The organism is Thauera sp., from assembly GCF_035444905.1.
Taxonomy (GTDB): Bacteria; Pseudomonadota; Gammaproteobacteria; order Burkholderiales; family Rhodocyclaceae; genus Thauera.
Map to the genome: position 1 here is coordinate 1 of NZ_DAOMPS010000005.1, position 115,343 is coordinate 115,343.

93 protein-coding genes, 3 tRNA genes, 1 pseudogene and 1 riboswitch (1 of these 98 running past the window's edge) are annotated in these 115,343 nt (G+C 68.2%); of the genes and pseudogenes, 38 read left to right on the forward strand and 59 right to left on the reverse strand.

Going from position 1 to position 115,343, the window contains the following annotated elements; genetic code table 11:
- Positions 1–163 precede the first annotated feature (163 nt).
- Positions 164–682, forward strand: a complete 519-nt coding sequence (locus PLC66_RS03480) for a TRAP transporter small permease (protein ID WP_324537863.1) — start codon at positions 164–166, stop codon at positions 680–682.
- Between the two features lie 10 nt (positions 683–692).
- Positions 693–1,991: a TRAP transporter large permease gene (locus PLC66_RS03485; protein WP_324537864.1), complete on the forward strand. Its 1,299-nt coding sequence runs from the start codon at positions 693–695 to the stop codon at positions 1,989–1,991.
- Between the two features lie 32 nt (positions 1,992–2,023).
- On the opposite strand, the gene PLC66_RS03490 is transcribed toward PLC66_RS03485, so the two are convergent.
- Positions 2,024–2,944: a LysR substrate-binding domain-containing protein gene (locus tag PLC66_RS03490; RefSeq protein WP_324537865.1), complete on the reverse strand. Its 921-nt coding sequence runs from the start codon at positions 2,942–2,944 to the stop codon at positions 2,024–2,026.
- 141 nt (positions 2,945–3,085) lie between these two features.
- Between PLC66_RS03490 and PLC66_RS03495 the strand changes: the two genes are divergently transcribed.
- The 3 genes from PLC66_RS03495 to PLC66_RS03505 all read left to right on the forward strand — a co-directional run bounded on the left by PLC66_RS03495 (position 3,086) and on the right by PLC66_RS03505 (position 6,891).
- Complete coding sequence (locus PLC66_RS03495) at positions 3,086–4,474, forward strand: L-serine ammonia-lyase (RefSeq protein WP_324537866.1); 1,389 nt, start codon at positions 3,086–3,088, stop codon at positions 4,472–4,474.
- 133 nt (positions 4,475–4,607) lie between these two features.
- Complete coding sequence (gene sstT, locus PLC66_RS03500; protein WP_324537867.1) at positions 4,608–5,855, forward strand: serine/threonine transporter SstT; 1,248 nt, start codon at positions 4,608–4,610, stop codon at positions 5,853–5,855.
- 4 nt (positions 5,856–5,859) lie between these two features.
- Positions 5,860–6,891, forward strand: a complete 1,032-nt coding sequence (locus PLC66_RS03505) for a threonine aldolase family protein (protein WP_324537868.1) — start codon at positions 5,860–5,862, stop codon at positions 6,889–6,891.
- A 51-nt stretch (positions 6,892–6,942) separates the two neighbouring features.
- Here the strand turns inward: PLC66_RS03505 and PLC66_RS03510 are convergent, their stop codons facing one another.
- Both PLC66_RS03510 and PLC66_RS03515 read right to left on the reverse strand, forming a co-directional pair.
- Positions 6,943–8,283 (reverse strand): Na+/H+ antiporter family protein, encoded by a 1,341-nt coding sequence (locus PLC66_RS03510; RefSeq protein ID WP_324537869.1) that lies wholly within the window; start codon positions 8,281–8,283, stop codon positions 6,943–6,945.
- A gap of 40 nt (positions 8,284–8,323) precedes the next feature.
- Entirely contained in the window at positions 8,324–9,325 is a 1,002-nt protein-coding gene (locus PLC66_RS03515) for an amidoligase family protein (protein ID WP_324537870.1), read from the reverse strand.
- A 311-nt stretch (positions 9,326–9,636) separates the two neighbouring features.
- Between PLC66_RS03515 and PLC66_RS03520 the strand changes: the two genes are divergently transcribed.
- Entirely contained in the window at positions 9,637–10,209 is a 573-nt protein-coding gene (locus PLC66_RS03520) for a phasin family protein (protein ID WP_324537871.1), read from the forward strand.
- A 164-nt stretch (positions 10,210–10,373) separates the two neighbouring features.
- Here PLC66_RS03520 and PLC66_RS03525 read toward each other — a convergent pair whose 3' ends face one another.
- Positions 10,374–10,811 carry a gamma-glutamylcyclotransferase family protein gene (locus PLC66_RS03525; protein WP_324537872.1) on the reverse strand — a complete coding sequence of 146 codons (438 nt, stop codon included), beginning with the start codon at positions 10,809–10,811 and terminating at the stop codon, positions 10,374–10,376.
- A gap of 465 nt (positions 10,812–11,276) precedes the next feature.
- Here PLC66_RS03525 and PLC66_RS03530 point away from each other — a divergent pair, with 465 nt between their 5' ends.
- From PLC66_RS03530 to cls, 6 genes are all read left to right on the forward strand, one after another.
- On the forward strand, positions 11,277–12,866 hold the full coding sequence (locus PLC66_RS03530; RefSeq protein WP_324537873.1) for a Re/Si-specific NAD(P)(+) transhydrogenase subunit alpha: 1,590 nt from the start codon (positions 11,277–11,279) through the stop codon (positions 12,864–12,866).
- Between the two features lie 10 nt (positions 12,867–12,876).
- On the forward strand, positions 12,877–14,292 hold the full coding sequence (gene pntB / locus PLC66_RS03535) for a Re/Si-specific NAD(P)(+) transhydrogenase subunit beta (protein ID WP_324537874.1): 1,416 nt from the start codon (positions 12,877–12,879) through the stop codon (positions 14,290–14,292).
- Between the two features lie 139 nt (positions 14,293–14,431).
- Positions 14,432–15,217, forward strand: a complete 786-nt coding sequence (locus tag PLC66_RS03540; RefSeq protein WP_324537875.1) for a (Fe-S)-binding protein — start codon at positions 14,432–14,434, stop codon at positions 15,215–15,217.
- Positions 15,218–15,220: 3 nt separating this feature from the next.
- Positions 15,221–16,630, forward strand: coding sequence for a LutB/LldF family L-lactate oxidation iron-sulfur protein (locus PLC66_RS03545; RefSeq protein WP_324537876.1), 1,410 nt, complete (start codon positions 15,221–15,223; stop codon positions 16,628–16,630).
- Entirely contained in the window at positions 16,627–17,289 is a 663-nt protein-coding gene (locus PLC66_RS03550; RefSeq protein ID WP_324537877.1) for a LutC/YkgG family protein, read from the forward strand. Before PLC66_RS03545 ends, PLC66_RS03550 begins: the two co-directional genes overlap by 4 nt.
- 27 nt (positions 17,290–17,316) lie before the next feature.
- Positions 17,317–18,750 carry a cardiolipin synthase gene (gene cls / locus PLC66_RS03555; protein WP_324537878.1) on the forward strand — a complete coding sequence of 478 codons (1,434 nt, stop codon included), beginning with the start codon at positions 17,317–17,319 and terminating at the stop codon, positions 18,748–18,750.
- On the opposite strand, the gene PLC66_RS03560 is transcribed toward cls, so the two are convergent.
- The 3 genes from PLC66_RS03560 to PLC66_RS03570 form a co-directional block, all read right to left on the reverse strand.
- Positions 18,731–21,442 carry a nitrate reductase gene (locus tag PLC66_RS03560; RefSeq protein WP_324537980.1) on the reverse strand — a complete coding sequence of 904 codons (2,712 nt, stop codon included), beginning with the start codon at positions 21,440–21,442 and terminating at the stop codon, positions 18,731–18,733. The two genes, cls and PLC66_RS03560, sit on opposite strands and share 20 nt — an antisense overlap.
- A gap of 58 nt (positions 21,443–21,500) precedes the next feature.
- Positions 21,501–23,183, reverse strand: a complete 1,683-nt coding sequence (locus PLC66_RS03565) for a bifunctional protein-serine/threonine kinase/phosphatase (protein ID WP_324537981.1) — start codon at positions 23,181–23,183, stop codon at positions 21,501–21,503.
- A 105-nt stretch (positions 23,184–23,288) separates the two neighbouring features.
- Complete coding sequence (locus tag PLC66_RS03570) at positions 23,289–24,503, reverse strand: nitrate/nitrite transporter (protein WP_324537879.1); 1,215 nt, start codon at positions 24,501–24,503, stop codon at positions 23,289–23,291.
- Between the two features lie 441 nt (positions 24,504–24,944).
- On the opposite strand from PLC66_RS03570, the gene PLC66_RS03575 reads away from it, so the two are divergent.
- From PLC66_RS03575 to mnhG, 7 genes are all read left to right on the forward strand, one after another.
- Positions 24,945–28,694: a pentapeptide repeat-containing protein gene (locus tag PLC66_RS03575; protein ID WP_324537880.1), complete on the forward strand. Its 3,750-nt coding sequence runs from the start codon at positions 24,945–24,947 to the stop codon at positions 28,692–28,694.
- Between the two features lie 301 nt (positions 28,695–28,995).
- Complete coding sequence (locus PLC66_RS03580) at positions 28,996–31,881, forward strand: monovalent cation/H+ antiporter subunit A (protein ID WP_324537881.1); 2,886 nt, start codon at positions 28,996–28,998, stop codon at positions 31,879–31,881.
- The gene (locus PLC66_RS03585; RefSeq protein WP_324537882.1) at positions 31,881–32,222 is read left to right on the forward strand and encodes a Na+/H+ antiporter subunit C; all 342 of its coding nucleotides are present in this window, start codon (positions 31,881–31,883) and stop codon (positions 32,220–32,222) included. Before PLC66_RS03580 ends, PLC66_RS03585 begins: the two co-directional genes overlap by 1 nt.
- The gene (locus PLC66_RS03590; protein WP_324537883.1) at positions 32,219–33,853 is read left to right on the forward strand and encodes a monovalent cation/H+ antiporter subunit D; all 1,635 of its coding nucleotides are present in this window, start codon (positions 32,219–32,221) and stop codon (positions 33,851–33,853) included. The genes PLC66_RS03585 and PLC66_RS03590 overlap by 4 nt, the downstream gene beginning before the upstream one ends.
- Positions 33,850–34,374 carry a Na+/H+ antiporter subunit E gene (locus PLC66_RS03595; protein ID WP_324537884.1) on the forward strand — a complete coding sequence of 175 codons (525 nt, stop codon included), beginning with the start codon at positions 33,850–33,852 and terminating at the stop codon, positions 34,372–34,374. Before PLC66_RS03590 ends, PLC66_RS03595 begins: the two co-directional genes overlap by 4 nt.
- Positions 34,371–34,655 (forward strand): K+/H+ antiporter subunit F, encoded by a 285-nt coding sequence (locus PLC66_RS03600; RefSeq protein ID WP_324537885.1) that lies wholly within the window; start codon positions 34,371–34,373, stop codon positions 34,653–34,655. The genes PLC66_RS03595 and PLC66_RS03600 overlap by 4 nt, the downstream gene beginning before the upstream one ends.
- Entirely contained in the window at positions 34,652–35,008 is a 357-nt protein-coding gene (gene mnhG, locus PLC66_RS03605; protein ID WP_324537886.1) for a monovalent cation/H(+) antiporter subunit G, read from the forward strand. Before PLC66_RS03600 ends, mnhG begins: the two co-directional genes overlap by 4 nt.
- A 468-nt stretch (positions 35,009–35,476) precedes the next feature.
- Here mnhG and PLC66_RS03610 read toward each other — a convergent pair whose 3' ends face one another.
- The 14 genes and pseudogenes from PLC66_RS03610 to PLC66_RS03670 all read right to left on the reverse strand — a co-directional run bounded on the left by PLC66_RS03610 (position 35,477) and on the right by PLC66_RS03670 (position 51,327).
- The gene (locus tag PLC66_RS03610) at positions 35,477–38,287 is read right to left on the reverse strand and encodes a hypothetical protein (RefSeq protein WP_324537982.1); all 2,811 of its coding nucleotides are present in this window, start codon (positions 38,285–38,287) and stop codon (positions 35,477–35,479) included.
- A gap of 542 nt (positions 38,288–38,829) precedes the next feature.
- Positions 38,830–40,086, reverse strand: a pseudogene (locus tag PLC66_RS03615) (NAD(P)/FAD-dependent oxidoreductase); the annotation flags it as partial.
- Between the two features lie 13 nt (positions 40,087–40,099).
- Positions 40,100–40,957 carry an ABC transporter ATP-binding protein gene (locus tag PLC66_RS03620; protein ID WP_324537887.1) on the reverse strand — a complete coding sequence of 286 codons (858 nt, stop codon included), beginning with the start codon at positions 40,955–40,957 and terminating at the stop codon, positions 40,100–40,102.
- 13 nt (positions 40,958–40,970) lie between these two features.
- Positions 40,971–41,831 carry a nitrate ABC transporter permease gene (gene ntrB / locus PLC66_RS03625; RefSeq protein ID WP_324537888.1) on the reverse strand — a complete coding sequence of 287 codons (861 nt, stop codon included), beginning with the start codon at positions 41,829–41,831 and terminating at the stop codon, positions 40,971–40,973.
- 52 nt (positions 41,832–41,883) lie between these two features.
- Positions 41,884–43,191, reverse strand: coding sequence for a CmpA/NrtA family ABC transporter substrate-binding protein (locus tag PLC66_RS03630; protein ID WP_324537889.1), 1,308 nt, complete (start codon positions 43,189–43,191; stop codon positions 41,884–41,886).
- Between the two features lie 299 nt (positions 43,192–43,490).
- Positions 43,491–44,804 carry a nitrate- and nitrite sensing domain-containing protein gene (locus PLC66_RS03635; protein WP_324537890.1) on the reverse strand — a complete coding sequence of 438 codons (1,314 nt, stop codon included), beginning with the start codon at positions 44,802–44,804 and terminating at the stop codon, positions 43,491–43,493.
- 108 nt (positions 44,805–44,912) lie between these two features.
- Positions 44,913–45,824 (reverse strand): dihydroorotate dehydrogenase, encoded by a 912-nt coding sequence (locus tag PLC66_RS03640; RefSeq protein WP_324537891.1) that lies wholly within the window; start codon positions 45,822–45,824, stop codon positions 44,913–44,915.
- A complete protein-coding gene (gene serC / locus PLC66_RS03645; RefSeq protein WP_324537892.1) occupies positions 45,821–47,044 on the reverse strand; it encodes a 3-phosphoserine/phosphohydroxythreonine transaminase in 1,224 nt (407 codons plus the stop codon). Before serC ends, PLC66_RS03640 begins: the two co-directional genes overlap by 4 nt.
- Positions 47,037–47,540, reverse strand: a complete 504-nt coding sequence (locus PLC66_RS03650; RefSeq protein WP_324537893.1) for a urate hydroxylase PuuD — start codon at positions 47,538–47,540, stop codon at positions 47,037–47,039. The genes serC and PLC66_RS03650 overlap by 8 nt, the downstream gene beginning before the upstream one ends.
- A 110-nt stretch (positions 47,541–47,650) precedes the next feature.
- Positions 47,651–48,880, reverse strand: a complete 1,230-nt coding sequence (gene pqqE / locus PLC66_RS03655) for a pyrroloquinoline quinone biosynthesis protein PqqE (protein ID WP_324537894.1) — start codon at positions 48,878–48,880, stop codon at positions 47,651–47,653.
- Positions 48,849–49,151: a pyrroloquinoline quinone biosynthesis peptide chaperone PqqD gene (gene pqqD, locus PLC66_RS03660; RefSeq protein ID WP_324537895.1), complete on the reverse strand. Its 303-nt coding sequence runs from the start codon at positions 49,149–49,151 to the stop codon at positions 48,849–48,851. The genes pqqE and pqqD overlap by 32 nt, the downstream gene beginning before the upstream one ends.
- Before the next feature lie 62 nt (positions 49,152–49,213).
- On the reverse strand, positions 49,214–49,288 hold the full coding sequence (pqqA, locus tag PLC66_RS22860) for a pyrroloquinoline quinone precursor peptide PqqA (RefSeq protein WP_002924740.1): 75 nt from the start codon (positions 49,286–49,288) through the stop codon (positions 49,214–49,216).
- Positions 49,289–49,467: 179 nt separating this feature from the next.
- On the reverse strand, positions 49,468–50,361 hold the full coding sequence (gene bluB / locus PLC66_RS03665) for a 5,6-dimethylbenzimidazole synthase (RefSeq protein ID WP_324537896.1): 894 nt from the start codon (positions 50,359–50,361) through the stop codon (positions 49,468–49,470).
- Positions 50,362–50,410: 49 nt separating this feature from the next.
- A riboswitch (cobalamin riboswitch) is annotated at positions 50,411–50,604 on the reverse strand.
- Between the two features lie 123 nt (positions 50,605–50,727).
- Positions 50,728–51,327 carry a DUF924 family protein gene (locus PLC66_RS03670; RefSeq protein WP_324537897.1) on the reverse strand — a complete coding sequence of 200 codons (600 nt, stop codon included), beginning with the start codon at positions 51,325–51,327 and terminating at the stop codon, positions 50,728–50,730.
- 373 nt (positions 51,328–51,700) lie between these two features.
- Here PLC66_RS03670 and nirB point away from each other — a divergent pair, with 373 nt between their 5' ends.
- Together nirB and nirD are read left to right on the forward strand one after the other, a co-directional pair.
- Positions 51,701–54,247 (forward strand): nitrite reductase large subunit NirB, encoded by a 2,547-nt coding sequence (gene nirB / locus PLC66_RS03675; protein WP_324537898.1) that lies wholly within the window; start codon positions 51,701–51,703, stop codon positions 54,245–54,247.
- 20 nt (positions 54,248–54,267) lie between these two features.
- A complete protein-coding gene (gene nirD / locus PLC66_RS03680; protein WP_324537899.1) occupies positions 54,268–54,606 on the forward strand; it encodes a nitrite reductase small subunit NirD in 339 nt (112 codons plus the stop codon).
- A gap of 7 nt (positions 54,607–54,613) precedes the next feature.
- On the opposite strand, the gene rlmB is transcribed toward nirD, so the two are convergent.
- Both rlmB and rnr read right to left on the reverse strand, forming a co-directional pair.
- Positions 54,614–55,366: a 23S rRNA (guanosine(2251)-2'-O)-methyltransferase RlmB gene (rlmB, locus tag PLC66_RS03685; protein ID WP_324537900.1), complete on the reverse strand. Its 753-nt coding sequence runs from the start codon at positions 55,364–55,366 to the stop codon at positions 54,614–54,616.
- Positions 55,359–58,646, reverse strand: coding sequence for a ribonuclease R (gene rnr, locus PLC66_RS03690; RefSeq protein WP_324537901.1), 3,288 nt, complete (start codon positions 58,644–58,646; stop codon positions 55,359–55,361). Before rnr ends, rlmB begins: the two co-directional genes overlap by 8 nt.
- A gap of 39 nt (positions 58,647–58,685) precedes the next feature.
- Here rnr and PLC66_RS03695 point away from each other — a divergent pair.
- Both PLC66_RS03695 and PLC66_RS03700 read left to right on the forward strand, forming a co-directional pair.
- A tRNA-Leu gene (locus tag PLC66_RS03695) sits at positions 58,686–58,770 on the forward strand.
- A gap of 150 nt (positions 58,771–58,920) precedes the next feature.
- A tRNA-Leu gene (locus PLC66_RS03700) sits at positions 58,921–59,005 on the forward strand.
- A 188-nt stretch (positions 59,006–59,193) separates the two neighbouring features.
- Here the strand turns inward: PLC66_RS03700 and PLC66_RS03705 are convergent.
- From PLC66_RS03705 to PLC66_RS03795, 19 genes are all read right to left on the reverse strand, one after another.
- Entirely contained in the window at positions 59,194–60,504 is a 1,311-nt protein-coding gene (locus PLC66_RS03705) for an adenylosuccinate synthase (protein WP_324537902.1), read from the reverse strand.
- Positions 60,505–60,508: 4 nt separating this feature from the next.
- Positions 60,509–61,666 (reverse strand): ATP phosphoribosyltransferase regulatory subunit, encoded by a 1,158-nt coding sequence (locus PLC66_RS03710; RefSeq protein WP_324537903.1) that lies wholly within the window; start codon positions 61,664–61,666, stop codon positions 60,509–60,511.
- Between the two features lie 7 nt (positions 61,667–61,673).
- Positions 61,674–61,859: a DUF2065 domain-containing protein gene (locus PLC66_RS03715; protein ID WP_324537904.1), complete on the reverse strand. Its 186-nt coding sequence runs from the start codon at positions 61,857–61,859 to the stop codon at positions 61,674–61,676.
- A gap of 7 nt (positions 61,860–61,866) precedes the next feature.
- A complete protein-coding gene (gene hflC / locus PLC66_RS03720; protein WP_324537905.1) occupies positions 61,867–62,748 on the reverse strand; it encodes a protease modulator HflC in 882 nt (293 codons plus the stop codon).
- A complete protein-coding gene (gene hflK, locus PLC66_RS03725) occupies positions 62,748–64,055 on the reverse strand; it encodes an FtsH protease activity modulator HflK (protein WP_324537906.1) in 1,308 nt (435 codons plus the stop codon). The genes hflC and hflK overlap by 1 nt, the downstream gene beginning before the upstream one ends.
- Before the next feature lie 14 nt (positions 64,056–64,069).
- On the reverse strand, positions 64,070–65,215 hold the full coding sequence (hflX, locus tag PLC66_RS03730) for a ribosome rescue GTPase HflX (RefSeq protein ID WP_324537907.1): 1,146 nt from the start codon (positions 65,213–65,215) through the stop codon (positions 64,070–64,072).
- A gap of 51 nt (positions 65,216–65,266) precedes the next feature.
- Positions 65,267–65,503, reverse strand: coding sequence for an RNA chaperone Hfq (hfq, locus tag PLC66_RS03735; RefSeq protein ID WP_002924769.1), 237 nt, complete (start codon positions 65,501–65,503; stop codon positions 65,267–65,269).
- A 116-nt stretch (positions 65,504–65,619) separates the two neighbouring features.
- Positions 65,620–66,948 (reverse strand): ribosome biogenesis GTPase Der, encoded by a 1,329-nt coding sequence (gene der / locus PLC66_RS03740; RefSeq protein ID WP_324537908.1) that lies wholly within the window; start codon positions 66,946–66,948, stop codon positions 65,620–65,622.
- A gap of 13 nt (positions 66,949–66,961) precedes the next feature.
- Positions 66,962–68,104 (reverse strand): outer membrane protein assembly factor BamB, encoded by a 1,143-nt coding sequence (gene bamB, locus PLC66_RS03745; protein ID WP_324537909.1) that lies wholly within the window; start codon positions 68,102–68,104, stop codon positions 66,962–66,964.
- Positions 68,105–68,107: 3 nt separating this feature from the next.
- Positions 68,108–68,752 (reverse strand): tetratricopeptide repeat protein, encoded by a 645-nt coding sequence (locus PLC66_RS03750; RefSeq protein WP_324537910.1) that lies wholly within the window; start codon positions 68,750–68,752, stop codon positions 68,108–68,110.
- A 2-nt stretch (positions 68,753–68,754) separates the two neighbouring features.
- On the reverse strand, positions 68,755–70,050 hold the full coding sequence (hisS, locus tag PLC66_RS03755; RefSeq protein WP_324537911.1) for a histidine--tRNA ligase: 1,296 nt from the start codon (positions 70,048–70,050) through the stop codon (positions 68,755–68,757).
- Between the two features lie 59 nt (positions 70,051–70,109).
- Positions 70,110–71,369, reverse strand: coding sequence for a flavodoxin-dependent (E)-4-hydroxy-3-methylbut-2-enyl-diphosphate synthase (gene ispG, locus PLC66_RS03760; RefSeq protein ID WP_324537912.1), 1,260 nt, complete (start codon positions 71,367–71,369; stop codon positions 70,110–70,112).
- Positions 71,370–71,383: 14 nt separating this feature from the next.
- A complete protein-coding gene (locus tag PLC66_RS03765; RefSeq protein WP_324537913.1) occupies positions 71,384–72,391 on the reverse strand; it encodes a helix-turn-helix domain-containing protein in 1,008 nt (335 codons plus the stop codon).
- A 5-nt stretch (positions 72,392–72,396) separates the two neighbouring features.
- Positions 72,397–73,203 carry a type IV pilus biogenesis/stability protein PilW gene (gene pilW, locus PLC66_RS03770; protein ID WP_324537914.1) on the reverse strand — a complete coding sequence of 269 codons (807 nt, stop codon included), beginning with the start codon at positions 73,201–73,203 and terminating at the stop codon, positions 72,397–72,399.
- A gap of 2 nt (positions 73,204–73,205) precedes the next feature.
- Positions 73,206–74,348 (reverse strand): dual-specificity RNA methyltransferase RlmN, encoded by a 1,143-nt coding sequence (gene rlmN, locus PLC66_RS03775; RefSeq protein WP_324537915.1) that lies wholly within the window; start codon positions 74,346–74,348, stop codon positions 73,206–73,208.
- Positions 74,349–74,477: 129 nt separating this feature from the next.
- Entirely contained in the window at positions 74,478–74,903 is a 426-nt protein-coding gene (gene ndk, locus PLC66_RS03780; RefSeq protein ID WP_004292046.1) for a nucleoside-diphosphate kinase, read from the reverse strand.
- 219 nt (positions 74,904–75,122) lie between these two features.
- Positions 75,123–76,409, reverse strand: a complete 1,287-nt coding sequence (locus tag PLC66_RS03785; RefSeq protein WP_324537916.1) for a TRAP transporter large permease — start codon at positions 76,407–76,409, stop codon at positions 75,123–75,125.
- A 13-nt stretch (positions 76,410–76,422) separates the two neighbouring features.
- Positions 76,423–77,121: a TRAP transporter small permease gene (locus tag PLC66_RS03790; protein ID WP_324537917.1), complete on the reverse strand. Its 699-nt coding sequence runs from the start codon at positions 77,119–77,121 to the stop codon at positions 76,423–76,425.
- Between the two features lie 75 nt (positions 77,122–77,196).
- Positions 77,197–78,201: a TRAP transporter substrate-binding protein gene (locus PLC66_RS03795; RefSeq protein ID WP_324537918.1), complete on the reverse strand. Its 1,005-nt coding sequence runs from the start codon at positions 78,199–78,201 to the stop codon at positions 77,197–77,199.
- Between the two features lie 196 nt (positions 78,202–78,397).
- Between PLC66_RS03795 and PLC66_RS03800 the strand changes: the two genes are divergently transcribed.
- Positions 78,398–80,401: a sensor histidine kinase gene (locus PLC66_RS03800; RefSeq protein WP_324537919.1), complete on the forward strand. Its 2,004-nt coding sequence runs from the start codon at positions 78,398–78,400 to the stop codon at positions 80,399–80,401.
- On the forward strand, positions 80,398–81,003 hold the full coding sequence (locus PLC66_RS03805) for a response regulator transcription factor (RefSeq protein ID WP_324537920.1): 606 nt from the start codon (positions 80,398–80,400) through the stop codon (positions 81,001–81,003). The genes PLC66_RS03800 and PLC66_RS03805 overlap by 4 nt, the downstream gene beginning before the upstream one ends.
- Before the next feature lie 15 nt (positions 81,004–81,018).
- Here the strand turns inward: PLC66_RS03805 and tilS are convergent, their stop codons facing one another.
- The 4 genes from tilS to PLC66_RS03825 all read right to left on the reverse strand — a co-directional run bounded on the left by tilS (position 81,019) and on the right by PLC66_RS03825 (position 84,651).
- On the reverse strand, positions 81,019–82,395 hold the full coding sequence (gene tilS, locus PLC66_RS03810; protein WP_324537921.1) for a tRNA lysidine(34) synthetase TilS: 1,377 nt from the start codon (positions 82,393–82,395) through the stop codon (positions 81,019–81,021).
- A gap of 63 nt (positions 82,396–82,458) precedes the next feature.
- A complete protein-coding gene (locus PLC66_RS03815) occupies positions 82,459–83,424 on the reverse strand; it encodes an acetyl-CoA carboxylase carboxyltransferase subunit alpha (protein WP_324537922.1) in 966 nt (321 codons plus the stop codon).
- 166 nt (positions 83,425–83,590) lie between these two features.
- Positions 83,591–84,253 carry a Bax inhibitor-1/YccA family protein gene (locus PLC66_RS03820; RefSeq protein ID WP_324537923.1) on the reverse strand — a complete coding sequence of 221 codons (663 nt, stop codon included), beginning with the start codon at positions 84,251–84,253 and terminating at the stop codon, positions 83,591–83,593.
- Positions 84,254–84,306: 53 nt separating this feature from the next.
- Positions 84,307–84,651 carry an HPF/RaiA family ribosome-associated protein gene (locus tag PLC66_RS03825; protein ID WP_324537924.1) on the reverse strand — a complete coding sequence of 115 codons (345 nt, stop codon included), beginning with the start codon at positions 84,649–84,651 and terminating at the stop codon, positions 84,307–84,309.
- 154 nt (positions 84,652–84,805) lie between these two features.
- On the opposite strand from PLC66_RS03825, the gene nhaR reads away from it, so the two are divergent.
- Entirely contained in the window at positions 84,806–85,717 is a 912-nt protein-coding gene (nhaR, locus tag PLC66_RS03830) for a transcriptional activator NhaR (protein ID WP_324537925.1), read from the forward strand.
- A 106-nt stretch (positions 85,718–85,823) separates the two neighbouring features.
- Here nhaR and PLC66_RS03835 read toward each other — a convergent pair.
- A tRNA-Leu gene (locus PLC66_RS03835) sits at positions 85,824–85,908 on the reverse strand.
- 118 nt (positions 85,909–86,026) lie between these two features.
- On the opposite strand from PLC66_RS03835, the gene queA reads away from it, so the two are divergent.
- The 5 genes from queA to secF all read left to right on the forward strand — a co-directional run bounded on the left by queA (position 86,027) and on the right by secF (position 91,613).
- Entirely contained in the window at positions 86,027–87,103 is a 1,077-nt protein-coding gene (gene queA / locus PLC66_RS03840; RefSeq protein ID WP_324537926.1) for a tRNA preQ1(34) S-adenosylmethionine ribosyltransferase-isomerase QueA, read from the forward strand.
- Complete coding sequence (tgt, locus tag PLC66_RS03845; protein ID WP_324537927.1) at positions 87,093–88,205, forward strand: tRNA guanosine(34) transglycosylase Tgt; 1,113 nt, start codon at positions 87,093–87,095, stop codon at positions 88,203–88,205. The genes queA and tgt overlap by 11 nt, the downstream gene beginning before the upstream one ends.
- Before the next feature lie 114 nt (positions 88,206–88,319).
- A complete protein-coding gene (yajC, locus tag PLC66_RS03850; RefSeq protein ID WP_324537928.1) occupies positions 88,320–88,643 on the forward strand; it encodes a preprotein translocase subunit YajC in 324 nt (107 codons plus the stop codon).
- 144 nt (positions 88,644–88,787) lie between these two features.
- Positions 88,788–90,653: a protein translocase subunit SecD gene (gene secD, locus PLC66_RS03855; protein WP_324537929.1), complete on the forward strand. Its 1,866-nt coding sequence runs from the start codon at positions 88,788–88,790 to the stop codon at positions 90,651–90,653.
- A 27-nt stretch (positions 90,654–90,680) separates the two neighbouring features.
- The gene (secF, locus tag PLC66_RS03860) at positions 90,681–91,613 is read left to right on the forward strand and encodes a protein translocase subunit SecF (RefSeq protein WP_324537930.1); all 933 of its coding nucleotides are present in this window, start codon (positions 90,681–90,683) and stop codon (positions 91,611–91,613) included.
- Between the two features lie 301 nt (positions 91,614–91,914).
- Here secF and PLC66_RS03865 read toward each other — a convergent pair whose 3' ends face one another.
- Both PLC66_RS03865 and purB read right to left on the reverse strand, forming a co-directional pair.
- A complete protein-coding gene (locus PLC66_RS03865; protein WP_324537931.1) occupies positions 91,915–92,232 on the reverse strand; it encodes a DUF2322 family protein in 318 nt (105 codons plus the stop codon).
- An 85-nt stretch (positions 92,233–92,317) separates the two neighbouring features.
- Entirely contained in the window at positions 92,318–93,694 is a 1,377-nt protein-coding gene (purB, locus tag PLC66_RS03870; RefSeq protein WP_324537932.1) for an adenylosuccinate lyase, read from the reverse strand.
- Between the two features lie 65 nt (positions 93,695–93,759).
- Here purB and apaG point away from each other — a divergent pair, with 65 nt between their 5' ends.
- Positions 93,760–94,143 carry a Co2+/Mg2+ efflux facilitator ApaG/CorD gene (apaG, locus tag PLC66_RS03875; protein ID WP_324537933.1) on the forward strand — a complete coding sequence of 128 codons (384 nt, stop codon included), beginning with the start codon at positions 93,760–93,762 and terminating at the stop codon, positions 94,141–94,143.
- A 28-nt stretch (positions 94,144–94,171) separates the two neighbouring features.
- Here the strand turns inward: apaG and PLC66_RS03880 are convergent, their stop codons facing one another.
- The 4 genes from PLC66_RS03880 to argJ form a co-directional block, all read right to left on the reverse strand.
- Positions 94,172–95,479: a diguanylate cyclase gene (locus PLC66_RS03880; protein ID WP_324537934.1), complete on the reverse strand. Its 1,308-nt coding sequence runs from the start codon at positions 95,477–95,479 to the stop codon at positions 94,172–94,174.
- Positions 95,476–96,450, reverse strand: coding sequence for an ABC transporter substrate-binding protein (locus PLC66_RS03885; protein ID WP_324537983.1), 975 nt, complete (start codon positions 96,448–96,450; stop codon positions 95,476–95,478). The genes PLC66_RS03880 and PLC66_RS03885 overlap by 4 nt, the downstream gene beginning before the upstream one ends.
- Before the next feature lie 2 nt (positions 96,451–96,452).
- A complete protein-coding gene (locus tag PLC66_RS03890) occupies positions 96,453–98,507 on the reverse strand; it encodes a TonB-dependent receptor plug domain-containing protein (protein ID WP_503012175.1) in 2,055 nt (684 codons plus the stop codon).
- Positions 98,508–98,731: 224 nt separating this feature from the next.
- Complete coding sequence (gene argJ / locus PLC66_RS03895) at positions 98,732–99,970, reverse strand: bifunctional glutamate N-acetyltransferase/amino-acid acetyltransferase ArgJ (RefSeq protein WP_324537936.1); 1,239 nt, start codon at positions 99,968–99,970, stop codon at positions 98,732–98,734.
- 416 nt (positions 99,971–100,386) lie between these two features.
- Between argJ and PLC66_RS03900 the strand changes: the two genes are divergently transcribed.
- The 5 genes from PLC66_RS03900 (at position 100,387) to PLC66_RS03920 (ending at position 106,461) form a co-directional block, all read left to right on the forward strand.
- Positions 100,387–102,243, forward strand: a complete 1,857-nt coding sequence (locus tag PLC66_RS03900) for a hypothetical protein (protein ID WP_324537937.1) — start codon at positions 100,387–100,389, stop codon at positions 102,241–102,243.
- Between the two features lie 72 nt (positions 102,244–102,315).
- A complete protein-coding gene (locus PLC66_RS03905; RefSeq protein ID WP_324537938.1) occupies positions 102,316–102,678 on the forward strand; it encodes a hypothetical protein in 363 nt (120 codons plus the stop codon).
- Between the two features lie 127 nt (positions 102,679–102,805).
- On the forward strand, positions 102,806–104,662 hold the full coding sequence (locus PLC66_RS03910) for a hypothetical protein (RefSeq protein ID WP_324537939.1): 1,857 nt from the start codon (positions 102,806–102,808) through the stop codon (positions 104,660–104,662).
- A gap of 153 nt (positions 104,663–104,815) precedes the next feature.
- Positions 104,816–105,535, forward strand: a complete 720-nt coding sequence (locus PLC66_RS03915; protein WP_324537940.1) for a C39 family peptidase — start codon at positions 104,816–104,818, stop codon at positions 105,533–105,535.
- 26 nt (positions 105,536–105,561) lie between these two features.
- Positions 105,562–106,461, forward strand: a complete 900-nt coding sequence (locus PLC66_RS03920) for a hypothetical protein (RefSeq protein ID WP_324537941.1) — start codon at positions 105,562–105,564, stop codon at positions 106,459–106,461.
- A gap of 69 nt (positions 106,462–106,530) precedes the next feature.
- On the opposite strand, the gene PLC66_RS03925 is transcribed toward PLC66_RS03920, so the two are convergent.
- The 3 genes from PLC66_RS03925 to secA form a co-directional block, all read right to left on the reverse strand.
- Positions 106,531–107,820: a type IV pilus assembly protein FimV gene (locus PLC66_RS03925; RefSeq protein WP_324537942.1), complete on the reverse strand. Its 1,290-nt coding sequence runs from the start codon at positions 107,818–107,820 to the stop codon at positions 106,531–106,533.
- Between the two features lie 49 nt (positions 107,821–107,869).
- Positions 107,870–109,201, reverse strand: coding sequence for a sigma-54 dependent transcriptional regulator (locus tag PLC66_RS03930; RefSeq protein WP_324537943.1), 1,332 nt, complete (start codon positions 109,199–109,201; stop codon positions 107,870–107,872).
- 716 nt (positions 109,202–109,917) lie between these two features.
- Positions 109,918–112,653 (reverse strand): preprotein translocase subunit SecA, encoded by a 2,736-nt coding sequence (gene secA / locus PLC66_RS03935; protein WP_324537944.1) that lies wholly within the window; start codon positions 112,651–112,653, stop codon positions 109,918–109,920.
- Between the two features lie 86 nt (positions 112,654–112,739).
- Between secA and PLC66_RS03940 the strand changes: the two genes are divergently transcribed.
- On the forward strand, positions 112,740–113,171 hold the full coding sequence (locus tag PLC66_RS03940; protein ID WP_324537945.1) for a DciA family protein: 432 nt from the start codon (positions 112,740–112,742) through the stop codon (positions 113,169–113,171).
- 65 nt (positions 113,172–113,236) lie between these two features.
- On the opposite strand, the gene PLC66_RS03945 is transcribed toward PLC66_RS03940, so the two are convergent.
- The 3 genes from PLC66_RS03945 to PLC66_RS03955 all read right to left on the reverse strand — a co-directional run.
- Positions 113,237–113,425, reverse strand: coding sequence for a hypothetical protein (locus tag PLC66_RS03945; protein WP_324537946.1), 189 nt, complete (start codon positions 113,423–113,425; stop codon positions 113,237–113,239).
- A 25-nt stretch (positions 113,426–113,450) separates the two neighbouring features.
- The gene (gene lpxC, locus PLC66_RS03950; RefSeq protein ID WP_324537947.1) at positions 113,451–114,377 is read right to left on the reverse strand and encodes a UDP-3-O-acyl-N-acetylglucosamine deacetylase; all 927 of its coding nucleotides are present in this window, start codon (positions 114,375–114,377) and stop codon (positions 113,451–113,453) included.
- A gap of 124 nt (positions 114,378–114,501) precedes the next feature.
- Positions 114,502–115,343 carry the 3' portion of an NAD(P)-dependent oxidoreductase gene (locus tag PLC66_RS03955; RefSeq protein ID WP_324537984.1) on the reverse strand. 34 nt of this gene lie beyond the right edge of the window, so only the last 842 of its 876 coding nucleotides appear in the window; its start codon lies off the right edge, out of view; it ends in the stop codon at positions 114,502–114,504.

Sequence of the window (115,343 nt, forward strand, 5' to 3'; positions counted from 1 at the left end):
AGGCCGAGCTGCTCAAGGTCGGCGAGAAGATGACCGCCGAGTGGGTCGAGAAGGCGGGTCCCGACGGCCAGGCGATCCTCGACGCCTACCGCAAGCTCAAGTAATCGGTTGATGCCGCATCGGCCCCGCAGCGGCGGGGCCGTTCCTGTTCAGGAGACCGCCCATGAGAGCGTTCCTCGATTCCCTGTACCGCCTGTCCGGCGCGCTGGCCGCGATCGGCATGATCGCCACGCTGGTGCTGGTCGGCGCCGGCGTCTTCAGCCGTCCGCTCGGCATCTACCTGCCCGGCACCGACGACTATGCCGGCTACGCCATGGCGGCCTGCGGCTTCCTCGCCCTGGCCTACACCTTCAAGCACGGTGAGCACATCCGGGTGAGCCTGGTGCTCGATCGGGCCGGCCCGCGGCTGCGCGCGGCGCTGGAGTGGTTCTCGCTCGCCACCGCCACCGCAGTCGCTGCGATGCTGGCCTTCTATGCGCTGCGGCTGGTGTGGCAGTCGCACGAATTCGAGGAGATCTCGCAGGGCGTGGACGCCACGCCGCTGTGGATTCCGCAGCTGTCGATGGCGATCGGCACGGTCGTGCTGCTGATCGCGCTGATCGACGACCTGGTGATGACCACGCTGGGCCGCGCACCGGCGCGACTCGCCACCCACAGCGGCGAAGCCGCGCGCATGGAATGAGGAGCGCGCCATGGAACTGATGATTGCGGCCGTGATGATCGGCCTGATGCTGGCGCTGCTCGCCGGCGGCGTATGGATCGGGCTGGCGCTGATGGCGATCGGCATCCTCGGCATGCTCGGCTTCACCCCGCGCGCGCCCGGCGACGGCATGGCGGTGGCGATCTGGAGCCACGGCTCGAGCTGGACCCTGACCGCGCTGCCGCTGTTCCTGTGGATGGGCGAGATCCTGTTCCGCACCAAGCTGTCGGAAGACATGTTCAAGGGCCTGTCGCCCTGGCTCGAGCGCCTGCCGGGACGCCTGCTTCACACCAACATCATCGGCTGCACGCTGTTCGCCGCGGTGTCGGGCTCGTCGGCGGCGACCTGCGCCACCATCGGCAAGATCGCGCTGCCCGAGCTCGAACGCCGCGGCTATCCCGAATCCATGGCGCTCGGCACCCTCGCCGGCGCCGGCACCCTCGGACTGCTGATCCCGCCTTCGATCATCATGATCGTGTATGGGGTGGCGGCCGACGTGTCGATCTCCAAGCTCTTCATCGGCGGTGTGCTGCCCGGCATCCTGCTGGCAACGCTGTTCATGGGCTGGGTGGTGGTGTGGTCGCTGATGAATGCGGACAAGATCCCGCCCGCCGACCTCAAGACCGACTTCATGAGCAAGGTGCGCGCGTCGAAGAACCTGATCCCGGTGATCCTGCTCATCGGTGGCGTGCTCGGCTCGATCTACAGCGGCATCGCCACCGCCACCGAGGCGGCGGCGATCGGCGTGATCGGCAGCCTGATCATTGCCGCCAGCCAGCGCACCTTGAATCGCGCGAGCTTCATCGCCGCGCTGATGGGTGCCACCCGCCTGTACTGCATGATCGCGCTGATCCTCGCCGGCTCGGCCTTCCTGACCCTGGCGATGGGTTACATCGGCCTGCCGCGCCACCTCGCCGAGTGGATCGGTGCGCTCGGCCTCAGCCCGGCGATGCTGCTGGTGGCGCTGGCGATCTTCTACGTGCTGCTCGGCTGCTTCCTCGACGGCATCTCGATCGTGGTGCTGACCATGGCGGTGCTGATGCCGACCATCCAGAGCGCGGGCATCGATCCGCTGTGGTTCGGCATCTTCGTCGTCGTCACCGTGGAAATGGCGCAGGTCACGCCGCCGGTCGGATTCAACCTGTTCGTGCTGCAGGGCCTGACCGGGCGCGACATGACAGTGATCGCCCGCTACGCGCTGCCCTACTTCCTGCTGATGGTGGTGGCGGTGGTGCTGCTGTACCTCTTCCCCGGACTGGTGACGTGGCTGCCCGGGCACATGATCGGCTGACGGCGACCCGGGGCGCCGTGCGCCGACGCGTATCAGGCGTCGGCGCCGCGCGCCTCGCCCAGGATCCAGTCATGCACCGTGGCCACGCGCGGGTCGGCGAGTGCGCCGGCCGAGTACACCAGGCAGTAGCGCTTGCCGGTGGCCACCGTCTGCGCAAAGGGCGCCACCAGGCGGCCGCTGTCGAGCTCGTCGGTGATCAGCGTGCGGCGCGCGATCGCCACGCCCATGCCGGCAATCGCACACTGCATGGTGATGTGGTTGCGGTTGAACATGTAGCCGCGTCGCACTTCGACCTGGGGGGTGCCGATCGCGCGCAGATAGCGCTCCCATTCGGCGTAAGGCGGGCTGCCGCGCCAGGCGGTCATGTCGTGCAGCAGCGGGTAATGCTGCAGGGCCTCGGGCGAGTCCAGCGCCGGACGTCCTTCCAGCAGGCGCGGCGAGCACACCGGGAAGATCTCCTCCTCCAGCAGCACCGTGCTCTGGAAGCCGGGGTAGGTGCCGTCGTTGAGGTCGATCGCGAGGTCGAACTCGCCGTCGCGCAGCGAATAGGTGCTGTCCTCGGCCTCGACCTGCAGCTCGATCTGCGGAAAGCGCGCCATCAGCCGTGGCAGCCGCGGCACCAGCCAGGTGGCGAGGAAGGAGGGCAGCGTGCGCACCCGCACCACGCCGCTCAGCGCGCCGCCGCGCAGGCGACCGATGGCGAGTTCCACCGCGGCGTAGGCCGGGTCGACCGCGGCGAGCAGGCGGTTGCCGGCGTCGGTGAGTTCCAGCCGCCGCGGCAGGCGGCGAAACAGGCGCTGGCCGAGCCAGTCCTCGAGCAGCTTGATCTGCTGGCTGACCGCACCGGTGGTGATGTGCAGTTCCTCGCCCGCGCGGGTGAACGACAGATGGCGGGCGGCCGCCAGGAAGACGCGCAGGCGGGTATGGACCTGGGAGGGTGTAGCGGGGTTCATGATTTAGATTTTCTGAAGCCAGTGTGAAAAACAATCGATTGAGTCGGCTCTGGCGCCAATGGAAAATGCCTTGATGCAGTGATAAACATTTTCTAGATTAGATTCATTAAATCAACAACGGATTTTCATCAGGAGCCGTCCATGTCCATCAGCGTCCTCGATCTGTTCAAGATCGGCATCGGCCCGTCCAGCTCGCACACCGTCGGGCCAATGCGCGCCGCCCACGATTTTGCCGCCGCGCTGGCGCAGAAAGGCCTGCTCGACAGCGTGCGCCGGATCGAGGTGAAGCTCTACGGTTCGCTGTCGGCGACCGGCATCGGCCACGGTACCGATCGTGCGGTCATTGCCGGCCTGATGGGCGCGCGCCCGGACGCGGTCGATCCCGACTTCGTCATCGACGCGGTCGACCTGGTCAAGCTCGACGGCGAACTGAAGCTGATGGGCTCGCACACCGTGCCCTTCGACTGGGCGCGCGACATGCGCCTGCTGCCGGTGAGCCTGCCCTACCACCCCAACGCCATGCGCCTGATCGCCCATGGCGCTGATGGCGATGGCGGCGTGGTGTTCGAGAACACCTATTACTCGGTCGGCGGCGGTTTCGTCGTCGACGAGGCGCAGGCCCAGTCGGGCACTTCGGCGGAGGCCGAGGTCGTCGTGCCGTATCCCTTCGACACCGGCGCCGAGCTGCTCGAGCAGTGCCGCCGCCATGGCCTGCGCATCAGCGAGCTGATGCTGGCCAACGAATCCGCCTGGCGCAGCACGGACGAGACCCGCGCCGCACTCAAGCGCATCTGGGACGTGATGCGCGCCTGCGTGGATCGCGGCATCACCCAGGAAGGCGTGCTGCCGGGCGGGCTCAACGTGCGCCGCCGTGCCGCCGCACTGCACCACAAGTTGAGCGAGCGTGCCGCCGGCCGCAACCTGATCAGCGACACCATGGCCGCGCTCGACTGGGTCAACCTCTACGCGCTCGCGGTCAACGAAGAAAACGCCGGCGGCGGCCGCGTCGTCACCGCGCCCACCAACGGTGCGGCCGGGATCATCCCGGCGGTGCTGCATTACTACATGCACTTCATGCCCGGCAGCAGCGAAACCGACGTGGAGAACTTCCTCCTCGCCGCCGCCGCGGTCGGCGCGCTGTGCAAGAAGAACGCCTCGATCTCCGGCGCCGAAGTCGGCTGCCAGGGCGAGGTCGGTTCGGCCTGCGCAATGGCGGCGGCGGGCCTGGCCGAAGTGCTCGGCGGCAGCCCCGAGCAGGTCGAGAACGCGGCCGAGATCGGCCTCGAGCACAACCTCGGCCTGACCTGCGACCCGGTCGGCGGCCTGGTGCAGGTGCCCTGCATCGAGCGCAACGCGATGGCCTCGGTGAAGGCGATCAACGCCGCCCAGCTCGCCCTGCGCGGCGACGGCGCGCACGCGATCTCGCTCGACCAGGTCATCCGCACCATGCGCGACACCGGCCGCGACATGCTCGACAAGTACAAGGAGACCTCGCGCGGCGGCCTCGCCGTCAGCTTCCCCGAGTGCTGAGCGCCGCCAGACAAGCGCACCACCGACTCATCTTCGACTCACCCCCGACCCGGCGCAGCCCATCCCGCATGTGCCCGGGTCACGCCTCACCCGGCGTCCCTAACCACAACGTCATCCACGAGGAGACACCCAGATGACCACCGCAACCCCCACGGCTCTGCAGCGCGTGATGCGCATGAGCCTCATCTCCCAGATCGCCATCGGTCTGGTCCTCGGCATCGCCTTGGCGCTGATCGCACCGGGCGCCACCAAGTCGGTCGCCCTGCTCGGCGACCTCTTCATCGCCGCACTGAAGGCGGTCGCGCCCATCCTGGTCTTCGTGCTGGTGGCGGCGGCCATCGCCAACCACAAGCAGGGCCAGCCCACCCACATCCGTCCGGTGCTGATCCTCTACCTGCTCGGCACCTTCGCCGCCGCGCTGGTGGCGGTGCTCGCCAGCTTCGCCTTCCCGACCACGCTGGTGCTCGACGCACCGGCCGTCGCCGGCAACCCGCCGGGCGGCATCCTGGTGGTGATCAAGAACCTGCTGCTCAACGTGGTCGCCAACCCGGTGCGCGCGCTGATGGAGGCCAACTTCATCGGCATCCTGGCGTGGGCGATCGGCCTGGGCATCGCGCTGCGCCACGCCGGCGAGGGCACGCGCAAGGTGGTCAATGATCTGGCCGACGCGGTGTCGAAGATCGTGCATGTGGTGATCCGCTTCGCCCCGCTCGGCATCTTCGGCCTGGTCGCCGCCACCATGGGCGAGACCGGCCTGGACGCACTGCTCGGCTACGGCCGCCTGCTGCTGGTGATCGTGGGCTGCATGCTGTTCGTCGCGCTGGTCGTCAATCCGCTGTTCGTGTTCTGGAAGCTGCGCAGCAACCCCTATCCGCTGGTGCTCACCTGCCTGCGCGAGAGCGCCGTCACCGCATTCTTCACCCGCAGCTCGGCCGCCAACATCCCCATCAACCTCGAGCTGTGCCGTCGCATGGGCCTGCACGAGGACACCTACTCGATCTCCATCCCGCTCGGCGCCACCATCAACATGGCCGGCGCGGCGATCACGATCTCGGTGATGACGCTGGCCGCGGCCCACACCCTGAACATCCCGGTCGACTTCGCCACGGCGCTGCTGCTGTGCATCGTGTCCGGCCTGGCTGCAGCCGGCGTGTCGGGCGTGGCGGGCGGCTCGCTGCTACTGATCCCGATGGCGACCGCGCTGTTCGGCATCGACGCCGACGTGGCGATGCAGGTGGTGGCGATCGGCTTCGTCATCAGCGTGGTGCAGGATTCGGCCGAGACCGCGCTCAACTCCTCGACCGACGTCATCTTCACCGCCGCCGCCTGCGCCGCCGAGAGCGGCGAGCCGCTGGACCTGAACCTGAAGGACGTCGCCTGATCCCATGCAGCACTTCGCCAGCGACAACTACGCCGGTGTCTGCCCGGAGGCCATGGCGGCCTTCGCGGCGGCCAACGCCGGCCACGCACCCGCCTACGGCGAGGACGACTGGACGCGCCAGGTCTCCGACCGCCTGCGCCAGCTCTTCGACACCGATTGCGACGTCTACTTCGTCTTCAACGGCACCGCCGCCAACTCGCTCGCGCTCGCCGCGCTGTGCCAGAGCTATCACAGCGTGGTGTGCCACGAGCTGGCCCACGTCGAGACCGACGAATGCGGCGGGCCGGAGTTCTTCTCCAACGGCTCCAAGCTGCTGCCCGCGCAAGGCGAGCACGGCAAGCTCACGCCCGCCTCGGTGCTCGAGGTCATCGCCCGCCGCAGCGACATCCACTACCCCAAGCCGCGCGTGGTGACGCTGACGCAGAGCACCGAGGTCGGCACCGTGTATCGGCCCGACGAGGTCGCCGCGATCGCCGACTGCGCGCGCGCGCATGGGCTGCGGGTGCACATGGACGGCGCCCGCTTCGCCAACGCCGTGGCCTCGCTCGGCGTGGCGCCGGCCGACATCACCTGGCGCGCCGGCGTCGACGTGTTGTGCTTCGGCGGCACCAAGATGGGCCTGCCGGTCGGCGAGGCGGTCGTGTTCTTCGACCGCAAGCTGTCCGAGGACTTCGCCTGGCGCTGCAAGCAGGCCGGGCAACTGGCCTCGAAGATGCGCTTCCTGTCCGCGCCCTGGCTCGGCATCCTCGACAACGACACCTGGCTGCGCCACGCCCGCCACGCCAACGCGATGGCGCAGCGCCTGGCCAGCGGCCTGCAGCAGGTGCCGGGGGCGAAGCTGCTGTTCCCGGTCGAGGCCAACGGCGTGTTCTGCGAACTGCCTCCGCTCGTGCTTTCCGGCCTGCGCGAGCGCGGCTGGCGCTTCTACACCTTCATCGGCGCCGGCGGCGCGCGCTTCATGTGCGGCTGGGACACCCTGCCCGCCAGCGTCGACGCGCTGCTGGCGGATCTGCGCGCACTCGCTCCGGCAGCCTGAGGCAGGTCCGCGCGCCGGCGCTGCGAACGCCGGCCGGCGCCTGCCCCCAAACTAAAGGATCATCGCCGCGATCCAGCCCGCGGCCATCAGCGGCAGGTTGAAGTGCAGGAAGGTCGGCACCACCGTGTCCCAGATGTGGTCGTGCTGGCCGTCGGCGTTGAGCCCGGCGGTGGGCCCCAGCGTCGAGTCCGAGGCCGGCGAGCCCGCATCGCCCAGCGCCGCCGCCGTGCCCACCAGCGCGATCACCGCCAGCGGCGAGAAGCCGAAGCCCAGTGCCAGCGGCACGTAGATCGAGGCGATGATCGGCACGGTCGAGAAGGACGAGCCGATGCCCATCGTGATGAACAGGCCCACCAGCAGCATCACCAGGGCGGCGACGCCGCGCTGGTCGCCGATCAGCTCGACCGAGCCGCTGACCAGCGCCGGGATCTCGCCGCTCGCCTTCATCACCGCGGCGAAGCCGGCGGCGGCGATCATGATGAAGCCGACCTGCGCCATCAGGCGCATGCCCTGGGTGGTCACGTCGTCCTGGTCGCGCCAGCGCATGACGCCGCTCATCGACAGGAAGCCGAAGCCCACCAGGCCACCGAACACCATCGAGCCGGTCCACAGTTGCACCGCCAGCGCCGACACCAGTGCGGCCACGATCAGCGCGATCTGGCGGCGGGTCAGGCGGGTGTCCGCTTCCAGGCGGTGCTCGCCGGCGACCGGGCGGTCCGCGTACTGGCGCTTGCCGCGATAACTGAACAGCGCAATGGCCAGCCCCGCCACCATGCCCAGCGCCGGGATCAGCATCGCCAGCGGCGCCTGTGCGGTGCTCACCGCCAGTCCCTCGGCCGCGCCAGCCTGGTTGATGTTGCCGATCAGGATGTCGTTGAGGAAGATCGTGCCGAAGCCCACCGGCACCGCCATGTACATCATCGTGATCGAGAAGGTGAGGGCGCAGGCGGTGAGCCGGCGGTCGAGCTGCAGGCGGTTCATCACGTGCAGCAGCGGCGGCACCAGGATGGGGATGAAGGCGATGTGCACCGGCACCACCGTCTCGGCGGCGAAACCGGCCAGCACCAGGCAGCCGAGCATGCCCCACTTCACCACCGCCATCTCGCGCTGCGTGCGCCCGCTGGCGTTGACGTGGGCGACCACCCGCGCCGACAGGCGCTGCGCGATGCCGGTCTGCGACAGCGCGACGGCGAAGGCGCCCAGCGTCGCGTAGGCGAGCGCCACGCCCGCACCGCCACCGAGGCCATCGTTGAAGGCCTGCACGATCGTGTTCATCGGCATGCCGGCCGCGAGCCCGCCGACCACACTCGCCAGCACCAGCGCAAAGGCGACCGAGACCCGCATCATGGACAAGGCGACCATGACGACCACCGCCAGTACCACGGCGTTCATGTGTTTTTCCTCCTAGGCTTCGGGTTCTCGGGCATGCCGCTCAAGCCTCGCCAAGCCACTCGGCCTCGAGCACGGCGACCCAGTCGCCGAGCAGGCGGTCGAGCGGGCGCGACAGGTGCTCGAGGTAGGCCGCGCAGCAGCCCTGGAGCCTGGCCTCGTCCGCGGCGAGCCGCTCCACCTCCACCCAGTCGTTCCAGGCCAGGTACAGGCCCCAGTCGGGCAGGTGGATGTCGCAGTCGGGCAGGCGGTAGTGGAAGGTGGGCCTGGGCTTGACCAGCGGGTCGCTCACCAGCTTGCGCACGCGCGCCTCGTCCAGGTGCAGGAACAGCGGCAGCAGGTCGAGCGCGCGGTTGCGGGTCGGGTTGTCGGCGAGGTAGTCGTCGATCAGCGTGCCGAGCGCAGGCCAGTAGCCGCGCGCGATCACCTTGCGCGCATAGTCGAGCGGGAAAGGATCGACATAGCGGGTGACGCGGCGCGCGATGTCGATGTCCGCGCGCGCAAACAGCCAGTCGTACAGGCACAGGAAGGCCTTCAGGCAGGCGGTGATCGAGCGCGCGCCGGTGTCGTGCAGCTCGGGGTTGAGCTGCATGCCGAAGGCACTGATCAGGCTGTCCGAGGTACCCTTCGCCCCCGCTGCGCGCAGGTGGGCGATCAAGCCCTCGACTTCGCCGAGGCGCTCGAGCGCCAGCGGCGGGCTGATGAGCTCCACCGGCACCACCGCTTCGGCCACCCAGGCCAGCGCCTCCTCGGCCGAGCGCTCGAGCTCGCCCGCCAGCGAGTCCGCCGCACGCGCCTCGCGGCCGAGACGCTTGAGCAGGTCGAAATCGAGCTCCACCACCCAGTCGCCCGCCCGGTCGCCCTTGAGCAGCCGCTCGTAGCGCCCCCGGCTATGCACCGCGAGGCCCAGGAAGCCGGCCACGCAGGCCGCCAGCTCGTCCAGCCGCAAGCCGCTCATCTCGAGCTCGACGCCGACGCGGCGCACGCCGCCTTCGGCAGTGTGCAGCCACGGGGGCTGCTTCAGTTCCCGCACGGGATTGCGCACCACCCATCTCCCAGTGAGCGCAGACGGGGCCCACAAGACCCGCGAGCTGCGAAGGCCGGGCATCGCTCACGGCCCGATTCAGGATCATAACGAAGCGCGTCACGTCATGCGTCTGCAATAGGCGCAAGGTCAAATATACTGCGTTGCACAAGAAATTCCTTAGCCATATCGATCTCGGCCTCCGGGCCTTGACAGCAGGAACAACCGGCCTATACTGGGAACCATGTTGCGCCGCACCATTTTCACTAGGCGGCTTTATCCCGAGTTCCGATCACCCCTAACCCTCAACCACCCAATCAAGGAAATCCACCATGAGCGCCATTGCCACCCGCGAGCACTTCGCCACCGCCCACAAGGCCAGCATCGAGACCTTCGCCACGCTGACCAACAAGGCCTTCGCCCAGTTCGAGCGCCTGAGCGCCCTCAACGTGAACGCCGCACGCAGCGCGCTGGAAGACAGCCTGACCGCCGTCCAGAGCCTGCAGTCGGCCAAGAACCCGCAAGAGCTGATCGCGCTGCAGGCCTCGCTGGCCCAGCCGATGCTGGACAAGGCCATCGCCTACGGCCGCAGCGTGCAGGAGATCACCAGCGAAGCGCAGCAGGAGATCACCAAGCTGTTCGAAGCCCAGGTCGCCGAGATCAACAAGACCTTCGCCGACACCCTGGAGCGCGCTGCCAAGACCGCGCCGGCTGGCTCCGAGCCGGTGTTCGCCGCCATCAAGTCGGCGATGGCCCTGTCCAGCAACGTCTATGACAGCGTCAGCAAGGCCACCAAGCAGGTTGCCGAAGCTGCCGAAGCCAACGTCGCCGCCGCGACCGAAGCCACTGTCGAAGCCGTGAAGGCCACCTCGGCCAAGACCACGGCTGCCGCCAAGGCCGCCTGATCGCGCCCTGCCAGCGCCGGGCCCTGGCGGCCCGCGCTCGCGACGATGCCGCCCGGATCATACCGGGCGGCTTTTTTGCCTTCTCGTGTGCCTGCCCGCTCGTGTCCCCGCTCCTTTGCCAGATCGCCCCTCCGCCTCGAGGCCGGCCAGGCATTGCGCCCCTGTCACGGTCGCGCAAGCCGCCGGTAGACCCAGGCCGGGCCACCGTCCTCCAGTTCGAGCTCGACGCGCTCGTAGCGCAGCCCGAGGCGTTCGTAGCGGTCGAGGCGGCGCAGTTCCCCGGCCTCGACCACGAAGACCTCGCCCGCGGTCTGCGCGCCCGGCTGCGGCCTCACGTCCAGGCCGACCTTGGCATGGCCTGGCAGCACCGCCGCCTGGGTGGGTGCGTGGCGGCCGATGACCAGGCCGCGCACCAGCGGATTGCGCAAGGTACCGAAGGCGAACACGCGATGCGGCACCCCCTCCTCGATCGGCGCCAGGCCTGCAGGCGGCTCGTAGCCCCAGGGGCTGAGCATCAGGTGCCAGGTGCCGCCCGCAGCCAGCAACACGATGGCGACGGCCACGCCGCCCATGCGGCGCCAGCGCCACACTGCCTTCGTCATGTTCGATGATTCCGCTGCCACCTTTGCTCCCCCGGTTGTGCTGCCCTGCGGCCGATCGGCGGCCTGCGCTGCCGGCGCGCCGGCGATCCCGAACGAAATGCTTGACACCAGGATCCTTCCGCAGATCCCATTGGGGCGGCGAGGCGATCCTGAGCCAGCGACCGGTTTCAAGCTCGAACGGGCGTCAGCGGAAGCCACCTTCGCCACCGGCGCCAACTTCGCCCTCAGCTGCGGCCCGCGCATGCTGTGGAGTGCGCAAGTGCGCCGGCATCACCCTCAACAAAACAACATGGATAACCCAATGCATATGACCATGGCTCGCGGGACCACGCTTCGTGGCCCCCGCCTCGCGCTCCAGCCCGGGAGCGCGCCAAACCCGAGGACAGCCGCCGCTGGCCTGCACCCCCGCGCCGCCGGTGCGACGTCCACCCGGTTCCAGGCCCAAACCCGTGAGGAGTCGCGATCATGAGTCTGTTGATCGGAGTCCCGAAGGAAAGCTTCGCCGCTGAGAAGCGCGTGGCGACCGTTCCCGAGGTCGTGGCCAAGCTGGTCAAGCTGGGTTTCGCCGTCGCGGTCGAAAGCGGCGCCGGCGAAGCGGCCAACTTCTCGGACGAGGACTACCGCGCCGCCGGCGCAGAGGTCCTGCCCACCGCAGCCGAGCTGCTGGGGCGCGCGGACATCGTCTTCAAGGTGCGTCCGCCGGCGCTGGAAGAGGTCGCGCTGCTGCGCGAGGGTGCCACGCTGATCGGCTTCGTCTGGCCGGCGCAGAACCCCGAGCTGATGGCGGCCCTGCAGGCGCGCAAGGCCACCGTGCTGGCGATGGACTGCCTGCCGCGGCAACTGAGCCGCGCGCAGAAGATGGACGCGCTGTCGTCCATGGCCGGCATCAGCGGCTATCGCGCGGTGGTCGAGGCGGCGAACGCCTTCGGCCGCTTCTTCAACGGCCAGATCACCGCCGCGGGCAAGGTCCCGCCGGCCAGGGTCTTCATCGCCGGCGCCGGCGTGGCCGGCCTGGCGGCGATCGGCACCGCGGCCAACCTGGGTGCGGTCGTGCGCGCCAACGACACCCGCGCCGAAGTCGCCGACCAGGTGGTGTCGCTCGGCGGCGAGTTCGTCAAGGTCGATTACGACGAGGAAGGCGCGGGCAGCGGCGGCTACGCCAAGGTCATGAGCGAGGGCTTCCAGGCCGCGCAGCGCGCCATGTATGCGCGCGAGGCCAAGGATGCCGACATCGTCATCACCACCGCGCTGATCCCGGGCAAGCCCGCGCCCAAGCTGATCACCGCCGAGATGGTGCAGAGCATGAAGCCCGGCAGCGTGATCGTCGATCTCGCTGCCGAACAGGGCGGCAACTGCGAGCTGACCGTGCCCGGCGAGGCGGTGGTGCGCCACGGTGTCACCATCATCGGCTACACCGACCTGCTCAGCCGCCTGGCCAAGCAGTCGTCCACCCTGTACTCGAACAACCTCCTGCGCCTGACCGAGGAGCTGTGCAAGGCCAAGGACGGCAACATCGTCGTCAACTTCGACGACGACGCGATCCGCGGCCTCACCGTGATCAAGGCTGGCGAGCTCACCTGGCCCGCACCGCCGCCCAAGCTGCCCGCCGCAGCGGCCAAGCCCAAGGCGTCCGCCGCGCCGATCGCCGCCCCCAAGGGCCATGGCCACGGCGCCGGCGCACCGATGTCGGTCAAGTCGCTGGCCATCGTGTTCGGGGTCGGCGCGCTGCTGTTCCTGCTCGTCGGCCTGTACGCCCCGGCCAGCTTCCTCACCCACTTCACGGTGTTCGTGCTGGCCTGCTTCGTCGGCTACATGGTGGTGTGGAACGTCACGCCCTCGCTGCACACGCCGCTGATGAGCGTCACCAACGCCATCTCGTCGATCATCGCGATCGGCGCCCTGGTGCAGATCGCACCGCCGCTGGCCGAAGGGGCCACTGACCGTCCCGGTGGCCTGATCGGCATCCTCGCCTTCGTGGCCATCACCCTCACCGCCGTCAACATGTTCGGCGGCTTCGCGGTCACCCGTCGCATGCTCGCGATGTTCCGCAAGTAAGGAGAAGACAATGACCTCAAGCATGGCCACTGTCTCGTACATCGGCGCCACCATCCTCTTCATCCTCAGCCTGGGCGGGCTCGCCCACCCAGAGACCGCTCGCCGCGGCAACCTGTTCGGCATCGTCGGCATGGGCATCGCGGTGCTGGCCACCGTGTTCGGCCCGCAGGTGTCGCTGGCCGGCGTCCCGTGGATTGTCATCGCCCTCGTCATCGGCGCCGCCGTCGGCCTCTACGCCGCCAAGAAGGTGCAGATGACGCAGATGCCCGAGCTCGTCGCGCTGATGCACAGCCTGGTGGGCCTGGCCGCCTGCCTGGTGGGCTTCGCGAGCTACGTGGACACCTCCCTGGTGTTCCCCACCGCCGCCGAGAAGTCCATCCACGAGGTGGAGATCTACATCGGCATCCTGATCGGTGCGGTCACCTTCTCCGGCTCGCTGATCGCCTTCGGCAAGCTCTCCGGCAAGATCGGCGGCAAGCCGCTGTTGCTGCCGGCGCGGCATTTCCTCAACCTGTTCGGCCTCGTGCTGGTGATCCTGCTCGGCAACTGGTTCCTCAACACGCACTCGACCGGCGTCGGCGTGACGCTGCTGCTGGTGATGACCGTGATCGCCCTTGCCTTCGGCGTGCACATGGTGATGGCGATCGGTGGCGCCGACATGCCGGTGGTGGTCTCGATGCTCAACAGCTACTCCGGCTGGGCGGCGGCGGCCACCGGCTTCATGCTCGGCAACGACCTGCTGATCGTCGTCGGCGCGCTGGTCGGCTCGTCGGGTGCGATCCTGTCCTACATCATGTGCCGGGCGATGAACCGCAACTTCCTCAGCGTCATCGCCGGCGGCTTCGGCTCCGGCGGCGGCGCCCCTGCGGCGGCGGCCGACGGCGCCGAGCCGGCCGGCGAGGTCACGCCGATCAGCGCAGTGGATACCGCCGAGCTGCTGCGCGAGGCCAGGAACGTCGTCATCGTGCCGGGCTACGGCATGGCGGTGGCGCAGGCCCAGCACGTGGTGTGCGAGATCGTCAATGTGCTGCGCGGCCAGGGCATCAACGTGCGCTTCGCCATCCACCCGGTGGCCGGTCGCATGCCGGGCCACATGAACGTGCTGCTGGCCGAGGCCAAGGTGCCCTACGACATCGTGCTCGAGATGGACGAGATCAACGAGGACTTCCCGGACACCGACGTCGCGATCGTGATCGGCGCCAACGACATCGTGAACCCGGCTGCGCAGGAGGATCCGGCCAGCCCGATCGCCGGCATGCCGGTGCTCGAGGTGTGGAAGGCGCGCACCTCCATCGTCATGAAGCGCAGCATGGCCTCGGGCTACGCCGGGGTCGACAACCCGCTGTTCTACAAGGACAACAACCGCATGCTGTTCGGCGATGCCCGAAAGATGCTCGATGAAGTCCTCGGTGCCCTGAGCACCTGACGTAGAAAGGGTAATATCCGAGGCTCGCGCTTCGGGTGGCGCGGGCATGGCGGCGACGGCCGCCATGCCCGCGTTTTTATGCGCATCTGCGTGCAGCCCCGGGCCGGACAGTCGTACGGACAACCTGGAGGCTCACCGCATGATCGAACCCCGCAGCGAATCACGCCCGACCGCGCCGCGCGTCGCGCTCTTCGTCACCTGCCTGGTGGATGCGATGCGCCCCAGCGTCGGCTTTGCCGCACTCAAGCTGCTGCGCGACGCCGGCTGCCGGGTCGAGGTCCCGCAGGCGCAGACCTGCTGCGGCCAGCCCGCCTTCAACAGCGGCGACACCGCGCACGCGGCCACGCTGGCGCGTCACTTCATCGACACCTTCGAGGGCTACGACGACGTGGTCGCGCCTTCCGGCTCCTGCGTCGGCATGACGCGCGCGCACTATGCCGAGGCCCTCGCCGACGATCCGGCCTGGGCCGAGCGCGCACGCCGGCTCGGTGAGCGGACCCACGAGCTGATGAGCTTCCTGGTCGACGTGATGCGCTACGCGCCGGCCGACGTGAAGCTCGACCGCAGCTTCACCTACCACGACAGCTGCTCGGGCCTGCGCGAGCTCGGCGTGCACGAGCAGCCGCGCGCCCTGCTCGGCCAGGTCGCCGGGCTCACGCTCAAACCGCTCGAAGGCAACGACGTGTGCTGCGGCTTCGGCGGCACCTTCTGCGTCAAGTATCCGGCGATCTCCAACGCCATCGTCGGCGAGAAGGCCGAGGCCATCGAGCGTAGCGGCGCCGAGCTGCTGCTCGGCGGCGACCTCGGCTGCCTGATGAACATGGCCGGCAAGCTCAAGCGCAAGGGCTCGAGCGTGCGCGCCTTCCACGCCGCCGAGGTGCTCGCCGGCATGGGCGACGGGCCGGCCATCGGCGAGGAGGACTGAGCCATGGAAGAGGCGACACTTTCCTTCAAGGCCCGCGCCGAACGTGCGCTGGCCAACCCCACGCTGAAGATCGCGATCGACCGCACCACCGGCACCGCCGAGCGCAAGCGCGCGGTGGCGATGAGCCAGTTCCCGCAGTTCGAGGCGGCGCGCGAGCGCGGCAAGCGGATCAAGGACCACGTCATCGCCAACCTCGACCACTACCTGCTGGAGTTCGAGCGCAACGCGATCGCCTCCGGCGCCAAGGTGTACTGGGCCGCGACCGCCGACGAGGCCTCACAGATCGTCGTGCGCCTGTGCAAGGAAGCCGGCGCGAAGCGCGTCACCCGGGTCAAGTCGATGCTGGGCGAGGAGATCGGCCTGCCCCACGCGCTCGACGAGGCCGGCATCGAGCGCATCGAGACCGACCTCGCCGAGCACATCGTGCAGCTGGGCGGCGATCGCCCCTCGCACATCGTGTGGCCGTCGATGCACCGCACGCGCGAGCAGGTGTCGGAGATGTTCAAGCGCCTGCACCGCGTGCCGCACCGGGAGGAGACCATCGAGGCGATGGTCGACAGCGCCCGCCGCGAGCTGCGCGACAAGTTCCTGTCGGCCGATGTCGCCATTTCGGGCGCCAACTTCCTGCTCGCCGACACCGGCGCCACCTGCACCGTCACCAACGAGGGCAACGCCGAGCTCACCACCACGCCGCCGCGGGTGCATATCGTCACCGCCGGCATCGAGAAGCTCGTCCCCAGCATGGGCCATGCGATCGCCATGCTGCGCCTGCTGGTGCGCTCGGCCACCGGCGCCGACGTCACCCAATACACCACCTTCCATTGCGGGCCGAAGCAGGCCGGCGATCGTGACGGGCCGGAAGAATTCCACATCGTGCTGGTCGACAACGGCCGCACGCGCATGCTGCGCGAGGGCATGCAGGAGATGCTGCGCTGCATCCGCTGCGGCGCCTGCATGAACCACTGCGTGGTGTTCCGCCAGCTCGGCGGCCACGTCTATGGCGGCACCTATCCCGGGCCGATGGGCGCGGTGCTGACGCCGGTGTTCGACGGTCTGGCGCAATCCCGCGACCTGCCGCACGCGTGCACGATGAACGGCAAGTGCCAGGAGGTGTGCCCGGTGGCAATCCCGCTGCCGACCCTGCTGCGCGGCTGGCGCGACCGCTCGTGGCGCGAGGGGCTGGAGCCGACCGCCGTCCGTTTCGGTTTGGGGCTGCACACCTTCGTCGCCTCGCGCCCCCGGCTCTATCGCCTGGGGACGGCGATCGCGGTGCGCATGATGCGGCTCTTCAGCCGCGGCGGCGTGGTGCGCGGCCTGCCGGGGCTGGGCGCGTGGACCGCGCACCGCGAGTTTCCGGCGCCGGCCAGGCGGACCTTCATGGAAATGCTCAAGGATCAGGAGAACGCACGATGAGCGCGCGCGAAGCCATCCTCAACGCCGTGCGCGGCGCCCTCGGCCCGCGCACGCCCGACCCCGCGGCGCTGCGGCGCGAGGCCGACGCCCTGCTCGAGGAGCTCCCGGCGATCCGCCCCGGCCTGCTCGCCGACGACCTGGTGGAGGCCTTCATCGCCCGGTTGCTCACCCCCAAGGTCGCGGCCACCGCCGAGCGCATCGCCGACGCCGCCGAGCTGCCCGCCGCGGTGGCGCGCTACCTCGAGGCGCGCGCCCTGCCCGCGGCGATCGCCCTGCAGCCGGCCGCCGTGCTGCAGGCGCTCGACTGGTCGGGCTTCGAGCTCCACGACCGCGTCGCGCCCGACGAAACCCTTGCCGTGGGCTTCGCGCGCTGGGGCATCGCCGAGACCGGCTCGCTGGTCTTCCACTCGGATGCCGAGACGCCGATCCTCGCCAACTTCCTGCCGCTGCACCACCTGGTGATGGTGCGCGCCGACAAGGTGCTCGCCTACCTCGACGACTACGCCGCGGCCATCGCCGGCGCGCGCCTGCCGCGCAACGTCAACATCATCACCGGCGCCAGCGGCACCACCGACATCGAGGGCAGCCTGGTGCTCGGCGCCCACGGCCCGCGCTACCTGCATGTGGTGATCGTCGGCGAGGCCGCGGCCGCCGGCTGAAGGCCGGCACAGCGAGAGGCCACCCGCATGCCGATCACCCGCAAGCGTGCCGTGTTCGCGGCGGTCTTCATCGCCCACACGCTCGGCATCCTGTCCTCGATCGACGCCTTGATGTCGACCCGCACTGCGCCCGGCGCCGTCGCCTGGATCGTGTCCCTGAGCACCTTCCCCTACGCCGCCGTACCGGCTTACTGGGTGTTCGGGCGCAACCGCTTCAACGGCTACGTGATCGGCCGCCGCGAGGACGACAGCCGGCTCTATCGCGATCTCGCGCAGAAGATGTCGCACGTCGACGACTACGCCACCGCGCTGCCCGCGCGGCAACAGGAGCTGCAGGTGCTGGAGCGCCTGGCCAAGCTGCCGCTGCTGGGCGGCAACCAGGCCGAACTGCTGATCGACGGCGAGGCTGCCTTCGACAGCATGCTGGCCGGCATCGACGCCGCCGAGCACTACCTGCTGGTGCAGTTCTACATCGTGCGCGACGACGCGCTCGGTCGCGAACTCAAGCGCCGCCTCGAGGCCAGGGCGCGCAGCGGCGTCAAGGTGCACTTCCTGTATGACGAGATCGGCAGCTACCGTCTGCCGCGGCGCTACCTGGCCGAGCTGCGCGCCGCCGGGGTCGAGGTCCGCCCCTTCCACTCCACCCAGGGCTCGGGCAACCGCTTCCAGCTCAACTTCCGCAACCACCGCAAGATCATCGTCGCCGACGGCCAGCATGGCTGGGTCGGCGGCTTCAACGTCGGCGACGAGTACCTGGGCCGCGACCGCCGCATCGGCCCCTGGCGCGACACCCACATGAAGCTGTCGGGGCCGGCGGTGTTCAGCCTGCAACTGTCCTTCCTCGAAGACTGGCACTGGGCAAGCGGCGAGGTGCTCGACTTCGACTGGCAGCCCGCCAGCGCGGCCGCCAACGGCGTGCCGATCCTGATGCTGCCCAGCGGCCCCGCCGACCGCTTCGAGACCGCCAGCCTGATGGTGCAGCATGCGCTGGCCGCGGCACGCCAGCGCGCCTGGATCGCCAGCCCCTACTTCGTGCCCGACGAGTCGGTGCTCAACGCGCTCAAGCTCGCCGCGCTGCGCGGGGTGGACGTGCGCGTGCTGATTCCCGAGCGCCCCGACAACCTGCTGACCTGGCTGGCCGCCTATGCCTTCGTCGGCCCGCTGCTCGAGGCCGGCGTGCGCATCCACCGCTACCAGGCCGGCTTCCTGCACGGCAAGACGATGCTGATCGACGACGGCGCCTCGGCGGTGGGCACGGTCAACCTCGACAACCGCTCCTTCCGCCTCAACTTCGAGATCACCGCCTGGGTGCTGGACGAGGACTTTGGCCGCGAGATGGCCGCCATGTTCGAGACCGACTTCGCGCGCTCGCGCGAGATGACGCTGGCCGAGGTGCTGGAACAGCCCTGGTGGTTCCGCGCCGCCTCGCGCGCAGCCCACCTCACCGCACCGGTGCTGTGAGCATGCGCCGGATCTCCGGCACGCAGGAGCCACAGGACGTGCCGCAGGCGAGTTGCGCCTGCAACGCATCGAAATCGGCGCCGGCGCCGATCGCGGCGACGATCTCGTTCTCGGAGACGTTCAGGCAGTTGCACACGATGCGCCCCCGCCCCACGGCCGCCGCGGGCGGCGCCGACAGCGGCGCCAGCAACCAGCGCCGCAGCGCAGCGGTGGACTGGGCCTCCACCATCAGCTCGCGCAGCCACGCACCGGCCAGGGTCTCGCCGGCCAGGCGCAGGCCGACCAGGCGCTCGTCCTCGATCAGCGCGCGCTTGCTGATGCCGCGGCGCGGATCCTCGTAGCTCACCACGCACTCGTCATCGAGCCCGAGCACGGCATCGAGCTCGGCCAGCCAGGCCGGCGGAATCGGCTGGTCGTGCGCCACGCGCATCACCACCGCGGCGCGCTCGCGACCGGCGAGCGCGAGCGAAGCGTAGGCGAAACGCTCCAGCCACGGCACCAGAGCCTCGGCCTGCTCGGTGGCCGCGCATTCGTCGCGCTCCACGCGCATCAGCAGCATCTGCCAGGGCAGCTCGGCGCGCTCGATGGCGATCGCCGTGTGCTTGAGCTCGGGTTGCTTCGAGAACGGGTCGAGCGCGCCGCCGACCAGCAGGTTGATGCCGCCCGAGTCGAGCACGTTGCGCCCCCAGTGCATGGCCACGAAAGCCTGGCCGCGGCGCACCTCGTCGGAGGCGTACGCGCGCAGCACCAGCCTGCCGCGCCGGCTCGACACCCGCAGCAGCTCGCCGCTGCGCAGGCCGCGGGCCTGCAGCTCGGCCGGGTTGAGCTCGATGCGGGCCTCGTCCACATGGCTGTACAGGCGCGCCACCTTGCCGGTGCGGCTCATGCCGTGCCACTGGTCGCGCAGGCGGCCGGTGGTCAGGTGCAGGGGATAGCGTTCATCGACCTGCTCCGCCGTGCTCGCCTGCACCGGCACCACGAAGCGCGCGCGGCCGCTCGCGGTGGGGAAGCAGCCGTCGGCGTACAGGCGCGCCCGGCCCGCCGCCCCTGCCGCGCGCGCCGCGGCCGGAAATGGCCACTGCTGCGGGCCGGCGGCGTCGAGCAGGGCGTAATCGAGCCCGGTGATGTCCAGGTCGCGACCGGCGGTGCTCGCCACGTGCTCGGCGAAGATCGCCTCCACCCCGTCGTAGGCGAACATGTACGTGGCCTGCGGCTTGCCGATCAGCGGCCCCAGCGCACGCGCGAAGTCGCACACGATGCGCCAGTCGGGCCGCGCCTCGCCGGGCGGCGGCAGGGCGCGGCGCACATGGGTGATGCGGCGCTCGGAATTGGTCACCGTGCCCTCCTTTTCGCCCCAGGTCGCCGCCGGCAGCATGAGGTCGGCAAAGGGCGCCGTCTCGGTGCTGCGAAACGCTTCCTGCAGCACGACGAAGTCGCAGCACTGCAAGGCCTCGCGCACCAACTCGAGCTCGGGCATCGACTGCGCCGGATTGGTGCAGGCGATCCACAGCGCCTTGATGCGGCCCTCGCGCGCGGCCTGGAACAGCTCGACCGCGGTCAGCCCCGGCGTGGCGGGCACGCTATCCACCCCCCACAGGCGGGCGACCTCTTCGCGGTGCGCCGGGTTGGCCAGGTCGCGGTGGGCCGACAGCAGGTTGGCCAGCCCGCCGACCTCGCGCCCGCCCATCGCATTGGGCTGGCCGGTGAGCGAGAACGGCCCGCAGCCCGGCTTGCCGATCTTGCCGGTGGCGAGCGACAGCGCGATCAGCGCCGTGCCGTTGTGGGTGCCGTGGGTGGATTGGTTGAGCCCCTGGCACCACAGCGACAGCGCCGCCGCCGACTGCCCCCACCAACGCGCAGCGGTGACGATGTCGGCCGCGGGCACGCCGCAGACCTCGGCCGCCGCCGCGGGCGTGATGTCGCGCACGTGCTCGCGCAAGGCGTCGAAGCCCTCGGTGTGGGCGGCTATGAAATCGGCATCGATCAGGCCCTCGTCCAGCAGCACGTGCAGCATCGCGTTGTACAGCCAGATGTCGGTACCGGGCAGGATGGCCAGGTGCAGGTCGGCACTGGCGGCGGTGTCGGTGCGGCGCGGATCGACCACGATCAGCTTCATGTGCGGGCGCGCCTTTTTCGCGTCCTCGATGCGGCGGAAGGCGACCGGATGGGCGTAGGCCGGGTTGGCGCCGGCGATCAGGATGCAGTCGGCGTGATCGAAGTCCTCGTAGGCACAGGGCGGTGCGTCCGCGCCCAGGGTCTGCTTGTAGGCGGCAACCGCGCTCGACATGCAGAGGCGCGAGTTGGTGTCGACGTTGTTGCTGCCGATCAGGCCCTTCATCGCCTTGTTGAAGACGTAGTAGTCCTCGGTCAGCAGCTGGCCGGAGATGTAGAAGGCCACCGCATCCGGTCCATGGGTATTGATGACCTCGGCGAAGCGGCCCGCGGCGGTGGCGATGGCCTCGTCCCAGCCCACGCGCTGGCGCGGCTCGCCACGTGCGCGGCGCAGTTCGGGGTGCAGCAGCCGCGTCTGCGGCCGGGCGCTCAGGTGCAGGGTCGAGCCCTTGGTGCACAGGCGGCCGAAGTTGGCCGGATGCACGGGGTCGCCGCGCACGCCGGTGATGCGTTCGCCATCGTGCTCGATCAGCACGCCGCAGCCGACGCCGCAATACGGGCAGGTCGCTCGGGTCTCCATCGTGGACGGGGTCGCGGTCTTTGCTTGCACATCGGAAATCATCACGGGGCCTCTGATTCTAGTGGCGGCTGAGCAGGTACAGCAGCACGAGGTTGAGTGCGAGCGACAGCGCGGCGACGATCTTCAACGCCAGGCGTGGATTGCGCTCGAGCAAGGGCACGCGGCGGCGGGTGGCGAGCGGGCGGCTGGCGCCGCGCTCGAGCGCGAGCAGGAACTCCTCGGCGGTCTCGAAACGATCCTGCGGCTCGCGCGCGCAGGCCTTGAGCAGCACGCTCTCGAGCCATTCGGGGGTGTCGGGGCGGTAGCGCGTCGGCGGCACCGGAGCGCCGAAGCGCGGATGCTGGAAGGGCTCGATCTCGCCGTAGGGGTATTTGCGTGTCAGCAACTCGTAGAGCGTGACGCCGCAGGCGTAGAGGTCGGACGACTCGTTGGCCTGGCCGCCGGCAAACAGCTCGGGCGCCATGTAGGACGGCGTGCCCGGGTTGTTGATCTCGGCCAGGTCCTCGGCGTCGGCGGCCGCCACCCCGAGGTCGAGCAGCCGCAGCTCGCCACTGCGGTCGATGTGCACGTTGTCGGGCTTGATGTCGCGATGCACGATGCCCAGCCGGTGCAGCACCGCCACCCGGCGCAGCAAGGCACGGCCGATGCCGACCAGCTCGTGCGCCTCAAAGCGGTGGCCGCGGGCGAGGCTCGCCTTCAGCGTCTCGCCCTCGTGCCAGCTCATCAGGTAGTACAGGTGCGCGCGCGGATGGTCGCACACGCGCGGAAAGCCCTTGCCCGGCACCCGGCGCGCCAGCCACTCCTCGCGCACCAGCGCACCCACCGCCTCGTCGTCGTCCGCCTCCGGGCGCAGCGTCTTCAGCACCAGGGCCTCGCCGCCAGCGAGCCGGGTGACGCGGTAGAGCAGGGTCAGGCGCGACTCGTGCAGCACCTCCTCCACGCGCAGGCCATCGAGCGTCTGCCCCGGCTTGAGCCGCGGCGGTAGCGGCAGGCGGTGGCCGTCGGCGAGGCGGTCGCGCAGCTTGTCCGCCGGCAAGGCCTCGACGTTGGCGACGAGCGCAGTGGCGTTGTCGGTCGCCCCCCGGCGCAGCGCCCCCTGGGCGAGCGCATCGGCCGCCTGCTGGGCATCCGCCTGCGCCAGCAGCACGGCGGCGATACCGGCGTCGCCGAGCGTGGTCCACACGCCATCGGTCACCAGCACGAAGCGGTCGCCGGCGGCCAGCTCGCCATCGTCGTGATCGACCAGCAGGCGCGCCTCGAGCCCGATCGCGCGGCGCAACACGTTGTCGAACTCGGGGTGCGCCCAGGTGTGGTCCTCGGTCAGGCGCAGCAGCTCGCCCGCCCGCCAGCGGTAGGCGCGCGAATCGCCCACATGGGCGACGTGGTAGCGCCGGCCGCGCAGCACCACCGCGGTCAGCGTGGTCGCCATGCCGGCATACTCGCGCGCCTTTGCCGACTGGCCGAGCAGCCAGCGATTGACGGCGCCGAGCACGGTGTCGACCGACTTGTCGACACTCCAGGTCTGCGGCGTCGAGAAGTAGTCGGCGAGCAGGCTGCGCACCGTCTGCTCGGCCGCCTCGCGCCCATGGGCATGGCCGCCCACCCCGTCGGCCACCGCCAGCAGCATGCCCTTGGCCTCGAGCTCCTCGCCTTCGGGCGTGGCGGCGCCGACGAAGTCCTCGTTGCGCGGCCGCGGCCCCTGCGCGCTGGCATGGCCCAGGCTGACCTGCAGGCCGGGCACGCCCCGCGCCGGCCGCGGTGCGGCGTTCGCCACCGCGCCGGACTCGGGAAAGTCGATGATCGTGCCCACGATGCCTCCGTTGCTGCGCTGGCTGGCGGGGCGGCGTCAGATCTTCGCCGCGGTCAGGTGGGCCGCGCCCCAGGTGGTGCGCCAGCGCGTCTTCACCGCGGTAAGGCCGATCAGCGCGAACACGGCGAGCGCGGCGAACACCAGGAAGCCGATCTGGTAGCTGCCGGTAACCTGCTTCGAATAGCCGAGCGAGGACGCCAGGTAGAAGCCGCCGACACCGCCGGCCATGCCGACCAGGCCGGTCATGACGCCGATCTCGCGCCGGAAGCGCTGCGGCACGAGCTGGAACACCGCCCCGTTACCCATACCCAGCGCCAGCATCGCGCCCACGAACACCACCAGCGCCATCCACGCCTCGGGCAGGCCGATGCTGACGATGGCGAGGAAGAACGCGGCGAACACATACATCACGCTGAGCGACTTCACCCCGCCGATGCGGTCCGCCACGTTGCCGCCGATCGGCCGCACCAGCGAGCCGGCGAACACGCAGCCGGCGGTGAAGAAGCCCGCCATCTTCGGGTCCAGCCCATACTGGGTATTGAAGTAGATCACCAGCGAGGACGCCAGGCCGACAAAGCCACCGAAGGTGACCGCGTAGAAGAACATGAACCACCACGCGTCCTTGTCCTTGAGCACCTTCAGGTACTCGGCGAAGGTCTTGGGCGGCGGCGCGTCCGGCGCGTCCTTGGCCATGAAGCAGAAGGCGACGAGCACGATCACCAGCGGAATCAGCGCGATGCCGAAGACGTTGTGCCAGCCGAAGGCCATCGCCAGGCCGGGAGCGAACAGCGCGGCAAAGGCCGTGCCGGAGTTGCCCGCCCCGGCGATGCCCATCGCCGTGCCTTGGTGCTCGGGCGGATACCAGCGCGAGGCCAGCGGCAGCGCCGCCGCAAACGACGCGCCGGCAACGCCGAGGAAGACGCCCAGCACCAGCACCTCGGCAAACGAATGCACGCCGGCGACCCAGGCATAGGCGAGCGCCAGGATCACGATGACCTGGCCGATGATCGCCGCCTTCTTCGGTGACAGGCGGTCGACCGCCACGCCCATGACGATGCGCAGCAGCGCCCCGGCCAACACCGGCGTCGCCACCATCAGGCCCTTCTCGGAATGGGACAGGCCGAGGTCCGCCGAGATGCCCACCGCCAGCGGCCCGAGCAACACCCACACCATGAAGGCAAGGTCGAAATAGAGGAAGGCGGCGATCAGCGTCGGCGTATGGCCGGCCTGCAGGAAGGATTTCTTGTCCATGTCGAACTCCAGAGTCATGCGTCGTATGCACCTTTGGTGCAGGAAACTTCAGCGCAAGACTCCGTTGCCCGATGGGCCCGCCAACTTTGGCGGGCCTGGCGCTGTGCTGGTTATCGACTAGCAAGCCCCATGCCAAGACATGAAATTATAGATTTCAAGAGCTTATGAAGCTCCATCAACTCTGAGCACGCACGATCTTGGTGCGCGGAGTCGGAGTGCAGTGCACAAAATCAGTGCATGGAGAAGGCGGCTGCGGGGTGCGGGCTCGGATCCGTGGGACCAAAGTCCTCCGAGGGCTGCACCGCGTGACAGCAACACCAGCACGGCCTTGCAAGCCGTCGCTGGCTTGTACTGCGGTCACTGAGTGTCTAACGTGAAACCGTACATGCAGACAGCCGGACGTCCTGCCCGCATCGTTTGCGACCACGGGGGAGCGGAATCATGTATCTGCCGTCTGACGAGCAGGACTGGAGCCCGGTCGATGCCAGCGAGATCCCGGAGATTGCGAGCTCGCTCAACAGCCACATTCACAAGACGCGAGGTGTGAAGGATCTGTTGCAGGCTGCCGGAGAAGGTCCGGCCGGATCCAAGCTGAAGGTCAGCACGGTCGCGCGGCGCCCGCTCTGCTTCTATGAAGGAGCGTGGACGCTGTACCGCTTCACCTTGGATCCTGCCGAATCGGGCAAGCCATCAGACGACTCAGGTCGAGGCTACCTGTTCGCGGCGCGCGCGCCGCTGGACGGTCCAGTCGAGGACGATGCCTGGATCGTCCTCGACTGGACCGTAGCCGCGATCAATGAGATCAACCGCCGTGCCGGCCTGAAACTGGACGCGGCGCTTGGGACCGAGACTACGACTACCGAAACGAACTCGCAGGCAGTCCGCGACTATGTGCGCTTCTTCGTCAGCTTCCTCGGGGGAGAGCGCGATCCTGACTGGGGCTTGATTCATCCGTTCATCCTTCCGGGGACGTTTGAGGATCTTGGGTGGCGCGACGATCTTCCCCAGACGCTCGACGCCTTCATAAGAGAGCAGGAGTTACCCGAGTACCCGCCGCTCGGCGGCATCAATGACCCTGATCCGGTCGACCTGTGCGATCCGCCTCGGCAGGATGAAGTGGCAGCCCCGCTCGCACCGCCGGAAGGACGAGTCCCTGAGGCGAAAACTCAAGGCGGGGCCGCGGCATCGCGAGAGGGCGTCGAGCAAGCCTTCAAGGAGTTCGGCACCCAGCTTCAGGAGCTTGACAGCGACGCGCCGCCTTCGGCGGACGAGCAGAGTGAAGCTGGGAGCTCCGCCGCTCCAAAGGCGATCGCGCGCTTCTCGGCACTGATCTGGTACCAGGACGCCCTGTACAAGACTGAGTTCGAAGTCCGTTCCGACGGCCAGGTTTGGATGCTCGACGATGAAGTCATCGACGGCACAGATGGCTTGCCCGTGCCGCACTGGGAAGTACGCGACCAGCCATCCCCCGTGCCCTTGCTGTACCGGCAGGCAAACCTCGAGTCTGTATCGGCAGCGACCCTGATGGCACGCATTGCCGCGCTCGCCGCCGCTGATGAGGACCCGACCGTCAGACAGGGAGCCGATGCCGGTGTCCGCTTGCATCGGCTGCGCGTGCAGGGTCCGGTCAAGCTTCATGGCGCGTACCCAGCACCGGTCCGTTTCCGTGAGGTCGAGTTTCTCCATAACGTGATACTCGATGAAGCCGTGTTCGAGCACTCACTGGACTTCAGTGAATGCCGCTTCCTTGGACGGTTGAGCGCACGGCTCGCGACGATCAAGGGCGCATTCCGCCTGGACAAGTCGCGTTTCTATGGCACCGACCGGGATCGCATCGAGGGCGAAGGACACAAGGCGATGCTCGACCTCTGGGGCCTGGTTGCCGAAGGCGGGCTGTTTGCAGACCGGCTGCTCGTGTTCGGCCGCGTCCGAGCCCAGCACGCACGGATCGGCACGATGCTGCGGGCACGCGGACTGCAGATTCATCCGCGCGCGACGGGCGGCGGCGACCCGGACGGCGACATCGCGCTCGATTGCTCGCACGCCCGCATCACAGGCCCCCTCGATCTGCGTGCCTGGACGCCGAAGGAGGCAGGTCCTGGCGAAGGCCCGCGACGCACGGTGATCGGACGCCGTCTGGTGCTCAGGGGGCTGAGCGCCTGGGAGGCGAACCTGGACGGGATCTGGGTCAACGCTGCAGAGCAGTCTTCACCGGGGATAGCGGCCGACATGACCGATGTCCGGATCATCAGCGCAGTGAGCGCAGCGGCGACGACGCGCTCCGGCGAGCCGCAGCATCCAGCCCAGAGCGAGCGCTGGCGCGCGCGCTTCCAGGGCAGCCTGTGCCTCGAGCATGCCGAAGCAGGGAGCGCCTGCATCCATGGTTGCCGGATCACCGGATCCTTGTTGCTCCAAGGCCTGCGCTTGCGGGGGTCGCTGTTCGCGCGTCGGGACGAGCGCTTCCGCAGCCGTATCGACGATGTGGTCCTGCTGTCGGGGGCGCACGTCGATGGTGACATCGACTTTTCTTCCGCGCGCATTGGCGGCGAGGTCCAGTACATCACCGGTCGCTGCGGCCGCCTGCGCGCCATGGTCGAACCCTGGCCGCAATGGCAGCTCGACGCTAAGACCAATGAGTACCGGCTCGTGCCCCGGCTATGCGCGAGCGAAGCCAGCGGCATCCTGCTACAGGATCTGAGCGTCGAAGCAGGCGTCGACCTGGCCGGCATCCAGCTCGGGAAGGGACGCCGGGAGTTTGCCGAAGGGGGCCTGATTGCCACTGGCGTGCGCGTCGGCGGCGGCCTGCACTTCTGGCGCAAGGATGCCGAGGCCCGCCTCCTCCAGCGCATTCGTCGGGACCTGACATATGAACGGAACTGGGCCGAGATCCCGAACGACGACCCGGCTTTCGATAACCGCGGAAAGGAGGGCATCGCGGGGGTACGCGCCAGACTTGCCGGCACACTCGACGTATGCGGAATCGAAACCGGCGGCAGCATCGACCTGGGCAGGTGCGAAGTGGAGGGCAAGATCCTTCTCGACAATGCAGACGTAGGCGGCAATCTGCGCGCCGGCGTCGATGGCGAACCGGAAAGCTGCACGACAACCGCCTTGATCGCCGATAACGCCCGCATCAAAGGGGATGCAGATCTACGCGGCCTCGCGATTCGTCCCGCGGGCGGCAAATCAGGTGCAGGTGCAGCTCCAGCGCTCCTCAAGGCGCGCGATCTGCGCGTCACAGGCAAGCTTGGTCTCGCCACCGCTGAACTCGATCGGGCGGCAGACCCGCAAGCGGACGGAGCACCGATTGCCAGGCTGTATGGGCAGGGATCGCGGATCGAACTCGAAGGCACGCATGCCGCCCAACTCACCTTCAGCGGCAAGTGCATCGACGACGCCGAGCCCCGCGCGGTGGCGAGGATCCTTCTCGGCCGTTGCCGCGTCGGCCAACTCAGCGTGTGGGGCTTCGACGATGACCGCTTCCCCCACTACGTGGACATGACCGCAATCGAGATCGGCGACTGGAACGGCGCCGCGGCGTTCGAGAACGTTCCCAAACTGCTCGAAGCGACCTCGCCGTTCGACGGTCGCAACTACGTGGATGTCGAGCACCGGCTCGCACGCGTCGGGCAGAAGGGGCCCGCAAACGCGGTCTATCGCCGCATGGCGTGGCGTGCCGCCAGTTCCTGGCGGGCAAAGCTGTTCTACTGCATCAACTGGGCGTTCTCAGGGAATGGCACGCGGGCGTGGCTGATGGTGTTGTGGCTGCTGCTGACGATGCTGCCGGTCATCGCCGTGCTGGCCGATCCGCGCAACGTCGAGTTCAGAGAGGTCAAGATGGATGCCAAGCACCAGGCCGGATATGGCCCCTACGAGCGCAATGACGAAGAGCTCGTTGGGCGCGAATGGGGATGGATCAGGGCGGTGGGGCTGGCCCTGGGCTACGCCGTCCCACTCTTTACCGCGGAAGAGGCCGATGTCGCGCGAGCGCGTCTGGACGGACCAACATGCCGGCCCGCCGCGCTGGGGGACACGGATGCCGGCGATGGCCCGCCCCCCTGTGCGCCAATGACTTGTCGCTGGCTTGACATCTCACCGCACGAGTTCGCTCTGTGCGCAGCAGTCATGCAGTTCATGCTCTGGATCGCGATTGGCGCAAATCTGCCAAGCATCCTGCGTCGCAGGCAGTGACCCGGATAGCGGCCGAGTATCCAGTGCCCCTGATTCATCCATTGCGATCACGCCTTGACCAATTCAGGCGCAGGTTCGCCAATTGGTCAGAGTCCGCGCCGGGCACCATGGCGCAGAAGCTGTGCGCACGGTCTTGTGACTGCCGCGGCGGCAGTTCGCAACACTTGGCTTCATACTGGCATCAAAGTTGCTGTGCTATTCTCGCCCGGGCGCTTTCCCCTCGCCTGGCGCATGCTCAACGCGTGCGCGGCAACGCCAACCACACTGCCCCGAATCGACCCGCCGCCCGATCCACGATCCGATGCTGCTCACCTCACTCGTCCTCGTTCCGTTCGTCGGCAGTCTGCTTGCGGCGCTGATGCCGCAGAGTGCCCGCAACCACGAGTCCTGGCTCGCGATTGCGGTGGCGGCCTACGGCCTGATCGTCGCCGGCCTGCTCTTCCCCGAGGTGGAGGGTGGCGCGGTGATGCGGGAAGAGTTCGCCTGGTTGCCGGCGCAGGGGCTGTACTTCGTGCTGCGGGTCGACGGCCTGGCCTGGGTGTTCACCATGCTGGTGCTCGTCATCGGCTTGCTGGTGGTGCTGTACGCGCGCTACTACATGTCGCCCGAAGACCCGGTGCCGCGCTTCTTCTCCTTCCTGCTCGCCTTCATGGGCTCGATGCTGGGGGTGGTGCTGTCGGGCAACCTGGTGCAGCTGGTGGTGTTCTGGGAGCTCACCAGCCTGACCTCCTTCCTCCTCATCGGTTACTGGCACCACCGCGCCGATGCGCGGCGCGGGGCGCGCATGGCCTTCACCGTCACCGCCACCGGCGGCCTGTGCCTGATGGCGGGCGTGCTGGTGCTCGGCCACATCGTCGGCAGCTACGACCTCGACGTGGTACTGGCCGCCGGCGAGCAGATTCGTGAGCACGAGCTGTACCTGGCGGCGCTGGTGCTGATCGCGCTCGGTGCGCTGACCAAGAGCGCCCAGTTCCCCTTCCACTTCTGGCTGCCGCACGCGATGGCCGCGCCCACGCCGGTGTCGTCCTACCTGCACTCGGCAACCATGGTGAAAGCTGGCGTATTCCTGCTGGTGAGGCTGTGGCCGGCGCTGGCGGGCACGCCGGAATGGACCTGGATCATCGGCGGCGCCGGGGTGTGCACCCTGCTGCTCGGCGCCTTCATCGCGATCTTCCAGCACGACCTCAAGGGCCTGCTGGCGTACTCGACGATCAGCCACCTCGGCCTGATCACGGTGCTGATCGGCATCGGCACGCCGCTGGCGATGGTGGCGGCGATCTTCCACATCCTCAACCACGCCACCTTCAAGGCCTCGCTGTTCATGGCCGCCGGCATCATCGACCACGAGAGCGGCACCCGCGACCTGCGCGTGCTGCGCGGCCTGCGCCACAAGCTGCCGATCACCGCCACGCTGGCCATCGTCGCCAGCGCGGCGATGGCGGGCGTGCCGCTGTTGAACGGCTTCCTGTCGAAGGAGATGTTCTTCGCCGAGACCCTGCATGTCGGCGGCGAGCGCAACTGGTGGATGTCCTACGCCGCGGTGGCGATGGGCATGTTCAGCGTCGCCTACTCGCTGCGCTTCATCTCGATCTTCTTCGGCGCACCGGCCGAGGACCTGCCGCGCGACCCGCACGAGCCGCCGCGCTGGATGCGTTTTCCGGTCGAGCTGCTGGTCCTCGCCTGCCTCATCGTCGGCATCGCGCCCGGCATCAGCATCGAGCCGATCCTCAACGTCGCGGTGCACGCCGTGCTCGGCAGCGCCTCCCCGGACTACGACCTCGCCGTGTGGCACGGCCTGAACCTGCCGCTGCTGATGAGCGTGCTCGCGCTGGCGGGCGGCGTGCTGCTGTACGTCGTGCTGCGCCGCCATTTCGATCTGCGCGAGCGCGACAACGTGCCGCTGATCCACCGCTTCAACGGCGCGCAAGCCTACGAGACCGTGATGCTGAACCTGACGCGCGCCGCCAGCTGGCTGCTGCAGCGCCTGGGCACCGCGCGTCTGCAGCCGCAGCTGCTGCTGATGATGATCGCGCTGCTGGTGCTGCCGCTGCTGCTGGCCGGCGCCCCACCCGCGTGGACGCAGATTCCGCTGCAGGACTTCGACCCCCTGTTCGCCGCCCTGTGGGCGATTGGCGGCGGCTGCGCGATCGCCGGCGCGTGGATGGCGAAGTACCACCGCCTGGCCGCCCTCGCCCTGGTCGGCGGCACCGGCATCATCACGGCGGCGAGCTTCCTGTGGCTGTCGGCACCGGATCTGGCGCTGACCCAGTTGATGGTGGAGACCGTCACCACCGTGCTGATCCTGCTCGGGCTGCGCTGGCTGCCTCCGCGCATCGAGCCTGGCGATCTGAAACCGGTCCCGCCGCGCACGGTCTGGCTGCGGCGCACGCGCGACCTCGCCGTCGCCGTGGCCGGTGGCCTGGCGCTGGCCGCGCTCACCTACGCCGTGCTGGTGCACCCGGCCTCGGACACGATTGCCGATTTCTTCCTCCTCAACGCCCTTGAAGGCGGCGGCGGCAGCAACGTGGTGAACGTGCTGCTGGTCGACTTCCGCAGCTTCGACACCCTGGGCGAGATCACCGTGCTCGCCATCGTCGCCCTCACCGTCTACGCCCTGCTGCGCCGCTTCCGCCCCGCGCCCGAGAGCGCGGGCGTTCCGCCGCAGCAGCGCAACACGGCCGACCCTGCGCACGGGCAAAGCCCCGCCGAGCAGGCCAACAGCGGCTACCTGATGGTGGCCGGCATCTATCTGCGCCTGCTACTGCCCTTCATGGGGGTGATCGCGGTGTACTTCTTCATGCGCGGCCACAACCTGCCCGGTGGCGGCTTCGTAGCGGGCCTGATCTTCGCGGTGGCGATCCTCGTGCAGTACATGCTGGCCGGCACGGCCTGGGTGGAGAGCCATCTGCACCTGAGGCCGCACCGCTGGCTGGGGCTGGGGCTGCTGCTGGCCTGCGCCACCGGCCTGGGGGCCTGGCTGTTCGGCCACCCCTTCCTCACCACCCACACCGCGCATGTGAGCTGGCCGCTGGTGGGCGAGCTGCATCTGCCCAGTGCCTTCGTGTTCGATCTCGGCGTGTTCGCGGTAGTGGTGGGCACCACCATGCTGATGCTGGTGGCCCTCGCCCACCAGTCGCTGCGCGCCCACCGTCAGCCGGGCGAGGACGCCGCCGGAGGCATGAACTGATGGAACTGGTGATCGCAATCGCGGTGGGCGTGATGTTCGGCTCGGGGATCTGGCTGATCCTGCGGCCACGAACCTTCCAGCTCATCATCGGCCTGCTGCTGATGTCGTATGCAGTGAACGTGTTCATCTTCGCGATGGGCCGCCTGTGGGTGGACAAGCCACCGATCACGCCGGTGCTTCACATCGATCCGACCCAGTTCGCCGATCCCTTGCCGCAAGGCCTGGTGCTCACCGCCATCGTGATCGGCTTCGCCACCACCGCACTCTATCTGGTGATCATGATCGGGGCACGCGGCCTCACCGACAGCGACCACGTCGATGGCGAGGAGCCGCGCGAATGAACACGATGCCCTGGCTGCAACATCTGATCGTCCTGCCCGTGCTGCTGCCGCTGGTGGTGGGCGCGCTGCTGATTCCGGTCAACCACAGTCGGCACGCGCTCAAGCTCGGCCTCAGCCTGGCCAGCACCGTGCTGCTGTGGCTGCTCGCCATCGCCTTGTTGCTGCTCGTCGACGGCGAACACTGGCAGGGCGGCATCGGCGTCTACCTGGCGTCGAACTGGGCGGCGCCCTTCGGCATCGCGCTGATGATCGACCGCCTGGCGGCGCTGATGCTGGTGCTGACCGCAACGATCGCGCTCGCCGTGCTGGCGTTTTCGGCCCAGCGCTGGGACCGGGTCGGGGTGCACTTCCATTCCCTGTTCCAGTTCATGCTGATGGGGCTCAACGGCGCCTTCCTGACAAACGACCTGTTCAACCTGTTCGTGTTCTTCGAGGTCATGCTGGCCGCCTCCTACGGCCTCGTGCTGCACGGCTACAACCTGCGCCGCATCCGCGCCGGCATGCAGTACATCGCCGTCAACCTGGTCGCCTCGCTGCTGTTCCTGATCGGCGTCGCGCTGATCTACGCGGCATCCGGCACGCTCAACATCGCCGACCTCGCCACCCGCGTCGCCACCCTCGGCCCGCAGGACGCCTGGCTGCTGCGCATCGGCGCCGTCATCCTGGCGCTCGCCTTCCTCACCAAGGGGGCGATGTGGCCGCTCGGCTTCTGGCTGCCCACCACCTATGCCTCGGCGTCGGCGCCGGTGGGCGCGATGCTGGTGGTGATGACCAAGGTCGGCGTGTATGCGGTGCTGCGCGTGTGGCTCGCCGTGTTCGGCGACGAGGCCGGCGCCCTGGGCGGCTTCGGCCTCACCGCGCTGACCGTGGGCGGCATGGCGACCCTGCTGTTCGGCGCGATCGGCATGTTGTCCAGCGAGGACGGCGGGCGCATGGCCGGCTATGGCGCGATCATCTCCTCGGGCACGCTGCTGGCGGTGATCGGGCAGTCGGGCAGCGCCGTGCTGGCCTCCGGGCTGTACTACCTGCTCGGCTCGACGCTGGCGATGGCGGCCTTCATGCTGCTGATCGAGCTCACCGAGCGTATCCGCCCGCCGGGGGCGGCGCTGCTCGCAATCACCATGGAAGCCTTCGCCATCGAGGACAAGCCCGAGGACCCGGTCGGCGTCGGCATTCCCGGCACCCTCGCCTTTCTCGGCCTGAGCTACGCCGCCTGCGCCCTGGTGATCAGCGGCATGCCGCCGCTGTCGGGTTTCGTCGCCAAGTTCAGCCTCTTTCATGCGCTGCTCGACAGTGCCACGGGCACACCGGGCGGCGTCCCCACCCTGACCTGGGCGCTGATCGCGCTGATGGTGTTCGGCGGCCTGGCGGCGATCATCGCCCTGATGCGCCTGGGTGTGCGGACCTTCTGGGCCTCGGGCATGGTGGCGCCGCCACGGCTGCAGGTCTCGGAGGCGGCGCCGGTGGGCGCGCTGGTGCTGCTGTGCGTGCTGCTGACGCTGCAGGCCGGGCCGGCCTTCGACTATCTGGGCCGCACGACTGCGGACCTCGCGCGCAGCGGCGACTACAGCACGCGCGTGCTGGGCGAGCCCCCTGTGCTGCGCGCACCCGCCGCGGAGGGGTTGCGATGAGACGCTGGCTGCCTTCGCCGCTGCTGTCGTGCAGCCTGCTGCTGCTGTGGCTGACGCTCAACCAGACCGTCGAGCCCGCGCACTGGCTGCTCGGCGGCGCCCTCGGCATCATCGCGCCGCTGCTCGCGCGCCCGCTGCAGCCGCACGGCCATGCCCACATCCGCCGGCCGCTGGCCCTGTTCCGCCTGCTGTGGCTGTCGGCGATCGAGATCATCCGCTCCTGCTTCAACGTCAGCCAGATCATCCTGCTGCGCCGCTCGGCCGACGTGAACTCGCAGTTCATCCGCGTGCCGCTCGAGCTGCGCAGCCCGCACGGCCTCGCCCTGCTGTCCTGCCTGATCAACTCGACGCCGGGCACGGTGTGGGTGGAGATCCTGCCCGACACGCACGAACTGCTGCTGCACGTGTTCGACCTGCACGACGAGCAGTGGTGGGTGGACACCATCAAGACGCGTTACGAGCAGCCCATCATCGAGGTGTTCGAGACGCCGCAACGCAAGACCGAAGGAGACCGCAGATGACGACTGCGACGCTGCTCGCGGGCGCGATCGTGTTCGCGCTGGTGTGCGTGGTGCTGGCCATGGTGCTGTGCACGCTGCGCCTGCTGATCGGCCCCAGCGCACAGGACCGCGTGCTGGCGCTGGACACGCTGTGGATGTGCGTGATGCTGCTGGCGCTGATGCTGGGCATCCGCCATGGCAGCCAGATCTATTTCGAGGCCGCCTTGCTGATCGCCCTGCTCGGCTTCGTGTCCACCATCGCGCTGGCCAAGTTCCTGATGCGTGGCGAGGTGATCGAATGAACATTGCCGCCGACCTGCCATGGTGGGCGGCCGTCGCCGTCGCCTTCCTGCTCGTGCTCGGCGGGCTGATCACGCTGATCGGCACGCTCGGCCTGCTGCGCCTGCAGCACTTCTACCAGCGCATGCACGGGCCGGCGATCACGATCGCGCTGGGCGCCGGCTGCATCCTCGTGGCCTCGATGCTGTACTTCACCGTGACGCAATCGCGCCTGGTGATCCATGAGCTGCTGATCAGCGTGTTCGTGCTGATGACGGCGCCGGTGGTGGCGATGATGATCATGCGTGCGGCGGTGTATCGCGACCTGCGCGCCCGCCACGGCCTCCCCCCCGACGGCGAGGGTGGGCAGGAGTAATAGTCGGTAGGCGCTTTTTGCGTGAGGGGGACGATTCACCACGGCCGGCGTCCGAGTTACCGGCGCCCCCTTGACCTCAAGCTAACTCTTCTCGTCGCAGGGCGGGTGGAGGGTTTGCACCTCCTGATATCGGCGTAGAACGCTTTCGTATTCGCCACCTGCTGCGGCGCTCTGCACGCAGTGGCTGGTATAGGGGTCGTTCTCGCCCCAGCAGATTTCGGTATAGATGTCCGGAGCACAGCGCTAAAGTGCGCGCCAGCGACGACGTAGTGGGAGTCCTTGACGCCGGACTTGTCCTTTGTGAAGAGGCTTTAGTCGAGGTAGGGCGTGATGTTCTTGACGGGCCCAAGGGCCAGGGCAATGCGTAGTTAGCCTCTGCCGGGTAGAAGTTGCGTAAACAAGGGTCGCAGCGTGAAACGACTCGGGCATACCCACACAACGGGCGAAAAGGCGCTCATCACCTCGAAGTCAGCGCCCGTTCGGCCACTCCGGTGTCGGACGATTCAGGCAAGTCGGTCGGTATGTCGGGGCACCGACGTACTGATCCCATTCCTGCTCGGTGAGGTTCGCCGTAACGCGCGCGCAGGCGCGTTCCAGGACTTCCGCGAGCGAAACGAACAGGGCGTCGGGCTGGATGACTGCCTGACCATCGGTGTTGACCGTAACAACCGCCCTGCCGTCTGGACTCCAGGCCGCAATCACCTCCGCCGAGGGCGCACCCGGAATCGTCACAGGCACCCGCGACGAGTGGCCCAGCGTCCAGACAGCCTGCCCTGCTGGACCCGGCGCGAGCAATCGACGTCCATCAAAGCTTAAGTACACATGCCCCTGTTGGTATGCCATTCGGATTGAGTCCAGCATCTGCCCGCTCTGTGCATCGTACACGCGGGCCAGATAGTCGCTCCCCGCGATCAGCACTCGGCTGCCGTCCGAACTCCAGCCGACCTGATTCACTCCCTCTGCGTTGCCCACCAACTGAACCACCACGGCTTCGCGCTCGACATCCCAAACGCGCACGATCCGGTCTGCCCCCGCGATCAGCGCCCGCTGGCCATCAGGACTCAGTGCCGGACAGACGCGAACTGCCCCGTGCCCAGGAAGACTAGCCAGCATATGGCCCGTCGCGGCATCCCAGACCCGCGCATTGCCGTCGCGACTGGCCGTTATTGCGCGGGCCGCTGTCCCATCCCAGCCTGCGCAGGTCAGTTCCTCCGAATGTCCGTGGAATTGCATGAGCTGCGCGCCGGTTGCCACCTCGTAGAGTGTCGCGACGGACTCGGAGCCCAACGCAGCGATAACCCGAGCGCCTGTCGGGTCCGGCGAGACCACAAGCATCTCCGGGGTGGTGTGCAGGACAGCCAGCGGATAGCCGCTTGCGGGATCCCAGCCTCGGAACGTGCCGGCGCGGTCCACCGTCATGACGCGCCGGCCGTCCGACGTTATCCCAGCATAGCGAACCCCGCCCACATGGCCGCGCAGTTCCACCCGCCTCCAGTCGCCCGGTATGCGCCACCGCCGGATCACTGAAGATTGACCCGCAGTTAAAACGGATTCCCCATCTTGGGCGAACGCGACAAGCCGGATTTGCGCGCCATGACCCCGCAGCACAGCAAGTGTTCGTCCGCCGGTCCCCCATATCCGTGCCGTGCCGTCATCGCTTCCCGTCGCGAGCCGGTTTCCATCAGGACTCCAGGCGAGCGCGGTGACGTGATCGACGTGTCCGCTCAGGACGTGGATGGCGCGGCCCGCGCCCGCATCCCAGACGCGTACAGTGTGATCCCGGCTAGCAGTCGCAATCAGGTCTCCATGCCGCTCCCATACAGCCTGCTCGACGCGCTCGGAATGTCCGTCGAGCTGCGCCAACGGTTTCCCGTCGGGCAAGGTCCACAGACGACCTGCTCCGCCCTCGTCGAACGTAGCCACACGCCCTCCATCTGGACTGATCGCGACCACTTCGACGGATCGGTCGTGCCCCCTCAGGACACCTGCGGCAATTCCGCCGTCAAGGTCCCAGATGTGGGCCGTTCCGTCACGACCTACAGTCACAGCGTACCGCCCATCCCCACTCACCGCGATGCCGTGTATCCAGCCGGAATGGCCTTGCAGCGTGGCCTCCTTCCGACCGTCCACAGCGTTCCAAAGCCGCACGCTCCCATCGCTGGCTGCCACCAGCAAGCGATGCCCGTCGCCAACCCATTGAGCCCGGTACCCCGTAAGTTGCAGTGCCAGGGATCCGTCAGCGCGCCAGATGCGCACGTCGCGATCCTCGTCGCTTACGGTGAGCACCAAAGCGCCGTCCGGGCTGAATGCGGCCTGGCGGACGGTACTCTGGTGGCCGCTCAACTCGGCGAGCACCGCACCGGTTGCAAGATCCCAGATCCGAACCGACCGATCGGCGCTGCCGGTAAGCAGGCGCTCGCCCCTCGGGTCGAGCGCCATCGCGTGAATCGATCCGCGGTGGCCTTGAAGCGGCACGCCTAGGGGAACCTCCAGCATCGCACGGCGCAGTACGGCTTCCGCCTGCTCGCTCGCATGCCGCCGCACTCCCTCGATTGCGAGCAGCGTGGCCAGTTCGGGATCGGTTTCGAGAACGGCGGACGCCGTAACAGCGAGTTGCCGGGACACGGCGAGGTCGCGCTGTTGTATGGCCTGATGGGTGCTCCAAACCGATACGGCGGTAAGTCCCAGGAGCCCGACCACCGCCAATGCCGCCACCCGTCGCGTGCGCCGATGCTGACGAAGATCCTCACCGTCGATCTGATCCTTGGGCCGTCCGTGAAGAGGCGCCGCCAAATCCAGCACTGCGGCACGGAACCGTGCATGACGGAGCGACAGCATCTCACCACTGCGCGCCCAGCGCAGGTCTACATGCAGGGGCGACTCGCGAAAACTGTGGTGCAAGCAAGTCGGGAGCGCAGTCGTGCGGTCTGGATCGAAGCCGCCGTCCACTTCCCGCCACACCACGTCTCCGTCCGTTAACACAATGAGCAGATGATCGGGACTTCGGTTCTTCGCCCACCACTCGACCTCGCGGCCGACCCAGTCCGAATCAGCCGCAGCCGGAGAAGCCATCAGGATAAAGTAACGCGACTCCCCGAGGGCGCGCTCTATCGAGCCCCACAGGCCCGGACTTGCCGCCAGACTCGTTGCGTCTCGAAAGACATGCAGGGCCCGCATCCGATACCAGGGCCGTGCCAAACGATGCAGCCCGGACTGCAGGGCCGGAGCGAGTTTCCCATCGGCAGCATGACTGTAGGAAATGAACGCATCGTATCGCATGGACAACCGACCTCGCCTCGTCAAACCTCCGGCTTCGGGCGCTCGAATCAGGCCGAAGGACACACAGAAGCACCCAAGGTGCCGTCGACTAGAGAACAATGGATCAAGTAGGAGTCGCCAGTTACCCAGTATAGGCAGCAGGCGGCAATTGGGCCGCCGGCGGGCTTGGGCAACCAGCTCTGCCGAATGGTGTCAGGCGACACGGTAGATTGACCCCCATGTTGCCTCACAAGAGAACGCTACCCGCGATGCACTCGCCGTTCTTTGCGCCGTCCGTTTGGTAGAAGATATGGGCATGCGCGCGATGAGTCGCACCAGCTGCAATCCAACCTACCCGTCCTCGTTTCCTCATGAATCCGGGACTCATACTCCTCGGCCTGCAGACACTTGGTGGCATTCAACCTCCCATTGCGATTGTTGGATTTGTTCGCGAACGGCCTCTGCGCGCCCGCCACGGTATCCCCCCGACGGCGAGGGTGGGCAGGAGTGAGGGGCGGACGCTGCACAGCCCGGGCCCTGCAGCGCCCTCGCCCTCAGGCGGGCCCGAACATCAGCTGGTCGCGGATCGGACTGACGTCCTGACCGTCCTTCATCAGCTGGAAGTACCAGGCGCCGTCCGCGGTGTCGCCGTACAGCACCGAGCCGACGATGCGGCCATCGCGCAGCACGAGGCGCTTGTACACGCCGCCCTGCCTGTCCTGCAGCACGATCTCCTCGGTGTCGGCGCCGCCGCTGAAGTCGCCCGCCGAGAACACGTCGATGCCGGTGACCTTGAGCTTGGTCGAGGTCAGCGAGCCGGTGTAGCGGCCGATGCCGAAGTTGGCGAGGTGGTTGGCGCACACCTTGCCCTGCTCGAACAGCGGCGCCACCAGGCCGTAGGCGATGCCACGATGGGCGACGCACTCTCCGACCGCGTAGATGCGCGGGTCGGTGACGGTCTGCAGCGTGTCGGAAACATGGATGCCGCGCATCCGGCCCCTGCCGCAGTACAGCCCGGCGGACTCGGCCAGCACACAGTTGGGCCGGACTCCGGCGGCGATCACGACCAGATCGGCGGCGATCTCCATGCCGTCCTTCAAGCGCACCACACCCACACGCCCTGGCTGCGCCTCGCCGCCCGACTCAAGCTGCTCACCGCGTGCCGGCAGCAGCGCCTCGGTCTGGCGCGCGAGCAGGAACTTCATGCCCCTGGCCTCGAGCGAGGCCTGCAGCATGTCGGCCGCCACCTTGTCGAGCTGGCGCTCCATGATCCATTCGCCGAGGTGCACCACGGTGACGTCCATGCCGCGCAGCATCAGGCCGTTGGCCGCCTCCAGGCCGAGCAGGCCGGCGCCGATCACCACCGCGTGGCGGTACTGGCCGGCGGCCGCGATCATCGCCTCGGTGTCGGCGATGTCGCGGTAGCCGAGCACACCGGGCAGGTCCTTGCCGGGGATGGGCGGGATGAAGGGGGTGGAGCCGGTGGCGAGCAGCAGGCGGTCGTAGTCGGCCTCGATGAGGCGGCCGTCCTCGCCCTCGGCGATGACCTTGCGCCGGAGCCGATCGATGTGGGTGACCGTGCTGCCGGCGTGCAAGGTGATGTTGTTGTCGCGATACCAGGCGAGATCGTTGAGCATGATCTCGGGCAGCGTCATCTCGCCCGCCAGCACCGGAGACAGCAGGATGCGGTTGTAGTTGCCATGCGGCTCGGCACCGAACACGGTGATGTCGTACAGGTCGGGGGCGAGCTTGAGCAGCTCCTCGAGGGTGCGCACGCCGGCCATGCCGTTGCCGACGAGGACGAGCTTCATCTTCTTCATGATTGCTCCCCGCTCACGCCCGCCGCGCCGCCGCCGGCTGGCTGGCACCCGCAGCGGCGCGCGCACGGGCATTGGCGATCGGCTCGACCTTGCGCTGCTTCTCGTACAGGAAGCTCAGCACCTCGTGGCGGTAGTGGGTGTAGCGCGCATCGTCGGCGAGCGCGAGGCGGTCGCGCGGGCGCGGCAGCTCGATGTCGAGCACCTGGCCGATGGTGGCCGAGGGGCCGTTGGTCATCATCACGATGCGGTCGGACAGCAGCACCGCCTCGTCCACATCGTGGGTGATCATCATCACCGTGTTCTGCAGCTCGGACTGGATGCGCATCACCTCGTCCTGCAGGTGGGCGCGGGTAAGCGCGTCGAGCGCGCCGAAGGGCTCGTCGAGCAGCAGCACCTTGGGCTCCATCGCCAGCGCGCGGGCGATGCCCACGCGCTGCTTCATGCCGCCGGAGATCTCCGCCGGGAGGCGATCGAGGGCGTGGCTCATGCTCACCATGTCGAGGTTGTGCAGGATCCAGTCACGCTGTTCGGCCGCGCCGCGCCGGCCCTTGAAGATCTTCTGCACCGCGATCTCGACGTTCTGGTACACCGTCAGCCAGGGCAGCAGCGAGTGGTTCTGGAACACCAGGGCGCGGTCGGGGCCCGGTGCATTGACCTCGCGGCCATCGACGATGACCCCGCCCGAGCTGGCGCGCAGCAGGCCGGCGACGATGTTGAGCACGGTCGACTTGCCGCAGCCGGAGTGGCCGATCAGCGAGATGTATTCGCCGCGCTGGATATCGAGGTTCACATCCGCGAGCACCGGGTTGGTGACGCCGCCACGGCTGAATTCCATGTCGACGCGGGAGATGCTGAGATAGGGCTGGCTCATGATCGGGTACTCCTTAAGCGGGGCTGGTGCCACGGGTGACGCGCTTGCCGACCCAGGCGACCAGGCGGTCGAGCAGGAAGCCGACGACGCCGACATAGACGAGGGCGAGGATGATGTCGCTGACCAGCGACGAGTTCCACGCATCCCAGATGAAGAAGCCGATGCCCACGCCACCGATCAGCATCTCGGCGGCGATGATCGCCAGCCAGGACAGGCCGACGCCGATGCGCAGGCCGGAGAAGATGTAGGGCGCGGCCGCCGGCAGCATGATCTTCCAGAAGTACTCGACGCCATTGAGGCGGATGACGCGGGCGACGTTGCGGTAGTCCTCGGGGATGTTCCGGATGCCCACCGAGGTGTTGATGATGATCGGCCAGATCGCGGTGATGAAGATGACGAAGATGGCCGACGGGTTGCTGTCCTGGAAGCCGGCCAGCGAGATCGGCAGCCAGGCCAGCGGCGGCACCGTGCGCAGCACCTGGAACAGCGGGTCGAGCCCGCGCAGCGCCCAGGTCGATTGCCCCACCAGCACGCCGAGGCTGACGCCGACCACCACCGCCAGCAGGTAGCCGTAGGCGACGCGCTCGAGGCTGGCGAGGATCTGCCAGGCGAGGCCGACGTCATTGCCGCCGTTGTCGAAGAAGGGCTGGGTGATCAGCTCCCAGGTGTCGGTGACCACCTGGCTGGGCGGCGGCAGCGCCGCGCCTGGACGCGCGCACAGCAGCTCCCACACCGCGAACAGCAGGCCGATGACGACCAGCGGCGGCAGCACGTGGTTCATGAAGTAGCCATAGGCCGTGCTGGCGCGCGTGCGCAGCAGGGAGGGCGGCGCGCTGGCCGGCACGGGTGCAGCGATGGAATGGGTGTTGTCCATGACGGACTCCTGTAGAGGTCGGGCCTGGGGGCCAGGCCCGGTTGATCCGGTCTCAGCCGCGCACGGTCTTGATGGCGAGGCTGTCGAGGTAGGCCATCGGGTTCTCGGGGTCGAAGACCTTGCCGTCGAAGAAGGTCTCGACGCCGCGCGAGGTCGAGGCCGGGATGTCGCTCGCCGCCACGCCCAGCTCCTGCGCCGCCTGGCGCCACAGGTCCTCGCGGTTGACCTTCGCCACCCAGCCCTTCATGTCGAAGTCGCGCGGCAGGTAGCCCCAGCGGATGTTCTCGGTGAGGAACCACAGGTCGTGGCTCTGGAAGGGGTAGGAGGCCTGGTCCTTCCAGTAGCGCATCTGCGCCGGGCTGTTCTCGACCACGCGGCCGGTGCCGTAGTCGAAGTCGCCGCGCATGCGATCGACGATGTCCTCGAAGGGGGCGTTGATCCAGCGCCGCTTGGCGCAGATGCGCGCCACTTCCTCGCGGTTGGCCGGGTCCTCGCAGAACATCTGCGCTTCCATCACCGCCTTGATCAGCGCCTTGGTCGCGTTGGGGTTGGCATCGACGTAGTCGGCGCGCATGGCGAAGGCCTTCTCGGGGTGGTTGTGCCACAGCTCGCCGGTGGTGTTGGCGGTGTAGCCGATGCCCTGGTTGATGAGCTGGCGGTTCCACGGCTCGCACACGCAGAAGGTGTCCATGCTGCCCACCTTCATGTTGGCCACCATCTGCGGCGGCGGCACGACGATGGTGGCGATGTCGCGCGTGGGGTCGATGCCGCCGGCGGCCAGCCAGTAGCGGATCCACATGTCGTGGGTGCCGCCGGGGAAGGTCATCGCCGCATTGACCGCCTTGCCCGAGGCGCGCTTGGCTGCGATCGCGTCCTTGAAGCCGGAGGCATCGACGCCGACCTTGAGGTCCTTGTACTCGTTGCCCACCGAGATGCACTGCCCGGCCAGGTTCAGGCGCGCCAGGATGTACATCGGCACCTGCACGTTGTTGGCCGTCATCGCGCCGCTGCTGATCAGGTAGGGCATGGGGGTGAGGATGTGGGCGCCGTCGATGCCGTTGCGCGCCGAGCCCAGCACCAGGTTGTCGCGGGTCGTGCCCCAGGACGACTGCTTGAGCACCTCGACCTCGGTCATGCCGTGCTTGGCGAAGAAGCCCTTCTCGTCGGCGACGAAGAGCGGCGCGGCGTCGGTGAGCGCGATGAAGCCGAGCTTGGCCTTCGTCGTCTCGAGCGCGCCGCCGGCGGCCCGCGCCTGTGCGGACCAGAGTCCGCCCACCATCGCCGCGCCAGTCAGCGCGGCGGCGCTGCGGATGAAGTCACGACGGCTGAAATCCGACTGCTTGATGACTTTGCTGCCCATGATCGACTCCTGAATGTGAACCGCTGAAAGCAATAAGGCGCCCATCCCCGCCCGCGCATGCGCTGGCCATGGATGGACGCCTTTGTCCGGGATGCGACAGCCGGGGGCTGCGCAATGAGTCTCGAACCGCCTTTGGTTTCGCCTCGCTTCAACCTACGCAGAAGTCGTGCCAGGGCGTGAAAGAAGGGCGGATCCCTTGCCGCCAGCGGGTCTCGGGCGCAAGGCGGGGCTCGCGCCGCCGCCAGGCGATGCACTGCTGCAGTGCAACACAAGTAGGGCGCGCACAGCGCCGGTGCGCTTCAGGGGCGCTTCAGGACCGCCCCCGGGAGCAGCTCGGCCATCGCCAGCACGGCCTGGGCAACGTCGACGAGGCGGCGGCCCTGGTTCATCGCAGTCTGCCGCAGCAGGCGGTAGGCCTCCTCCTCGCTCAGGCCCTGGTGCGCCATCAGCAGGCCCTTGGCGCGCTCGATGAGCTTGCGCTCGTCGAGCGTCGCCCGCACCGTCGCGAGCTCGTCGCCCATCGCCTGCAGGCGACGCGACTGGGCCTGCAAGGTGTCGAGGATGGAACGCGTCAGACGGGGGCCGAGGCCGTCACCCCCCCGCAGCGCGCCCTCCCCGCCTTCCCAGCCCGCCTCGCCGCCGGGCGCGGCGGGGTCGCCGCCGACCAGCACCGTCAGCGGTGCGGGCGCATCGGGCTGGGCGCGCAGCGCCTCGAGCATCGCCTGCTGGTCCTCGAGCTCGGCCCGCGTGGTGGCGATCTTGCGCTCGCAGGCCTGCTGCAGGCTGGTGGCGAGGTGGGCTTCGACCTCATGGATCTGGTCCAGGCGCTGCGAGCAGCAGTCGAACCAGACGTCGGCCAGTGCGCCGTCGAGTGCGGCAGCGGGCGCGGCGGCCACCAGCTTGCGGCGCAGGCGCTCGAGCTCGCTCAGCGGCATCGTGGCCTGCAGCGCGCGCCACTGCGTCAGGACCTCGTCCGCACAGAAGCTCTCGAAGCGCTCGAAGCATTGCTCCTGGCTCTCGATCAGGTGCACCAGCTGCTGGATCTCGTCGCTGCCGATGCGCCCCGCGGCAAAGGCCGCCGCACCCGCAGCGCGCTCCTGCCCGGCGAACTCCTTGCCCTGCATCAGGTTGAAAAGGCCGACCAGCGGCCGCGACACGGCCGGGTCCACGGCGACGTCGGCCGCCTCGAAGACCAGGGCGAGCAACGCCGCGACCGCCCTGTTGTAGCGTCGCGTGGCCTCCTGCGCGCTGCAGGCCTGCGCGCGCACGGCCTCGCGCAGCGCGGGCAACTGGTCGAGGGCATGGACACCGACGGCGATGCGGGTGAACAGGCGCACGCCCCCGGCGAGCGCGCCTTCGCGCCGCTCGAGGCCGTCGAGCCAGTCGCGCACACGCACTTCGGCCGCGGCGCAGGCGGCGATGCGCTCGTCGAGCTCGGCCGCGTAGCGCTGGCCGGCCGAGGCCAGATAGACGTTGGACGCGCCGCGCTCGCGCTGCAGCCGATGGACGAGTTCGCTGAGTTCCTGCACCAGTTCGCAGGTGCGTGCGAGCTGTTCGAGTTCGTCGATTTCGCAGCGGCGTGCCGCGACCAGAAAGCTGAGCGCCGATGTCATGCGGGGTTCTCCATGATCCTGCCTGAGGCTGCGGCCGGGTCGACCGCCATCGGTTTCAAGCAAGAGTCGTGCAGAGGCGCGCGAGGAAGGGCGCGCGGCGACCTGCGGCTAGCGCCGAGGCGTCCGCGACAGGGCGCCGATGCCCGCCACCAGGCCCGCGACCACGGCCGGGGCGGCGAGCAGCGCCCGGTGCACCTGCAGCAGCCGCGCCCCCGCCTGCAGCCGCGCGCGCGCCACGCGGGGCGAGTCGATGCCGCCGACGCTGATCAGGCACACGCGCGGTCCGAGCGCGGCCGACAGCTCGGCCAGGCGCGCGCAGGCGCGCTCCGCCGCCCCTTCGGCGGAAACGAGCAGGCCATCGGCACCGGCCTCGACCAGCCGATGCGCCCAGCTCAGGCGATCGTCGCCTTCCATCCACGCCGCCGGCAGTTTCGCCACCAGGGCAAGGCGGTGCGGCCGCGCGAGGCGCTCGCGCAACGCCGCGACACGAGCGAGCAGATCGACCAGCTCGCGCGGCCTCGGCGCGCCACGGGCCGGGTTGAGCACGACGTAGTCGGTGCCCGCATGCCATGCCGCCAGTGCGCGGCCAAGCGCCTCGGCGCCGCCCGCTTCCGCCCACGGCGGCACGAGCAGGCTGAGCCCACGACGGGGCGGCGGCGACGCGGGACGACCACCCCCTGCCTCGTCCCGCCGCCGCGCGGCCGGCGCGAACAGCGGCCTGCAGCCGGCGAGCGGCGCGCCGAAGCTGCCGCGCTCGATGCCGCCGATGCCGAGCGCGGCCGCATCGGCGAGCAGGCATCCGCGGCGATCGAAGCCTGCGGCAAGCAGTAACGGGGATGCGAAGCTGAGCCCCATGGCCTCGAGCGCGGGGCGTGCTGGCGCTGGCGCGACTCCGCGCGGCATGCCGGAGCGGGTCGCAGCGGCGGCAGCAGGCGTGGCGGAGGCGGCGGCCAGGCGTGCCAGGCGCTGCACAGCCCAGCGCGTGCGCAGCGCGCGCGGCGTCAGCGGCCGCGGCGTCATGAGGGCATGGCCGCTGACGCCGGGCGTCGGGCGCCCCCCTGCGGCCGGCGGCGGGCGAAGGCGTCGAGGAAGGCGGCGAGCGCCTCGACCGCCGCATCCGGCAGGCCGTTGTACACGCTGAGCCGCACTCCGCCACGCTCGGCATGGCCGCCCAGGTCGCGCAGGCCGGCGGCCTCCGCCTCGGCCAGGAAGCGCGCGCACAGCGGCGCATCCGCAAGCTGAAAGCAGGGATTGACGCGTGAGCGCCAGCCCGCCGGCGCCAGCGGACGGTAGAGCCCTGTCGCCTCGCCGCTGGCCATGGCCGCCGCCAACAGCGCATGGCGGGCTTCGAGCCGCGCCGCCATCGCGGCCACGCCGCCGGCGGCCTCGATCCAGTGCAGCATGCGATGGGCGACGAACACCGCCAGCACCGGCGGCGTGCACAGGCGCGAGTCCGCCGCGGCCTGCGCGGCGTAATCCATCACCCGTGGCGTGTCGGCGCGGGCGCGACCGAGCAGCGTGCGCCGAACGACCACCAGGGTGAGCCCGGGGGTGCCGATCGTCTTCTGCGTACCGGCATAGACCAGGCCGAGCGCGCGCCAGTCGAGCGGGCGCGTCAGCAGCTCGGAGGTCAGGTCGGCGACCAGGGGCGCGGCACTGCGTGGCAGGGCCGGGAACTGCAGGCCGTCGGCGGTCTCGTTGGGGGTGACATGCACATAGGCGAAGCCGGCGTCGCCATCCGCCCGCGCCGGTGGCGGGACGGACAGGCCATGCTGCGGCTCACGCGCCAGCGCTTCCACGCCGAGCACCCTCACCCGCCCCAGGCGCTGCGCCTCGGCGATCGCCCGCCGCGACCAGTGCCCGCTGTCGATGTAGAGCGCCTGCCGCAGCCCGCGCCGTGCGCCGGCGGTGACAGGGCCGCGCTGCGGATCGGGCGCCCCCGCCTCGTCGCCCCCGCCAAGCAGGTGCATCGGCACCAGCGCGAACTGCACACTGGCGCCGCCAGCCATGAACAGCACCGCGAAGTCGTCCGGAATCGCCAGCAGGCGGCGCAGGCAGGCCTCGGTCTCGGCCTGCAGGCTGCGGTAGGCCGAGGAGGTGAAGGGCAGGCTCAGGATCGAGCCCGGTCCGGGCCGGCAGGCCGCGGCCACTTCGTGCGCGACCTCGCGCGGCAGCGGGCCGGCGGCGGCCGAGAAGCTGAAGCCGGCCTGCGCCCGCCAGGCGGCGAAGGCCTCAGGCATAGAGCGCGAGCCCATGCGCGCCGCTGGCCATGAAGAACAGCACCGGGATCGACAGCATGGTGTTCACCCGCGCCGACAGGAAGGTAATGCGCGAGCAGCGCAGGCGCTCCTCGAGCGGCGCCGGCACGAAGCCGAGCACCCGCTTCTGGTGCGGCCACAGCACGAACCACAGGTTGCACACCATGATCAGCGCCAGCCAGATGCCGACGCCCAGCGGCGCCAGGCTGCCCTGCAGGCTGAGCGCCTCGGCCAGCCAGCCGCGCTCCGACAACATCGCCAGCCCGCTGCCCAGCACCACCAGCGAGGCATAACGGAAGGTGCCATGCTCACGCTGCATCAGCGCACGCTGGCGCGGGCTGTCGGGGTCGGACAGGTCGGCCGCGGTCAGGGGCACATAGCGCGAACGGGTGACGGCGGTGGCATAGTTGTGCCCCACCCACACCAGCGCAGCGAGAAAGTGCAGCCAGCGCGCGGCGACTTCGAACAGCATGTCCATGCTCGGCGCCGCCTCACATCACGAGGCGCAGCAACAGCGCCAGGGCCGCGGTGAGGGCCACGCCCAGGCCCACCGTCACGGCAGCGGAATCGAACACGTGCAGTAGCCAGTCAGACATGGCCGCACTCCACGGTGGCAAGGGCCAGATCCTCGCGCGCCGGCGCCGGTGTGGCGCAACCCGCCGCGCTGCCGCACCGGCCAGCGGCGCCGAGCAGGCGCGAGTTGCCCTCGTTGCGCAGCACCAGCGGCTGGATCCTGCGCGCGGGGGACTGCGCCTTCTCGATCGCCGCGGAGATCAGGTGGTGATGCGGCGAGCGCGAGCAGGCGGGGTCGGTGTTGGCGGCATCGCCGGTGAGCAGGAAGGCCTGGCAGCGGCAACCGCCGAAGTCCTTGTCCTTCTCGTCGCAGCTGCGGCAGGTCGGGCTCATCCATTCGTCGCCGCGGAATTTCTGGAAGGTGGGCGATGCGTTCCACAGCCAGGCCAGGCTGTGGTCGCGCACCGAGGGGAAATCCAGCCCGTCGATGATGCGCGCCTCCTGGCAGGGCATGGCGGCGCCGTCAGGGGCGATGGTGAGGTGGATCGCGCCCCAGCCGTTCATGCAGGCCTTGGGCCGGCCCTCGTAGTAGTCGGGAATGACGAAGTAGATCGTCATGCGCTCGCCGAGCCGTTCGCGTGCGGCCTGCACCGCGCGCTCGGCCGCCTGCAGCTGCGCGCGGGTCGGCAGCAGTTCGTCACGGTTCACCAGCGCCCAGTTGTAGTACTGGATGTTGGCGAACTCGAGGTAATCGACGCCGATCTCCGCCGCGAGCGCGAGGATGTCCTCGACCTGGCCGATGTTGTGGCGGAACACCGGGACGTTGAGCACCATCGGGAAACCGTGTGCCTTGATCAGGTGCGCGACGCGGATCTTGAGGTCGAAGACGCGCGCGCCGACCAGGGTGTCGGTGAGTTCGCGCTCGCTCGACTGCAGCGAGAGCTGGATCTGCTTGAGGCCGGCGGCCTTGAGCGCCACCAGGCGCTCTTCGGTGAGGCCGACACCGGAGGTGATCAGGTTGGTGTAGTAGCCGAGCGCGCTGGCCTCGGCGACGAGCTCCTCGAGGTCATCGCGCAGCAGCGGCTCGCCGCCGGTGAAGCCGAGCTGCAGCGCGCCGAGCGCGCGCCCTTCGTGCAGCACACGCTTCCACTCTGCGGTCGACAGTTCGGCCGTGGCGTCACGCGCGTAATCGACCGGATTGCTGCACCAGGGGCACTTGAGCGGGCAGCGGTAGGTGAGCTCGAGCACCAGCCACAGCGGCTTGCCCTGCCCGTCAAGCCTGACGACGGATCCATCCTTTGGCACGGAACACCTCCAGGAATTTGTATACGCCCTCGGCGACGCGCTCGTCGGCGCCCGGGTAGCGCTGCTGCAGTTCGGCGATCAGCTCGGCGACGGTGCGTCTGCCGTCGCAGCGCTCGATGATGTCGCCGGCGGTCTGGTTGAGCTTGACGATGCCTTCCGGGTAGAGCAGGACGTGCGAGTCCTGCGTCGGCTCCCAGCGGAAGAGGTACATCGGATTGAGCGCGTAGCGCTCGTCCGCGGCGGGCGGGTTCGGGGTCGCGGTGGCGGTCATGCGGGCCTCGGCTGCGGGTTGGCAGGCCCCGGCCCGCCCTCGGGCGGCCGGGCTGGCAGACGTCAGCGCACGTAGACGTAGGCGGTGACTTCGAAGCCGAGACGGATGTCGCAATACGCGGGGTCGGTCCACTGCATGATGGGTCTCCTCTGGAATGATGGCGGGCGAACCGGCACGGCGACCGGTTCGTGGCCATCATCGCCTGCGAGCCGCACAGCGGGATCCGCAGAATCGGGGTTGGGCCATCGGCAGGATCGCGAGCCCGCGCTCGCGGAAATCATGATTCTTCAGCAAGCTGCACGAGCGTTGACCTGGGTCAACGCGCGATGGGCTGCACCTGGCGGATCGCCTCGGCCAGTTGCTCGCCGCCAGCGTCGGCCGGCCCGCGCCAGCCATCGAAGTGCAGCAGCTCGGCCAGCGGCATGCGCTTCAACCAGCCGGCGCTCTCCAGCTCCGGGCGGGCGTGAAAGTCCTTCACGTAGCCGATGCACAGGTAGGCGATCGGGATGATCTCGGGCGGGATGCCGAGCGCCTCGCGCAGCGCTGGCTCATGCAGGATGCTCACCCAGCCCACGCCGAGGTTCTCGGCGCGCGCCGCGAGCCACAGGTTCTGTACTGCACACACCGCGCTATAGACGTCCATCGCGCCGATATGGGTGCGACCGATCACCACCGGGCCGTGGCGGCGGCGGTCGCAGGTGATGCAGATGTTGACCGGCGACTCGAGGATGCCCTCGAGCTTCAGGTTGCGGTAGGTGGCGCGCTTGCCCGCGTCGAACATCTGCTCGGCTTCGGCGTGGGCGGCGACAAAGTCGGCGTGGATCCGCGCGCGCACCTCGCGCGAACGCACGACGATGAAGTCCCATGGCTGCATGAAACCGACCGAGGGCGCGTGGTGGGCGGCGGTGAGCACGCGCGCCAGCACCTCGTCGGGAATCGCATCGGGCAGGAATTCGCCGCGCACGTCGCGGCGGGTGTGGATGGCGCGATACACCGCGTCGCGCTCGGCCCGGCTGAACTGCGGATTGGCCTGGAAACGGGCTTGCCGGTCGGGGGCTTGCCGGTCGGGGGCTTGCCGGTCGGGGGCTTGCGGGTGGGCGCCGGCGCCAGCGGGCACGACCGCGTGGTGAGGCGCGGGCGCACCAGGGTCGGGTTCGGTGCGCGCGTGAGTGCGCGCGGGCGCGGCATGCGCCTGGGTCGGGCTGCTCATGAAGTATTCCCCTTGGCTACGAGCAGTGGGCAGCCGCCGACCAGACGGCTGCAGGAAACACTTCGAGGCCGGTCTTCCGGCTGCGGATCCTCTCGTCCGGGCGCCTTCCCGGTCCTTGCGGACCAGTGGCTGGGCGAACCTTGCCCGGACAATCCCCTTCACGGCGCTGGGCGCGCGGCGGATTGGCACCGCCTTCCCGATTCTCCCGCCTTGATCGCGGGCACCCCGAAGCAACACAGCGCGGATTCTAGCGGCAGCGCGGTCCGGCGGGTCGGATTCGTGGCGCAGCGCGTGCCCCACGCTCCACCCCACGACCCACCCCGTACCGCCCCTTGCCGTGCGTGGCGGACGCCTGCCGGGGCGGGCTCAGAAAGACGAGCCGGGCTGCTGCAGGAAGGCGGCTTCGTCTGCGCTCGTCTCGCGTCCGAGCGCAGCATTGCGGTGCGGAAAGCGTCCGAAGCGCTCGATCACGGCGAGGTGGCGGCGGGCGTAGTCGACATAGCCGTCGAAGCTGGCCTTGCAGTGCGCGGGCACACTGGCGGCCAGCTGGTCGAACAGGCGCACGGCTTCGCGCTGGTCGCCCAGGTCCTCGGAATGCTCCAGCGGCAGGTAGATGAAGACCCGCTCGACCGCGCGCAGCTCCCCGTCCAGCCCGAGACGCAGGCTCTCCTTCGCCCAGCGCAGCGCCAGCACGTCGAAGGCGAAGGCCGCCGCCTCGCCGCGCCAGATGTTGCGCGGAAACTGGTCGGTGAGCAGGATCAGCGCCAGCCGCCCGCGCGCATCCCTGAGCCAGTCGTCCAGCTCGCCACCCGCGGCGCGCGCGACCCAGGGCGCGAAGCGCTGCCTGATCTGCGCATCGACGTCGGCCTGCTTGCGCCACCACAGCGCCGACTGTTGCGCAATCACCGCATCGTCATCGGCGGCGGTACCGAACCAGAAAGCGTGGATCGTGTCCGGGGTTTCCATGCGGGCCTCCCAGGGCCGAAGGCGAGGACTTGAAGCATAGCCCACGTGCGCCGCGGGCTGCATCCGCACCACGCTGGTGAGCAGCGGCACCGTTGCGGTGCATCATTCGCCCCCGCCCGCCTGCCACCAGGGTAAAAACGGCCTGATCCCGGGCATCTTCACATTGGCACGGTCCCTGCTTTATTTGCTGTGCCTGCGCCAGCGACGACGCGACGCAGGGCAGCCTCCGCCAACGCCGGTGGGGGCCGGTGGGTCGCGATGCGCGTACCGCCGGCCAATTCCATCCGATGTCGAACCGCGTCCTGCGGGGGCCGTCATGCTTGAGCCGGGCACGCCCCGTGCCCAGGTGTCACCAGGCCGTACGCAGGGCCGAATGAGTGATACCAGCATGAAGATCGTTCTCGTTGGCCATGGCATGGTCGGCCACAAGTTCCTCGAGGAGCTCCGGCAGCTGCAGATCCCCGCTGCGGACGTCACCGTCCTGTGCGAGGAGCCGCGGGTGGCCTACGACCGTGTGCACCTGTCCGAATTCTTCGCCGGCAAGACGGCGGAAGACCTCTCGCTGGTCGCGCCCGGCTTCTTCGACGACGCGGGCTTCACGCTCCGGCTCGGCAGCCGCGCGGCGGCGATCGACCGCCGTGCGCGCACGGTGACGACGCAGGACGGCGTCACCCTGCCCTACGACAAGCTGGTGCTGGCCACCGGCTCCTATCCCTTCGTGCCGCCGGTCAAGGGCAGCGAGCGCGAACACTGCTTCGTCTATCGCACCATCGAGGACCTCGAGGCGATGAAGGCGGCCGGCGCGATCTCGCGCAAGGGCGTCGTGGTGGGCGGCGGCCTGCTCGGCCTGGAGTGCGCCAAGGCGCTGCGCGACCTCGGCCTCGAGACCCATGTCGTTGAATTCGCCCCGCGCCTGATGGCGGTGCAGGTGGACGACGAAGGCGGCCGCATCCTGCGCAGCAAGATCGAGGCCCTGGGCGTGCAGGTGCACACCGAGCGCAACACGGTCGAGATCACCGATGGCCGCAGCGCCCGCCACCGCATGGTGTTCGCCGACGGCACCCATCTGGAAACCGACATGATCGTGTTCTCCGCCGGCATCCGTCCGCGCGACGAGCTGGCGCGCCAGAACGCGCTGGCGGTCGGCGCCCGCGGCGGCATCGCGGTCGACGACCACTGCCGCACCAGCGATCCGGCCATCCTCGCGATCGGCGAGTGCGCGGCCTGGCGCGACCAGACCTTCGGCCTGGTGGCCCCCGGCTACGAGATGGCGCGCATCGCCGCCCGCCAGCTGGCCGGTGACGCCCAGGCCGCCTTTGGCGGCGCCGACATGAGCACCAAGCTCAAGCTGATGGGCGTGGATGTGGCCAGCATCGGTGACGCTCACGGCAGGACGCCGGGCTGCCGCAGCTTCCGCTACGCCGACGAGTGCAAGCAGATCTACAAGAAGATCGTCGTCAGCGCCGACGGCAAGCGCCTGCTCGGCGCGGTGCTGGTCGGCAATGCCGACGAGTACGGCACGCTGCTGCAGATGGCGCTCAACGGCCTCGCGCTGCCGGCCGACCCCGAGTTCCTGATCCTGCCCGCAAGCGACGGCAAGACCAGGCCAGGCCTCGGTGCCGACGCCCTGCCCGACTCCGCGCAGATCTGCTCGTGCAACAACGTCAGCAAGGGCCAGATCTGCGCCGCGGTCGGCGATGGCGCCACCACCATCGGCGCGCTCAAGGCCTGCACCAAGGCCGGCGCCACCTGTGGCGGCTGCGTGCCGCTGGTGACGCAGGTCATGAACGCCGAGCTGGCCCGCCTCGGCATGACGGTCACCCGCCACCTGTGCGAGCACTTCCCGTACTCGCGCCAGGAGCTCTACCACCTGATCCGCGTCGGCGAGATCAGGAGCTTCGAGGACCTGCTCGCGCGCCACGGCCAGGGCCTGGGCTGCGACATCTGCAAGCCGACCGCAGCGTCGATCTTCGCCTCGTGCTGGAACGATTTCGTGCTCAAGGGCGAGCTTGCCAGCCTGCAGGACAGCAACGACTACTTCCTCGGGAACATCCAGAAGGACGGCACTTATTCGGTGGTACCGCGCATGCCCGGCGGCGAGGTCACGCCCGAGGGCCTGATCGCGGTCGGCCAGGTGGCGAAGAAGTACGGCCTGTACACCAAGATCACCGGCGGCCAGCGGGTGGACCTGTTCGGCGCCCGCGTCGAGCAACTGCCAGCGATCTGGGAAGAGCTGATCGCCGCCGGCTTCGAGTCGGGCCATGCCTACGGCAAGGCGCTGCGCACGGTCAAGAGCTGCGTCGGCAGCACCTGGTGCCGCTATGGCGTGGATGACTCTGTGGGGCTGGCGATCGAACTCGAGAACCGCTACAAGGGCCTGCGTGCGCCGCACAAGATCAAGTTCGGCGTCTCGGGCTGCACGCGCGAATGCGCCGAGGCCCAGGGCAAGGACATCGGCATCATTGCGACCGAGCGCGGCTGGAACCTCTACGTGTGCGGGAACGGCGGCATGAAGCCGCGCCACGCCGAGCTGATCGCCGCCGACCTTGACAAGGCCGGCCTGGTGCGCCTGATCGACCGCTTCCTGATGTTCTACGTGCGCACCGCCGACCGCCTGCAGCGCACCAGCACCTGGCGCGACAACCTGGAAGGCGGCCTCGACTACCTGAAGGCCGTGCTGATCGACGATTCGCTGGGCATCTGCAGCGAGCTCGAGCAGCAGATGCAGCACGTGGTCGACACCTACCAGTGCGAATGGAAGACCGCGATCACCGACCCCGAAGTGCGCAAGCGCTTCCGCACCTTCATCAACGACCCGCGCGCCGACCAGCGCATCGTCTTCGTCGAGGAGCGCGGACAGATCCGCCCGGCACGCGCCGAGGAACGCCCGATCGTCGAAAACGCCGAGGTGGAAGCATGAGCCCCGCGAGGACCGCCCCCATGAGCAGCGAAGAACTGAAATGGACCGCCGTGTGCAAGCTCGGCGACATCCTGCCCGGCACCGGCGTGTGTGCGCTGATCGAGGACCGCCACGTCGCCGTGTTCCGCATCGGCGACAGCGGCGTCCATGCCATCGACAACATCGACCCGCGCTCGGGCGCCAGCGTGCTGTCGCGTGGCCTGGTCGGCAACCTCGGCGAGCATCTGGTCGTCGCCTCGCCGCTTTACAAGAACCACTTCGACCTGCGCACCGGGGCCTGCCTGGAGGCGCCCGAGCATTCGGTGCGCGCGCACCGGGCCAGGCTGCGCGGCGACGAGGTGTGGGTCGCGCTGGCCTGACGCCGCCTCAGCCGCGCTGGCGGCGCGCCTCGAACAGGCAGATGCCGCTCGCCACCGAGACGTTGAGGCTCTCGACGCTGCCGTGCATCGGGATGCGGGCGAGCTCGTCGCAGGTGTCGCGGGTGAGCCGGCGCAGGCCGTCGCCTTCGGCACCGAGCACCCAGGCGACGGGCACCTTCTGGTCGATCTCGTAGAGCGTCTTGTCGGCCTCGCCGGCGGCGCCGACCACCCACACGCCGGCCTCCTGCATCTCGCGCAGCGCGCGCGCGAGGTTGGTGACGGTGATGTAGGGCACGGTATCGGCCGCGCCGCTGGCGACCTTGATCGCGGTGGCGTTCAGCCCCACCGCGCGGTCCTTGGGCGCGACCACCGCGTGCGCACCGGCGGCGTCGGCCACGCGCAGGCAGGCGCCGAGGTTGTGCGGGTCCTGCACGCCGTCGAGCACCAGGATGAGGGCCTTCTCGTCCAGGCTGTCGAGCACATCGGCGAGCTTGAGCTCGCGCCGGGTGGCGTCGACCTTGGCCACCACACCCTGGTGGCGACGGGTGCCGACCAGGCCGTCGAGCTTGTCGCCCTCGGCCTGGCTGATGCGCACGCCGGCGGCCTCGGCCTGGGCAAGGAATTTGCGCACGCGCGCGTCCTTGCGGTCGGCCGACAGATAGACCTCGAGCACCGCATCGGGCGCGTGGCGCAGCTTGGCGGAGACGGCGTGGAAGCCGTAGATCAGCTTGGTCGGGGTGGTGTCGGGTGCTTTAGCCACGGTCGGTGCCCTTGGTGGTGGTCTTGCGGCGGGCGCGTCGCGCCGGGGCCGCAGTCGGGGGCGCGGATTCTAGCGCTTCGGCCGGCGCAGCGGGGGCCGGCTCGGCGACGGCCTTCTTCGCTCGCGTCCGGCGCGGCTTGGGCTCGGCGGCTTCCGGCGCGGCGGGAGGCGCCTCGACCACCGGCTCGGGCATGGCGAGCACTTCGGCTGCGGCCTTCTTCGCACCTGCCTTGCGCGCTCTGGGCGCGGCGGCACCCGGCTCCGCAGCGGCCACCTCGACAGCCGGCATGACGGCAGCCTTCTTCGCACGCGTGCTGCGTGGCTTGGGCTCGGCGGTCTCGGGCACGGCAAGCGGGGCATCGACCACCGCCTGAGGCTGCGTTTCAGGCAAGGGCTCGACTGCGGTCTTCCTGGCGCGTGCCTTGCGAGGCTTGGTCTCGGTCAGCGCCGGCACGGCGCTGGCCTCGACCACCGGCGTGGGGGCCGGCTTCTTCGCACGCGTGGTGCGCGACCTGGGCGCGGCCGGCTCGGCGGCAGCGGGCGGCGCCTCGACGGGCGGCGCGGCCATGACCTCACCGACGGGTTCAGCTGCGGCCTTTTTCGCACGCTTGTTGCGGGTCCTGGACGCGACGGGCTCCTGGACGGCCGCGAGACCATCCATGACCGGCGCAGGCGCTGCCTCGGCGATCTGCTCGGCGGGTTTCTTCGCACGCCGACCGCGGACCTTGGGTGCGGCGGCCTCGGGGGCAGCGACCGGCAAGGGGGCTGCCGGCGCGGGCGCAGCTTCGACCACCGGCTCTGCCTCACCCTTCTTCGCGCGCGGCTTGCGCGCCTTCTTGCCGGCTTCGGGGATGGCGGCTGCAGCCACGGGTTCGGCGGGCGTGACAAGCGTCTTCACCTGGGCCGGTAACGGGCCTTCGATGAGGCGGAAGTCGATCTTGTTGGTCGCCATGTCGACCCGCACGAGCTGTACCCTGACCCGGTCGGACAGGCGGAACTGCTTGCCGGTGCGCTCGCCCAGCAGCGCATGGCGCATCTCGTCGAAGTGGAAGTAGTCGCTGCCCAGATCGGAGATGTGCAGCAGGCCCTCGATGAAGATGTCGTCGAGCGCAACGAAGAGGCCGAAGGGCACGACCGCCGACACGCTGCCGGTGAACTCCTCGCCGACGCGGTCCTGCATGAAGTAGCACTTGAGGAAGGCGACCACGTCGCGGGTGGCCTCGTCGGCGCGGCGCTCGGTCATCGAGCAGTGCAGGCCGATCTGCTCCCAGTCGCCGGGGCGGTATTGCTCGCCGGCGAGCGCGGCCTTGATGCCGCGGTGGATCAGCAGGTCGGGGTAGCGCCGGATCGGCGAGGTGAAGTGGGTGTAGGACTCGTAAGCGAGGCCGAAGTGGCCGACGTTGTCGGGGCTGTACATCGCCTGCTTGAGCGAGCGCAGCATCACGGTCTGCAGCAGCTGGGCGTCGGGGCGGTCCTTGACCTGCTCGAGCAGCTTGGCGAAGTCGCTCGCGCGCGGTTCGTCGCCCCCGCCCAGGCCGAGGCCGAACTCCTTGAGGAACTCGCGCAGCTTGGCCAGCTTGTCCTCGGAGGGCGAGTCGTGCACCCGGTACAGGGCCGGATGCTCGCGGCTGGCGAGGAAGTCGGATGCACACACGTTGGCAGCGAGCATGCACTCCTCGATGAGGCGGTGGGCGTCGTTGCGCACCTCGGGCACGATCTGCGCGATCTTGCCGTTATCGTCGAAGATCATGCGCGTCTCGGTGGTCTCGAAGTCGATCGCGCCACGCTTGGCACGCGCCTTGAGCAGCACGCGGAACAGGGTGTCGAGGTTTTCGAGGTCGGGCAGCAGCTCGGCCAGCTCGGCGCGCACCGCCGGGTCCTTGTCGTAGAGCGCGGCTGCGACCTTGGTATAGGTGAGGCGCGCGTGCGACCAGATCACCGCGCGGTAGAAGCGGTAGCTCTTGATCTCCCCGGTTGCGGACAGGTTCATGTCCGCCACCATGGCCAGGCGCTCGACCTGCGGGTTGAGCGAGCACAGGCCGTTGGAGAGCTTCTCGGGCAGCATCGGGATGACGCGGCGCGGGAAGTACACCGAGTTGCCGCGGTCGAAGGCGTCCTTGTCGAGCGCGCTGGCGGCCTCGACATAGTGCGAGACGTCGGCGATGGCGACGATCAGGCGGTAGCCCTTGCCCTGGCGCTCGCAATACACCGCGTCGTCGAAGTCCTTGGCGGTCTCGCCGTCGATGGTGACCAGCGGCAGCCTGGTGAGGTCCTCGCGGCCGGCCCAGTCCTTCTTGCGCACCACATCGGGCAGCTTGCGCGTCTGCGCCTTGGCCTCGGACGAGAACTCGTACGGCAGGTCGTGCTTGCGCAGCGCGATCTCGATCTCCATGCCGGGGTCGGCGTAGTTGCCGAGCACCTCGACGATGCGGCCGATCGGCTGGGCGAACTTGGTGGGCTGCTCGACCAGCTCGACGGTCACGATCTGGCCCGGCTCGGGCTTCTTGCGCCCGCCCGGGGCGACCAGGATGTCCTGCGCCAGGCGGCGGTTCTCGGGCACGACGATCATCACGCCATGCTCGTTGATGACGCGGCCGACCACGCGGCTGTTGGCGCGCTCGAGCACCTCGACCAGCTTGCCTTCGGGACGGCCGCGGCGATCCTGGCCGGCGATGCGCACGATGACGCGGTCGCCGTGCAGCACCTCGCGCATCTCCTTGGGGCCAAGGAAGATGTCGGGCTCGCCGTCGTCGCGGCGCACGAAGCCGAAGCCGTCGGGGTGGCCCTCGACGCGGCCCTTGATGAGGTCGGCCTTGGCCGGCAACAGGTAGGCGTCGCGGCGGTTGCGGATGATCTGGCCGTCACGCTCCATGGCGCGCAGGCGGCGGTCGAAAAAGTCGAGCTCGTGCGGCGCGATGTCGAGTGCCGCCACCAGCTCGGCGAAGGGCATGGGCACACCGCGCTCGGCCAGCACCTGCAGCACGTATTCGCGGCTGGGCAGCGGGTTCTCGTACTGCAGGGTCTCGCGGGCGTGGAAGGGGTCGGCGAGGCGGATGGCACTTGCATGCACCGCGGCGGCCTTGCGCGCGGCGCGGCTGCGGCCCGGCCCCTTGACCGGGCCGGCGGCCTTGCCGGCATCGTGGCGGGAAGACGCGGCGGCCTCCGGGCGCCGGGCGCCGCCCGTGGTCGTACGTACGGCGGCGCCGGACTTGGGCGTTCCGCCGTGATGGCCGGCCTTGCTGCCCGGATTCTTTTCGGTTTTTTTGGTTTTACGAGTCATTGACAATCTTCTTTTCGTGCTTATAATGCGCGTCTTCCTGCCCAGATGGCGGAATTGGTAGACGCACTAGTTTCAGGTACTAGCGCCGCGAGGCGTGGAGGTTCGAGTCCTCTTCTGGGCACCAGTTTTACGGAAAGCCGCTCTTCGGAGCGGCTTTTTTGCTTTGAGTCCCGCCTGCACTGACGCTCGCTCGGGCCTGTGCGGTGACGCACTGCAAAAAAAATGCGGGCGACCCTTTCCGGCCGGCGAAGTGTTTGCTATTATGCGCGTCCCTGCCCAGATGGCGGAATTGGTAGACGCACTAGTTTCAGGTACTAGCGCTGCGAGGCGTGGAGGTTCGAGTCCTCTTCTGGGCACCAGTTGCAGGGAAAAGCCGGCTGAAAGCCGGCTTTTTTCGTTCACCTGGCGGCGAGCGAGCGGTACGGCAAAAAAACCGCGGGAGCGGAACCGGCCGCAAACGTCCCCTTGACGGCAGACATTCACAGCCCGTCCCGCTCCCGCATCTTCGACGACGCCTGCCGCGCCCCGCTGTGCCGACAAGGCCCGATCAGGCGCCAAACGGGTGACGACGCAGGATGGTCTCGTCGCGCTCGGGTCCGGTCGAGATGACGTCGATCGGGATCTCGCAGATCTCCTCGATGCGATGCAGGTAGGCACGCGCCTCCTGCGGCAGCGCATCCCAGCTCTGGGCACCGAAGGTGGTGCCGCTCCAGCCCTTCATGGTCTCGTAGATGGGCTCGCAGCGCGTGACCTCCTCCGAGCCCATCGGCAGCAGGTCGATGCGCTTGCCGTCGAGCATGTAGCCGGTGCACAGCTGAAGCTCCTCGAGGCCGTCGAGCACGTCGAGCTTGGTGATGCACAGGCCGGTGACACCATTGATGATGATCGAGCGCTTCAGCGCGGCCAGATCCAGCCAGCCACAGCGGCGCTTGCGGCCGGTGACGGTGCCGAACTCACGCCCCTTGGTGGACATCTGCTCGCCCGGCACGCCCTTGGTATCGATGTCGAGCTCGGTCGGGAAGGGGCCGCCGCCGACGCGAGTGCAGTAGGCCTTGGTGATGCCCAGCACGTAGTGCAGGCGGCTGGGGCCGACGCCCGAGCCGGCCGCAGCCTGGCCGGCGACGCAGTTGCTGGAGGTGACGAAGGGATAGGTGCCGTGGTCGATGTCGAGCAAGGTGCCCTGCGCGCCTTCGAACAGCAGCGAGCCGCCCGACTTGTTGATCGCGTACAGCTCGGCCGAGACGTCCGCCACCATCGGCAGCAGCTCTTCGGCATCGGCCATGGCCTGGTCGAACACGGACTGGAAGTCGACCGGGTCGGCGCCCAGGTGCCGGGTCAGCACGAAGTTGTGGTACTCGAGGTTGGCCTCGAGCTTGGCGGCGAAGCGCTCGCGGTCGAAGAGGTCATACACGCGCAGCGCGCGTCGCGCGACCTTGTCCTCGTAGGTCGGCCCGATGCCCTTGCCGGTCGTACCGATCTTGTCGTCGGCCGACTTGGCGGCCTCGCGCGCGCGATCCAGCGCGCTGTGGTAGCCCAGGATCAGCGGGCAACCCGGGCTGATGCGCAGGCGGTCGCGCACCTTGATGCCGCCCGCCTCCAGCGTGCGGATCTCTGACAGCAGGTGCTGCGCATCGAGCACCACGCCGTTGCCGATGAAACAGGCCACGCCCTCGCGCACGATGCCCGAGGGCACGAGGTTGAGCTTGTATTCGGTCTGGCCGATGACCAGCGTGTGACCGGCGTTGTGGCCACCCTGGAAGCGCACGACGCCCTTCGCGTGGTCGGTCAGCCAGTCGACGATCTTGCCCTTGCCTTCATCACCCCACTGGGTACCGACGACGACGACGTTCTTTGCCATATTCTCAATCTCCCTGTAACGGCACGATCGTCCACCGATCGCCCCGCTTCACCAGTTGCCGGTCACAGCCGGCTTCGTTCCAAGTTCCATCATGTCCGGGCAGCGCGGTGACGACGATGTCGCCGTGCGCACGCAGGCGCGCCACCTCTTCGACGAGCGCCGCATCCTCGGTCAGCGGCGCGAGCACGGCACCGGCCATACTGGCCGCCGCCGGCAGGCGCCACACCAGTTCGCGCAGATCGAGACTGAAGCCGGTCGCCGGGCGGGCACGACCGAAGGCTTCGGACACGCGATCGTAACGCCCGCCGAGGGCGAGCGCGGCGGGCGAGTCGGCACCGTAAGCCGCGAACACGATGCCGCTGTGATAGTGGTAGCCGCGCAGGTCGGACAGGTCGAAGCTCACCGGCAGATCGGCGAGCGCGGCCGCAAGCCCGCGCAGCTCGTCGAGCAGCGCGGTGATCTCGCCATCCTGCGGCAGGCGTGCCGCCGCTTCGTCAAGCACCTCGGGACCGCCATACAGCTCGGGCAGCGCCAGCAGGGCGCTGCGCGCCGGCTCGGCGACGTCGGCGAGCACCTTCTGCAGTTCCGGTACATCCTTGGCCTGCAGCAGGTCGAACAGCTCCTCTTCGCGCCCGGGCACCAGCCCGGCCCGCGCCGCCAGCGCATGGAAGATACCGACGTGGCCGATATCGATACGCGACGCCGGCACCTCGGCCAGGCGCAGCACCTCGGCCAGCAGGCGCAGGATCTCGAGGTCGGCCTCGATGCCGGCATGACCGTAGAGTTCGGCACCGAGCTGCAGCGGCTCGCGCGTAGCGGTGAGGGTGGATGGCAGCGCGTGCAGGACGCTGGCGCAGTAGCACAGGCGCGACACACCGCGGCGGTTGAGCAGGTGCGCGTCGATCCGCGTGACCTGCGGCGTCATGTCGGCGCGCACGCCCATCGTGCGTCCGGTGAGCTGATCCACCAGCTTGAAGGTCCGCAGGGCCAGGTCCTGGCCGGCGCCGGTGGTGAGCGAGTCGAGGTACTCGAGCAGGGGCGGCATCACCAGCTGGTAGCCGCGCCCGCGAAAGGCGTCGAGCAGGCGCCGCCGCAGCGTCTCGAGCTGGTGTGCTTCGGACGGCAGCGCGTCCTGGATGTGATCGGGCAGTACCCAGCGCATGAGCGTGTCAGAGCAAGATGAAAAGCAGGATGACGCCCACCAGCATGGAGGTCAGGCCGATGAAGCGGATCTGACCGTCAGCCATGCTGGCGAGACGCAAAAAAGTATCGCGCCAGGCGGCTGGCGCGATGAAGGGAAGGAGGCCTTCGATGATGAGCATCAGCGCGAAGGCGATCAGTAGCGAGCTTCCCATGAAGGAATCAATTGCGCGGCGCGCCGGCGGAATCCTTCATGAAGCGGAAGAAGTCGGAGCTCGGATCCACCACCATCACGTCGTCCTTGCCGGCGAAGCTGGAGCGGTAGGCCTCGAGGCTGCGATAGAAGGAGTAGAACTCCGGGCTCTTGCCATAGGCTTCGGCATAGATCGCGGTCGCGCGCGCGTCGCCCTCACCCATGGTTTCCTGGGCGGAACGGTAAGCTTCGGCAATGATGACCTCGCGCTGGCGATCGGCGTCGGCGCGGATCCGTTCGGCTTCGGCGGCACCCAGCGAACGCAGTTCGTTCGCCACCCGCTTGCGCTCGGCTTCCATGCGGCGATAGACCGACTCGGACACCTCGTTGGGCAGGTCGACCCGCTTCAGGCGCACATCGACGATCTGCACGCCGATGGTGCGCGCATCGCGGTCGGCGCGTTCGCGCATCTGCTCCATGATGCGGTCGCGCTCGCCGGACACCACGTCATGCACGGTCCGGCGACCGAACTCCTCGCGCAGACCGGCGTTGACCGTCTGCGTCAGGCGGGTGCGCGCACGCGCCTCGTCGCCGGCCACCGACTCGTAGTACAGACGCGGATCGACGATGCGCCACTTGACGAAGTGATCGACCAGCACGTTCTTCTTTTCGGACGTGATGAAACGCTCGGGCTCGGGCGTATCCATGGTCAGGATGCGCTTGTCGAAATAGCGCACGTTCTGGATGAAGGGCAGCTTGACGTTGAGACCCGGCTCGGAGATGACCTCCTTGACCTCACCCAGCTGGAACACGACTGCATACTGGCGCTGATCCACGGTGAATAGCGACATCGAGGCAATCACGACGGCGAGCAGCAGCACGCCGCCAATCAGGGACATCTTGTCACGCATCAACGCTCTCCCCGCTCACGACTTCTCATCAACTCACGATTGCGCGGATCCAGTGAGGGCATGGGCGCGTTCGCCCCCAGGCCTGCTGCCGACTGGGAATCCGGCTGCGCCGCCGCGGCGGCCGTGGCGGATTTGCCACCGGCAGACTGCATCAGCTTGTCGAGCGGCAACAACATCAGGTTGCCGTTGCCCTGGGCGTCGATCATGACCTTCGAGGTGTTGGACAGCACCTGCTGCATGGTGTCGATGTACAGACGCTCGCGCGTCACGACCGGCGCGCGGCTGTATTCGGCGAACACCTGGTTGAAGCGACTCGACTCACCCTCCGCGTTGGCGATGACCCGGTCGCGGTAGGCGTTGGCCTCTTCGACCAGGCGCGAGGCCGTGCCGCGGGCACGCGGGACGACGTCGTTGGCGTAGGCCTCACCCTCGTTCTTCTGCCGCTCGCGATCCTGACCGGCCTTCACCGCGTCGTCGAACGCGGCCTGCACCTGCTCGGGCGGCTGGGCGTTCTGCATCGTCACCCGGCTGATCTGGATGCCGGTCTCGTAGCGGTCGAGGATGCGCTGCATCAACTCATGCGCCGTGGAGGCGATCTCCTCGCGGCCTTCGTACAGCACGAAGTCCATGCGGCTCTTGCCCACGATCTCGCGCATCGCCGTCTCGGCGGCCTGGCCGACGGACTCGTCCGGGAAGCGGTTGTTGAAGACGTAGTTCTCCGGGCTGTTCAGGATGTACTGCACGGCGAACTGGATGTTGATGATGTTCTCGTCATCGGTGAGCATCAGCGACTCGCGCAGCACCTTGTTGCGCTCGGAGCCGCGATAGCCGACTTCGACCGTGCGCACACCGGTCAGGTCGACGATCTCGTGCGACTCGAAGGGTGCGGGCAAACGCCAGCGCAGGCCAGGATCGGTGGTCTGGATGAACTTGCCCAGGCGCAGCACGACGCCGCGCTGGTTGGCATCGACGGTGTAGAAGCCGCTTGCCAGCCACACGAGGCCGACCAGCACCAGCAGCACGCCGATGCCGCCACCGAACTGCTTGAAGGAGAGATTGGGCAGCTGCGGTCCGCCGCCGCCACCGCCGCCACCATTGCCACCGCCATCGCTGCCACGGCCGGGACGCTTGCCACCGAACATGCCGGTCAGGCGCTGATTGAAGTCGCGCCACACCTCCTCGAGGTCGGGCGGGCCCTGGTTGTTGCCGCGGTTGCGATCACCACGGTTGTCATCGTTGCGATTGCCGTCGTTGCGGTCGCCATCGCTTCCGCCCTGACCACCCCAACGTGGGTCATTAAGTGACATGAGGATGCCTGTTATCACGATTGTTCTGACCGTTCGTCCGCCGCGCCGGTTAGCCGGTCGGCATTGTCACCAAAGGTCTGCGAGGCCACTTCGGCGAGCGCATCGCGAAGCAGGTCGAGACCTTCACCCGTTCTGGCGCTCAAAAAAATGCGCCTGATTCTATCACAGTCACCCCGCTCGACCGCCGGTGCGGCCCGGGTCAGGTCGATCTTGTTCCAGACCAGGATCTGCGGCACCTCGGCCGCGCCGATCTCGGCCAGCACCTCGTTGACCGCCGAGATCTGGGCATCACGATCCTCGCTGGCCGAATCCACCACGTGCAGCAGCAGATCGGCCTGCGCCGTCTCTTCGAGTGTCGCCTGGAAGGCTGCGACCAGCGCATGCGGAAGGTCGCGAATGAAGCCGACCGTATCCGACAGCACCACATTGGCGCCGCCGACGTAAAGACGCCGAGACGTGGTATCCAGCGTGGCGAAGAGCTGGTCGGCGGCATAAGCGCCCGCCTTCGTCAGCGCGTTGAACAGTGTCGACTTGCCCGCATTGGTGTAACCGACCAGAGAGACCGACAGAACGTCGCGACGTTCCCTGGCGCGACGACGAACCTTGCGCTGCTTCTCGATCTGGGCGAGACGCGACTTGAGCATCTTGACCCGATTACCGAGCAGGCGACGGTCGGTTTCGAGCTGCTTCTCGCCCGGCCCACGCAGGCCGATGCCGCCTTTCTGGCGCTCGAGGTGGGTCCAGCCGCGAACGAGGCGGGTGGCAAGATGCTCGAGTTGGGCAAGCTCGACCTGCAGCTTGCCTTCGTGGCTGCGCGCACGCTGGGCAAAGATGTCGAGGATGAGCGCGGTGCGATCGATCACCATGCACTGCAGCTCGCGCTCGAGGTTGCGCTGCTGGCCGGGCGACAGGGCGTGATTGAAGATCACGATGTCGGCCGCATGCGCGCGCAGCGCCTCGGCGATCTCTTGCACCTTGCCGCTACCGGCGAAGAGCTTGGAATCAGGCGCGGCACGCCTGCCCTGCACCACCGCCTCGACGCTGGCACCCGCGCTGGCGACAAGCAGCTTGAGCTCGGACAGGCGCTCGTCGATCGCCCCCTGGCCAAGGTCGAGCTGGACGATCACGGCACGTTCACCGGACGCGGGACGCTCAAACATGCAGGCCTCCCGCAACCGCCGACAGACGGCCGCGACGGATCAGCGCGGCCCTCAGTTGCTGCCCTCGTCCTGCTGGATGACGACCGGGCGGGCGGGCACGACGGTGGAGATCGCGTGCTTGTAGACCATCTGCGTCACGGTGTTCTTGAGCAGTACGACGTACTGATCGAAGGATTCGACCTGGCCCTGCAGCTTGATGCCGTTGACCAGGTAGATCGACACCGGGATGTGCTCGCGGCGAAGGGTGTTGAGGAAGGGGTCTTGTAGAAGTTGCCCTTTGTTGCTCATTGCTGAACCTCTTTATATTGTGTTTATAAGAATGTTGTGGACATTATGCTGCACTGCGGCATCACAGTATGCAACCAAATCCAGGTGTGGAAACGGGTTCTTGACCGGAAATTTGTTCAGCTTCGTGTCGCGAACGGATTGTGCGTGGTCCTGAACTGGATGCGCAAGGGCGTGCCCTGCAGCTTGAAGGCCTCGAGAAAACAGCGCTCCAGGTAGCGCACGTAGGACGCCGGTATGTCGTCCAGGGCATTGCCATGGATCACGATCACCGGCGGATTCATGCCCCCCTGGTGGGCATAGCGCATCTTTGGCCGTGCCATGCCGTGGCGCGGCGGCGCCTGGCGGGCCACCGCCTGCTGCAGCGCACGCGTCAGGCGCGGCGTGGCCAGGTTGGCGGTGGCCGCCGCATAGGCCGCGTCGACCGACTTCAGCAGGCCGTTGATGCCCTCGGCCTTGAGCGCCGAGATCTGGTGAAAACGCGCGAAGGACAGGAAGGCGAGCTTGCGTGCGATGTCCGCCTTCAGGCGGTCGCGGCGATAGTCGTCGACCGCGTCCCACTTGTTGATCGCCACCACCAGCGCCCGCCCGGCCTCGAGCGCGAAGCCGGCGATGTGGGCATCCTGGTCGGAGATGTCCTGCGCCGCGTCGAGCACCAGCACGATGACGTTGGCCTCCTGGATGGCCTGCAGGGTCTTGATCACCGAGAACTTCTCGACCGCCTCGAATACCCTGCCCTTGCGCCGCAGGCCGGCGGTGTCGATCAGCGTGTAGCGCCGCCCGCCGCGCTCGAAGGGGATGGAGATGGCGTCACGCGTGGTGCCGGGCAGGTCGAAGGCGATCACGCGCTCCTCGCCCAGCAGGGTATTGACCAGGGTGGACTTGCCGACGTTGGGTCGACCGACGATCGCGACCCTGGGCCCCTCGTCCTCGCTCGACGCAGCTTCCTCGTCGAGCGGGAAAGGCGCGAGGACGATGTCGATGAGCTGCTTGACGCCGTCGCCGTGCGCCGCCGACACCGGCAGCGGATCGCCCAGGCCAAGGGCATGGAAGTCCGCCGCCACCATCGCCCGGTCGAGGCCTTCGGCCTTGTTGACGACCAGATGCACCGGACGCCCGGCTCGCCGCAGGCGCGCAGCGATGTTTTCGTCGTGGGGCGTGCGCCCGGCCCGGCCATCGACCAGGAACAGCAGCACGTCGGCCTCGGCGATGGCCTGTTCGGCCTGGCGCGCCATCTCGTGCATGATGCCGTCCTTGGCCACGGGATCGAAGCCGGCGGTGTCGACGACCAGGTAATCACGTTCACCGACGCGACCGATGCCGTAATGGCGGTCGCGCGTCAGGCCCGGCTGATCGGCGACGAGGGCGTCGCGGGTGCGGGTCAGGCGGTTGAACAGGGTCGACTTGCCGACATTGGGCCGGCCGACGAGAACAATGGTGGGTTTCACTTGCTGGAATGCCTCAGCGTACTTCGTACGCAGTAATGTCGCCGCCCTTGCCCTGCACGACGAAGCCGCGGCCGAAGGCGACCGGATCGGCGGCGATCGGGCGGCTGCCGGAACGGTCGCGGGCGGCAAAGGCGCCGGTCTCCCGCTCGAGCGCGTGCACATAGCCCTCGAGGTCGCCGACGATGACGTAGTCGCCGACGATCAGCGGTCGCGACACCTGGCGACGGGCCAGGGCGTCCTGCTTCCACACGCTGGCGCCGCTGTAGGCATCGAGCGCATGCACCGCATCGCGGTCGTCGGTGATCATGGCAAAGCGGGCATCGCGGTCCATGCCGACGCTGCTGGAGAAATCCCGCGCCCACAGCGCATTCCCGTTCGAGGTGTCGAAGCAGGCGGCGCGCCCCTGGTAGCTGACGGCGCACACTTCGCGCCGACCGACCACCGGCGGGCCGGCCACATCGGCGACGCGCTCGAGCTCGGTGGAACCACGCGGCACCGCGACGTTGAGCTCGGTGATCGCACCGCCGTTGGCGGCATTGATGACGGCCAGGCGGCCGCCGGGGAAGCCGGCGAGCACCACCGGCCCCTCGATGAGGACGCCGGCGAAACTGCGCAGCGCCAGCGGCGGGTTGTTGCGCTGGTAGACCCAGCGCCGGCTGCCGTCACGCGCATCGAGGGCGATGAGCCGATTGTCCGAGGCACGAACGACGACCAGTTCGAGGCTCACCGCGGGCTGCGCCAGCACCTCGGCGCCGACCGGGGTGCGCCAGCGTTCGGCGCCGCTGGCCGCATCGAGGGCGATCACCGTGCCATCGGTCGCGACCACGACGACCAGCCGGCCATCGCTGCCGACGCCGGCCGACAGGCGCTTGTCCGCCTGCACCCGCCATACCGCGTTGCCGCCCTCGAAGCGCGCCACGTCGCCGCGATGGGCGGCGGCAAAAACGCTGTCACTCCACACTGCCGGCTGAAAGCGGTAGCTGCCGGCATCGCCGATGTCCGCCCGCCACTGGCTGGCGAGCTGGGCACGAGGCTGGACGTCGACCAGCGGCGCCGGCTTGGGCGCCGAACTGGAGAAAGGATTGAGTGAGGAGCAGCCCGCGGCGAGGACCACGGCGGCAACAAGCGGGACGACACGCAGCGAGGACAGCTTCATCGATCAGACTCCAAGGGATTCGAGCTTGACGCGCACCACTTCACGCAGGGTGACGGCCTCCTCGCCTTCACCCGCGAGCGCATCGATCGCCGCCTGATAGGCGGCGCGGGCCTCGGCCGCCTTGCCCTGCGCCGCCAGGATGTCGCCGCGCAGATCGTCGAAACGGGCCTTGTAGGCTCGCGAAGGCGCAGCCTGCAGCCGCGCCAGCGCCGCATCGAGCTCGCCCTGCTGGAGCATCACGGCCGCCAGGCGCAGACGCGCGAGATCGCGCAGCGCCGGGTCCTTGCCCTTGTCGGCGGCCCACTCGAGCGGCGCGCGGGCATTGACGAAGTCGCCCGCCTCGAACTGGATCGCCGCTGACAGCAGCGCGCCGAGCTGGGCGCTGACGCTGCCGCCATGCTCGCCGATCAGGCGCCCGGCCGCTTCGCGCGCCTTTTGCGCATCCTGCTGCTCGGCGGCCTGCTGGACGGCGTAATACAGCACGCCGGCCTCGGCCGCGTTGCGGTTCTGGTACCAGTGCCAGCCCTGCCAGCCGACCGCAGCCACGGCTGCAGCCAGCGCGAGGCCGACAACGAGGTTGCCGTACTGCGCCCACCAGGCCTTGAGTTCGGATATCTGTTCCTGCTCTTCGAGATCGTAGACCGCCATCTTCAAGCCTCTTGTTCGGATTGTTCGGAATACAGCAGACCGGCCATCGCCTCAGGCAAGGCCTCGAGACTGACGCGCTGCTGCGCGCCGCCGCCGCGCAGCGGCTTGAGTCCGACCTCGCCGGCCGCGGCCTCGTCCTCGCCGATCACGATCGCCACCGGCGCCTCGCTGGCGTCGGCCTTCTTCATCTGCGACTTGAAGCTGCCGCCGCCACAGTGCATCAGCACCGCGAAGCCGTGCTCGCGCAGCGACTCGGCCGCGCGCATGGCCAGGCGCTGGGCCGCCTCGCCCACGCTCACCACATAGGCGTCGGCCACCGAGCGCTCGGCCTCGCCGCCGCATTCCTCCCACAGCAACAGCAGGCGCTCGATGCCGATCGCAAAACCGGCCGCCGGCTGCGGCTTGCCGCCGAGCTGCTCGAACAGGCCGTCGTAGCGGCCGCCGGCGCAGATCGTGCCCTGCGCGCCCAGCCGCGTGGTGACCCACTCGAACACGGTGCGGTTGTAGTAGTCCAGCCCGCGCACCAGGCGATGGTTGATCCGGTACGGGATGCCGGCATCCTTGAGGAAGAGCTGCACCGCCTCGAAATGCGCCTTCGACTCCGCGCCGAGATAGTCGGCGAGCCTGGGGGCCGCTTCGACAATCGGCTGCAGCTCGGGGTTCTTGGTGTCGAGGATGCGCAGCGGATTGGTGTACAGCCGGCGCTTGCCGTCCTCGTCGAGCTTGTCCTGATGCTGCTCGAGGTAGGCGATCAGCGCCGCACGGTGCTGGGCGCGTTCCTCGGGGGCGCCGAGGGAGTTGATCTCGAGCGCGACGTCTTCCAGCCCGAGGTCTTCCCACAGCCGGGCGCACATCAGGATCAGCTCGGCGTCGGTGTCCGCGCCGGCAAAGCCGAGGGCCTCGACGCCGATCTGGTGGAACTGGCGGTAGCGCCCCTTCTGCGGGCGCTCGTGGCGGAACATCGGCCCGTAGTAGTAGAGCCGCTGCGGCCCGCCGGCGGGGATCAGGTTATGCTGGATCGCGGCACGCACGCAGGACGCCGTGCCTTCCGGGCGCAGCGTCAGGTGTTCGCCATTGAGCGCGTCCTCGAAGGAGTACATCTCCTTCTCGACGATGTCGGTGACCTCGCCGATGGCGCGCTTGAACAGCGGCGTCGGCTCAACCAGCGGCATGCGGATCGGGCGGTAGCCGTAGCTCTGCAGCCAGTCGCGCACGATGTCTTCGAAGTATTCCCAGGTTTCGGCGTCGTCGGGCAGGATGTCGTTCATCCCGCGCACGGCCTGCAGGGTCTGGCTCATGAGTGCTTGGTCTTTGCGTTGTTGCGTCGCTGCGCTGTTGTCTTCATCGGGCGCGGCGCTCAGCCGGCCTTCTTCACGTATCGGGTGGCCACGTAGTTGTCGACGATGGCCTTGAACTCGGCCGCGATGTTGTCGCCGCGCAGGGTCACGACCTTCTCGCCATCGACGAACACCGGCGCCGCCGGGGTCTCGCCGGTGCCGGGCAGCGAGATGCCGATGTTGGCGTGCTTGCTCTCGCCCGGCCCATTGACCACGCAGCCCATCACCGCCAGCGTCATGTTCTCGACGCCGTCGTACTGCTCGCGCCAGACCGGCATCTGCGCCCGCACATAGTCCTGGATGCCGGAGGCGAGCTCCTGGAAGAAGGTGCTGGTGGTGCGACCGCAACCGGGGCAGGCGGTGACCATCGGCGTGAAGGCACGCAGGCCCATGGTCTGCAGGATCTCCTGCGCGACCACCACTTCCTGCGTGCGGCTGCCGCCCGGCTCGGGCGTGAGCGAGATGCGGATGGTGTCGCCGATACCTTCCTGCAGCAGCACGGCGAGCGCGGCCGTCGAGCCGACGATACCCTTGCTGCCCATGCCAGCCTCGGTCAGGCCCAGGTGCAGCGCGTAGTCGCTGCGGCGCGCGAGATCGCGATACACCGCGATCAGGTCCTGCACGCTCGACACCTTCGCCGAGAGGATGATGCGTTCGCGGCCGAGGCCATACTCCTCGGCCTTCGCCGCCGACTCGAGCGCCGACACCACGAGCGCCTCGCGCATCACCGCGCCGGCATCGCGCGGCTCGGCGCGGCGGGCGTTCTCGTCCATGATGCGCGCCAGCACGGACGGGTCGAGGCTGCCCCAGTTGACGCCGATGCGCACCGGCTTGTCATAGCGGCAGGCGAGCTCGACGATGGCGGCGAACTGCGGATCGCGCCTGGCCCCGGCGCCGACGTTGCCCGGGTTGATGCGGAACTTGGCGAGCGCCTCGGCGCAGGCCGGGAAGTCGGTCAGCAGCTTGTGGCCGTTGTAGTGGAAGTCGCCCACCAGGGGTACATCGAGGTTGAGGGCGAGCAGGCGGTCGCGGATCTTTGGCACCGCTGCGGCCGCGGCCTCGTTGTTCACCGTGATGCGCACGATCTCGGAGCCGGCGCGGGCGAGTTCGGCGACCTGCATCGCGGTGCCGAGCACGTCGGCGGTGTCGGTGTTGGTCATCGACTGCACCACCACCGGCGCGTCGCCACCGACCCTGACCTTGCCCACATGCACCTGGCGCGTGCGGTGGCGCGACAGCGGGCAGGCTTCGATGGGGCTTTGATTCTTTTCCTGATTCATGGCGTTACGTACTTTCAGCGCAGGGTCAGGCGGGCGACCGAGCCGCGGATGTGCGCGGCGAGATCGACCGGCTGGCCGTTGAATTCGAGCGTGACGCTGGCGGCATTGCCGACCACCAGCGCAAAAGGCGGCGTGCCCTGGACCGTTCGCGAACTACCGGCGCGATTGGTCCCGGAGTGCAGGATGCTGCCGGCGCCATCGCGCACCTCGACCCAGGAGTCGGCGGCAAAGCGAAAGCTCAGCTGGTTGCCCGCCAGCGGGGCTGGCTGCTCGGTCGAGGGCGCTGCGGCTGGCGCCGGCGCGGCCTCGGCCGCGGCGACTGCGCCCCCCTCGTCCGCCGTGGCAGCTGCCGTTGGCGCGGGCGTGCCCGCTGTCGCTTCGGCTGCCGCAGCGGGCGCCTCTGGCCCGGCCGCAGCCGCGGCGGCGGCGGACTCAGTGGCCACGCCGGCGTCGCCCGCCGGTGCCGCAGGCTGGCCGATGGGCGCAGGCACGACGGGTGCGGACAAGGGCGACGGTGGCTCAATCGGCTGCATCGGCGCGGGCGCAAAACTCGGCGCCAGCTCGACGTTCTGGCTGCTGGCCGACGATCCGGGCTCGGTCTGGAACCAGTCGAAGTACCAGCCCGCCGCCACCAGCACCAGCAGCACGACGACCACCAGGCCGGACGGGAAGCTGCCACGGCGCGGACTGCCGCCACTGGGCAGGTCGCCGTCGGCGTTGCGGATGGGCGACAGATCGGGCGACCCGACTCCGGCCATGCGCTGCACCCCATCGAGCAGGGGTGTGGCGTCCAGGCCCAGGTAGCGCGCGTAGTTGCGCATGAAGCCGCGCACGAAGGCCATGCCCGGCAGCGCGGCGAAGTCGTCGCGCTCGAGGGCCTCGATCTGGCGCGGGCTCAGCTTGAGGGCGAAGGCGACTTCATGCACCGACTGGCCCCGCGCTTCACGCTCGCGGCGCAGCCGGCTGCCCGGCGAGGAGGAAATGTCGGCCGACGCGGGCGGCGCGAGGTTTTCGGACTGCATGCTGCTCACTCGTACTTCCCTTGAATCATCAGTTGATACTCGTCGGACTCGGCAAAGCGGGAGCTCAGCTGCGAGGCATAGCTCGCCTCGGCATCACGATTGCCCAGGCGGCGCTCGGTGCGCAGGCCCAGCCAGGCAGAGGCCGGGCTCGGGCCCAGTTGCTGATGCAGGCGGATCAGATGGGTCCGCGCCTGCTCGAAGCGGCCACCGCGATAGGCGATGTCGGCAAGCTGGTACAGCGCCTGCGCATTCTGCGGATCAGCCTGCACCGCGCGCAGGAACTGCGCCTCGGCGGCCGCGTCGTCATTGATCCGCAGGTAGCACAGCCCGGCATTGGTCAGGGGCCGCGTCGGGTAACGGTAATACGGGTTGCGCGCCGCCACTGCGAGGCGCTCCAGACCTTCGGCCTCCCTGCCCTGCGAGCACAGGAACCAGCCGTAGCTGTTGTTGAAGTCGGGATCGCCCGGAGCGAAATGCAGCGCACGTTCGAAATTCTCGCGCGCGGCGGCGTTCTCTTCGATCAGCATGTAGGCCAGCCCGAGCAGGTGGTAGGCCGGTGCATAGTTGGGGCTGTCGTTGAGCGCGATCCGCGCCTCGTCGAGCGCGACATCGTAACGGCCCACCTCGAAATAGGCCATTCCGAGGTCGACATGCACGCGCGCGCGGGCATCGGCCGGTGTTGCCGGGGTGATGTCGGACATCGGCCGAGTGATGCTGCTCGCCACGCTGGCGCTCCCGCCCGGAGTGGTCGCGCACCCTGCCAGCAGGGCTGCCGCCAGGGTCGTCACCAGTAAGACCGAACCACGCTTCATCCTCACTCCTCCGTGACCTGTTTCAGGCGAACCGTACGCCGGGTCTTGTCCTGCACCTGGCCCGCGAGCTGGCCGCAGGCCGCATCGACGTCGTCACCGCGCGTCTTGCGCGTCGTGGTGACGATGCCGGCGTCAATGAGGATACCGGCAAAACGGCGGATGCGTTCCGCCGGCGAGCGCAGGAAGCCCGAATTCGGGAAGGGGTTGAAGGGGATCAGGTTGAACTTGCACGGGGTGTCGCGCACCAGCGCGACCAACTCGCGCGCGTGCGCGTCGCTGTCGTTCACCCCGTCGAGCATGACGTACTCGAAGGTGACGAAGTCGCGCGGCGCACGCTCGAGGTAGCGCTGGCAGGCGGCCATCAGCTCGCGCAGCGGGTACTTCTGGTTGATCGGCACCAGGCGGTCGCGCAACGCGTCGTTGGAGGCATGCAGCGACACCGCCAGCGCCACCGGGCATTCCTCGCGCAGGCGGTCCATAGCCGGCACGATGCCCGAGGTCGACACCGTGACGCGGCGGCGCGACAGGCCGTAGGCGTGGTCGTCGAGCATCAGGCGCAGCGCGGTGACGACGTTGTCGAAGTTGGCCAGCGGCTCGCCCATGCCCATCATCACCACGTTGCTGATGATGCGGCCGTTGTCCTTCTCGCCGGCTTCCAGATCGGTGGCTTGCTCATTTGGCTCGACTCGTGCTGCGCCGAGCAGTTTGTTGGCCAGCCACAGTTGGCCGATGATCTCGGCCGCACTCAGGTTGCGGTTGAAGCCCTGCTTGCCGGTGGAGCAGAAGGCGCAGTCGAGCGCGCAGCCGGCCTGCGAGGACACGCACAGCGTGCCGCGGTGCGTTTCAGGGATGAACACGGTCTCGACCGCATTGGCGTTGCCCACGTCGAGCAGCCACTTGCGCGTGCCGTCGGCCGAGATCGAGTCGCGCACCGGCACCGGCGCACGGACCACGGCGATGTCCTTGAGCCTGGCACGCAAGGACTTGGCGACGTCGGTCATGGCATCGAAGTCGTCGCAGCCCTCGCGGTGCATCCAGCGCATCACCTGGCGGGCGCGGAAGGGCTTCTCGCCCAGCCCGGCGAACCAGGCGACGAGACCGTCGACATCGAAATCGAGCAGATTGACCGGATTGGAAGTGCTCATGCCTGAAACTTCACTCATTCAAGGCCGGGGCGGCAGGCGGCCCAGCCGTAATGCAAACGGCCCGATCGCGCCGCGCGCGGTGCGGAAGGCACCGCGACGCATGCGCGACGGGCCGTTGGAACGGACCGCTCAGCGCGAGTAAACGTTCATGCCGGGGAAGAAGAAGGCCACTTCCACGGCAGCGGTCTCGGGGGCGTCGGAGCCGTGCACCGCGTTGGCGTCGATCGACTCGGCGAAGTCGGCGCGGATGGTGCCCTTGTCGGCCTTCTTGGGGTCGGTGGCGCCCATCAGCTCGCGGTTCTTGGCGATGGCGTTCTCGCCTTCCAGGCACTGGATCATCACCGGGCCGGAGGTCATGAAGGACACCAGGTCCTTGAAGAAGGGACGCTCCTTGTGCACGGCGTAGAACTCGCCGGCCTCACGCTCGGACAGGTGAGCCATCTTGGCGGCGATGATCTTCAGGCCTGCGCCTTCGAAGCGGGCGTAGATCTGGCCGATCACGTTCTTGGCGACGGCGTCGGGCTTGATGATGGACAGGGTGCGTTCGATTGCCATGGAAAACTCCGGGACTGCGCTCGAAAGAAGCGCGAGGTTAGGAAAAAAGCGCGAAATTTTAACAGGTTTCGCGTCGCACCGATGCGTACGACGCGCGCGCGAATGTAAGCCGGCGCAAGCGGACAGGCCAAAAAAACAATCCCCGCCGGGCGTCGCCGCCTGACGGGGATTGCATCGCAAGGCTGCGGCCGCGCGCCATGCGCGGCCGGGCTGCGGCGCTTACATCATGCCCAGCGCCTTGGGCAGGAAGGTGGAGATGCTCGGGACATAGGTGATCAGCATCAGGAAGGCCAGCATCGTGTACAGCCAGGGCAGCACCGACTTGCTCATCTCGGTCAGGCCCGCCTTGGTCACGCCACTGGCCACGAACAGGTTCAGGCCGAGCGGTGGCGTGATCATGCCGATCTCCATGTTCACCACGATCATCACGCCGAAGTGGATCGGATCGATACCCAGCGCCACCGCCACCGGGAACAGGATCGGCGCCAGGATCAGGATGATCGAGGACGGCTCCATCAACATGCCGGCCACCAGCAGCAGCAGGTTGACCACGATCAGGAAGCCGATCGGGCCCATGCCGCTGGCCACGATCGCATCGGCCATGCGCTGCGGGATCTGCTCGCTGGTGAGGATGAAGGAGAACAGCACCGCACTGGCGATGATGAACAGCAGCATCGCGCTCATGTTGGCCGAATCCAGCAGCACGCGCGGGATCTGCTTGAAGGTCAGGTCCTTATACACGAACACTGCGATGAAGAAGGCATAGACCGCGCTCATCGCCGCCGCTTCGGTCGGGGTGAACATGCCCGAGTAGATGCCGCCCATCACCACCACGATCAGCATCAGGCCCCAGAAGGCCTTGCGGAAGGACTTGAGGCGCGCACCCCAGTCGGCCCGCTTCATCGTCGGGTAGTTGTTCTTGCGCGCCACGTACCAGGTGGTCACGCCGAGCATGAAGGCGAGCATGATGCCCGGGATGACGCCGGCCATGAACAGCGCGCCGACCGAGGTGTTGGTGGTCACCGCGTACATCACCATCACGATCGAGGGCGGGATCAGGATGCCCAGGCCGCCGGCCGAGGCCACCACGCCGGCGCCGAAGCGCACCGGATAGCCCTGCTTGATCATCGCCGGGATCAGGATCGAGCCGATCGCCACCACGGTCGCCGGGCTGGAGCCCGACACCGCCGCAAACAGGGCGCAGGCCAGCACCGCCGACATGCCCAGGCCGCCGCGCAGGTGGCCGACCATGGAGGTGGCGAAGTTGATCATGCGCCGCGCCACCCCGCCGTGGGTCAGGAAGTTGCCGGCGAGGATGAAGAACGGGATCGCCATGATCTCGAACTTCTCGATGCCGGTGAACATCTTGAGCGCCACCGACTCGAGCGGCACATCGGTGAAGATGAACATGAAGCTCAGCACCGTGAGGCCGAGCGCCACCCCTACCGGCATGCCGATCGCCATCAGGACGACGAGCAGGCCGAAGATTGCAATCGAATTTGTCATGATCTCGTCCTCCTCACTTGCCCTGGCCCGGACGCTTCGCATCCGGCTGGCCACCGCGGGCGTGTTCGATGTCCTCGGCGATCGAGATCGCCTCGCCTTCGAGCAGCACGTTCTCGTCGTCCTCCTCGTCCAGGCCTTCGACATGGCCGTGGTCGTGGGTCGGCAACTCGCCGCTGCGCGCGAAGCTCACCATCACCTGCAGGAAGCGGTAGCACATCAGGAAGGAGCCGAGCGGCACGGCCGAATAGACGATCCAGGTCGGCCACTCGAGGTCGGGCGTGGTCGGCCCCTCGAAGTAGTCGCCGGTATCGCGCCCGAACAGCGACAGGGTCTCGTAGGCCATGCCGTTCTCCCACACGAAGAAGGCGCCGAACAGGCCGATGAGCGCGGTGAAGATCACGCCACAGACCAGGCCGATGTGGATCAGCACCGCGCGCGGCGTGCCCGACAGCTTGTTGACCAGGATGTCGACGCCGACGTGGATGCCGGTGCGCACGCCGTAGGCGGCGCCGAACTTGGCCATCCACACGAACAGGATGATGCAGAATTCCTGCGCCCAGCCCACGTTCATGTCGAGCAGCCAGTCCTGCACCACGGGAATCTCATAGCCCGAGGCGTAGCGATGCACCACCGAGATGAAGATCACGATCGTCGCCACGGCCATCAGGGCGCTGATGATGATCTCCTCGAGGCGGTCGAGAAGCTTGTTCATGATTGTTCTCCCCCGAAAAAACGCCCGTCGCTCACGAGGAGCCAGACGGGCGCTGCTGGGTGTGAAGGAAGGTGATTACAGCTTGGCCGGGTCGAAACCGGTTTCCTGATAGATCGACTGGATCAGCTCCTTGCCGATGCGCGACTCCATCTTCTTGTGCACCGGCACGAAGGCCTTCTTGAAGGCGGCCTTCTCTTCCGCACTCGGCTCGTAGATCTCGGTCTTGCCGGCAGCGCGCACGCCCTCGAGCGCCTTGTCGTTCTCTTCCTTGGCGATCTGGTTGGCATACACGGTGGACTCGGCCATGGCCTTGTCGAGCTGGGTGCGGATCTCGGCCGGCAGGCCATCCCAGAACTTCTTGTTGGTGATCACCGCGTAGCCCAGGTAACCGTGGTCGGTCAGCGTCATGTGCTTCTGCACTTCATGCATCTTCTGCGTGAAGAGGTTGGAGTGCGGGTTCTCGGTGCCATCGACCACGCCGGTCTGCAGCGCCTGATAGACCTCGGAGAAGGCCATCACCTGCGGCAGCGACTTGACCTCGCGCATCTGCTCTTCCAGCACCTTCGACGACTGGATGCGCATCTTCTTGCCGCGCAGGTCCTCGGGCTTCTTGATCGGGGTGTTGGCCGAGAAGGACTTGAAACCGTTGTCCCAGAAAGCCAGACCCTTGATGCCCTTGGGCTCGAGCTTGGCGAGCAGCTGCTGGCCGACCGGCCCCTGGGTGATCTTGTTCAAGGCGTCATAGCCATCGAAGATGTAGGGCAGGTCGAAGACCTCGAACTCGCGCACGCCGAGCGGGCCGAACTTCGCGAGCGACGGGGCGAGCAGCTGGACGGCGCCGAGCTGGAGCGCTTCCATCTCTTCCTTGTCCTTGTACAGGGTGCTGTTGGCATAGACCTCGACCTTGACCGCACCATTGGTGTATTGCTCGGCAAGCTCCTTGAACTTCTCGGCGGCCTTGCCCTTGGGCGTGTCCTGGGCGACGACGTGGCTGAACTTGATCACGATCGGGTCCGCAGCGACCGCCGTGGCGGACAGACCGACGGCAACCAGACCAAGCAGAAGTGAACGAATCTTCATGAAAGGCATCTCCTCCAGATACAGCGCTGATGAATTTTCTCGGGCCGCAAGCGCCTGGCCTGCGACCACTGCACCGCGATAAGTTCTGCTGTGCTGGGCATCAGTATCCTTTGCGCTCCGGGGGCCTGCTATTGTGGAAGTCCGCAGCCGTGATAACCGCAAGTTCCCCGTCCGCCGGATGGCACCCCCTGAACCGATGAGCTCGTCCGCCCCCAGCGCGCCGCCTGCCACGGCCGCCACCCCCGTCAGCCCGCGCCGGCGCTGGGTGCAGCACCTGCCCTATCTGAGCCTGGCGCTGTTCATGGCAGCGATCGCCGCGCTGGTGTGGCTGACGCGCGCCTACGATGCCGACGAACAGCGCACCACGCTGCTCAACGACGTGCTGTGGATGGAGCAGAACCTGCGCTTCCATCTCGATCGCAACGAGATCCACCTGCAACAGATCGGTCCCGATCTGTTCGCCGAGCGCAGCCTGCAGGCGCCGACCGAAGCCCGGCTTGCCAGCCTGCTCAACCAGGAGCGTGGCCTGGTGCAGATCCTGTGGCTGACGCCCGAGGGGCGCGCGGCCGGCGCCATGCCGCCCACGCCGCCGCCGCGCCCGGCGGACGAAAGCGCCGAGGGCTTCCCGAGCGAGAGCAGCTTCCGCCTCGCGCGCGGCATCGGCCGGCCGGTCTATGGCCCGGCCTACGCCGCGAGGGGCAACATCCATCACTTCGAAGTGCATGTGCCGGTGTGGTCGGACGAAGACCTGCTGGGCGTGGTGGTGGGGGTGTATTCCCTGCCCGACCTGGTCGTACGCGAGCTGCCGTGGTGGTTCTCGGAGCGTTATCGCGTCGCCGTGCTCGACGCCGACGGCAACGAGATCGCCGCCAAGTCCAAGGTCGCCCCGCTGTCCGCGCAGCTCGCCTACAGCATGCCCTTCGACCCACCCGGTCACGGCCTGACCTTGCAGATCACCGCCTACAAGTCGGAGACGCGCTGGATCCCGCTGCTGCTGGGCGGCTCGCTGGTGCTGCTGGCCGGCATCATCATCTGGAGCGTGACCCAGCTGCGCCGCGAGCTCGCACGCCGCCAGCAGGCCGAGACCGCGCTGCGCGCCGAATCCGCCTTCCGCAAGGCGATGGAAGACTCGCTCCTCACCGGCATGCGTGCCCGCGACCTCGAGGGCCGGCTCACCTATGTGAACTCCGCTTTTTGTCGCATGACCGGCTTCGATGCCAGCGAACTCGTCGGCCTAAAGCCACCGATGCCCTACTGGGACCCCGAGCGCCTCGAGGAGACCCTAGAGCTGCATCGCGAGATCATGGCCGGCGAGAGCTCGCCGCAGGGCACCGAGGTGAGGCTGCGGCGCAAGAACGGCGAGGTGCTCGACGCACTGGTGTTCGAGGCACCGCTGATCGACGCCAGCGGCCACCATGCCGGCTGGATGGGCTCGGTGCTCGACATCACCGAGCAGAAGCGTGCGCGCGAACAGACTCGCCAGCAGGAGGAGCGCCTGCAGCAGAGCTCGCGCCTGATCACCATGGGCGAGATGGCCTCCACCCTGGCCCACGAGCTGAACCAGCCGCTGGCTGCGATCGCCAGCTACAACAGCGGCTGCATCAACCGCCTGCACGGCGCCCAGCTCGACCGGGACGAGCTGCTCGACATCCATGAGCGTATCGGCCGCCAGGCGCGGCGCGCGGGCGAGATCATCCGCCGGGTGCACGACTTCGTGCGTCGTTCCGAGCCGCGGCGCGAACTGCTCGAGCTCAACGCCGTCATCCGCGACGCCGTCGGCCTGATCGAGGCCGATGCGCGCAAACGCGGCGTCCAGCTCATCAGCACGCTGGCCCCGGCGCTGCCGCCGGTTGCCGCCGATGCGGTGATGATCGAGCAGATCGTCATCAACCTCGTGCGCAACGCCATGGATGCGATGCGCGACACCCCGGCCGCGCTGCGCCAGGTCCTCATCGCCACTGCCCATGAAGGGCGCTTCGTGAGCATCTCGGTCGCCGACCGCGGCGCCGGCATCGACGCCGAAACCGCAGCCCGCCTGTTCGAGCCCTTCTTCACCACCAAGAGCAGCGGCATGGGCATGGGGCTCAATATCTGCCGCTCGATCGCCGAACTGCACCATGGCCGCCTGACTTTCGAGGCGCGCCCCGGCGGCGGTACCATCTTCATCCTGTCGCTTCCCGTGGAACCACACGCCGCATGACCACCGCCTGCACGCACATCATCGACGACGACGAGGCCATTCGCGACGCCCTGCAATGGCTGTTCAAGACACGCGGCGTCAGCTGCCAGACCTGGTCCGGTGGCGAGCCGTTCCTCGATGCCTGGCGCCCGGAATGGCGCGGCTGCATCGTGCTCGACATCCGCATGAACGGCATGAGCGGGCTGGAATGCTTCGACACCCTGCTCGCGCGCGGCTGCGAACTGCCGGTGATCTTCATCACCGGCCACGGCGACGTGCCGATGGCGGTCGCCGCGCTCAAGAAAGGCGCCTTTCATTTCATCGAGAAACCCTTCAACGATCACGACCTGGTCGATCTGGTCGAGAAGGCGCTGGCGCTCGACGCCGACCGCCAGCGCGCCGCCGCCAGCCGCGAGACCATCGAGGCCCGGCTGGCGACGCTGACCACACGCGAACGCGAGGTCATGGAGCTGATCCTGGAGGGCAAGTACAACAAGGTGATCGCCGACAATCTGTCGATCTCGATGCGCACCGTCGAGGCGCACCGCTCGCGCATCTTCGAGAAGATGGAAGTGCGCTCGGCGGTCGAGCTGGCCCAGCTCCTGACCACACTGCGCGGCTGAGTAGCGCCGGCGTGCTCAGGCCGGCGGCGCCCGGCCCTCGCCCTGGCGCACCGGCTGCCAACGCGGCAGCACGCCGGGCTCGTCGGCGGCACAGGCCCAGCCCGCCGCGATGCCGATGCCGGCGACCCAGACCGGCGCGTCATCGGCCCACAGCACCGGCAGGCGATCGCGCATCCAGACGGGGATCCCGGCCTCCTGGCACAGCTTGCGCAAATCGCGGCGCGGGCGATTGGGCCCCAGTTGCAGTTTCAGCCCCGCGCGACGTGGCGCCAGGCGCAGCGCCTGCGCCGCCTCGAGCCGGGCCAGGCCCAGACCGATGCCGCTGCCGCGCTCGAAATGCACCGCCCCATCGCCCCACGGCAGCACCGCCTCGCCACGCCAGGCGCAGGCCAGCGCCGGCCTCGCTGCCTCGGCCTCGAGCCAGACTTGGTCGCGATAGGCGCAGCACACCCAGTGGCCAAGCGCGACGCGCAGCGGTCGATCGGCCGCCGTGCTGCCCAGCTGGCGCAGGACCTCATCGACCCGCGCCCGCGACGGCGCCTGCCCACCCAGCTCGCGCAGCTGCCAGCGCAGCAGGTTCGCCTGTCGCGCCGGGCTCAGCGCCAGCAGGTGCGGGCGCCGCCACGGCATGCCACCGCAGGCACGGGCATCGAGGGCGGCAAGCTCGGCGAGCAAGGTGTCGGCCTCGGCAAAGTTGGCGCTTGCACGCGCCAGGGCGGGCACCGCGGCAGGAAACAGGGATTCGACCACCGGCAGCACGCGGTGGCGCAAGGCATTGCGGGTGAAACGCAGTTCGGCGTTGCTTTCGTCCTCGACCCAGCACAGGCCGTTGCGCTGTGCCCAGTCCACAATCTGCGCGCGACGCAGCGCCAGCAGCGGGCGCAGGCGGCCGCGACGCCTGCCCTGAGCCGCGACGAGGGACGCCATCGCCGCCGCACCGCGCACCCCCGCACCGCGGAACAACCGCAACAGCAAAGTCTCGGCCTGGTCGTCCTGGTGGTGGCCGAAGGCAAGCCAGTCGCAGGCCACACCGTCGAGCGCCGCATGGCGCGCCGTCCGCGCCGCCGCCTCGAGGCCCTCGCCCTGCCCGCGCTCGACCGTGACACGAAGGACCTGCAGGTCCACGCCGGCGATGGCGCAACGCACGGCGCAGGCCTGCGCCCAGGCGTCGGCATGGAGGCTGAGGCCGTGATGGACATGCGCCGCCGACAGCTGGAAACCGAGGACCGGCTGCAGACGGCGCAAGACCTCGAACAGGACCACCGAGTCGACCCCGCCCGAAAGCGCGCAGCACAGGTGCTGGCCGGCGCCAAGGCCGGCACGGGTGAGCACCTCGGCGGCGGCGTCGAGCACCGGGTCGCCCATTACCGCCGGGTCGGCGCTGGCGTGCATGTAGAGACTGCCCTGCGTCGCCGTGAGCGGGTCAGCCCGGCGCTCTCAGGGCCAGCGCGGCACTCAGGCCGCCTTTTCCTTGAAACGGCCGTAGCTCATCAGCTTCTCGTAGCGCTGCGCCACGAGTTCCGACGGCGTCAGCGCCTCGAGCTCGCGCAGGGCGTCGCCGAGTGCGCGCTTGAGGGTGGCCGCCATCGCGCGCGGATCGCGGTGCGCGCCGCCGATCGGCTCGTTCACCACCTTGTCGACCAGGCTCAGCGCCTTCAGCCGCGCGGCGGTGATGCCCATGGTCTCGGCCGCATCGGGCGCCTTGTCCGCGCTCTTCCACAGGATGGAGGCGCAGCCCTCGGGCGAGATCACCGAGTAGGTGGAGTACTGCAGCATCAGCACCTGGTCGGCCACCGCGATCGCCAGCGCACCGCCCGAGCCACCCTCGCCGATGATGGTGCTGACGATGGGCACCTTGAGCTCGGCCATCAGGTAGATACTGTGGCCGATCGCCTCCGACTGGCCGCGCTCTTCCGCCCCGATGCCGGGATAGGCGCCCGGCGTATCGACGAAGGTGAACACCGGCAGGCCGAACTTTTCGGCGAGCTTCATCAGGCGCATCGCCTTGCGGTAGCCCTCGGGTCGCGGCATGCCGAAGTTGCGCGCGATCTTCTCCTTGGTGTCGCGGCCCTTCTGGTGGCCGATGACCACGCAGGACTGGCCGTTGAAGCGCGCCAGCCCGCCGACGATCGCCTTGTCGTCGGCGTAGCTGCGGTCGCCGTGCAGTTCCTGGAAGTCGGTGAAGATCAGCTCGGCGTAGTCCAGCGTGTAGGGGCGCTGCGGGTGACGGGCGACCTGCGAGATCTGCCACGGCGTGAGCTTGGCGTAGAGTTCCTTGGTCAGCGACTGGCTCTTGCCCTCGAGCCGGCTGATTTCGTCGGAGATGTCCACGGCCGGATCGTCCTGCACGAAGCGCAGTTGGTCGATCTTTGCCTCGAGTTCCGCAATCGCTGTTTCGAAATCCAGAAAGGTGGTGTTCATCCAGCCGTTCCCAGTCAAAAAATGACCGCCATTGTAACGCCAGCCGGGCTGGGGCGTGTGCCGTCGTCGCTGCACCGCCGCATGCGGCCCGGTCAACGCATCGGGGCGGCCCCATGGTGGCGGCCGCCCCGATGCCCTGTCGCCCGCACCCGAAGGCGCAGCCGGTTCAGTCGTTGTTGGCGAAGCCCAGCAGGTGCAGCAGGCTGGTGAAGAGGTTGAAGATCGACACGAACAGCGTCACCGTGGCCATGATGTAGTTGGTCTCGCCGCCATGGATGATGTTGCTGGTCTCATACAGGATGAGGCCGGACATCAGCAGCACGAAGGCCGCGGAGACGGTCAGCGACAGGGCCGGGATCGAGAAGAAGATCGCCCCCAGGCCGGCCAGGAAGGCCACCAGGATGCCGACCATAAGGAAGCCGCCCATGAAGGAGAAATCCTTCTTGGTCGTCACCGCGTAGGCCGACAAACCGAGGAAGATCGCCGCCGTGCCCGCCATCGCCTGCATCACGATGCTGCTGCCATTGGGCAGCGCCAGGTAGGCCGAGATGATCGGACCGAGGGTGAAGCCCATGAAGCCGGTCAGCGCGAACACGAACACGATGCCAAGGCTGCTGTTGCGGAACTTGCTCGTCAGGAAAAGCAGACCGAAATAGCCGATCAGGGTAAGGATCAGACCGGGATGCGGCAAGCCCATCGCCATCGACAGGCCGGCGGTGAGCGCCGAGAAAGCCAGCGTCAGCGACAGCAGCATGTAGGTGTTGCGGATGACCTTGTTGGTCGACAGGACTGACGCTTCCGAGCGCGTCATCGTCATGCGGTTTTCCATTGCGAGCGTTCCTCCAGAGGGAAGTTAAGGATTTGTTTTATGAAGCCGGGAGATCAGGCAGGCATGGCGCCAAGCGTGCTTGCCGCCCGCTGCGGGCGCTGATTGCGCCGCACACGCTGCGCCAGCACCCTCGCCACACGGTCCGCCGCCTCATCAACCGCAGCCCGGACCTCGATCTGGGTGATGGCGAAGACCACGTCCGGCAGGTTGCGCAGCCGCAGTTGTACCACGCATCGCTTGTCCGTGCCGCCACGCGGTCCATTCACATCGGCCACCTTCACCCGCGCCCACTGGATGTGGTCGCGAAAGCGTCCGATGGCAAAGCGCATCCGCCGCGTCACGTAGTCACGCAGCCCGGGTGCAGCCTCGACATTGTCGCAGTGCAGATCGATACGCATATGCAGTCTCCTTCGTTCTTGTCGCGCAATTGCCGTCGGGCACCACGCCTCGACGGATACTAACGCTCAGACTCTTCGATAAAATCCCGGTTCAACAGAATCTTTATCAGATTTTTTCGAAGTATCTTCAGCCTGCGCCCCTAGGAGCCATCCGATGCTCAACTACAAGCAGCTCCATCACTTCTGGACGGCAGCCCGTGCCGGTGGGATCGTGCGCGGCGCAGAACGTTCCGGACTCGCACCACAAACCCTGTCCGGGCAGATCGCCGCGCTCGAGACCGAGCTCGGCGTCAGCCTGTTCAAGCGCCAGGGCCGGAATCTGGCGCTGACCGAGAGCGGACGCATGGTGCTCGACTACGCCGAGGAGATCTTTCGTCTCGGCAGCGAGCTCGAGGACGCCCTGCGCAGCCGGGCTGCGGGGCGGGCCGTGCCCTTCCGCGTCGGCATCGCCGACGTGGTCCCCAAGGCGATCGCCTGGCTCCTGCTGGCGCCCTCGATGGATCTGCCCGAGCCGATGCGTATCGTCTGCCGCGAGGGCAAGTTCGACGCCCTGCTGGGCGAACTGGCGATCCACAAGCTCGACGTCGTGCTCGCCGACAGCCCGCTGCCGGGCAATATGGACGTGCGCGGCTACAGCCACGCGCTGGGCGAATCGACGATCGGCCTGTACGCGACGCCCGCGCTCGCGGCCTCGCTGCAGGGCGACTTTCCGGCCTGCCTGGACGGCGCCCCACTGCTGTTGCCGGGCGCGGAGGCGAGCGTGCGCGCGCCCCTGCTGCGCTGGGTGGAGGCCGCGCGGATGAGGCCGCGCATCGTCGGCGAATTCGATGACAGCGCGCTGATGCGCGCCTTTGCCGAGGCCGGCGCGGGCATCTTTCCGAGCGCATCGCTGGTGGGAGAACAATTGTGCCGGCAGGCCGGCATGGTGCATCTCGGTGACGCCGACGGCGTCACCGAGACCTATTACGCCATCTCGGTCGAGCGCAGGCTGACGCACCCGGCGGTGCGCGCCATCAGCGAGGCCGCGATGGCGAGTCGCCAATTGGGCGAGCGGAACCCGAGCTGATTTGATTTTCGACCGCAGGCGATCCAGAATCGCGGGCCGTGAGGAAAGGTGCCGCTTCGCGCAGACAGCGATGCTTTGCCGCCTTCGGCATCAGGGCGCGTGCAGATGGTGCCGGGAGGGGGACTCGAACCCCCACACCTTGCGGCGGCGGATTTTGAGTCCGCTGCGTCTACCGATTCCGCCATCCCGGCATGGGACGCGCATTATGTCCGAACAATCCCGGCGCGGGCAAGCAAGGCGGCATGCGCCACCGCGCGGCGCGGCGCGGACGATGTTCGCGTGCCATTCACCACTCCTGTCCTGATCTCCATGTCACTGACCCTGAACGACTTCGACTACCTGCTGCCGGCCGAACTCATTGCCCAGACGCCGCTGCCCGAGCGCAGCGCCAGCCGGCTGCTCGTCGTCACCCCCGCCGCGGGCGCCGCCCCCGTGCTGGCCGACGCCTGCTTCACCGACCTGCCCGACCTCATCCGTGCGGGCGACCTCCTCGTCTTCAACGACACCCGGGTGATCCACGCCCGCCTGCACGGCGTCAAGGACAGCGGCGGCCAGATCGAGGTGCTGATCGAGCGCGCCATCGGCCCGCACGAGGCGCTGGCCCAGATTCGCGCCAGCAAGTCACCCCGGACCGGGACCCGGCTTCGCCTGGCCGACGCCTTCGACGTCGAGGTGCTGGGCCGGGTCGGCGAGTTCTTCCACCTGCGCTTCCCGCAGGGCGAAGACCTGTTCGTCCTGCTCGAGCGCCACGGCAAACTGCCGCTGCCGCCCTACATCCAGCGCGCCGCAGGCGACGCGGACGAGACCCGCTACCAGACGGTGTATGCGCGCGAACCCGGCTCGGTCGCCGCCCCCACCGCGGGGCTGCACTTCGATGAGGCGCTGCTCGAGCGCGTCGAGGCACGCGGCGCGCGCTGTGCGTGGCTGACCCTGCACGTGGGCGCCGGCACCTTCCAGCCGGTGCGCGTCGACGACCTCGGCGAACACCGCATGCACCGCGAGCGCTACGTGATCCCGCAGGAGACCGTCGACGCCATCGCCGCCACCCGCGCCGCCGGGGGGCGCGTGATCGCGGTCGGCACCACCAGCATGCGCGCGCTCGAGGCCGCGGCACAGGAAGGGCCGCTCGAAGCCGGCAGCGGCGAGACCGAGATCTTCATCCTCCCCGGCTTCCGCTTCCAGGTGGTGGATGCGCTGATCACCAATTTCCACCTGCCCAAATCCACCCTGATGATGCTGGTGTCGGCGTTTGCCGGCATGAACAGCATCCGCCGCGCCTATGCCCACGCCGTCGAGGCGCGCTACCGCTTCTTCAGCTATGGCGACGCGATGTTCATCACCCGCCGCAACGAATCCGAGAACGACAAGCACGACGATGCAGTTTGAACTCCTAACCAGCGATGGCGGCGCCCGCCGCGGCCGCCTGACCCTCGCCCACGGCGTGGTCGAGACGCCCGTCTTCATGCCGGTCGGCACCTATGGCACGGTCAAGGCGATGACGCCGGCGATGCTCGCCGACATCGGCGCGCAGATCTGCCTGGGCAACACCTTCCACCTGTGGCTGCGCCCGGGCCTGGACATCATCCGTGCGCACGGCGGCCTGCACCGCTTCATGGCCTGGGACAAGCCCATCCTCACCGACTCGGGTGGCTTCCAGGTCTTCAGCCTGGGCGCGCTGCGCAAGATCAGCGAGGAAGGAGTCAAGTTCGCCAGCCCGATCGACGGCGCGCGGCTGTTCCTGACGCCCGAGATCTCGATGCAGATCCAGAGCGTACTGAACTCGGACATCGTGATGATCTTCGACGAGTGCACGCCCTACCCCGCCACCCGCGACGAGGCCGCCAAGTCGATGCGCCTGTCGCAGCGCTGGGCCAGGCGCTCGCGCGACGAGTTCGACCGTCTGGGCAACACCAACGCGCTGTTCGGCATCGTGCAGGGCGGGATGTACGAGGACCTCCGTGACGAGTCGCAGGGCGTGCTGGAAGAGATCGGCTTCCACGGCTTCGCCATCGGCGGCCTGTCGGTGGGTGAACCCAAGGAAGACATGGCGCGCATCCTCGCCCATACCGCGCCGCGCCTACCGCCGGGCAAGCCGCGCTACCTGATGGGCGTGGGCACGCCCGAGGACATCGTCGACGGCGTCGCCGCCGGCATCGACATGTTCGATTGCGTGATGCCCACCCGCAACGCGCGCAACGGCTGGCTATTCAGCCGCTACGGCGACATCAAGATCAAGAACGCGGTGCACAAGAGCGACACCCGGCCGCTCGATCCTTCCTGCGACTGCTACACCTGCCGCAACTTCAGCCGCGCCTACCTGCATCACCTGCACCGCACCGGCGAGATCCTCGGCAGCATGCTCAATACCGTGCACAACCTGCGCTACTACCAGACCCTGACCGCCGAGTTGCGCGACGCCATCGCCGCAGGCCAGCTCGAGGCCTACGTCCAGCGCTTCCGCAGCGAGCGCGCCACCGGCACGCAATGACTGGATGAAACGAATGAATGAAACCGGCGCCCGGCGCCGGCGTCCCATGCAGTCGGCCCCCTACCCGGCTGCTGCTATAATCGAGCGCTTTTTTGCCAACCCGGAGTTATCAACGTGCTGATTTCCAATGCCTATGCCCAAGCCGCGGGCGGCGACCCCACTGGCGGCCTGATGGGCCTGCTGCCCCTGATCCTGATGTTCGTGGTGCTGTGGTTCCTGATGATTCGCCCGCAGATGAAGCGCGCAAAGGAACACAAGGCCATGGTCGAGGCCCTCGCCAAGGGCGATGAGGTGGTGACCGGCGGCGGCATCGCAGGCCGCGTGACCGAAGTCGGCGACAGCTTCGTGCAGCTGGAGATCGCCAACAACACCGTGGTCGCCGTGCAGAAGCAGGCCGTCGCCACCGTGCTGCCCAAGGGCACGCTGAAGTCGCTGTAAGCCTTACACGCGCCGGCCGGCCCCGAGCCCGCCGGCGCGTTTCGCTTCACCCCACCCGCTGCAGACGCTGCAGCCGGCCTCGCGCCCCGTTCGGTGCTCCGCACCCTACGCGAGCGTGATACCCCCACTCCTCTCCCGACGACGATGAACCGCTACCCCCTCTGGAAGAACGTCCTGATCGTCCTCGTGCTGCTCTGGGGCCTGCTCTACACCCTGCCCAACTTCTACGGTGAAGTCCCGGCGGTGCAGGTCTCGAGCGCCAAGGCCACGCTCAAGCTCGACCCCGCGACCACCACCGACCGCGTCAACAGCGCCCTTCGCGAGGCCGGCATCGCCCACACCGGCGTCTTCTCCGACGCCACCAGCGTGCGCGCCCGCTTTGCCGACACCGAGCAGCAACTGCGCGCCAAGGACGTCATCGAGCAGGCCTTCAACCCCGATCCGGCCGACCCTTCCTACGTCGTCGCGCTCAACCTGCTGTCGGCCTCGCCCAGCTGGCTGACCTCGATCAGGGCGCTGCCGATGTACCTCGGCCTCGACCTGCGCGGCGGGGTGCACTTCCTGCTCGAGGTCGACATGCCGGGCGCGCTGACCAAGCGCCTGGACGCCACCACCGGCGACCTGCGTACCCTGATGCGCGACAAGAGCGTGCGCCACGCCGGCATCACCCGCGAGGGCAACACCGTGGTCGTGCGCTTCCGCGACGCCGAGCAGCGCGAGGCCGGCCGCCGTGCCATCCAGGACGCCAGCAACGACCTGCAGCTCGCCGACCGCGATGACGCCGCCGACGACCTCAAGCTGATCGCCACGCTGACGCCGCAGGCGCAGCAGACGATGCGCGACTTCGCCATCAAGCAGAACATCACCACCCTGCACAACCGCATCAACGAGCTCGGCGTGGCCGAACCGGTGATCCAGCAACAGGGCGCCGAGCGCATCGTTGTGCAGCTGCCCGGCGTGCAGGACGTGGCCAAGGCCAAGGACATCCTGGGCCGGACCGCGACCCTGGAAGTGCGCATGGTGGACGACACGCCGGGCCTGATCGAACAGGCCATGGCGGGCAACGTGCCCTTCGGCACTGAGCTGTACACCGAGCGCGGCGGCGCGCCGCTGCTGGTGAGCCGCCAGGTGGTGCTCACCGGCGACCGCCTCACCGATGCCCAGCCCGGTTTCGACGGCCAGACCAACGAACCCGCGGTGCACCTGACCCTGGACGCCGCTGGCGCACGCATCTTCCGCGACGTCACGCGCGAGAGCGTCGGCAAGCGCATGGCCATCCTGCTGTTCGAGAAAGGCAAGGGCGAGGTCGTCACCGCGCCGGTGATCCGCAGCGAGATCGGCGGCGGCCGGGTGCAGATCTCGGGCCGCATGACCACCGCCGAGGCCAACGACGTCGCCCTGCTGCTGCGCGCTGGTAGTCTGGCCGCGCCGATGGAGATCATCGAGGAGCGCACCGTCGGCCCCAGCCTGGGCGCCGAGAACATCCGGAAGGGCTTCAATTCGACGATGTGGGGTTTCATCGCCATCGTCGTTTTCATGTGCGCCTACTACATGCTGTTCGGCCTCGTGTCGTCGATCGCGCTCGCAGCCAACCTGCTACTGCTGGTGGCACTGCTGTCGCTGCTCCAGGCCACGCTGACCCTGCCCGGCATCGCCGCCATGGCGCTGACCCTGGGCATGGCGATCGACGCCAACGTGCTGATCAACGAGCGCATCCGCGAGGAACTGCGCAACGGTGCCAGCCCGCAGGCCGCGATCGCAGCCGGCTACGATCGCGCCTGGGACACCATCCTCGACTCCAACGTCACCACCCTGATCGCCGGCATTGCGCTACTCGTCTTTGGCTCGGGTCCGGTGCGCGGCTTCGCGGTGGTGCACTGCCTGGGCATCCTGACCTCGATGTTCAGCGCCATCCTGGTGTCGCGGATGCTGGTGAATTTCATCTACGGCCGCCGCCGCAAGATCGACAGCCTGTCGATCGGCCAGGTGTGGAAGCCGGAAGGCAAGTAAGCGGACAAACGGACTGGAAACGCAATCATGGAATTGTTCCGCATCAAGAATGACATCCCTTTCATGCGCCACGCGCTGGTGTTCAACGTCATTTCGTTGCTCACCTTCGTCCTGGCGGTGTTCTTCCTGACCACACGCGGCCTGCATCTGTCGGTGGAATTCACCGGTGGCACGCTGCTCGAGGTCAGCTATGCCGAGGCGCCGCAGCTCGAACCCATTCGCCAGGCGCTCGCCGGCAGCGGCTACCCGGACGCGCAGGTGCAGAGCTTCGGCAGCGCACGCGACCTGCTGATCCGCTTGCCCAACCGCGAGGGCATGGACACCTCACGGGTGTCGGAGAACGTGATGAACACGCTCACAGAGGCGGCCGCTTCGCCACCTCAACTGCGCCGTGTGGAGTTCGTCGGCCCGCAGGTCGGCAAGGAGCTTGCTACCGACGGCGCAATGGCGCTCCTGCTGGTGATCGTGGGCATCATGCTCTACCTTGCGATGCGCTTCGAATGGCGCTTCGCGGTGTCGGCGATCGTCGCCAACCTGCACGACGTGATCATCATCCTTGGCTTCTTCGCCTTCTTTCAGTGGGAGTTCTCGCTGCCGGTGCTGGCAGCGGTGCTGGCCGTGCTCGGCTACTCGGTGAACGAGTCGGTGGTGGTATTCGACCGCGTGCGCGAGACCTTCAAGAAAAGGCGGAACATGACGACACCGGAGGTGCTCGACCATGCGATCACGCGCACCATCTCGCGTACCGTGATCACCCATGGCAGCACGCAGATAATGGTGCTGTCGATGCTGATCTTCGGTGGCGAGACGCTGTACTACTTCGCGCTCGCGCTCACGATCGGCATCTGCTTCGGCATCTATTCATCGGTGCTGGTGGCGAGCCCGCTGGTGATGTGGCTGGGCGTGTCGCGCGAGCAGTTCATCAAGCCGAAGAAGGAGAAGGAAGAGGCGGTGGTCTGAGGCCTCCTCCTGCCAGTTGTAACGAAGGCGCCTTGAGGGGCGCCTTCTTTTTTTGAGTGGCGGGCGTTTGCGCGGCTTCGATCCGGCGGCGGGGTCGGGCTGGCGGTCGCCGCCTGCACTCGCGGCCCTGCGCTACGCTCCGGGCTGCCCTCGGCGGAGGACGTTGCGGGGGCGGCGACGCAAACTCGGCGCTACGCGCCTCGGACACGCATCGCCTTGTCTCCCCCGCAACGCCCTCCCCCTCGGCGCTCATGAAGTTGGCTCCCCCAGCCCGACCCCGCCGCCTCGCGCAACATTTTCCTCAGACCGCAAAGACCTGCTTGACCTTGAGCGTCTCCCCGCGCTCGATCAGACCGATCAGGCGGTCGATGTTGGGGTGCTTGCCAGGATGGGCGCGAGCGTCCTCGGTGTGCTCGGCGTAGAGCTCGAGGCCCTTCTTCGCCGCCTCGGGGCTGATCGCGCCGTAGAGCTGGGCGAGGTGGTTGTAGACCGCCAGCGAGCCGGCCTGGCCAGGCCTGTTCTCGATGCTGGCGACGACCGCGTCGGCGGCGTCGATGAGGTTGAGCGCGGCGAGGTGGGACACGCCGGGCAGGGTCTTGAGGTTGTCGGCAAAAGCCATTCGGGTGCTCCTTGTCATGAAAACGCCACCGCGAAGGTGGCGTCGGGATGGGCGCCGGCGCGCGGCCGGCGGATTCGGTCGCTGCTCAGATGCGGCGGGCGAGTTCGGCGGCCTTGCCGACGTAGCTCGCCGGCGTCATCGCCAGCAGGTGCTCGCGCGCCTCGGCGGGAATGGCCAGGCTGCGGACGAAGTCGTGCAGCGCCTCGCGGGTGATGCCCTTGCCGCGGGTCATGGCCTTCAACTGCTCGTAGGGGTTCTCGATGCCGTAGCGGCGCATCACCGTCTGCACCGGCTCGGCGAGGACTTCCCAGCACTCGTCGAGGTCGGCCGCGAGGCGTGCCGGGTCGGCCTCGAGCTTGCCCAGGCCGCGCAGGCAGCTGTCAAGGGCGAGCACGGTGTGGCCGAAACCCACGCCCATGTTGCGCAGCACGGTGGAGTCGGTGAGGTCGCGCTGCATGCGCGAGATCGGCAGCTTCTCGGAGAAATGCTTGAGCACCGCGTTGGCGAGGCCGAAGTTCCCTTCGGCGTTCTCGAAGTCGATTGGGTTGACCTTGTGCGGCATGGTCGAGGAGCCGACCTCGCCTTCCTTGAGCTTCTGCTTGAAGTAGCCGAGCGAGATGTACATCCAGATGTCGCGGCAGGCGTCGATCAGCATGGTGTTGGCGCGGGCGATGGCGTCGAAGAGCTCGGCCATGGCGTCGTGCGGCTCGATCTGGATGGTGTATTCGTTGAAGGTCAGGCCCAGCGACTCGATGAAGCGGCGGTTGAAGCCTTCCCAGTCGAACTCGGGCCAGGCCGACAGGTGGGCGTTGTAGTTGCCCACCGCGCCGTTGAACTTGGCACACATGGCGACGCCGGCAATGGCGGCGCGGGCGCGCATCAGGCGCGCGGCGATGTTGGCCATTTCCTTGCCGAGCGTAGTCGGGCTGGCCGGCTGGCCGTGGGTGCGCGACAACATCGGCAGGTCGGCCAGGGCGTGGGCGAGTTCGCGGAAGCGGGCGATCACCGCGTCGAGGGCCGGCAGCAGCACGCGGTCGCGGCCTTCGGCCAGCATCAGCGCATGCGAGCTGTTGTTGATGTCTTCCGAGGTGCAGGCGAAGTGGATGAACTCGGACACCTTCATGACCTCGGCGTTGTGGCCGAGGCGCTTCTTGAGCCAGTACTCCATGGCCTTGACGTCATGGTTGGTTGTGGCCTCGATCGCCTTCACCGCCTCGCCGTCGTCGGTCGAGAAGTTCGCCACCACCCCGTCGAGCTCGGCCACCGTCGCCGCCGAGAAGGGGGCGATCTCGGCCAGCGCGGGCTCGGCCGCGAGCGCCTTGAGCCACTCCACCTCGACCTTGACGCGGTTGCGGATCAGGCCATGCTCGGAGAAATGCTCGCGCAACCCGGCCACCTTGCCGTGGTAACGGCCATCGAGCGGGGACAAAGCGGTGAGCGGGGACGGCGAGGCGTTCGACATAACGGAGCTTCCGGACAAAAATGCTATTTTAACGCCTCCCCCATCACAGAAGAGAACAAACCACCGTGAGCACTTCGGAGCGCTACAAGATCGAGGTGACTGCCACCGCCGAGTACGTCGCCGCCCAATCCAGGCCCGAGGACGAGCACTTCGTCTTCGCGTACCACGTCACCATCCGCAACGTCGGCGCAGGGCCCGCGCAGTTGCTCGCCCGCCACTGGATCATCACCGACGGCCACGGCAAGGTGCAGGAGGTGCATGGCCAGGGGGTGATCGGCGAACAGCCCACGCTCGCACCTGGCGAGCACTTCCGCTACACCAGCGGCTGCGTGCTCGAGACGCCGGTGGGCACCATGCACGGGCGTTACCAGATGCTCGGCGACGACGAGCACCGCTTCGAGGCCGAGATACCGCCCTTCATGCTGGCAATGCCACGGGCACTGCACTGAGACGTTGCCGAGCTGCCCCCTCCCTGCCTCAGGCCTGGGGCCGGCGATACTCGATGACACGACCACGCCCCTCGCGCTTGGCCTCGTAGCAGGCCTGGTCGGCGGCCTGCATCATGGCCTCGACGTCATGGATCTCTCCTTCCATGCGCGCCAGGCCGACGCTGGCGCCGACGCGGAAGGTCTGCCCCGCGCAGTCGAACGCGAAACCGCCGACGGCCTCGCAGAGCGCGCTGGCGATCAGATGTGCGTCGGCACGGCTGCAACCACGCAGGATCACCGCAAATTCGTCGCCGCCCAGGCGGAAGACCTGGTCCTCGACGCGCAATCGCGCGCGCAGCAGGCGAGCCAGCTCGCACAACAGGCGGTCGCCGGCGCCATGGCCGCAGGTGTCGTTGACCGCCTTGAAATGGTCGAGATCGAGGAACAGCAGGGTGAGCACATCCCCTGCACGGCGATGGATCGCCACCGCATGCTCGATCGACTCCTCGAAGGCACGCCGATTGGGGAGCCCCGTCAATGGATCGTGGCGCGCCTGGTGCACGAGCTGGGCGGTCGCCGCGTCGATCCGCGCCTGCAGGGTACGCTGATTGTCGGCGATCGATTCGGCCATGGCATTGAAGCCGGATTCGAGCGCGCGCAGTTCCTCGCTCGCCGACTGTGCCGGCACCCGCGCCTGCAGGTCGCCGGCCGCCATGCGCCGCACGGCCTGCACCAGCGACGCCACCGGCTCGCCGACCGAGCGCGCCAGGCGCAGGGCCATCACCACGGCACCGGCGAAGGCGAGCAGCGCGACGCCGCCCACCGTGAGCAGGACCCGGCGCTTGGCGGCGTCGCGCGCGCTCGTGTCCAGCTCCACCTGGACCCAGCCGAGGCGCTCGGCGCGGCCGGCCATCGACGGCGAAGGGTAGTCGACGACCTCGGGCGCCCCGCTCAGCACTGCGGCGGCAAACCTCAGCCGCCCTGCGCCGACATCGACCACGACCTCGTCCCCGCTCGTCGCCCGCACCGCCGCGGGCAGGCCGGACAAGGCCTCGCCGGCGCGGCCGAGGACCTCGCCCTCTGCATCGTAGAAGGCGACGGCGGCGACCTCGGCCTGTTCCAGGGCGCGCGCCATCAGCGCCTCGAGCGCGACCGGATTGCCCGACACCAGGACATACTCCGCGGCCGGGCCGAGGAAGCTCACGATCGCCTGCCCGCGCGCCAGCGTTGCCTGGTCCAGATCGCGGTTGCTCTGGTACAGGAACAGGGCGCCCAGCACGAAGGCGAACACGAGGCTGGGAACGAGCAGCACCATCAACATCCTGCGCCCGAGCGACATGTTGCGCAGCCACCTCATCTTGTGCCCTCCCCGCTGCTCGCCACGCGTTCGCGCAGGACCTGGTCGTCGGGCACGGCGATTCCGAGCGCACGCGCCACCGTGCGATTCACCGCGACGTCGAAACGCTCGGGGTAGCGCACGCCGCTGGCGATCTGCGCCACCGCGCCCGTCCTGACAAGATCCGTGCCGAGCAGGTCGGCGACGTCGTTGGCGATATGCTCGGGCGTGCTGAACACCGCAGCCAGGGCCCCGGCGGTGACATAGGCGGACGAAAAGGCGAAGATCGGGCGCCGGTAGTGGTAGCTCGTGAGCAGGATCGCGCGTGCCGCATTGGGGCTGGAGACCACGCCATCGGGCAGCGCCAGCAGTGACCCGGCCTTGTCGAGCAGGAACTGCAGCGCGCCGTTCAGCTCCTTGCCGTCACTGATCTCGAACACGTCGACCTCGAAGCGCTCGGCCGCACCCGCCCGCCTCAGCTCGGACTCGAAGTGGCGGCTGTCCGGCCCCAGCAGCGCGCCCACGCGCGCTTCCTGCGGCAGGATCGCGCGCACCAGGCGCAGGTGGCGCGCGGGAGGCTGGTCGAGCACGACCGCGCCCAGCGGACGACTCGGGTAGGCCGCGCGCAGGCGTTCGACGTCGCGCAGGCCGACCAGCACCGCCAGCACCGGACGGTCGGAATCGCGCAGCGCCGCCTCGGCCGCATCGCGGCCGGCAGCGAGAATCAGGTCGGCGCCCTCGACCCCCTCGGTATGCATGCCCTCGCGCACGGCGCCGGCCTGAACCAGACGGTGCATGCCGGGCTTGAGGGCCGCCTGCAGGGCATGGACGAACTGCTGCGCCGCCCCCTTCTGCTCCGATAGCAGCAGCGCAATCTCCAATGCCTGCGCAGCAGGCGACACCAGGACCGCCCCGAGCAACGCGCAGACGAACAGGCATCGGCGCACCAGGCGCGCCACGCAGCCCCTCGATCCGCCCCGCCGCTCCGCCATGCTCACCAGCCGATCCGCAGCGTGGCAAAGAGGTGGGGCTGATGGCGGTACTTGCCATTATGGAAGTCGGGGTACTTGCCCTTGACGCTGAGCGCGGTGACCGAGAACTCGCTGTCCGACCCCGGTGCGCCGAAGCGACGCGCCAGCTTGAGATCGAAACGCTCGCCACGCGGGATGTAATCCCCGCCATTGATCCAGTAGTACTCACCGTTGCGGTAGTAGCCCAGGCTCGCCCGCCAGCGCTCCGGCAGTTCCTTGATCAGCAGCAGCGAGGTCGTGGCGTGCGGCGCACTGTCGGGAATGTCACGGTCGCTGTAGGGCTCGCCCTCGTCGATGCGGATGAAGGACTGCGACAGGATGGCCCGCCCCCAGCCGTCGCGGCGCCAGTCGATCGAGAACTCCGCCCCGGTCATGCGGAAGTCATTGGCATTGAAGAAGTAGAAGGCCTTCTGGCCGGGCGTGATGGGCTTGAAATCGGGCCCTTCCCGGTTGGGGCAGGCATCCTTCATGAAGTTCGCCCGCACGCCGGGGTCCAGCTGGTCGAAATCGAAGCCCGCCGGGAAGGTCCGGCAGCTGCGGTCGTCGATGAAGCGCTCGTAGTACTCGCGGAACACCCTTGCATCCAGGGTCAGCCCCTGCGGACGGAAGTGGGCAACATAGCCGAGGTCGATGAAACGCAGGCGCTCGCTCTGCAGCGGCTCCAGGCTGCGGAACAGGATGCGACGGATGTCGTCGCCATCGCGATAGGTCTGGAAGGCCTTGGACTCCATCAAGGTGGGCGCGCGATAGGCGGTGCCGGTGGAAAAACGCAGCGCCGAATCGGGGCTGAAGGCGTAGTTCGCCGCGAACCGCGGCGAGAACAGCGAGCCGCTGTAGTCATGACTCTCGAGCGTGCCGCCGACGTTGATGCGCAAGGCCTCGACCGGACGCCACTCGACGCTGCCGAAGAGCTGGGCGTGCGTGGCATCGAGCCAGTCATCGCGGCCGAAGAGGCTCAGCGAACGGGCACGCTCGGAACGCAGGCCGAGGCCCAGCATGGCCGCGATGGAGGGCGACCAGCGCCCGCTGAGCTGCAGCTCCAGGTCATCGCGCTGCACCTCGCTGTCGCGGCTGCCGAGATAGGCCTGCAGCACGCCGCCTGCGTCCTTCTCGAGCACGGTCCAGTCGCCTTCGGCACGCTCCTGCTGGCGGTAGTAGCGCAGGCTCACCGAGGTGTCGCCGTCCACCCGGCGCTCCCAGCCGGCCTGCAGATAGAGGGAGCGGTCACGCTCGCCATGCGGCGGAAAATCGAGGTAATGCGGCCCCCCGCGCCAGCTCGGCCCCTCGCTGATACCGAGCTGCAAGCCGAACTCGTCGAGGGGCGAGAGTTGCAGCGTGGCGTTGAAGTTGGCCACATTGCGCGTCAACTTCTCCGCCCCATGCAGGCGCTGCGTGGGCGGGTTGTCCTCGAAGTGGGACTCGAAATTCACCACCGATCGCCGCGATGCGGACAGGCGCCAGTCGAGGGCGGCATCGCCTGCGCCGTTGATGCGCACGCCGTAATCGTAGAAGTCGTCCCGTCCACGGCGCAGGATCACGGCGCCACCGCTCTCCGTCGCAGGCGAACGCGTGATGATGTTCACCACCCCCTGAAAGGCATTCACCCCGTAGGCCGCGCCGTTGGGGCCGCGCACGACTTCGACGCGCTCGATGTCGTCGACCCGCAGCGGCAGGTTGTCCCACTTGGTGTCGCCCCACAGCGGGCTGTTGATGGTGCGCCCGTCGATCATGACCTTGATCCGGCGGTCATAGGCATCACCGAGGCCATGACTGGCAACCGAGGGCGAGCCGTCGGCAATATCGGCGACCAGAAAGCCGGGCACCAGGCGCAGCAGGTCGTGGATCGTGGTGAAGCCCGAGGCCTCGATCATGTCGCGGTCGATGACCGTGACCGGTGCAGGCGCATCAAGCGGCGATTGCGCCAGGCGTGAGGCGGTGAGCACGAGCGGAATGTCGTCGAAGAAGGGATCGCTTCCCTGTGCGCCTGCAGGAAGCAGGCAGACGAACCCCAACAGCACGCGCCACAGCGGACGCCGACCACAACCGAACCCTGAACCCCGCGCCTGCATGCCTTCCCCTGCCAGAACTCGCCCGTCACGCTCTCATGCGACAGTCATCGGCCGCACCCGACACCGATTGTGCCCGGAATGGGGATCGCGCTGGCGTGCGATGCACGCGCGCGAGTGAAGAAGGTCACGGCGGCCCACCGCTTGCGGGGGCCGGCGCCATGCGCAAGCGGTGTTCAACTGCGATAGTCGGCGTTGATCTTCACATAGTCGTAGGAGAAGTCGCAGGTCCACACAGTGGCCGCGGCACTGCCGCGAGCGAGGTCGATGCGCACCGTCAGTTCGGCATGCTTCATGATGCGCGACCCGGCCTCTTCCACATAGCTCGCAGCCCGTCCGCCGTGCTCGGCGACGAGCACGGTCTCATCCGGATTGCCCAGCCACACCTTGAGCCTGGACACATCGAGGTCATCGATGCCGGCGTAGCCGATGGCGGCCAGGATGCGGCCGAGGTTGGGGTCGGAGGCGAAGAAGGCGGTCTTCACCAGCGGCGAGTGCCCCACCGCGTAGGCGACCTTGCGGCACTCGTCGCGGTCCCGGCCGCCCTCGACGACGATGCTCATGAACTTGGTCGCGCCCTCGCCGTCGCGCACGATGGCCTGGGCGAGCGCGACCGACACCTCGACCACCGCATCGCGCAGCACCGTGAAGTCGGCGCTGGCGGCGTCGACGATCTCCGCGTTGCCCGCCGCGGCGGTGGCGATCAGCACGAAGGAGTCGTTGGTCGAGGTGTCGCCATCGACGGTGATGCTGTTGAAGGACAGATCGGCCGCCTCCCTGACCAGGGCATCGAGCAGCGGCTGGGAGACGGCTGCATCACACGCGAGAAAGCCGAGCATGGTCGCCATGTTGGGCCGGATCATGCCGGCCCCTTTGCTGACCCCGGTGAGGGTGACCGTGCGGCCGCCGATCTGCACCTGCTTCGACACCGCCTTGGCCAGGGTGTCGGTGGTCATGATGGCGTGCGCCGCGTCGAACCAGCCGTCGGCACGCAGGTCGGCGACCGCCTTCGGCAGGCCGGCGAGCAGGCGCTCCATCGGCAGCGGCTCGAGGATGACGCCGGTCGAGAACGGCAGCACCTGCTCGGCTCGTACCCCCATCTCTTTGGCGAGCGCATCGCAGGTGGCGCGCGCATTGGCCAGGCCCGATTCGCCGGTGCCGGCGTTGGCGACACCGGTGTTGATCACGAGCGCCCGCGGCGCCGCCACGGCAAGGTGCTCGCGACAGACCTGCACCGGTGCGGCGCAGAAGCGGTTGCGGGTGAACACCCCGGCGGCACGGCTGCCCGCAGCCAATTCGACGACCGTGAGGTCGCGTCGATTGAGCTTGCGGATGCCGGCTTCGGCCACGCCCAGCGCAACGCCCTGCACGGGAAGAAGATGAGCCGGTTGGGGGGTGCTCAGATTGACGGCCATAGCGATCTCCAGGGTGGGGCCCGCCGGCCAATGGCGAGCGGCAATTGAACGAGTGCGAATGATAGCGGATTCGGCCGCCGCGGATTCCTCGCCGTCCCTCAGACGGGCGGCCCGCCTGGCACAGGCCGTATCACCGCTGTTACACCGCCCATCGTGGGCAGCCGGTCCCGCCTCGCACCGCAAACCCCCTAGCTCCATGAGAAGGCGCCTGTCATTCCATGCGGTAGCGTCCGGTGCGCTGTAAAGAAGATGAACACTCGGGATCCCATCCGCTTCGACCCCACCTTCCCGCCCGAGCCAGAACCCCTCTGCCACTCAAGCTGCGCACCACTTTCCCTCTCCGGGCATGAAGCTTGCGTAACACCTGCAGGACCCTGCGCGATGCACGGTTCTGACCAAGATCAGTGGAGGAAGCCATGAAGCGAAGTCTCTTAGCGAGTGCGATCGCACTTGCGTTTGGTTTTGCAACGCAGGCAGGCGCGAACCCGACGAACACGGTTCTGGAGGGGGCGGACAACATCAATCAGACGGCGACGGCCCAGTCCGACCAGGGCGGCACGGGCGCAATGGCCAACGAGTACTCGTCGGCGGTGTGGAAGTCGGACGCCAGCGTCACCACGAAGGAACGCAACAACAACAGCACTGGCGACAACCGCGACAACGACGGCAAGGCGTGGGCGAACGACTACGGCACGGCAGCCAACAACGGCGGCACCGCCACCTCGAGCATCGACAATGCCTTCAACACCAGCAAGGCCGTTGCGATGTCGAAGCTGAGTGGCATGGTGACCAAGATTCATGTCCACGGTCTCGGCAACAGCGCGTTCAACAAGGGCGACGCCAACGGCGGCAACGGCGGCATGGCCTTCGGCGGTGACGGCGGGAACGCCTACGGCGGCGACGCCAAGGGCGGCAACGGCGGTGACGGCGGCAAGGCCTACGGCGGCGACGGCGGTGATGGCGCCAAAGGCGGCATGGCCTTCGGCGGCGACGCCGACAGCGGCAGCGCGAACGCTCGCGCGAACGGCGGCCGCGCGTCCGGTGGGGACGCAGACAGCGGCAGCGTCTATGCCGGCGGTGGCGGCAGGGCGACGGCAGGCGATGCCAAGTCGGGCAGCGCGCGCGGTGGCAACGGCGACGACGGCGGCAATGCGAGCAAGGCCTGGGCAGGCGGTGGCGGCGATGCCGACGCGGCCGTCAAGGCTTCGGCGGACTCCGGCCGTGCAGCGGGCGGCGACGCCAAGGGTTACGTAGGCGGCACCAAGGCCTCGGCGGGCGACGCCAAGGCCGCCGACTTCGCAGCGGGCGGCAACGCCAAGGGCATCGGTGGCGACGCCAAGACCTATGACTCCGCTTATGTCGGCGGTGCCGACGCGGCCACCAAGGCGGGCGGCAGCGGAGCTGACGGCGGCTACGCCGACGGCGGACGCGCATCGGCCAAGGCAGCGGACGCCGACGCCAATGCCCGCGGTCGTGGCAATGACACGGCGACGGCGAGCAACACCGCCAACCCCGCGGGTGGGGCAGGTGGCACCGGCGGTGCTGCAACCTCCGCAGGCGGAACGTCCGGGGCGGCGACCGCAAACGGCGGCAGCAGCAACCAGAACGCCAATGCAGCCGGCGGCGCCGGCAGCGGCACGGGTGGCGATGCGACCTCGAGCGCCGCGGCAACGGGTGGCGCAGCAAGCGGCACAGGCGGCAGCAATGCCTCGAGCGGCGGCGCAGGCACGTCCGGCACGGCGACAGCGAATGCCGGCAACAGTGCCAGTAACGGCGGTGCCGGCGGCAATGCCAGCAACACCGGCGGAGCGGGTGGCGCCGGCGGCTCGGCGACCAGTGGCGTCGCCACTGGCGGCAACGCCAACGGCGGGCAGGGCGGGGTTGCGAACAGCGGCGCTGCAGGCGGTGGTGACGCGACCGGCGGTGACGGCACCAGCACGGCGACCAGCGGCAGCGCGAGCGGCGGCGTGGCCACCGGCGGAGCCGGCGGCGATGGCGGTGCCGGCCAGGGCGGTACCGGTGGCAACGGCGGCAACGGTGGCACGCTTACGGCGGGCAATGCCGCAGGCGGTGCCGGCCAGGGCAGTGCCGGCGGTACCGGCGGCAACGGCGGCAGCGTCAGCGTCGATGCGGGCACCTTCAGCATGGCCAACACGATCTCCGGCAGCTTCACCAACGGTGCGGGGATCATCATCAATGCCCAGAACAGCGGTATTGGTGCGCTGGTCCAGCAAAGTGCAAACGTGCAGGCAAACCTGAATTTCAACAGGTAAGCGCCTCCCCGCGGTGCCGGTCGTCATCCTTGGCCGGCACCGCACACGTTTGACGGATCGAGGAGGTCAACCATGAGATCCCCTGTATCGATGATCGCACTAGGTGTCGCGCTGGTCCTTGCCTGCGCCTCGCCTTCCTATGTTTATGCAGAAGAAGGCGTTGCGACGGCAGACACACCACGGCTGATGCTGGGCGATAAGGTGATCGACAACGCGGCGCTGGATACGCAGCGTGGCGGGGCCGACACTCACTTGAGCGACATTCGTGCGGTGGGCTCCGTCAGCGAAGTTCAAGCCTACGACCTGGTAACCGGGCACAACATCGTTTCGGATGGTGCCCTGAGCGGGACGACCGGCATGCCTATGTTCATCCAGAACTCGGGCAACGGTGTGCTGATTCAGAATGCAGTCATTCTGAACGTCCAAGTGCAGTAGTCACCCGGTCCAGATGGCAACTGGAATGTAACAGCATCGACTTGTACGCGTACTGCCGGAGCCGTGCCGCTTCACCCCCGGGTAGCGACGGCGCCTCGAGCAATCAACTGAAAAGTGGAGAGCAAAAATGAAAATGAGTCATGTCGCGAGTGCCATCGCACTTGCCTTCGGGTTTGCCACACAAGCATCGGCGAATCCGACCAACACGATCGAACTGGGTGGCGAGAACCTCACGCAAGAGGCGACCGCAAATTCGACGCAGGGCGGTAACGGCGCGATGGCCAACGAAGGTTCGAAGGCGTACTGGAAGACGGATACCAGTTCGTACTCGAGCGAGAAGAACGACAACAGTGCCGGGAACAACCGTGACAACCGTGGCGCAGCATGGGCCAAGGACCACGGCACGGCGGCCAACAACGGTGGCATGGCGAGTTCGACCATCAATAACGCGTTCAATACCAGCAAGGCGCTCGCCATCTCGAAGTTGGACGGCATGGTGACCAAGATCAGCGTTCATGGCCTCGGCAACAGCGCCTACAACCTCGGTGACGCCAATGGCGGCGCCGGCGGCAAGGCCTACGGCGGCGACGGCGGTAAGGCCGCAGGCGGCGACGCCAAAGGTGGCAACGGCGGTGATGGCGGCACGGCCTGGGGCGGCAACGGCGGTGATGGCGCCAGTGGCGGCATGGCCAAGGGCGGCGATGGCGACAGCGGCCGCGCCAGTGCATCCGCTTCCGGCGGCAAGGCCTCCGGTGGCGACGCCGACAGCGGCTACGTGAAGGCGGGCGGCGGCGGCGGTGCATCCGGTGGCGATGCCCGCTCCGGCTACGCCGGCGGTGGCGATGGCGGTGACGGCGGCAATGCACGTAACGCTGCAGCCAAGGGCGGCGGCGACGCCGAAGCCAAAGTGTACTCCTCCGCCGATTCGGGCAAGGCCGGCGGCGGCGATGCGTATGGCGCTGCTGGCAGCACGAAGGCCTCGGGTGGGGATGCAGGCGCGAAGAGTGCGGCACTCGGTGGTGCTGGCACGGGCGTCGGCGGCGATGCCGCTGCGGCCGGGAAGGCGAAGGTGGGCTCCGCCGAGGCGGGCAGCAAGGCCGGCGGCAGCGGCGCTGACGGTGGCAATGCCAATGGCGGCAGCGCCTGGGGTGGCGCACATGAAGCCACTGCCCGGGCACGCGGCCCCGGCAACGATGCCGCGGACGCCAGCAATGCGGTCACTGCGACTGGTGGGGCCGGCGGCATGGGCGGTGCGGCGGACTCCGCAGGCGGACAGAGCGGCAACGCCGACGCTACCGGCGGCGCGAATACGCAGACCGCGACGGCCACGGGTGGGGCCGGCACCGGAACGGGCGCCGCGGCCAATTCCGGCGCGACCGCCAACGGTGGCGACAGCACCGCCAACGGCGGCAGCAACACGTCGGAAGGCGGCATGGCGAGCTCCGGTATGGCCAGTGCCGCATCGGGTGACAGTACGGCGACCGGCGGCAACGGCGGCACCGCAAGCAACACCGGCGGTGACGGCGGTGACGGCGGGCTCGCGATGACCGGTGACGCCGCCGGCGGCGCGGCGACGGGCGGCGACGGTGGCCAGGCAAGCAGCGGCACGTCGACCGGTGGCGCAGCGACGGGCGGCGCCGCAAGCAGCATGGCCTCGAGCGGCGCCGCCGATGGCGGTGACGGGACTGGCGGCGCGGGCGGTGCGGGCGGCACCGGTAATGGCGGCCAGGGTGGTGCGGGCGGTGCAGGCGGCAGCCTGGCCGGCGGCGACGCCACCGGTGGAACCGGTAATGGTGGTCAGGGCGGCACCGGCGGCAGTGGCGGATCGGTCGCCGTCGCCGCAGGCACGTTCGACATGTCGAACACCATCAGTGGCAGCTTCACCAATGGTGCAGGCATCCTGATCAGCGCCCAGAACAGCGCGATCGGTTCGCTGGTGCAGCAAAGTGCCAACGTGCAGGCCAACCTGAACTTCAACAGGTAAGCTGTCTGCACGCAGGGCGGTGCCGGTCGGCTGATGCCAACCGGCACCGCAAGCAATAGAAGCTGCGCCTGGGCGGTCGAACCAGGGTAACAAGCTCGACAGCAATCCGCGCAATGCTCCGACGGGAGCAAGGCCGAGAATCAGAGAAACCCGATGACAAAGCAACGAATGGCGGCACTCGGACGGCGGGTCATGGGACTCTGCGTGACCTTGTTCGCCATCGGACTCATGCCGTCGCCAGCGCAGGCAGAACGCCTCAACATCATCACGCCGACGGCGGGCGGTGCCGCAGTACCGACAGTGAGCATGAAGGGGCTGCGGTTCTCGGCGACGCTGAGGCAGCAGTACGACTTCAGTTGTGGCTCGGCAGCGGTGGCGACGCTACTGACTCATCACTACGGCTGGAAGGTGGACGAAGCCGCCGTCTTCCAGGCCATGTTCGAACACGGCGACCAAGCGAAAATCCGCCAGGAAGGCTTCTCGATGCTGGACATGAAGCGCTACCTCGACAATCGGGGTTTCACTGCCAATGGCGTCGAGGCGAGCCTCGATCAGCTCGCCGAGGTCAAGGTACCGGCAATCGCCCTGATCAACGAAAACGGCTATGCCCACTTCGTCGTCATCAAAGGGGTGCGCGGCAAGGATGTGCTGCTCGGCGACCCGGCAATGGGCACCCGCGTCATGGCGCGCAAGGATTTCGAACGGTATTGGATCAACAGCATCCTGCTCGTGGTCACCAATCGCATCGAGGTCGCAAAGTTCAACCGCGACGAGGATTGGCGGGTTCGGCCGGGCGCCCCGCTGCAGGCACAGCGTGACAACGCAGTGGCGGCCATGCACAGCCTGACCCGTCGCAGCATGGTGGACTTCTGAGGGGGAGAACCAGGATGCGCAGCCGCATGCTCAAGCTTCTCACCCTGCCAGCCCTGCTCGCGGGCCTCACTGCGCTGGGTATCAGCGCGGTAGACGGCAGTGAGCGCGCACGGGGCACCGTAAACTGGCTATCGAGTGAGCTCGACTGGCTGGCCGAGGTGCAACGGTCGACAAAGCGCATACCCAGGGAGGAAGGGGCCAAGGTGCAGCCTGCGGCTGTTGAAGTCGTCGAGGCCCGTGTGCGCCCGGTGGCAGAACTGCGCCCGGCTGCCGTAGCCGAGGTCGTGGAGGCACGCGTACGCCCGATCGAGGAAGTGCGCGTCGCGACCGAACCCGCGGTTGCGCCCGAAGTCACCGCGGGCATCGTGTCGATCAAGGAGGTCCGCGCCCGATTGGCCGCCGTGAAGGCAGACGCACCCGGTGCGCAGGATGGCGGCAGTTCGGTCGCAACCGACGCCAATCAAAGCGACGCTGTTTCCGACCGTCTGGCAGGCATGGGCGCATTGATGGCCTCGGCCAGCGTCGCGCCAGACCAGCTCGGTGAACTGCGCGGCGGTTTCGAGACACCGGGCGGGCTGCGCCTTAACTTCGGCATCGAGCGCGTCGTGATGATCAATGGGGTGCTCCAGAGCACCACCAGCCTGCGCATTGACGAGCTCGGCAAACTGGTCGGCGGCAAGGCCGTCGACGACGCCCTGGCGGCCGGTAACACGTTGGCCGTGATCCAGAGCGGGCAAAACAACGTCGTCACCTCGCCGCTTCCGGGCACCACGCTTGCAACCGTGGTGCAGAACTCGCTGAACAATCAGAAGATCCAGTCGGTCACGACGATCAACGCGACCATCAACAGTGCCGAAGTCATGCGCCAGATGCGCATGCAGCAGTCCTTGCAGGAGGCTCTTGGTCGCTCGGCCCTGATGCGCTGACCGCAGAGCCACCAACGTCCAAGGCTATACATTGAGGAAGGCGGGGGCGCTCACACGCCCCCTGTCCGCTCAAAGCGAGAACGGCATCCGCACCGTGAGCTGAACATCCGGTGTGTCCCGCGTGACGCCTACGCCGAGTGACATATTGAGCGTCTTCTGCGAGTCGACCTTGTACGAATAGCCAAGCAGCAGGGTCCCCATCTGAACGCGCAGCCCCGGTGCACGCTCCCCGCTTGCGAAGACGGCCTTCGTCTTGCCCACCGAAAGATGATCGTACCCGATGCTGAACGACGAGCGCTCGTTCAGCGCCAGGCCCATGCCGAAGTTGAAGCCGATCACCCCACCAGGCTGAATCTCGGCGTATTCAGACAACTGTGTTTCAGGTACGACGTTCGGTCTGACCCCGTTGCGCTTGAAGCTGTACTGATAGCTCACTCCGCCGAAGAACACCGCGGGATCCGAGGGGATCAGCACGGTGAGGCCTGGGGTTACCGAATAGAAGCCGGAGCCAGTCGGCAGTTCTTGCTGAACGGCTGACACTCTCGCTCCATCGACTTCGAAGCTCGAGAGGACCTCGAACGGATCCTTTCCGGTTCGCGACTTCAGCCGCAGAGACGCAATGTAATAGGGCGAGTCCCCGCCCCCATCGTTCAACTGATAGCGGCCGATGAGTTCCACATCGCCCAGCCCCTTGCCGTCCACGTCGGTAAAGATTTCGTCCCCAGGTGTCCCGGTGAAGATCTCACGACCGCGCGTGTCGTCGTAGCGATAGACATAAGGCACACGCGCCTCGAGCTCGAAGCGGTTGGTGATCCCGCGGCGGAAGGCCATGGTCGCCGTCAGTGCATTCGACTTCACGTTGCGCACGTCGATCAGGCCGATCAGGATCGCCGGAATCACCGTGTAGCCGACCAGCGCGATACGGTCGCTGGACGAGTAGGAATACTGCAGTGAGGGCTCGACAATCCATTTGCCCGGCGGCGTCAGCACACCGGGTTGCTCGAAGATCGGCGCCACCTCGGGGGGACGATCGGCGGCAGCCGGCGCCTGGCCCACCGGTGTCACCGGCGGCTCGTTGCCGGCCTGGGCGACCACTGCAGTGTCCGGCGCCGGCGCAGCCCCCTCGCCACCGCGACCGCGGCGCTCGAGGTCGACCTCCCGGCGCAGGGCGTTGAGCGAGGCCTCCTGGCGGGCAAGCTCACGCTTGAGCGCTTCGATCTGCTCCATCTGCGCCCTGAACTGGGCGTCGAAGCTCACCGGCTCGGCGCCGTCGGCGGCCACCGCCGCCCCCCCCATCGCTGCGACCAGCAGGCCGAGCAAGGGGCGCGCGAGTCTCCTCGGCGGGTGTTCGAAAGTCATCTTGTCTGCCTCCCCTCTTTCTTGACGAAAAACCCCTGCCGCCCGGCGGCTAGAGGATGATCTTCAGCCGGTCGATCATGCGGTACAGCGTGACTCGCGAGACCCCGAGCTGGCGCGCCGTCTCGGAGACGTTGTTGCCATGCTTCTTGAGGCTGACCTCGATCAGTTCGCGCTCGACTGTGCTGCGAAGCTCCTCGAGCGTCTGCGCACCGTTCTCCGCGCTCGTCGGCAGGCCGAGATCGCTGACGCTGATCAGGCGGTTCTCGGTCATGATCATGGCGCGCTGCACGCGATTGATCAGCTCCCTGACGTTGCCCGGCCATTCGTAGTCCATCATCGCCCGTAGCGCAGCGCTGCCAAAGCCGCGCACCTGCGGGCTGGCCTGGTGGCGGTGCTCGGCGAAGACCGTTTCCGCCAGCAGCGGGATGTCCTCGCGCCGCTCGCGCAGCGCCGGCAGCGAGACATGCAGGACGTTGAGCCGGTAATAGAGATCCTCGCGGAAGCGCCCCTCCGCCACCGCGCGCTGCAGGTTGACGTGCGTCGCCGCAATGACGCGCGCATTGACCTTGACGCGCTCGGTCGACCCCACGCGGGTGATCGTCTTCTCCTGCAGGAAGCGCAGCAGATTCGCCTGCATCTCGAGCGGCAGGTCGCCAATCTCGTCGAGGAACAGGACCCCGTCGTTGGCGGCCTCGATGTTGCCGATCTTGCGCTGGCCGGCGCCGGTGAAGGCACCGCGCTCATGGCCGAAGAGCTCGGACTGGATCAGGCTGGGCGCGATCGCGCCGCAATTCATGGCGATGAAGGGACCGCGCGCGCGCGCCGAATGTTGATGGATTGCCCGCGCGACGAGTTCCTTGCCGGTACCCGACTCGCCACCGATCAGCACCGGGGCATCGACGGTGAGGATCTTGTCGATCTGGCGATAGAGCTGGCGCATCTTCGGGCTTGTGCCGGTCATGCCATACGAGCCGAACTCGCCGCGCACCCCAACTGCGCTGCGACAGAGCTGCGCCTTGCCGTGGGCGTGGCCGAGGGTGAAGGCGAGGCGGACCCGATCAAGCGGCAGCGAATGAAAGTCGTGGAAGTTGCGCAGCAGTTCCGGGCTGAGGCGCTCGCTGCGCAAGAGCCCTTCCTCGAGCAGGGCAATCCACTCGACTTCCGGGCGCGCCAGCAACTGGTCGAGTTCCGCTGCCGGCCAGGCGTTCGGCGAGTCGAAAGCGACGAGGCCGATCAACTGGGGATCCCTGCCCAAGGCCTTGCGTGCGGCCTCGATGGTCGACACCACCTGGAACTCCCAGCCGGCAAGCCCGAGTGCCTCCAGTTCGGCAAAGATCGCGCCCGTGCGGTCCAGCACCAGTCCGTGACGCTGTGACTTCACTGCTGAGGCCTCCGGCGTGCCCGCTTCCGCTTCTCCGGCGTTTTCACCGGCCCTTGGAGCTTTCCCATCTGGATCCCCTCTGTCTCGATTCACGGTATCCACACCTGCCAGTGGACAGCGACCGCCCGCCACTCTGACGGGACGCGCTCGCACCCTGTGAGCGCATGAATGATCATGACGCAAGTACCGCCAACATAATCAATTTAGCAACTCAGGACGATTGGTCGACGACGCGTTTCGCTCGCTTCGTGACGTAAGTCACACAAGTCCGCAATCCGGGAATGAAATGGGCACGCCGAGAAGTCGCGCACCCCGAAGCCTCGCAACGCCGCAGGGGCACTTGGTACCAACCTGGCGTCGCGTTTCCGATCTGCATGGAGCCATGCCCGACAAGCCCGGACATCGAACTGGTTATGCCCAAGCAATTAGCACGCCCAAATCGTCAACGTACTGTTTTCATTGACTTTTAATGGACTAAAACGGGCACTTCGGGAGACGGGAAACAGGGAGTGTAAAAAAATCCGACAGGCTGCGGCATTGCACCGAGCAGCCACCCGCAAATGGCGGGCGTGACGACCCCCGCCTGCTCCTGGCAAGCACCGAAGGAAGGCCATGGATCGCCCCCGGGAGAGGCACCGCGGCAGGCGGGCCCAGGCTCAGGTGCGCCTGCCGGCCCGCGCGAGGCTTTGCAGGGCGCGCCCGCGCCCTGCAAAGCGTCAGCTCAGCTTGCCGTGGCAGTGCTTGTACTTCTTGCCCGAGCCGCAGGGGCAGGGGTCGTTGCGGCCGACCTTGGGGGCGGCATTGAGCTGGGGCTGGGCGGCGGCCGGTGCCGCCTCCTTGTTGCCCAGGGCCTCGTCGTAGTCGGCGTGCTGGTACTGCACGTTCTCGACCTGCTGCGGTGACTCAGCCTGCTCGAGCTGCGCCTCGGTGCGGATCTGCACCGTCATCAGGATCTTGGTCACGTCGGCACGCACGGTGTCGAGGAGGCCCTCGAAGAGCTCGAAGGCCTCGCGCTTGTATTCCTGCTTGGGGTTCTTCTGCGCGTAGCCGCGCAGGTGGATACCCTGGCGCAGATGGTCGAGCGCCGCCAGGTGCTCGCGCCAGTGGGTGTCGAGGCTCTGCAGCATGACGTTGCGCTCGAACTGGTGCCAGGCCGCCGGGTCGACGATCGCGGTCTTGGCGGCGTAGGCCTCCTCGCCGGCCTGCACGATGCGCTCCAGGATGGCCTCGTCGTCGAGGCTGGGCTCGGCCTTCACCCACTCGCCGACCGGCAGCTTGAGCTGGCACTCGGAGAGCAGGGCCTGCTCGAGCGCGGGGATCTCCCACTGCTCCTCGACGCTGTCGAGCGGCACGTAGCGACGGAAGATGTCGTGCAGCACCCCCTGGCGCATGGCGCGGATGGTGTCGGAGATGTCCTCGCTCTCGAGCAGTTCGTTGCGCTGCTGGTAGACGACCTTGCGCTGGTCGTTGGCGACGTCGTCGTACTCGAGCAGTTGCTTTCGGATGTCGAAGTTGCGCTGCTCGACCTTGCGCTGCGCGGACTCGAGCGAGCGCGTGACCATGGCGTGCTCGATGGCCTCGCCCTCGGGCATCTTCAGGCGCACCATGATGGCGTTGAGGCGCTCACCGGCGAAGATCTTCATCAGCGGATCTTCGAGCGACAGGTAGAAGCGGCTGGAACCCGGATCGCCCTGGCGGCCCGAACGGCCACGCAGCTGGTTGTCGATGCGGCGGGATTCGTGACGCTCGGTACCGATGATGTGCAGGCCGCCGGCGGCGAGCACCTGCTCATGCACCTTGGCCCATTCCGCGCGCAGGGTGCTGACACGGGCCTCGAGCTCCTCGGGCGGCACGCTGGGATCTTCGCGCAGGGCGGCGACCGGCTTCTCGATATTGCCGCCGAGCACGATGTCGGTACCGCGACCGGCCATGTTGGTCGCGATCGTGACCACGCCGGGGCGGCCCGCCTGGGCGACGATCTGCGCCTCGCTGTCGTGCTGCTTGGCGTTGAGCAGCTGATGGTCGATCTTCGCCTTCTTGAGCAGGCCGGAGAGGAATTCGTTGGTCTCGATCGAGGTCGTGCCCACCAGCACCGGCTGGCCGCGCTCGACGCAGGCACGAATGTCCTCGATCACCGCGTCCCACTTTTCCTTGGCGGTGCGATAGACCTTGTCGTTCTCGTCCTTGCGCTGCATCGGCCGGTTGGTCGGGATGACCACCGTCTCGAGGCCGTAGATCGAGTGGAACTCGAAGGCCTCGGTGTCGGCCGTGCCGGTCATGCCGGCAAGCTTGCCGTACATGCGGAAGTAGTTCTGGAAGGTGATCGAGGCCAGGGTCTGGTTCTCGGCCTGGATGCGCACGCCCTCCTTGGCCTCCACCGCCTGGTGCAGGCCGTCGGACCAGCGCCGGCCCGGCATCAGGCGTCCGGTGAACTCATCGACGATGATGACCTCGCCGTTCTGCACCACATACTGCTGATCCTTGTGGTACAGCGCATGCGCGCGCAGCGCCGCGTACAGGTGATGCACGAGCAGGATGTTCCCCGGGTCGTAAAGCCCGCCGCCCTCGGCGAGCAGCCCCATGCGCACCAGGATCTGCTCGGCGGTCTCGTGGCCCTGCTCGGTGAGCAGCACCTGATGGGCCTTGAGGTCGACCGTGTAGTCACCCGCCTCGATGACCTCGTCCTTGTCGGTGAGGCCACCCTCCTGCCTCTTCAGCAGCGGCGCGACCTGGTTCATCTTGAGGTAGAGCTCGGTGTGATCCTCGGCCTGGCCGGAGATGATCAGCGGCGTGCGCGCCTCGTCGATGAGGATGGAGTCCACCTCATCGACGATGGCGAAGTTGAGGCCGCGCTGCACCCGCTCGCCGAGCGAATACACCATGTTGTCGCGCAGGTAGTCGAAGCCGAACTCGTTGTTGGTGCCATAGGTGATGTCGGCGGCGTAGGCGGCCTGCTTCTGGTCGTGCGACATGCGCGACAGGTTGCAGCCGGTGGTGAGCCCGAGGAAGCCGTAGATGCGCCCCATCCACTCGGCGTCGCGGCTGGCCAGGTAGTCGTTGACCGTGATGACGTGCACGCCCTTCCCGGACAAGGCATTGAGGTAGGCCGGCAAGGTGGCGACCAGGGTCTTGCCCTCGCCGGTGCGCATCTCGGCGATCTTGCCGTTGTGCAGCACCATGCCGCCGACGAGCTGGACGTCGAAGTGGCGCATGCCATGCACACGCTTGCCGGCTTCACGCACCACGGCAAAGGCCTCTGGCAACAAGGCCTCGAGCAACTCACCATTGGCCACGCGCTGCTTGAATTCCGCGGTCTTGCCCCGCAGCGCCTCGTCGGACAGCGCGGAGATCCCGGCCTCGAGTGCATTGATCTTGCGAACAGTCTGGAAATACTGGCGGACGAGGCGGTCGTTGCGACTACCGAAGATTTTCTTGAGCAGGCCAGAGATCATGTTTGGGAATCGACGTCAATTCGGCAAAGGCGGGAGTTTATCATGGCGCACCCGCTCACCCGATGACGGTTAACCACGGCATACCGATGACCCAGTTGCTGCACCGCTTCCTCGCCCGTGGCGATGCGCTCGCCCGCCTGCAGGATCACGCCGCCCGCCTGCGCCGTCTGCAGCGCACGCTGGAGACCGGCCTGCCGCCGCAACTGGCCGGCCAATGCCAGGTCGCCAACCTCAAGGACGGCACGCTCAGCGTCAGCGCACGCGGCGGCGCGGCGGCCGTGCGCCTGCGCCAGATACTGCCCAGCCTGATCGAGCACTTCGTGCTTGCCGGACAGGCGGTGCAGACGATCAAGGTGAAGGTCGCCACCCCCGAGCAACCGGTGTGGCGCGCCCCGGTGAGCGAGCGCCAGCTGTCGCCCACGGCAAAGGAAAGCCTCGAGCGCTTTGCCCAGAGCCTGCCCGCCGATGCCCCGCTGCGCGAAGCCCTCGAGCGCCTGGTGCGGCGCAGCCGCGAGTAGGCACCGAAACGAACCGCCAAGGGCAGACCAGCGGCAGGGCGCGCCGGGTGGCCGCGCCTGAGTGCTCAGACCATGGGCGCAAGCACGCGCTCGATGGCGAACAAGGCGAGGAAGACGAAGAGCACGACCACCGACGCCCGAAAGGCCTTCCAGGCCCAGGCCTTGTAGCGCGGATTCCCGGTCAGTTGCCACAGGATGACGGAACCGCCGATCGCCAGCACGGCGAGCAGCAGCAGCAGGCGCATGATCAGCATGAGGCGTCGGGCTCCGCGCCGGGCGTCAGGCGAAGGCCTGCGTCAGCGGCGCAAACTGGTGCGTGACCGCGGCCGGGGTGGCGGCGTCCTTCTCGAAGGTGACGATGTCCCAGGCCTCCTGGTCCTCGAGCAGCACGCGCAGGATCTGGTTGTTGAGCGCGTGGCCCGCCTTGTGCGCCGAATAGGCCGCGAGCAGCGGATGACCGCACAGGTAGAGGTCGCCGATCGCGTCGAGCACCTTGTGCTTGACGAATTCGTCGGCGTAACGTAAGCCCTCGACGTTGAGGACGCGGTACTCGTCCATGACGATGGCGTTTTCGAGGCTACCGCCCAGGGCTAGCCCGTTGGCGCGCATGAACTCGACGTCCTGCATGAAACCGAAGGTGCGCGCACGTGCCACGTCGCGGACGTAGGACTGCTCGGCAAAATCGATCGTGACCTTGGTCGAGGTGTTGTCGATGGCGGGATGGTTGAACACGATCGAGAACGACAGGCTGAAGCCATCGTAGGGCTCGAGCCTCACCCACTTGTCGCCTTCCACGTACTCCACCGTCTTCTTGACGCGCAGGAACTTCTTCGGCGCGGTCTGCTCCTCGATGCCGGCCGACTGCAGCAGGAAGACGAAGGGCGCGGAGCTGCCGTCAAGGATCGGGATCTCCGGCGCATCGACATCGACATGCAGGTTGTCTATGCCCAGCCCGGCGAGGGCCGACATCAGGTGCTCGACTGTGCCGACCTTGTGCCCGCCCTGCTCCAGGCCCGAGCACATGCGGGTGTCGCACACTGCATAGGGGTCGGCAGGCAGGCTCAGCGGCGGATCGAGGTCCACGCGATGGAAGACGATGCCGGTATCGGGCGCCGCCGGACGCAGGGTCAGGTTCACCTTGCGTCCGCCGTGCAGGCCCACGCCGGTGGCCTTGACGATGGATTTGAGGGTACGTTGCCTGATCATGTCGGTTTTCCTTTTTGACCCGGCATTTTATCACGCAGCCCCGTGGCGGCCCGGCTATCGCGGCCATGCACACGGGCTGTTGCGCAAGCGGATGTTGCAGCGCAGCCACGCCGGGTGTCGGGGTTCAAGCGCCCGGCTGCGCCGCCTCCATCACCCGCAACAGGCTGGAGGTGTCGTCCCTGGCCATCCCCTGCCCCATCAAGGCGTTGAGCTGCTGCCACACCTGCGCGGCCACCGGCAGCGGCACGCCCAGTTTCGCCGCCTCGTCCATCAGGATGGCGAAATCCTTGTGATGCAGGCGGGCCTCGATGCCGGCGGCGAAGTCGCGCCGCAGCATCTTGTCGCCCATCACCTCGAGCACGCGCGAGCCCGCCGAGCCGGCCATCAGGGCAGTGCGTACCGCGGCCGCATCGACACCATGGGCGGCCGCCAGGCGCAGCGCCTCGGCGCAGGCCTGGATGGTGGACACCATGATCATCTGGTTACAGGCCTTGGCCACCTGACCCGCGCCGGGTGGGCCGATATGCACGATGCGCTTGCCCATGGCCTCGAGCAGCGGACGCACGCGCGCCAGCGCGGCGGCCTCGGCGCCCGCCATGATCGCCAGCGTGGCCTCGCGCGCACCCTGCGCGCCGCCCGACACCGGCGCATCGACCCAGCCGATGCCGCGCTCGGCATAGCGCGCGGCCAGGCTGCGCGCAGTTGCCGGCGAGATGGTGCTCATGTCGAGGTGGATGGCGCCGGCGGCAAAGCGTTCGGCCAGGCCTTGCGCGCCGAAGGCCAGGGCCTCGACGTCCGCGCTGGCGGTAACGATGGTGACCACCACCTCGCTGCGCGCCGCCAGCTGCGCCGGCGTGGCGCACAAGGGCACGCCCTCGGCGACCAGCGCCGCGGCCGACTCGGGCCGGCGCGCCCACAGGGCGACCTCATGACCCGCCGCCCGCAGATGGCGCACCATCGGCTCGC

What these genes read in the sequence shown, in the direction of transcription:
- PLC66_RS03480 (WP_324537863.1), top strand. Translation starts at nt 164, where the DNA reads ATGAGAGCGTTCCTCGATTCCCTGTACCGCCTGTCCGGCGCGCTGGCC.
- PLC66_RS03485 (WP_324537864.1), top strand. Translation starts at nt 693, where the DNA reads ATGGAACTGATGATTGCGGCCGTGATGATCGGCCTGATGCTGGCGCTG.
- PLC66_RS03490 (WP_324537865.1), bottom strand. Translation starts at nt 2,944, where the DNA reads ATGAACCCCGCTACACCCTCCCAGGTCCATACCCGCCTGCGCGTCTTC.
- PLC66_RS03495 (WP_324537866.1), top strand. Translation starts at nt 3,086, where the DNA reads ATGTCCATCAGCGTCCTCGATCTGTTCAAGATCGGCATCGGCCCGTCC.
- sstT (WP_324537867.1), top strand. Translation starts at nt 4,608, where the DNA reads ATGACCACCGCAACCCCCACGGCTCTGCAGCGCGTGATGCGCATGAGC.
- PLC66_RS03505 (WP_324537868.1), top strand. Translation starts at nt 5,860, where the DNA reads ATGCAGCACTTCGCCAGCGACAACTACGCCGGTGTCTGCCCGGAGGCC.
- PLC66_RS03510 (WP_324537869.1), bottom strand. Translation starts at nt 8,283, where the DNA reads ATGAACGCCGTGGTACTGGCGGTGGTCGTCATGGTCGCCTTGTCCATG.
- PLC66_RS03520 (WP_324537871.1), top strand. Translation starts at nt 9,637, where the DNA reads ATGAGCGCCATTGCCACCCGCGAGCACTTCGCCACCGCCCACAAGGCC.
- PLC66_RS03525 (WP_324537872.1), bottom strand. Translation starts at nt 10,811, where the DNA reads ATGACGAAGGCAGTGTGGCGCTGGCGCCGCATGGGCGGCGTGGCCGTC.
- PLC66_RS03530 (WP_324537873.1), top strand. Translation starts at nt 11,277, where the DNA reads ATGAGTCTGTTGATCGGAGTCCCGAAGGAAAGCTTCGCCGCTGAGAAG.
- pntB (WP_324537874.1), top strand. Translation starts at nt 12,877, where the DNA reads ATGACCTCAAGCATGGCCACTGTCTCGTACATCGGCGCCACCATCCTC.
- PLC66_RS03540 (WP_324537875.1), top strand. Translation starts at nt 14,432, where the DNA reads ATGATCGAACCCCGCAGCGAATCACGCCCGACCGCGCCGCGCGTCGCG.
- PLC66_RS03545 (WP_324537876.1), top strand. Translation starts at nt 15,221, where the DNA reads ATGGAAGAGGCGACACTTTCCTTCAAGGCCCGCGCCGAACGTGCGCTG.
- PLC66_RS03550 (WP_324537877.1), top strand. Translation starts at nt 16,627, where the DNA reads ATGAGCGCGCGCGAAGCCATCCTCAACGCCGTGCGCGGCGCCCTCGGC.
- cls (WP_324537878.1), top strand. Translation starts at nt 17,317, where the DNA reads ATGCCGATCACCCGCAAGCGTGCCGTGTTCGCGGCGGTCTTCATCGCC.
- PLC66_RS03560 (WP_324537980.1), bottom strand. Translation starts at nt 21,442, where the DNA reads ATGGAGACCCGAGCGACCTGCCCGTATTGCGGCGTCGGCTGCGGCGTG.
- PLC66_RS03570 (WP_324537879.1), bottom strand. Translation starts at nt 24,503, where the DNA reads ATGGACAAGAAATCCTTCCTGCAGGCCGGCCATACGCCGACGCTGATC.
- PLC66_RS03575 (WP_324537880.1), top strand. Translation starts at nt 24,945, where the DNA reads ATGTATCTGCCGTCTGACGAGCAGGACTGGAGCCCGGTCGATGCCAGC.
- PLC66_RS03580 (WP_324537881.1), top strand. Translation starts at nt 28,996, where the DNA reads ATGCTGCTCACCTCACTCGTCCTCGTTCCGTTCGTCGGCAGTCTGCTT.
- PLC66_RS03585 (WP_324537882.1), top strand. Translation starts at nt 31,881, where the DNA reads ATGGAACTGGTGATCGCAATCGCGGTGGGCGTGATGTTCGGCTCGGGG.
- PLC66_RS03590 (WP_324537883.1), top strand. Translation starts at nt 32,219, where the DNA reads ATGAACACGATGCCCTGGCTGCAACATCTGATCGTCCTGCCCGTGCTG.
- PLC66_RS03595 (WP_324537884.1), top strand. Translation starts at nt 33,850, where the DNA reads ATGAGACGCTGGCTGCCTTCGCCGCTGCTGTCGTGCAGCCTGCTGCTG.
- PLC66_RS03600 (WP_324537885.1), top strand. Translation starts at nt 34,371, where the DNA reads ATGACGACTGCGACGCTGCTCGCGGGCGCGATCGTGTTCGCGCTGGTG.
- mnhG (WP_324537886.1), top strand. Translation starts at nt 34,652, where the DNA reads ATGAACATTGCCGCCGACCTGCCATGGTGGGCGGCCGTCGCCGTCGCC.
- PLC66_RS03610 (WP_324537982.1), bottom strand. Translation starts at nt 38,287, where the DNA reads ATGCGATACGATGCGTTCATTTCCTACAGTCATGCTGCCGATGGGAAA.
- PLC66_RS03620 (WP_324537887.1), bottom strand. Translation starts at nt 40,957, where the DNA reads ATGAGCCAGCCCTATCTCAGCATCTCCCGCGTCGACATGGAATTCAGC.
- ntrB (WP_324537888.1), bottom strand. Translation starts at nt 41,831, where the DNA reads ATGGACAACACCCATTCCATCGCTGCACCCGTGCCGGCCAGCGCGCCG.
- PLC66_RS03630 (WP_324537889.1), bottom strand. Translation starts at nt 43,191, where the DNA reads ATGGGCAGCAAAGTCATCAAGCAGTCGGATTTCAGCCGTCGTGACTTC.
- PLC66_RS03635 (WP_324537890.1), bottom strand. Translation starts at nt 44,804, where the DNA reads ATGACATCGGCGCTCAGCTTTCTGGTCGCGGCACGCCGCTGCGAAATC.
- PLC66_RS03640 (WP_324537891.1), bottom strand. Translation starts at nt 45,824, where the DNA reads ATGACGCCGCGGCCGCTGACGCCGCGCGCGCTGCGCACGCGCTGGGCT.
- serC (WP_324537892.1), bottom strand. Translation starts at nt 47,044, where the DNA reads ATGCCTGAGGCCTTCGCCGCCTGGCGGGCGCAGGCCGGCTTCAGCTTC.
- PLC66_RS03650 (WP_324537893.1), bottom strand. Translation starts at nt 47,540, where the DNA reads ATGGACATGCTGTTCGAAGTCGCCGCGCGCTGGCTGCACTTTCTCGCT.
- pqqD (WP_324537895.1), bottom strand. Translation starts at nt 49,151, where the DNA reads ATGACCGCCACCGCGACCCCGAACCCGCCCGCCGCGGACGAGCGCTAC.
- bluB (WP_324537896.1), bottom strand. Translation starts at nt 50,361, where the DNA reads ATGAGCAGCCCGACCCAGGCGCATGCCGCGCCCGCGCGCACTCACGCG.
- PLC66_RS03670 (WP_324537897.1), bottom strand. Translation starts at nt 51,327, where the DNA reads ATGGAAACCCCGGACACGATCCACGCTTTCTGGTTCGGTACCGCCGCC.
- nirB (WP_324537898.1), top strand. Translation starts at nt 51,701, where the DNA reads ATGAGTGATACCAGCATGAAGATCGTTCTCGTTGGCCATGGCATGGTC.
- nirD (WP_324537899.1), top strand. Translation starts at nt 54,268, where the DNA reads ATGAGCAGCGAAGAACTGAAATGGACCGCCGTGTGCAAGCTCGGCGAC.
- rnr (WP_324537901.1), bottom strand. Translation starts at nt 58,646, where the DNA reads ATGACTCGTAAAACCAAAAAAACCGAAAAGAATCCGGGCAGCAAGGCC.
- PLC66_RS03705 (WP_324537902.1), bottom strand. Translation starts at nt 60,504, where the DNA reads ATGGCAAAGAACGTCGTCGTCGTCGGTACCCAGTGGGGTGATGAAGGC.
- PLC66_RS03710 (WP_324537903.1), bottom strand. Translation starts at nt 61,666, where the DNA reads ATGCGCTGGGTACTGCCCGATCACATCCAGGACGCGCTGCCGTCCGAA.
- PLC66_RS03715 (WP_324537904.1), bottom strand. Translation starts at nt 61,859, where the DNA reads ATGGGAAGCTCGCTACTGATCGCCTTCGCGCTGATGCTCATCATCGAA.
- hflC (WP_324537905.1), bottom strand. Translation starts at nt 62,748, where the DNA reads ATGCGTGACAAGATGTCCCTGATTGGCGGCGTGCTGCTGCTCGCCGTC.
- hflK (WP_324537906.1), bottom strand. Translation starts at nt 64,055, where the DNA reads ATGTCACTTAATGACCCACGTTGGGGTGGTCAGGGCGGAAGCGATGGC.
- hflX (WP_324537907.1), bottom strand. Translation starts at nt 65,215, where the DNA reads ATGTTTGAGCGTCCCGCGTCCGGTGAACGTGCCGTGATCGTCCAGCTC.
- hfq (WP_002924769.1), bottom strand. Translation starts at nt 65,503, where the DNA reads ATGAGCAACAAAGGGCAACTTCTACAAGACCCCTTCCTCAACACCCTT.
- bamB (WP_324537909.1), bottom strand. Translation starts at nt 68,104, where the DNA reads ATGAAGCTGTCCTCGCTGCGTGTCGTCCCGCTTGTTGCCGCCGTGGTC.
- PLC66_RS03750 (WP_324537910.1), bottom strand. Translation starts at nt 68,752, where the DNA reads ATGGCGGTCTACGATCTCGAAGAGCAGGAACAGATATCCGAACTCAAG.
- hisS (WP_324537911.1), bottom strand. Translation starts at nt 70,050, where the DNA reads ATGAGCCAGACCCTGCAGGCCGTGCGCGGGATGAACGACATCCTGCCC.
- ispG (WP_324537912.1), bottom strand. Translation starts at nt 71,369, where the DNA reads ATGAATCAGGAAAAGAATCAAAGCCCCATCGAAGCCTGCCCGCTGTCG.
- PLC66_RS03765 (WP_324537913.1), bottom strand. Translation starts at nt 72,391, where the DNA reads ATGCAGTCCGAAAACCTCGCGCCGCCCGCGTCGGCCGACATTTCCTCC.
- pilW (WP_324537914.1), bottom strand. Translation starts at nt 73,203, where the DNA reads ATGAAGCGTGGTTCGGTCTTACTGGTGACGACCCTGGCGGCAGCCCTG.
- rlmN (WP_324537915.1), bottom strand. Translation starts at nt 74,348, where the DNA reads ATGAGCACTTCCAATCCGGTCAATCTGCTCGATTTCGATGTCGACGGT.
- ndk (WP_004292046.1), bottom strand. Translation starts at nt 74,903, where the DNA reads ATGGCAATCGAACGCACCCTGTCCATCATCAAGCCCGACGCCGTCGCC.
- PLC66_RS03785 (WP_324537916.1), bottom strand. Translation starts at nt 76,409, where the DNA reads ATGACAAATTCGATTGCAATCTTCGGCCTGCTCGTCGTCCTGATGGCG.
- PLC66_RS03790 (WP_324537917.1), bottom strand. Translation starts at nt 77,121, where the DNA reads ATGAACAAGCTTCTCGACCGCCTCGAGGAGATCATCATCAGCGCCCTG.
- PLC66_RS03795 (WP_324537918.1), bottom strand. Translation starts at nt 78,201, where the DNA reads ATGAAGATTCGTTCACTTCTGCTTGGTCTGGTTGCCGTCGGTCTGTCC.
- PLC66_RS03800 (WP_324537919.1), top strand. Translation starts at nt 78,398, where the DNA reads ATGAGCTCGTCCGCCCCCAGCGCGCCGCCTGCCACGGCCGCCACCCCC.
- PLC66_RS03805 (WP_324537920.1), top strand. Translation starts at nt 80,398, where the DNA reads ATGACCACCGCCTGCACGCACATCATCGACGACGACGAGGCCATTCGC.
- tilS (WP_324537921.1), bottom strand. Translation starts at nt 82,395, where the DNA reads ATGCACGCCAGCGCCGACCCGGCGGTAATGGGCGACCCGGTGCTCGAC.
- PLC66_RS03815 (WP_324537922.1), bottom strand. Translation starts at nt 83,424, where the DNA reads ATGAACACCACCTTTCTGGATTTCGAAACAGCGATTGCGGAACTCGAG.
- PLC66_RS03820 (WP_324537923.1), bottom strand. Translation starts at nt 84,253, where the DNA reads ATGGAAAACCGCATGACGATGACGCGCTCGGAAGCGTCAGTCCTGTCG.
- PLC66_RS03825 (WP_324537924.1), bottom strand. Translation starts at nt 84,651, where the DNA reads ATGCGTATCGATCTGCACTGCGACAATGTCGAGGCTGCACCCGGGCTG.
- nhaR (WP_324537925.1), top strand. Translation starts at nt 84,806, where the DNA reads ATGCTCAACTACAAGCAGCTCCATCACTTCTGGACGGCAGCCCGTGCC.
- queA (WP_324537926.1), top strand. Translation starts at nt 86,027, where the DNA reads ATGTCACTGACCCTGAACGACTTCGACTACCTGCTGCCGGCCGAACTC.
- tgt (WP_324537927.1), top strand. Translation starts at nt 87,093, where the DNA reads ATGCAGTTTGAACTCCTAACCAGCGATGGCGGCGCCCGCCGCGGCCGC.
- secD (WP_324537929.1), top strand. Translation starts at nt 88,788, where the DNA reads ATGAACCGCTACCCCCTCTGGAAGAACGTCCTGATCGTCCTCGTGCTG.
- secF (WP_324537930.1), top strand. Translation starts at nt 90,681, where the DNA reads ATGGAATTGTTCCGCATCAAGAATGACATCCCTTTCATGCGCCACGCG.
- PLC66_RS03865 (WP_324537931.1), bottom strand. Translation starts at nt 92,232, where the DNA reads ATGGCTTTTGCCGACAACCTCAAGACCCTGCCCGGCGTGTCCCACCTC.
- purB (WP_324537932.1), bottom strand. Translation starts at nt 93,694, where the DNA reads ATGTCGAACGCCTCGCCGTCCCCGCTCACCGCTTTGTCCCCGCTCGAT.
- PLC66_RS03880 (WP_324537934.1), bottom strand. Translation starts at nt 95,479, where the DNA reads ATGAGGTGGCTGCGCAACATGTCGCTCGGGCGCAGGATGTTGATGGTG.
- PLC66_RS03885 (WP_324537983.1), bottom strand. Translation starts at nt 96,450, where the DNA reads ATGGCGGAGCGGCGGGGCGGATCGAGGGGCTGCGTGGCGCGCCTGGTG.
- argJ (WP_324537936.1), bottom strand. Translation starts at nt 99,970, where the DNA reads ATGGCCGTCAATCTGAGCACCCCCCAACCGGCTCATCTTCTTCCCGTG.
- PLC66_RS03900 (WP_324537937.1), top strand. Translation starts at nt 100,387, where the DNA reads ATGAAGCGAAGTCTCTTAGCGAGTGCGATCGCACTTGCGTTTGGTTTT.
- PLC66_RS03905 (WP_324537938.1), top strand. Translation starts at nt 102,316, where the DNA reads ATGAGATCCCCTGTATCGATGATCGCACTAGGTGTCGCGCTGGTCCTT.
- PLC66_RS03910 (WP_324537939.1), top strand. Translation starts at nt 102,806, where the DNA reads ATGAAAATGAGTCATGTCGCGAGTGCCATCGCACTTGCCTTCGGGTTT.
- PLC66_RS03915 (WP_324537940.1), top strand. Translation starts at nt 104,816, where the DNA reads ATGACAAAGCAACGAATGGCGGCACTCGGACGGCGGGTCATGGGACTC.
- PLC66_RS03920 (WP_324537941.1), top strand. Translation starts at nt 105,562, where the DNA reads ATGCTCAAGCTTCTCACCCTGCCAGCCCTGCTCGCGGGCCTCACTGCG.
- PLC66_RS03925 (WP_324537942.1), bottom strand. Translation starts at nt 107,820, where the DNA reads ATGACTTTCGAACACCCGCCGAGGAGACTCGCGCGCCCCTTGCTCGGC.
- secA (WP_324537944.1), bottom strand. Translation starts at nt 112,653, where the DNA reads ATGATCTCTGGCCTGCTCAAGAAAATCTTCGGTAGTCGCAACGACCGC.
- PLC66_RS03940 (WP_324537945.1), top strand. Translation starts at nt 112,740, where the DNA reads ATGACCCAGTTGCTGCACCGCTTCCTCGCCCGTGGCGATGCGCTCGCC.
- PLC66_RS03945 (WP_324537946.1), bottom strand. Translation starts at nt 113,425, where the DNA reads ATGCTGATCATGCGCCTGCTGCTGCTGCTCGCCGTGCTGGCGATCGGC.
- lpxC (WP_324537947.1), bottom strand. Translation starts at nt 114,377, where the DNA reads ATGATCAGGCAACGTACCCTCAAATCCATCGTCAAGGCCACCGGCGTG.